Annotated in this window: 90 protein-coding genes, 2 tRNA genes and 23 pseudogenes (1 of these 115 only partly in view); 58 read left to right on the top strand and 57 right to left on the bottom strand. The window is 70.8% G+C overall.

All coding sequences use genetic code 11. The annotated features are described in order from the left end of the window. Both ACZZ0J_RS08100 and ACZZ0J_RS08095 read right to left on the bottom strand, forming a co-directional pair. Positions 1–1232, bottom strand: the 5' portion of a protein-coding gene (locus ACZZ0J_RS08100) for a vWA domain-containing protein (RefSeq protein WP_463436177.1). 787 nt of this gene lie to the left of the window's left edge; 1232 of the gene's 2019 nt are visible here — the first part of the coding sequence; the start codon lies at positions 1230–1232; the stop codon falls past the left edge of the window. Beyond that, positions 1225–2610 (bottom strand): MoxR family ATPase, encoded by a 1386-nt coding sequence (locus tag ACZZ0J_RS08095; protein ID WP_463436176.1) that lies wholly within the window; start codon positions 2608–2610, stop codon positions 1225–1227. The genes ACZZ0J_RS08100 and ACZZ0J_RS08095 overlap by 8 nt, the downstream gene beginning before the upstream one ends. A gap of 203 nt (positions 2611–2813) precedes the next feature. On the opposite strand from ACZZ0J_RS08095, the gene ACZZ0J_RS08090 reads away from it, so the two are divergent. The 4 genes from ACZZ0J_RS08090 to ACZZ0J_RS08075 all read left to right on the top strand — a co-directional run bounded on the left by ACZZ0J_RS08090 (position 2814) and on the right by ACZZ0J_RS08075 (position 7125). Next, a complete protein-coding gene (locus ACZZ0J_RS08090) occupies positions 2814–4268 on the top strand; it encodes an MFS transporter (protein WP_323749084.1) in 1455 nt (484 codons plus the stop codon). A gap of 170 nt (positions 4269–4438) precedes the next feature. Then, on the top strand, positions 4439–5119 hold the full coding sequence (locus tag ACZZ0J_RS08085; RefSeq protein WP_463436175.1) for a GntR family transcriptional regulator: 681 nt from the start codon (positions 4439–4441) through the stop codon (positions 5117–5119). A 284-nt stretch (positions 5120–5403) separates the two neighbouring features. Beyond that, positions 5404–6624 carry an LCP family protein gene (locus tag ACZZ0J_RS08080; protein ID WP_463436174.1) on the top strand — a complete coding sequence of 407 codons (1221 nt, stop codon included), beginning with the start codon at positions 5404–5406 and terminating at the stop codon, positions 6622–6624. Positions 6625–7036: 412 nt separating this feature from the next. Beyond that, a tRNA-Ser gene (locus ACZZ0J_RS08075) sits at positions 7037–7125 on the top strand. Positions 7126–7216: 91 nt separating this feature from the next. Here the strand turns inward: ACZZ0J_RS08075 and ACZZ0J_RS08070 are convergent. Further along, entirely contained in the window at positions 7217–8413 is a 1197-nt protein-coding gene (locus ACZZ0J_RS08070; protein WP_463436173.1) for an MFS transporter, read from the bottom strand. Positions 8414–8571: 158 nt separating this feature from the next. Between ACZZ0J_RS08070 and ACZZ0J_RS08065 the strand changes: the two are divergent. Beyond that, positions 8572–9020, top strand: a pseudogene (locus ACZZ0J_RS08065) (MarR family winged helix-turn-helix transcriptional regulator). A gap of 65 nt (positions 9021–9085) precedes the next feature. Here ACZZ0J_RS08065 and ACZZ0J_RS08060 read toward each other — a convergent pair. Then, positions 9086–10081 (bottom strand): LacI family DNA-binding transcriptional regulator, encoded by a 996-nt coding sequence (locus ACZZ0J_RS08060; protein WP_214548075.1) that lies wholly within the window; start codon positions 10079–10081, stop codon positions 9086–9088. A 98-nt stretch (positions 10082–10179) separates the two neighbouring features. Here ACZZ0J_RS08060 and ACZZ0J_RS08055 point away from each other — a divergent pair, with 98 nt between their 5' ends. The 5 genes from ACZZ0J_RS08055 (at position 10180) to ACZZ0J_RS08035 (ending at position 17240) form a co-directional block, all read left to right on the top strand. Then, a complete protein-coding gene (locus ACZZ0J_RS08055) occupies positions 10180–11400 on the top strand; it encodes a Gfo/Idh/MocA family protein (RefSeq protein WP_463436172.1) in 1221 nt (406 codons plus the stop codon). After that, on the top strand, positions 11397–12401 hold the full coding sequence (locus tag ACZZ0J_RS08050) for a sugar phosphate isomerase/epimerase family protein (protein WP_463436171.1): 1005 nt from the start codon (positions 11397–11399) through the stop codon (positions 12399–12401). Before ACZZ0J_RS08055 ends, ACZZ0J_RS08050 begins: the two co-directional genes overlap by 4 nt. 174 nt (positions 12402–12575) lie before the next feature. Next, positions 12576–13568, top strand: a complete 993-nt coding sequence (locus ACZZ0J_RS08045; RefSeq protein WP_463436170.1) for an AAA family ATPase — start codon at positions 12576–12578, stop codon at positions 13566–13568. Then, positions 13568–14971, top strand: coding sequence for a DUF58 domain-containing protein (locus ACZZ0J_RS08040; protein WP_463436169.1), 1404 nt, complete (start codon positions 13568–13570; stop codon positions 14969–14971). The genes ACZZ0J_RS08045 and ACZZ0J_RS08040 overlap by 1 nt, the downstream gene beginning before the upstream one ends. Next, entirely contained in the window at positions 14895–17240 is a 2346-nt protein-coding gene (locus ACZZ0J_RS08035) for a transglutaminase TgpA family protein (RefSeq protein WP_463436168.1), read from the top strand. Before ACZZ0J_RS08040 ends, ACZZ0J_RS08035 begins: the two co-directional genes overlap by 77 nt. A gap of 267 nt (positions 17241–17507) precedes the next feature. Here ACZZ0J_RS08035 and ACZZ0J_RS08030 read toward each other — a convergent pair whose 3' ends face one another. Together ACZZ0J_RS08030 and ACZZ0J_RS08025 are read right to left on the bottom strand one after the other, a co-directional pair. Then, complete coding sequence (locus ACZZ0J_RS08030; protein WP_194646859.1) at positions 17508–18116, bottom strand: TetR/AcrR family transcriptional regulator; 609 nt, start codon at positions 18114–18116, stop codon at positions 17508–17510. 243 nt (positions 18117–18359) lie between these two features. After that, positions 18360–19145 carry a trimeric intracellular cation channel family protein gene (locus tag ACZZ0J_RS08025; protein WP_123291876.1) on the bottom strand — a complete coding sequence of 262 codons (786 nt, stop codon included), beginning with the start codon at positions 19143–19145 and terminating at the stop codon, positions 18360–18362. 69 nt (positions 19146–19214) lie between these two features. Here ACZZ0J_RS08025 and efeU point away from each other — a divergent pair, with 69 nt between their 5' ends. Genes efeU through efeB form a run of 3 tightly spaced genes read left to right on the top strand, consistent with a single transcriptional unit; the run spans position 19215 to position 23318 of the window. After that, entirely contained in the window at positions 19215–20813 is a 1599-nt protein-coding gene (gene efeU, locus ACZZ0J_RS08020; protein WP_214547524.1) for an iron uptake transporter permease EfeU, read from the top strand. Next, positions 20800–22020 carry an iron uptake system protein EfeO gene (gene efeO / locus ACZZ0J_RS08015; protein WP_463436167.1) on the top strand — a complete coding sequence of 407 codons (1221 nt, stop codon included), beginning with the start codon at positions 20800–20802 and terminating at the stop codon, positions 22018–22020. The genes efeU and efeO overlap by 14 nt, the downstream gene beginning before the upstream one ends. Next, positions 22017–23318: an iron uptake transporter deferrochelatase/peroxidase subunit gene (gene efeB / locus ACZZ0J_RS08010; RefSeq protein ID WP_463436166.1), complete on the top strand. Its 1302-nt coding sequence runs from the start codon at positions 22017–22019 to the stop codon at positions 23316–23318. Before efeO ends, efeB begins: the two co-directional genes overlap by 4 nt. A 329-nt stretch (positions 23319–23647) precedes the next feature. Here the strand turns inward: efeB and ACZZ0J_RS08005 are convergent, their stop codons facing one another. From ACZZ0J_RS08005 to ACZZ0J_RS07995, 3 genes are all read right to left on the bottom strand, one after another. Continuing rightward, positions 23648–25984 (bottom strand): bifunctional metallophosphatase/5'-nucleotidase, encoded by a 2337-nt coding sequence (locus ACZZ0J_RS08005; RefSeq protein WP_463436165.1) that lies wholly within the window; start codon positions 25982–25984, stop codon positions 23648–23650. Between the two features lie 141 nt (positions 25985–26125). Further along, positions 26126–27049, bottom strand: a complete 924-nt coding sequence (locus ACZZ0J_RS08000) for a sugar phosphate isomerase/epimerase family protein (RefSeq protein WP_463436164.1) — start codon at positions 27047–27049, stop codon at positions 26126–26128. Further along, positions 27046–28203, bottom strand: coding sequence for a Gfo/Idh/MocA family protein (locus tag ACZZ0J_RS07995; RefSeq protein ID WP_463436163.1), 1158 nt, complete (start codon positions 28201–28203; stop codon positions 27046–27048). Before ACZZ0J_RS07995 ends, ACZZ0J_RS08000 begins: the two co-directional genes overlap by 4 nt. A gap of 76 nt (positions 28204–28279) precedes the next feature. Here ACZZ0J_RS07995 and ACZZ0J_RS07990 point away from each other — a divergent pair. From ACZZ0J_RS07990 to ACZZ0J_RS07970, 5 genes and pseudogenes are all read left to right on the top strand, one after another. Then, positions 28280–29700: pseudogene (locus tag ACZZ0J_RS07990) on the top strand (glucose-6-phosphate dehydrogenase). 28 nt (positions 29701–29728) lie between these two features. Further along, positions 29729–30598 (top strand): dienelactone hydrolase family protein, encoded by an 870-nt coding sequence (locus ACZZ0J_RS07985; RefSeq protein ID WP_463436162.1) that lies wholly within the window; start codon positions 29729–29731, stop codon positions 30596–30598. 24 nt (positions 30599–30622) lie between these two features. After that, a tRNA-Arg gene (locus ACZZ0J_RS07980) sits at positions 30623–30694 on the top strand. Positions 30695–30849: 155 nt separating this feature from the next. Continuing rightward, the gene (locus ACZZ0J_RS07975; RefSeq protein WP_463436161.1) at positions 30850–31281 is read left to right on the top strand and encodes a DUF7718 family protein; all 432 of its coding nucleotides are present in this window, start codon (positions 30850–30852) and stop codon (positions 31279–31281) included. Continuing rightward, positions 31274–31705 (top strand): hypothetical protein, encoded by a 432-nt coding sequence (locus ACZZ0J_RS07970; protein WP_463436160.1) that lies wholly within the window; start codon positions 31274–31276, stop codon positions 31703–31705. The genes ACZZ0J_RS07975 and ACZZ0J_RS07970 overlap by 8 nt, the downstream gene beginning before the upstream one ends. An 11-nt stretch (positions 31706–31716) precedes the next feature. Here the strand turns inward: ACZZ0J_RS07970 and ACZZ0J_RS07965 are convergent, their stop codons facing one another. The 9 genes and pseudogenes from ACZZ0J_RS07965 to ACZZ0J_RS07925 form a co-directional block, all read right to left on the bottom strand. Continuing rightward, positions 31717–31875 (bottom strand): hypothetical protein, encoded by a 159-nt coding sequence (locus tag ACZZ0J_RS07965; RefSeq protein WP_463436159.1) that lies wholly within the window; start codon positions 31873–31875, stop codon positions 31717–31719. Between the two features lie 210 nt (positions 31876–32085). Continuing rightward, positions 32086–33120: an SGNH hydrolase domain-containing protein gene (locus ACZZ0J_RS07960; RefSeq protein ID WP_267238188.1), complete on the bottom strand. Its 1035-nt coding sequence runs from the start codon at positions 33118–33120 to the stop codon at positions 32086–32088. A 51-nt stretch (positions 33121–33171) separates the two neighbouring features. Further along, positions 33172–33534: pseudogene (locus ACZZ0J_RS07955) on the bottom strand (acyltransferase family protein); the annotation flags it as partial. Positions 33535–33583: 49 nt separating this feature from the next. Further along, a pseudogene (locus ACZZ0J_RS07950) lies at positions 33584–34210 on the bottom strand (acyltransferase family protein); the annotation flags it as partial. A 238-nt stretch (positions 34211–34448) separates the two neighbouring features. Further along, the gene (locus tag ACZZ0J_RS07945) at positions 34449–35537 is read right to left on the bottom strand and encodes an alkene reductase (protein ID WP_463436158.1); all 1089 of its coding nucleotides are present in this window, start codon (positions 35535–35537) and stop codon (positions 34449–34451) included. 41 nt (positions 35538–35578) lie between these two features. Beyond that, on the bottom strand, positions 35579–35791 hold the full coding sequence (locus ACZZ0J_RS07940) for a hypothetical protein (RefSeq protein WP_181437609.1): 213 nt from the start codon (positions 35789–35791) through the stop codon (positions 35579–35581). 51 nt (positions 35792–35842) lie between these two features. After that, the gene (locus ACZZ0J_RS07935; protein WP_111086213.1) at positions 35843–36283 is read right to left on the bottom strand and encodes a MarR family winged helix-turn-helix transcriptional regulator; all 441 of its coding nucleotides are present in this window, start codon (positions 36281–36283) and stop codon (positions 35843–35845) included. Between the two features lie 303 nt (positions 36284–36586). Continuing rightward, on the bottom strand, positions 36587–39235 hold the full coding sequence (locus ACZZ0J_RS07930) for an MMPL family transporter (RefSeq protein ID WP_463436157.1): 2649 nt from the start codon (positions 39233–39235) through the stop codon (positions 36587–36589). Between the two features lie 74 nt (positions 39236–39309). Then, entirely contained in the window at positions 39310–39948 is a 639-nt protein-coding gene (locus ACZZ0J_RS07925; RefSeq protein WP_159572290.1) for a TetR/AcrR family transcriptional regulator, read from the bottom strand. Positions 39949–40132: 184 nt separating this feature from the next. Here ACZZ0J_RS07925 and ACZZ0J_RS07920 point away from each other — a divergent pair, with 184 nt between their 5' ends. The 8 genes and pseudogenes from ACZZ0J_RS07920 to ACZZ0J_RS07885 all read left to right on the top strand — a co-directional run bounded on the left by ACZZ0J_RS07920 (position 40133) and on the right by ACZZ0J_RS07885 (position 45093). Further along, positions 40133–41614, top strand: a complete 1482-nt coding sequence (locus tag ACZZ0J_RS07920) for a mannitol dehydrogenase family protein (RefSeq protein ID WP_463436156.1) — start codon at positions 40133–40135, stop codon at positions 41612–41614. 75 nt (positions 41615–41689) lie between these two features. Then, positions 41690–41848, top strand: a pseudogene (locus ACZZ0J_RS07915) (HTH domain-containing protein); the annotation flags it as partial. 178 nt (positions 41849–42026) lie between these two features. Beyond that, a pseudogene (locus ACZZ0J_RS07910) lies at positions 42027–42266 on the top strand (hypothetical protein); the annotation flags it as partial. 9 nt (positions 42267–42275) lie between these two features. Next, entirely contained in the window at positions 42276–42416 is a 141-nt protein-coding gene (locus ACZZ0J_RS07905; RefSeq protein ID WP_463438245.1) for a hypothetical protein, read from the top strand. A 106-nt stretch (positions 42417–42522) separates the two neighbouring features. Then, a complete protein-coding gene (locus ACZZ0J_RS07900; RefSeq protein WP_463436155.1) occupies positions 42523–42894 on the top strand; it encodes a VOC family protein in 372 nt (123 codons plus the stop codon). Positions 42895–42932: 38 nt separating this feature from the next. Beyond that, positions 42933–43661, top strand: a complete 729-nt coding sequence (locus tag ACZZ0J_RS07895) for an alpha/beta fold hydrolase (protein WP_463436154.1) — start codon at positions 42933–42935, stop codon at positions 43659–43661. Next, complete coding sequence (locus ACZZ0J_RS07890) at positions 43658–44509, top strand: MBL fold metallo-hydrolase (protein WP_463436153.1); 852 nt, start codon at positions 43658–43660, stop codon at positions 44507–44509. The genes ACZZ0J_RS07895 and ACZZ0J_RS07890 overlap by 4 nt, the downstream gene beginning before the upstream one ends. After that, positions 44506–45093 (top strand): TetR family transcriptional regulator, encoded by a 588-nt coding sequence (locus tag ACZZ0J_RS07885; protein ID WP_463436151.1) that lies wholly within the window; start codon positions 44506–44508, stop codon positions 45091–45093. Before ACZZ0J_RS07890 ends, ACZZ0J_RS07885 begins: the two co-directional genes overlap by 4 nt. Positions 45094–45170: 77 nt before the next feature. Here ACZZ0J_RS07885 and ACZZ0J_RS07880 read toward each other — a convergent pair. Next, positions 45171–45736: pseudogene (locus ACZZ0J_RS07880) on the bottom strand (GNAT family N-acetyltransferase). A gap of 9 nt (positions 45737–45745) precedes the next feature. After that, entirely contained in the window at positions 45746–46417 is a 672-nt protein-coding gene (locus tag ACZZ0J_RS07875) for an alpha/beta hydrolase (RefSeq protein WP_463436149.1), read from the bottom strand. Positions 46418–46852: 435 nt separating this feature from the next. On the opposite strand from ACZZ0J_RS07875, the pseudogene ACZZ0J_RS07870 reads away from it, so the two are divergent. Beyond that, positions 46853–47766 (top strand): annotated as a pseudogene (locus tag ACZZ0J_RS07870) (ABC transporter ATP-binding protein). 238 nt (positions 47767–48004) lie between these two features. Here the strand turns inward: ACZZ0J_RS07870 and ACZZ0J_RS07865 are convergent. Then, positions 48005–48133 carry a hypothetical protein gene (locus ACZZ0J_RS07865; protein WP_463436147.1) on the bottom strand — a complete coding sequence of 43 codons (129 nt, stop codon included), beginning with the start codon at positions 48131–48133 and terminating at the stop codon, positions 48005–48007. Between the two features lie 26 nt (positions 48134–48159). Between ACZZ0J_RS07865 and ACZZ0J_RS07860 the strand changes: the two genes are divergently transcribed. The 3 genes from ACZZ0J_RS07860 to ACZZ0J_RS07850 all read left to right on the top strand — a co-directional run bounded on the left by ACZZ0J_RS07860 (position 48160) and on the right by ACZZ0J_RS07850 (position 50560). Continuing rightward, the gene (locus ACZZ0J_RS07860) at positions 48160–48447 is read left to right on the top strand and encodes a hypothetical protein (protein ID WP_463436145.1); all 288 of its coding nucleotides are present in this window, start codon (positions 48160–48162) and stop codon (positions 48445–48447) included. Positions 48448–48621: 174 nt separating this feature from the next. After that, positions 48622–49998 (top strand): sensor histidine kinase, encoded by a 1377-nt coding sequence (locus ACZZ0J_RS07855; protein WP_463436143.1) that lies wholly within the window; start codon positions 48622–48624, stop codon positions 49996–49998. Beyond that, positions 49904–50560 carry a response regulator gene (locus ACZZ0J_RS07850; RefSeq protein WP_205462961.1) on the top strand — a complete coding sequence of 219 codons (657 nt, stop codon included), beginning with the start codon at positions 49904–49906 and terminating at the stop codon, positions 50558–50560. The genes ACZZ0J_RS07855 and ACZZ0J_RS07850 overlap by 95 nt, the downstream gene beginning before the upstream one ends. A gap of 27 nt (positions 50561–50587) precedes the next feature. On the opposite strand, the gene ACZZ0J_RS07845 is transcribed toward ACZZ0J_RS07850, so the two are convergent. Further along, complete coding sequence (locus ACZZ0J_RS07845; protein ID WP_146249808.1) at positions 50588–50779, bottom strand: hypothetical protein; 192 nt, start codon at positions 50777–50779, stop codon at positions 50588–50590. 223 nt (positions 50780–51002) lie between these two features. On the opposite strand from ACZZ0J_RS07845, the gene ACZZ0J_RS07840 reads away from it, so the two are divergent. Continuing rightward, positions 51003–51869 carry a pentapeptide repeat-containing protein gene (locus ACZZ0J_RS07840; protein WP_463436139.1) on the top strand — a complete coding sequence of 289 codons (867 nt, stop codon included), beginning with the start codon at positions 51003–51005 and terminating at the stop codon, positions 51867–51869. A 6-nt stretch (positions 51870–51875) separates the two neighbouring features. On the opposite strand, the gene ACZZ0J_RS07835 is transcribed toward ACZZ0J_RS07840, so the two are convergent. Next, positions 51876–52805, bottom strand: coding sequence for an NADP-dependent oxidoreductase (locus ACZZ0J_RS07835; RefSeq protein WP_463436137.1), 930 nt, complete (start codon positions 52803–52805; stop codon positions 51876–51878). Between the two features lie 91 nt (positions 52806–52896). Between ACZZ0J_RS07835 and ACZZ0J_RS07830 the strand changes: the two genes are divergently transcribed. Continuing rightward, positions 52897–53403 carry a MarR family winged helix-turn-helix transcriptional regulator gene (locus ACZZ0J_RS07830; RefSeq protein ID WP_123338675.1) on the top strand — a complete coding sequence of 169 codons (507 nt, stop codon included), beginning with the start codon at positions 52897–52899 and terminating at the stop codon, positions 53401–53403. Then, a complete protein-coding gene (locus tag ACZZ0J_RS07825; protein ID WP_463436134.1) occupies positions 53400–53645 on the top strand; it encodes a hypothetical protein in 246 nt (81 codons plus the stop codon). The genes ACZZ0J_RS07830 and ACZZ0J_RS07825 overlap by 4 nt, the downstream gene beginning before the upstream one ends. A gap of 4 nt (positions 53646–53649) precedes the next feature. On the opposite strand, the gene ACZZ0J_RS07820 is transcribed toward ACZZ0J_RS07825, so the two are convergent. Further along, positions 53650–53889 carry a hypothetical protein gene (locus tag ACZZ0J_RS07820; RefSeq protein ID WP_463436132.1) on the bottom strand — a complete coding sequence of 80 codons (240 nt, stop codon included), beginning with the start codon at positions 53887–53889 and terminating at the stop codon, positions 53650–53652. Positions 53890–54161: 272 nt separating this feature from the next. On the opposite strand from ACZZ0J_RS07820, the gene ACZZ0J_RS07815 reads away from it, so the two are divergent. After that, complete coding sequence (locus tag ACZZ0J_RS07815) at positions 54162–54713, top strand: phosphotransferase (RefSeq protein ID WP_463436130.1); 552 nt, start codon at positions 54162–54164, stop codon at positions 54711–54713. 21 nt (positions 54714–54734) lie between these two features. On the opposite strand, the gene ACZZ0J_RS07810 is transcribed toward ACZZ0J_RS07815, so the two are convergent. Continuing rightward, the gene (locus ACZZ0J_RS07810; protein ID WP_463436128.1) at positions 54735–55121 is read right to left on the bottom strand and encodes an NUDIX domain-containing protein; all 387 of its coding nucleotides are present in this window, start codon (positions 55119–55121) and stop codon (positions 54735–54737) included. Positions 55122–55492: 371 nt separating this feature from the next. Between ACZZ0J_RS07810 and ACZZ0J_RS07805 the strand changes: the two genes are divergently transcribed. After that, positions 55493–55720, top strand: a complete 228-nt coding sequence (locus ACZZ0J_RS07805; protein ID WP_463436126.1) for a PLDc N-terminal domain-containing protein — start codon at positions 55493–55495, stop codon at positions 55718–55720. Positions 55721–55866: 146 nt separating this feature from the next. On the opposite strand, the gene ACZZ0J_RS07800 is transcribed toward ACZZ0J_RS07805, so the two are convergent. Beyond that, positions 55867–56049 (bottom strand): hypothetical protein, encoded by a 183-nt coding sequence (locus ACZZ0J_RS07800; RefSeq protein WP_463436124.1) that lies wholly within the window; start codon positions 56047–56049, stop codon positions 55867–55869. A 661-nt stretch (positions 56050–56710) separates the two neighbouring features. Here ACZZ0J_RS07800 and ACZZ0J_RS07795 point away from each other — a divergent pair. After that, positions 56711–58795, top strand: coding sequence for a transglycosylase domain-containing protein (locus ACZZ0J_RS07795; RefSeq protein ID WP_463436123.1), 2085 nt, complete (start codon positions 56711–56713; stop codon positions 58793–58795). A 95-nt stretch (positions 58796–58890) separates the two neighbouring features. On the opposite strand, the pseudogene ACZZ0J_RS07790 reads toward ACZZ0J_RS07795, so the two are convergent. The 4 pseudogenes from ACZZ0J_RS07790 to ACZZ0J_RS07775 form a co-directional block, all read right to left on the bottom strand. Then, positions 58891–59562: pseudogene (locus ACZZ0J_RS07790) on the bottom strand (ABC transporter substrate-binding protein); the annotation flags it as partial. A gap of 350 nt (positions 59563–59912) precedes the next feature. Continuing rightward, positions 59913–60774 (bottom strand): annotated as a pseudogene (locus ACZZ0J_RS07785) (ABC transporter ATP-binding protein). Continuing rightward, positions 60771–61728 (bottom strand): annotated as a pseudogene (locus ACZZ0J_RS07780) (FecCD family ABC transporter permease). The pseudogenes ACZZ0J_RS07785 and ACZZ0J_RS07780 overlap by 4 nt, the downstream one beginning before the upstream one ends. Positions 61729–61841: 113 nt before the next feature. Then, positions 61842–62783 (bottom strand): annotated as a pseudogene (locus ACZZ0J_RS07775) (FecCD family ABC transporter permease). A 165-nt stretch (positions 62784–62948) separates the two neighbouring features. Between ACZZ0J_RS07775 and ACZZ0J_RS07770 the strand changes: the two are divergent. Next, complete coding sequence (locus ACZZ0J_RS07770) at positions 62949–63788, top strand: siderophore-interacting protein (RefSeq protein ID WP_463436121.1); 840 nt, start codon at positions 62949–62951, stop codon at positions 63786–63788. A 193-nt stretch (positions 63789–63981) separates the two neighbouring features. Here the strand turns inward: ACZZ0J_RS07770 and ACZZ0J_RS07765 are convergent, their stop codons facing one another. The 4 genes from ACZZ0J_RS07765 to ACZZ0J_RS07750 all read right to left on the bottom strand — a co-directional run bounded on the left by ACZZ0J_RS07765 (position 63982) and on the right by ACZZ0J_RS07750 (position 67270). Beyond that, on the bottom strand, positions 63982–64731 hold the full coding sequence (locus tag ACZZ0J_RS07765) for a carbohydrate ABC transporter permease (RefSeq protein WP_463436119.1): 750 nt from the start codon (positions 64729–64731) through the stop codon (positions 63982–63984). A 165-nt stretch (positions 64732–64896) separates the two neighbouring features. After that, positions 64897–65862: a carbohydrate ABC transporter permease gene (locus tag ACZZ0J_RS07760; RefSeq protein ID WP_463436117.1), complete on the bottom strand. Its 966-nt coding sequence runs from the start codon at positions 65860–65862 to the stop codon at positions 64897–64899. Positions 65863–65916: 54 nt separating this feature from the next. Beyond that, positions 65917–66789, bottom strand: coding sequence for a type 2 periplasmic-binding domain-containing protein (locus tag ACZZ0J_RS07755; RefSeq protein ID WP_463436115.1), 873 nt, complete (start codon positions 66787–66789; stop codon positions 65917–65919). After that, the gene (locus ACZZ0J_RS07750) at positions 66746–67270 is read right to left on the bottom strand and encodes a hypothetical protein (protein ID WP_463436113.1); all 525 of its coding nucleotides are present in this window, start codon (positions 67268–67270) and stop codon (positions 66746–66748) included. The genes ACZZ0J_RS07755 and ACZZ0J_RS07750 overlap by 44 nt, the downstream gene beginning before the upstream one ends. A 261-nt stretch (positions 67271–67531) precedes the next feature. Here ACZZ0J_RS07750 and arfA point away from each other — a divergent pair. After that, positions 67532–69036: pseudogene (arfA, locus tag ACZZ0J_RS07745) on the top strand (arabinosylfuranosidase ArfA). 369 nt (positions 69037–69405) lie between these two features. Here arfA and ACZZ0J_RS07740 read toward each other — a convergent pair. Further along, a pseudogene (locus ACZZ0J_RS07740) lies at positions 69406–70364 on the bottom strand (LacI family DNA-binding transcriptional regulator). 388 nt (positions 70365–70752) lie between these two features. Between ACZZ0J_RS07740 and ACZZ0J_RS07735 the strand changes: the two are divergent. The 4 genes from ACZZ0J_RS07735 (at position 70753) to ACZZ0J_RS07720 (ending at position 75895) form a co-directional block, all read left to right on the top strand. Further along, positions 70753–71577 (top strand): carbohydrate ABC transporter permease, encoded by an 825-nt coding sequence (locus ACZZ0J_RS07735; RefSeq protein ID WP_240347395.1) that lies wholly within the window; start codon positions 70753–70755, stop codon positions 71575–71577. Next, positions 71574–72563 carry a carbohydrate ABC transporter permease gene (locus ACZZ0J_RS07730; RefSeq protein ID WP_207906668.1) on the top strand — a complete coding sequence of 330 codons (990 nt, stop codon included), beginning with the start codon at positions 71574–71576 and terminating at the stop codon, positions 72561–72563. Before ACZZ0J_RS07735 ends, ACZZ0J_RS07730 begins: the two co-directional genes overlap by 4 nt. Positions 72564–72662: 99 nt before the next feature. After that, positions 72663–73997: an ABC transporter substrate-binding protein gene (locus ACZZ0J_RS07725; RefSeq protein WP_194646725.1), complete on the top strand. Its 1335-nt coding sequence runs from the start codon at positions 72663–72665 to the stop codon at positions 73995–73997. 68 nt (positions 73998–74065) lie between these two features. Continuing rightward, positions 74066–75895: a glycoside hydrolase family 35 protein gene (locus tag ACZZ0J_RS07720; protein WP_463436107.1), complete on the top strand. Its 1830-nt coding sequence runs from the start codon at positions 74066–74068 to the stop codon at positions 75893–75895. Between the two features lie 88 nt (positions 75896–75983). On the opposite strand, the gene ACZZ0J_RS07715 is transcribed toward ACZZ0J_RS07720, so the two are convergent. From ACZZ0J_RS07715 to ACZZ0J_RS07705, 3 genes and pseudogenes are all read right to left on the bottom strand, one after another. After that, positions 75984–76448 carry a hypothetical protein gene (locus ACZZ0J_RS07715; protein ID WP_123338690.1) on the bottom strand — a complete coding sequence of 155 codons (465 nt, stop codon included), beginning with the start codon at positions 76446–76448 and terminating at the stop codon, positions 75984–75986. Continuing rightward, a complete protein-coding gene (locus ACZZ0J_RS07710; protein ID WP_463438244.1) occupies positions 76445–76600 on the bottom strand; it encodes a hypothetical protein in 156 nt (51 codons plus the stop codon). The genes ACZZ0J_RS07715 and ACZZ0J_RS07710 overlap by 4 nt, the downstream gene beginning before the upstream one ends. A 257-nt stretch (positions 76601–76857) precedes the next feature. After that, positions 76858–77397, bottom strand: a pseudogene (locus ACZZ0J_RS07705) (TetR/AcrR family transcriptional regulator); the annotation flags it as partial. A gap of 92 nt (positions 77398–77489) precedes the next feature. Between ACZZ0J_RS07705 and ACZZ0J_RS07700 the strand changes: the two are divergent. Further along, positions 77490–77837, top strand: coding sequence for a DoxX family protein (locus ACZZ0J_RS07700; protein ID WP_463436105.1), 348 nt, complete (start codon positions 77490–77492; stop codon positions 77835–77837). A 22-nt stretch (positions 77838–77859) separates the two neighbouring features. Here ACZZ0J_RS07700 and ACZZ0J_RS07695 read toward each other — a convergent pair whose 3' ends face one another. Next, on the bottom strand, positions 77860–78960 hold the full coding sequence (locus ACZZ0J_RS07695) for an SDR family oxidoreductase (RefSeq protein ID WP_463436103.1): 1101 nt from the start codon (positions 78958–78960) through the stop codon (positions 77860–77862). A 203-nt stretch (positions 78961–79163) separates the two neighbouring features. Here ACZZ0J_RS07695 and ACZZ0J_RS07690 point away from each other — a divergent pair, with 203 nt between their 5' ends. Together ACZZ0J_RS07690 and ACZZ0J_RS07685 are read left to right on the top strand one after the other, a co-directional pair. After that, positions 79164–79673 (top strand): nucleotidyltransferase domain-containing protein, encoded by a 510-nt coding sequence (locus ACZZ0J_RS07690; protein WP_173169219.1) that lies wholly within the window; start codon positions 79164–79166, stop codon positions 79671–79673. Continuing rightward, positions 79673–79900: a hypothetical protein gene (locus tag ACZZ0J_RS07685; RefSeq protein ID WP_463436100.1), complete on the top strand. Its 228-nt coding sequence runs from the start codon at positions 79673–79675 to the stop codon at positions 79898–79900. Before ACZZ0J_RS07690 ends, ACZZ0J_RS07685 begins: the two co-directional genes overlap by 1 nt. Positions 79901–79911: 11 nt before the next feature. Here ACZZ0J_RS07685 and ACZZ0J_RS07680 read toward each other — a convergent pair whose 3' ends face one another. Continuing rightward, on the bottom strand, positions 79912–80310 hold the full coding sequence (locus ACZZ0J_RS07680; protein ID WP_463436098.1) for a DUF3253 domain-containing protein: 399 nt from the start codon (positions 80308–80310) through the stop codon (positions 79912–79914). Positions 80311–80391: 81 nt separating this feature from the next. Here ACZZ0J_RS07680 and ACZZ0J_RS07675 point away from each other — a divergent pair, with 81 nt between their 5' ends. Then, positions 80392–81729: an alpha-amylase family glycosyl hydrolase gene (locus tag ACZZ0J_RS07675; protein WP_463436096.1), complete on the top strand. Its 1338-nt coding sequence runs from the start codon at positions 80392–80394 to the stop codon at positions 81727–81729. Positions 81730–81818: 89 nt separating this feature from the next. On the opposite strand, the gene mmsB is transcribed toward ACZZ0J_RS07675, so the two are convergent. The 3 genes and pseudogenes from mmsB to chvE all read right to left on the bottom strand — a co-directional run bounded on the left by mmsB (position 81819) and on the right by chvE (position 85769). Beyond that, positions 81819–83000, bottom strand: a complete 1182-nt coding sequence (gene mmsB / locus ACZZ0J_RS07670) for a multiple monosaccharide ABC transporter permease (protein WP_111086259.1) — start codon at positions 82998–83000, stop codon at positions 81819–81821. Positions 83001–83009: 9 nt separating this feature from the next. Next, positions 83010–84536: pseudogene (gene mmsA, locus ACZZ0J_RS07665) on the bottom strand (multiple monosaccharide ABC transporter ATP-binding protein); the annotation flags it as partial. 102 nt (positions 84537–84638) lie between these two features. After that, a complete protein-coding gene (chvE, locus tag ACZZ0J_RS07660) occupies positions 84639–85769 on the bottom strand; it encodes a multiple monosaccharide ABC transporter substrate-binding protein (RefSeq protein ID WP_123672475.1) in 1131 nt (376 codons plus the stop codon). A 181-nt stretch (positions 85770–85950) separates the two neighbouring features. On the opposite strand from chvE, the pseudogene ACZZ0J_RS07655 reads away from it, so the two are divergent. Next, positions 85951–86127: pseudogene (locus ACZZ0J_RS07655) on the top strand (LacI family DNA-binding transcriptional regulator); the annotation flags it as partial. Positions 86128–86186: 59 nt separating this feature from the next. Then, a complete protein-coding gene (locus ACZZ0J_RS07650; protein WP_463438157.1) occupies positions 86187–86999 on the top strand; it encodes a substrate-binding domain-containing protein in 813 nt (270 codons plus the stop codon). A 3-nt stretch (positions 87000–87002) separates the two neighbouring features. Here the strand turns inward: ACZZ0J_RS07650 and ACZZ0J_RS07645 are convergent, their stop codons facing one another. The 10 genes and pseudogenes from ACZZ0J_RS07645 to ACZZ0J_RS07600 form a co-directional block, all read right to left on the bottom strand. Next, positions 87003–87992, bottom strand: a complete 990-nt coding sequence (locus tag ACZZ0J_RS07645; protein WP_463436093.1) for an SDR family NAD(P)-dependent oxidoreductase — start codon at positions 87990–87992, stop codon at positions 87003–87005. Next, positions 87989–88615, bottom strand: coding sequence for a UDP-N-acetylglucosamine--N-acetylmuramyl-(pentapeptide) pyrophosphoryl-undecaprenol N-acetylglucosamine transferase (locus tag ACZZ0J_RS07640; protein ID WP_463438156.1), 627 nt, complete (start codon positions 88613–88615; stop codon positions 87989–87991). The genes ACZZ0J_RS07645 and ACZZ0J_RS07640 overlap by 4 nt, the downstream gene beginning before the upstream one ends. A 162-nt stretch (positions 88616–88777) precedes the next feature. Next, positions 88778–89190 (bottom strand): annotated as a pseudogene (locus ACZZ0J_RS07635) (glycosyltransferase); the annotation flags it as partial. A gap of 45 nt (positions 89191–89235) precedes the next feature. Continuing rightward, complete coding sequence (locus ACZZ0J_RS07630) at positions 89236–90582, bottom strand: HAMP domain-containing sensor histidine kinase (protein WP_463436091.1); 1347 nt, start codon at positions 90580–90582, stop codon at positions 89236–89238. Next, positions 90579–91274 (bottom strand): response regulator transcription factor, encoded by a 696-nt coding sequence (locus ACZZ0J_RS07625; protein ID WP_228509686.1) that lies wholly within the window; start codon positions 91272–91274, stop codon positions 90579–90581. The genes ACZZ0J_RS07630 and ACZZ0J_RS07625 overlap by 4 nt, the downstream gene beginning before the upstream one ends. 91 nt (positions 91275–91365) lie before the next feature. Beyond that, complete coding sequence (locus tag ACZZ0J_RS07620; RefSeq protein ID WP_123291928.1) at positions 91366–92319, bottom strand: carbohydrate ABC transporter permease; 954 nt, start codon at positions 92317–92319, stop codon at positions 91366–91368. A 3-nt stretch (positions 92320–92322) separates the two neighbouring features. Continuing rightward, complete coding sequence (locus ACZZ0J_RS07615) at positions 92323–93291, bottom strand: carbohydrate ABC transporter permease (RefSeq protein ID WP_194646700.1); 969 nt, start codon at positions 93289–93291, stop codon at positions 92323–92325. A gap of 38 nt (positions 93292–93329) precedes the next feature. Further along, entirely contained in the window at positions 93330–94637 is a 1308-nt protein-coding gene (locus ACZZ0J_RS07610) for an ABC transporter substrate-binding protein (RefSeq protein WP_463436086.1), read from the bottom strand. 4 nt (positions 94638–94641) lie between these two features. Continuing rightward, entirely contained in the window at positions 94642–95382 is a 741-nt protein-coding gene (locus ACZZ0J_RS07605; RefSeq protein WP_463436085.1) for a glycoside hydrolase family 127 protein, read from the bottom strand. Positions 95383–95501: 119 nt separating this feature from the next. After that, positions 95502–96638, bottom strand: a pseudogene (locus ACZZ0J_RS07600) (glycoside hydrolase family 127 protein); the annotation flags it as partial. A 173-nt stretch (positions 96639–96811) separates the two neighbouring features. Here ACZZ0J_RS07600 and ACZZ0J_RS07595 point away from each other — a divergent pair. From ACZZ0J_RS07595 to ACZZ0J_RS07550, 10 genes and pseudogenes are all read left to right on the top strand, one after another. After that, complete coding sequence (locus ACZZ0J_RS07595; RefSeq protein WP_123938485.1) at positions 96812–97825, top strand: LacI family DNA-binding transcriptional regulator; 1014 nt, start codon at positions 96812–96814, stop codon at positions 97823–97825. Positions 97826–98344: 519 nt separating this feature from the next. Beyond that, positions 98345–100119: pseudogene (locus ACZZ0J_RS07590) on the top strand (xylulokinase). Next, positions 100116–100826 (top strand): L-ribulose-5-phosphate 4-epimerase, encoded by a 711-nt coding sequence (locus ACZZ0J_RS07585; protein WP_463436082.1) that lies wholly within the window; start codon positions 100116–100118, stop codon positions 100824–100826. Before ACZZ0J_RS07590 ends, ACZZ0J_RS07585 begins: the two are co-directional and overlap by 4 nt. Then, positions 100823–102392: pseudogene (gene araA, locus ACZZ0J_RS07580) on the top strand (L-arabinose isomerase). The gene ACZZ0J_RS07585 and the pseudogene araA overlap by 4 nt, the downstream one beginning before the upstream one ends. 17 nt (positions 102393–102409) lie before the next feature. Further along, entirely contained in the window at positions 102410–103684 is a 1275-nt protein-coding gene (locus tag ACZZ0J_RS07575; RefSeq protein WP_463436080.1) for a D-arabinono-1,4-lactone oxidase, read from the top strand. A gap of 112 nt (positions 103685–103796) precedes the next feature. Continuing rightward, the gene (locus tag ACZZ0J_RS07570; RefSeq protein ID WP_463436078.1) at positions 103797–104708 is read left to right on the top strand and encodes a cation-transporting ATPase; all 912 of its coding nucleotides are present in this window, start codon (positions 103797–103799) and stop codon (positions 104706–104708) included. Positions 104709–104925: 217 nt separating this feature from the next. Beyond that, on the top strand, positions 104926–106593 hold the full coding sequence (locus ACZZ0J_RS07565) for an ABC transporter substrate-binding protein (protein WP_463436076.1): 1668 nt from the start codon (positions 104926–104928) through the stop codon (positions 106591–106593). Then, positions 106590–108331 (top strand): annotated as a pseudogene (locus ACZZ0J_RS07560) (dipeptide ABC transporter ATP-binding protein). The gene ACZZ0J_RS07565 and the pseudogene ACZZ0J_RS07560 overlap by 4 nt, the downstream one beginning before the upstream one ends. Beyond that, positions 108328–109263 (top strand): ABC transporter permease, encoded by a 936-nt coding sequence (locus tag ACZZ0J_RS07555; RefSeq protein WP_131921535.1) that lies wholly within the window; start codon positions 108328–108330, stop codon positions 109261–109263. The pseudogene ACZZ0J_RS07560 and the gene ACZZ0J_RS07555 overlap by 4 nt, the downstream one beginning before the upstream one ends. Beyond that, complete coding sequence (locus tag ACZZ0J_RS07550; RefSeq protein WP_205462924.1) at positions 109260–110258, top strand: ABC transporter permease; 999 nt, start codon at positions 109260–109262, stop codon at positions 110256–110258. The genes ACZZ0J_RS07555 and ACZZ0J_RS07550 overlap by 4 nt, the downstream gene beginning before the upstream one ends. A gap of 1 nt (position 110259) precedes the next feature. On the opposite strand, the gene ACZZ0J_RS07545 is transcribed toward ACZZ0J_RS07550, so the two are convergent. From ACZZ0J_RS07545 to ACZZ0J_RS07530, 4 genes and pseudogenes are all read right to left on the bottom strand, one after another. Continuing rightward, entirely contained in the window at positions 110260–111237 is a 978-nt protein-coding gene (locus tag ACZZ0J_RS07545) for a squalene cyclase (RefSeq protein WP_463438155.1), read from the bottom strand. A gap of 183 nt (positions 111238–111420) precedes the next feature. After that, positions 111421–112593: pseudogene (locus ACZZ0J_RS07540) on the bottom strand (GNAT family N-acetyltransferase); the annotation flags it as partial. A 125-nt stretch (positions 112594–112718) separates the two neighbouring features. Then, positions 112719–114194 carry a cryptochrome/photolyase family protein gene (locus ACZZ0J_RS07535; protein WP_463436073.1) on the bottom strand — a complete coding sequence of 492 codons (1476 nt, stop codon included), beginning with the start codon at positions 114192–114194 and terminating at the stop codon, positions 112719–112721. Between the two features lie 38 nt (positions 114195–114232). Continuing rightward, positions 114233–114592: a hypothetical protein gene (locus ACZZ0J_RS07530; RefSeq protein WP_463436071.1), complete on the bottom strand. Its 360-nt coding sequence runs from the start codon at positions 114590–114592 to the stop codon at positions 114233–114235. Positions 114593–114745 lie beyond the last annotated feature (153 nt).

The following is a 114745-nucleotide window of genomic DNA, read 5'->3' as shown; positions in this document are numbered from 1 at the left end:
CCCTGCCGGCCGGACATCCGCTCGGCGACGTCACGGAGCAGGCTCTTGCCGAGCTGCCGCATGGCCTTCGGGGTGAGCCGGAGCTGCCCGTCCGCTCCGCGGCGCATCGCCCCGGAGTTCCGCAGGGCCTTCTCGAGCTGCTGCAGGGTCCTGGCGTCCACGGCGGCCTCGGCGCCGAGCTGCCGGGTCAGGGCGTCGAGGTCCAGGTCGTCGAGCTCGGAGCCCGGTCCGGACTGGGCGAGTTGGTCGGCGAGGGCGTCGAGGTCGGCGATGTCCTGGAAGACCCCCGTCCCGTCGCCGAGTCCGAGCCCCTGGTCACCCTCCATGCGCTCGGATCCGCCCCAGTCCTCGCCGGGGCGGAGGGACCGCAGGTTGCCGTCGAGCTGGGACAGCTGCCCCATCAGGTCGGGGGAGCCGAAGGCCTGCTGGGCGAGGGCGTCGAGTTCGTCGCGCTGCTCCTCGGTCATCGAGTTCCGCATCCGCTGGGCGGCGGCGGCACGGGCGGCCAGGTCGTCGAGGAGTTCGTCGACGTTCGCGGGATCCGACGGGAAGTACTGCCCGTGCTGCGCCATGAAGTCGTCGAACTGTTGCTGGGTGTCCTCGCCGCGGGCGTGCGCCTCGAGCAGGGCGTTGAGGTCCTGCATCATCGCGCTGACCGCGGCACGGTCTTCGTCCGTGGCGCCCTCGAGCGCCTGCTTCATGCCCGCGAAACGCTGGTCCAGCACCTCGCGACCGAGGAGGTCCTTGATCTCGTCGTACTTCTGCCGGGCCTCGCGGCTCGCCCAGTCGTACCCGCCGAGCTCCTGCACCGCGGCGGCCGGCGACGGGGACAGGCTGTCGAGCTGCATCTCGGCCAGTGCGCGGTCGCCGTCGTCGAGGTCGACGTTGCGGGCGAGTTCGCCGCGTTCGGCACGGAGCGCCTGGTCGAGCAGTTCGCGGACCTGCTGCAGGGTGCCGTCGAGGTTGTTCTTCGCGGTGAGCTCGCGGCGCCGTTCCGCGACCTTGCGTGCGAGGTCGTCGAGTCCGCGCTGCGTCCGGCCGCCACGGCGCAGGAACTCCCGCATGGCACGCTCCGGTGAGGTGCCGGCCATCACGTCCTGCCCGATGGCGTCGAGCGCTTCGGCGAGGTCGGCGGGCGGCGCGAGCGGGTCCGGACCGTCGTGGTACTTCCCGTACAGCGCTGCGGCCCCGTACCGGGTGTCCCGTGTCAGTCGTCGGTTCTGCCTAGCCATAGACGGCTTCGCCCCCGCCGGACTCCTTGCTGATGCGGCGGGCGAGGAAGAGGCCCTCGAGCGCGAGTTCGATCGCACCCGCGCGTTCGCCGTCGTTCGTGGCGCCGAGACGCTCGCAGACCTGGTCGTACAGGTCGGACTCGCCGATCGACGGCAGCCCCTCGAGGAACGCCCGTGCGCCGACCTGTTCGCCCGTCGTCACCATCGTCCCGCCGTCGAGCGCCTCGACGAGCACCCCGAAGTCGAGCCCGCGGAACCGGGCGCGCACCGTCTCGGCCGTGGCGGTCCGCAGCAGGTGCTCGAGGACCTCGTCCGCGCGGTCCTCTTCGCCGTTCTCGAACTCGATCTTGCCGCCGAGCACGTCGACCGCCGTCTCGAGGTCGATCGGTCGCGCGACGGCCTCCGGCTCACCCTGGCGTGCTGCACGGTGCACGGCCGCCGCGGCGACCGTCTCGGCGCCGGCTATCGCGAACCGGGCGCTGACACCGCTGCGCTGGTCGACCGCGCTCGACCCGCGCAGGGCACGGGTGAAGCGGGCGAGGATCTCGACGATCGCGTCCGGCACCTCGGCGGTGAGCTGCGCCTCCTGCCGGATGACCGCGATCTCGTCCTCGAGTTCGATCGGGTAGTGGGTCCGGATCTCCGCGCCGAAGCGGTCCTTCAGCGGCGTGATGATCCGGCCGCGGTTCGTGTAGTCCTCCGGGTTCGCGCTGGCCACCACGAGCACGTCGAGGGGGAGTCGGAGCACGTAGCCACGGATCTGGACGTCGCGTTCCTCCATCACGTTGAGCATCGCCACCTGGATGCGTTCGGCCAGGTCCGGCAGCTCGTTGATCGCGACGATGCCGCGGTGGCCCCGGGGGACGAGTCCGAAGTGGATGGTCTCCGGGTCGCCCAGGCTGCGCCCTTCGGCGACCTTCATCGGGTCGACGTCGCCGATCAGGTCGGCCACGCTGGTGTCCGGCGTCGCGAGCTTCTCGACGTAGCGGTCGTCGCGGTGCCGCCACGAGATCGGCAGGGCGTCGCCGAGGTCGTCGGACCGGCGGGCGCTCGCGGTGGTGATGGGCTCGTAGGGGTGCTCGCCGAGCTCGGAGCCGGTGATCACCGGGGTCCACTCGTCGAGCAGGCCCTGCAGGGTGCGGAGCAGGCGGGTCTTGCCCTGGCCGCGCTCACCGAGCAGGACGACGTCGTGTCCGGCGATCAGGGCACGTTCGAGTTGCGGGATCACGGTCGTCTCGAACCCGTGCAGGCCGGGCCAGGGGTCGTCTCCCGCGCGCAGCGCGGTGAGCAGGTTGTCGCGGATCTCGGCGCGGACCGTCTTCTGGACGTGGCCAGAAGTGCGGAGCTCGCCGACCGTGCGGATGTCGGGTCGGGTCACGTTCTGGACGTTACGCCGTTGCGGACGGGAGGCGCGGTGCCAGCTGGCACCGCGCCTCCCGTCCGCTTGTGGGTTTCCATAGCAACCGCAATGATTGAGACTCCGGCATCGGAGCCGGATTCGATAGGGGGATCCGGCTCCGAGCCGGCCCCGTCGTACCGAATGTGAACCATCTCGCCGATCTCGGCGTAGGTTCCCCTCTCGTGAGCAGCACGAACGGGGCGATCAAGAGCCTGGTCCCCGCCAGGATGGACAGACTGCCGTGGACACGGTTCCACTGGAGTGTCGTCGTCGGACTCGGGGTCTCCTGGATCCTGGACGGTCTGGAGATCCAGATCGTCTCCAACGCGGGCTTCCAGGCCGACCTGAACCTGTCGACGCAACAGGTGACCTCCCTCGGCACGATCTACCTGGTCGGCCAGGTGGTCGGAGCGCTGGTGTTCGGACGCATGTCCGACCGGCTCGGGCGGCGGAAGCTCTTCATCCTGACGCTCGCGATCTACCTGATCGGCTCGGGCGTCGCCGGTCTCGCCCAGGACTTCTGGTTCCTCGCCGCGTTCCGGTTCGTCGCCGGCCTCGGCATCGGTGGCGAGTACGCGGCGATCAACTCGGCGATCGACGAACTCATCCCCGCGAAGTACCGCGGCCACGTCGACATCGCCATCAACGGCACCTACTGGGGCGGCGCCGCGCTCGGTGCCTTCGCGAACATCTACCTGCTCGACACGGCCAACTTCTCGGAGAGCATCGGCTGGCGCATCGGCTTCTTCCTCGGCCCGGTGCTCGGCATCGCGATCATCTTCCTGCGGCGGCACATCCCCGAGAGTCCGCGCTGGCTCATGACCCACGGGCGCGAGGAAGAGGCGGAAGCGACCGTCACCCAGATCGAGGAGGCGGTCGAGAAGTCCACCGGCAAGCGGCTGCCGGACGTCGACGAGTCGAAGGCCATGACCGTCACGCCGACCGACCGCGTCGGGTTCCTGACCATCGCGCGCGTGCTGCTCAAGCAGTACCCGACGCGCACCCTGGTCGGGGCGTCGATGATGATCACGCAGGCGTTCCTCTACAACGCGATCTTCTTCACCTACGCGCTCGTCCTGACGAACTTCTTCGGCCTGAAGACCGCGCAGACGTCGATCTACTTCTTCCCGTTCGCGATCGGCAACCTGCTCGGACCGATCATCCTCGGTCGGTTCTTCGACACGTGGGGCCGTCGGCAGATGATCTTCCTGACGTACCTGGTGTCGGGGCTCGTCCTGGCGACCTCGGCGTTCCTGTTCCGCGCCGACGCGATCTCGGCGACAGTGCAGGTGGCCTTCTGGTGCGTGTCGTTCTTCTTCGCTTCCGCCGGTGCCTCGAGCGCGTACCTGACGGTCAGCGAGATCTTCCCCCTGGAACTGCGGTCGCAGGCCATCTCGTACTTCTTCGCGCTCGCGCAGATCTTCGGCGCGGTCGCACCGCTGATCTACGGTGCCTTCATCGGGGACGGGTCCTCGCGTGAACCGCTCTTCTGGGGGTACCTGCTCGGGTCCGCGGTGATGATCGGCGGTGGGGTGGTAGCCCTGGTCTTCGGGGTCGACGCCGCGCGGAAGGGGCTCGAGGACGTCACCCAGCCCCTGTCCGTCCTCACCGAGGACGCGGAACAGCAGCGACGCTGAACAGCGACGGCGGCCATGCAACATTCTGTATTCAGAGTGTTTAGCACGGCCGTCGTCGTGGTGTCACGGTGCTGACATGGCACTCCTCCACAGCGCGACACTCACGATGACGATCCACGACGGTGCCGGCGCGGCTGCCCAGGACGACCGCCGTGCGTGAAGCTGGCGGCATGGAGCAGTCACCGATGCGTGTCGGCCGGGGCGACCGCGATCCCCTCGGCCTCCAGCGCAGTCTGCTGCGCGACGCGGTCTTCCTCCGACTGCTCGACAACGTGCTGCGCGGTGAGTACCGCCGCGGGCAGCGACTGCGCCTGGACACCATCGCCGAGGACATGCGCGTCTCACGGACCCCGGTTCGCGAAGCCCTCGTCGCCCTCGAGTCACACCAGCTCGTCACCGTCCAGCGGTACGTCGGCGTGGTGATCACGCACTGGTCCGCCGGGCAGATGACCGAGCGCCTGCGCATCGCCCGCGCACTGGTCGTCGACCCGCCGGTGAGCGGCGCGGGGCGCGACGACCGCTTCGACCCGGCCTGGCTCCGCGAGTGCCGGACCGAGGCCGGGGCCTTCGTCGAGCTCGCTGCCTGGTTCCTCCGACGGCGCGGTGCCTCGGTGAGCGCCGACTGGATGCTGTCGCAGCGCACCGTGCTCGACACGTTCTTCACCGACGACGTCGCCCTGGCCAACGGGATCGACGCCGTGGTCGACCGGGCGCGGCGACTCGACCTCGTCGACCAGGCCGTGCGGGCAGCGGAACGCGACGCGGTCGACGACTGCGCCGTGGTGCTGCTCGAGCTCGCGGCGGCGCTCATCGCCCTGCCGGACCGGTTCCGGGTGGCCGTGGCCTCCTGAACCGCTCCGGCTGCGGGTTCGTACAGGTCGGCATCGAGCCCCGCGGATCCGGGGGTCGACGGCGGATCGGTGGGTTCGCTCCGACGACGTCCGCACTGGATCGCCAGGGATCTCCGTGGCAGCCTTGACCGGTTGCCACCCCGGCGCGTCCACCGACGACAGGAGAGCCCGTGAACGACGTCCGCGATCGCTCCCATCGTCTCAACCGAGCCGTCGGGATCGCACGGCACGGACGTCTCCGTCGGTCCGGACCCCTCCGGACCGTCGCTGCGCTGGTCACGAGCGTGGCCGTAGTCGCGCTCGTCAGCACCGCCTCCGTCGCCGCGATCGCCGCGAAGCAGGTGACCGACGACCTCGGTGACGGCGTGCGGATCGAGGGGCAGCCCGCGCCGCAGTCGGACGGCACGAAGGCCCCGTCGCTCAGCGCGTACAAGGGCGGCTTCAACATGCTCGTCGTCGGGACGGACAACGACCCGGACCAGTCCGCGGAGTTCGGGGAGCGCGATGCCACCCTCAACGACGTCAACATCCTGCTCCACGTCTCGGCCGACCACACCAACGCGACCGCGGTGAGCATCCCGCGCGACCTCGTCACCCCGATCCCCGCGTGCAGGAAGACCGACGGCTCCGGCACCGCGCCGGCCGTGGCCGCGCAGCCGATCAACACCTCGTTCGGCGACGGCGGGCTGAACTGCGTGACCCAGACCGTGCAAGGGCTCACCGGCCTGGACATCCAGTACTCGGCCGCGGTCTCGTTCAACGGCGTCATCGAGATGTCGAACGCGATCGGTGGTGTGCCGGTCTGCGTGGCACAGCCGATCGAGGACCCCTACACCGGGCTCGACCTACCCGCCGGCACCTCGACGCTGCAGGGCGACGAAGCCCTCGCGTTCCTCCGGACCCGGCACGGCGTCGGTGACGGTTCCGACCTCGGCCGGATCTCCAGCCAGCAGGTGTTCCTGTCGTCGCTGCTCCGGACCGTGAAGTCGAACGACACGCTCACCTCACCGGCCACCCTGTACAAGCTGGCCCGCGCCGCGGCGTCGAACATGCAGCTGTCCGAGAGCCTGAACGACATCGGGACGATGGTGCAGATGGGTCGGGCGCTGCAGGACCTCCCGCTGTCGCAGGTGAACTTCGTGCAGTACCCGGGCACGACCGGCGGCACCGGGGTCTACGAGGGCAAGGTCCAGCCGACGGCGTACCTGGCCGACCAGCTGTTCGCGAAGATCAAGGCGGATCAGTCGTTCTCCCTCGGGGCGGACAGCACGGGCATCGGGTCCGAGGCGAACGCGGCGCCGTCGGCAGCGGCCTCGTCGCCGGCTGCTGCGGTGCCGTCGGCTCCGGCGTCCGCACCCGCGGCTGCCGCCCCGTCGTCGCCTGCTGCAGCTGCTCCGACTGCGCCCGCTGCTGCTCCGACTGCCTCCGCGACGCCGGAGACCATCGACGGGCTCGAGGGGCAGTCCGCCGACCAGGAGACCTGCTCCAAGGCCTTCGGCTACTGACCCGGGCGCTTCTGGCTCTGGGGCCGCTGCCGAGACTCGGCGGAGGCGACGTTTCTCGGGCACCAGGCCCAGAGCTCCGTCGTCCAGCCCGAGTCTCGGGGCGTTCGGCCCGAGTCTCGGGAACCCGGAAGGTTGGAGAAGGGCCGCTCCCCGAGCGGGCGCCAGGCAACCGGGCGCGCCGGGCCCGGCTCGGAGAGCGACGTCGGTGCTGTGTCGCGACTACGGGGACGAGCCCCGGAATGTGATCGCCGCGTCTCGATGATGCTATTCACCGGGGTACGTCGGGACAACCCCGAGGTGTCCCCACTTCGGGGGACCCGCGTTCTGCGACCGTGCCACGCGCGGGTGCGCGGTCGGGTCGAGAGTGGCCCGGTCCTCCTGTATGGTGGTCGGAGCGCTCGCGAGAGCGCTTGGAGACGTCGCATAGTCCGGCCGAGTGCACCACCCTGCTAAGGTGGAGTCCCCTTTAGGGGACCGAGGGTTCAAATCCCTCCGTCTCCGCACCCCACGAAACCCCGGTCCGATCGGACCGGGGTTTCGTCGTCCCTGCGGCGGTCTGCACGCCGCACGCACCAGGTTCCGGCGGCGGGCGTCAGGCCGTAGCGACGCTCCCTGTCGAGGTCAGCTCGCCGACCCCGCGCGAACGCCCACGCCGTACGGCACCCATGGCGACGAGCGTCAGGGCCACGGCTGCGAGCGTGATGCCCGCACCCGCCCAGATCGGCGAGGTGTAGCCGAGCCCGGCGGCGATGGTGAGCCCACCGATCCAGGCACCCAGCGCGTTGCCGAGGTTGAACGCGGCGATGTTCGCCCCGCTCGCCAGGGTCGGCGCGTGGTCTGCGTACTGCATCACGCGCGTCTGCAGGGCCGGCACGGTCGCGAACCCGAAGGCGCCCATCAACACGAGTGCGATCACGGTCAGCACGGGTGAGGTCGCGACGAGGGCGAACAGTCCGAGCACCACGGTGAGGGCGACGAGCACGAGGAGCAGGGTCCGGTCGATCGAGCGTGCGGCGAGCTTGCCGCCGACGAAGTTCCCGACGAACAGCCCGACGCCGAACACCACGAGCAGCCACGGCACCGCCGAGGACGGGAACCCGGACACCGAGGTCAGCGTGTACGCGATGTAGGTGAACGCCCCGAACATCCCGCCGTAGCCGAGCACGGTCATGCCCAGCGACAACCACACCTGGCCGGAGCGGAAGACGCCGAGCTCGCGGGCCAGTGACGGCGTCTCGGCCTGGCGGACGGCGGGCACGAGTACGAGCACGCCGACCAGGGCGACGACACCGATCGCGACGATGGCCCAGAAGGTCGAACGCCAGCCGAGCGCCTGGCCGAGGAACGTGCCGAACGGCACCCCGAGCACGTTCGACGCCGTCAGTCCCGTGAACATCAGGGCGACGGCCGAGGCGCGCTTGGAGCGCTCGACCATGTTCGCGGCGACGACGGAGCCGATGCCGAAGAACGCTCCGTGGCAGAGTGCCGCGATCACGCGTCCGGACATCATGACCTCGTAGGTCGGTGCGATCGCCGACAGCGTGTTGCCGACGATGAACAGCACGAGCAGCCCGAGCAGGACGGGCTTGCGGGGGAGTCGGGTCGTGGCGGCGGTCAGGCCGAGGGCGCCGACGATGACGGCGAGTGCGTAGCCGGTGACGAGCCACCCGGCCGTGGTCTCGGTGACGCCGTAGTCGGCCGCGATCTCGGGCAGCAGGCCGGTGATGACGAACTCGGTCAGTCCGATGCCGAATCCGCCGAGTGCGAGGGCGATGAGTCCCGCGGGCATGGGGGTTCCTTCCGTTGTGCGGTGGCGCTGTGCCGCGTACGCTGGTTGTTGCAGGCGCGCGGTATCGATAGTTGCACACGCGGGGTATCAGCGCAAGCAACTGCACGCGCCCGCAACGACCGCAGCGACCGACCGCGCAGCCGACCAGAAGGAGCCCGATGTCCGTCGACGACACCTCCACCGCCGTCCGTGCCCACGGCTGGCGCACCCTGGCGGCACTGCACGGCTTGATCGAGACGCGACTCGAGCGCGCGCTGCGCGACGTCGACCTGTCCGTGGTCGAGTACACCGTGCTCGACGCGCTGCGCCGGCAGGACGGCTTCCACATGCGCATGCAGCAGCTCGCCCGTGCGGCGGCCCTCAGTCCGAGTGCCACGACCCGGCTGGTCAACCGACTCGAGGAGCGTGCGCTCCTCACCCGCGTGCTCTGCGCCGATGACCGCCGCGGGCTCTACACGGAGCTCACCCATGCCGGTCAGCGGCTGCTGGATGCGGCTACGCCGATCCACGCCGCTGCGCTCGAGGGGCGCTCGCCGAAGCGCGCGAGGTCCCCGAGCTCGAGGAACTCGCGGTCGCGGTCGACCGGCTCGAGGGTGCCAGCGTCTGATCCGTCGGCCGGGAGGCCCGGATCACCGCCGCCCCACGCGCTGCGGTCGTGCGGTGGCCTGCGTCTCAGGCCCGCGGCGGCGCTGTCGTGGACCGCACGACGAGCGACGGCGGCACCAGGACCCGGGTCGGGGCGGGTCGTTCGGCCGCGCCGACGAGTTCCACGAGCCGGTTCGCCGCGAGCCGCCCGACCTCGTCGTTGTGCGGGTCGACCGTGGTCAGGCGCAGCAGGGGTGAGGCGGCGAGCGGCGTCTCGTCGTTGCCGACCACGGAGACGTCCTCGGGAACCCGGAGTCCGGCTTCGTGCACGGCGGCGATCGCGCCCATCGCCATGACGTCGTTCGCGGCGAACACCGCGGTCAGGTCCGGGTGGTCCCGCAGTGCGCGGCGGGTGCCCTCGTACCCGGTCGTCTCGGACGTCGGGCCGTCGCCGTAGACCAGTGGCGCGATGCCGGACGCGACCATCCGCGCGACGGTGCCCTCGCGGCGGACCGCAGCCGGGCCTCCCGAACCCGTGACGTGGACGATGCGGCGGTGACCGAGTCCGATCAGGTGATCCGCTGCCAACCGGCCGCCGGCGGCCTCGTCCGAGGCGACGACGTCGAGCCCGCCGGGCACGTCGGCCCGGGCGCCGGCGACGACGACGGGGGTGTCGGCCGGCACGACGAGGTCGGGGAAGCCCTCGGCGGCGAGCACGACGCCGTCGACCCGCAGCGAGACGAGGTCGTCGAACGGCGAGGAGTCGAGGTGGGCGTTCGCACGGGTGTCCGCCAGGGTGAGTCGCAGGCCGTGTGGTGCGAGCGCGTCACGGATGCCGTCGAGCAGGGGGACGAACCACGGGTTGCGGAAGTCGTCGACGATGACGCCGACGGTGCGGGTCCGGGTGCCGGCGAGGATCGCGGCGGCGCGGTTGGGGCGGTAGCCGAGCTCGGCGGCGGCCGCGAGCACGGCCGAGCGGCGTGCGTCGGAGACGCCCGGGTCGTCGCGGAGCACCATCGAGACGAGTGACTTCGAGACGCCGGCACGGGTCGCGACGTCGATGATCGTCGGGGGTCGTGACACGCGGCTCCTTGACAGGACATGGGGTGGTCGGGCTACAGTCTACCGACACGTTCTGGAACGTTCCAGAATCGGCACCGGACTTCTCGAAGGAGAGAACCATGAGCGACAGCATCGGCGTCGCCGTCATCGGGGCGGGCATGGCGGGCAAGGCCCACATGGCCGCGTGGCGGAACGCACCCTCACTCTTCGCCCCGACGCTGCCGCCCGTGCGGCTCGTGTCGATCGGCGACGTGTACGAGCCCCTCGCGGCCGAGGCTGCGCAGCGCTTCGGCTACGCCCGCCACGACACGGACTGGCGAGCCATCGCTGACGCCGACGACATCGACGTCGTGAGCGTCGTCGTCGCGAACAAGCTCCACCGCGAGATCGTCGAGGGGCTGCTGGCCGCCGGCAAGCACGTCCTGTGCGAGAAGCCGCTGTCGGACTCGCTCGAGGACGCACGGGCGATGGCCACAGCGGCCACCGAGGCATCGCAGCGCGGGCTCGTCGCCCGCGTCGGCTTCACCTACCGCCGCGCCCCTGGCCTCGCCGCGATCAAGCAGCTCGTCGAGGACGGCACGCTCGGACGCGTCCTGCACGTCTCCGCCCGCTACTGGACCGACTACGGTTCGTCGCCCGACGTGCCCTTCTCGTGGCGCTTCGCGGGTGCCCCCGGCACCGGAGCCCTCGCCGACGTCGGCTCGCACCTGGCGTACGTCGCCGAGTTCCTGGCCGGCGAGGTGCAGAGCGTCAACGGCGGCATGTTCACCACCGCGATCACGAAGCGCCCGATCGCCGCCGGGTTCGCCCTGCGCGGCCAGGCCGTCCCGCTCACCGGTGAGTTCGCCGACGTCGAGAACGACGACTACGCCACCTTCAACGCACGCTTCGGCGACGGCTCGGTGGTGGGCTCACTCGAGGTGTCCCGGGTCGCCACGGCACACCCGAACGGCCTGGTCATCGAGGTCTTCTGCGAGAACGGTGCAGCGCGCTGGGACCAGGAGCGCGCCTCGGAGATCGGCCTCGCGCTGCAGTCCGACGGCTCCCGCCTCGGCGGGTACCGCCAGGTCGTCCTCGGTCCGGACCACCCCTACGTCGCCGGCGGCATGGCGATGGACGCGCCCGGTGTCGGCTGGGGGCAGAACCAGATGTTCGAGTACCAGGCGCGCGCGTTCCTCGACGAGGTCGCCGGCGTCGCGGACCCACTGCCGGCCAACGCCACGTTCGACGACGGCGTGCACAACATGGAGATCCTCGACGCGGTGGCACGGTCCGCCGGGGCCGGTGGGGCCTCCCTCGACGTGCCGTCCGTCCGCACCACCGAAGGAGCGCACGCATGAAGCTGGGTCTGTACAACGCGATCTTCCACGACCGGCCGCTCGCCGAGGCCCTGACGGCCATCGCGGGCAACGGCCTGACCGGCATCGAGCTGAACACCGGCGGGTTCCTGCCGCCGGTGCACGTGCCGGACATCGACGCGATCCTCGAGGACGACGCAGCACGTGACGCCTTCCTCGCCCGGTTCGAGGGCACCGGGGTGTCCATCGCCGGCCTGAACTGCAACGGCAACCCGCTGCACCCGGACCGAGCGATCGGCCAGGCCCACGCCGAGGACATCCGGCGCAGCATCCGCCTCGCCGCGCGCCTCGGCCAGGACCGCGTCGTCACGATGTCCGGGCTGCCGGCCGGCGAGCCCGGCGGCACCCGACCGAACTGGATCGTGAACGCCTGGAACTCCGCCGCGCTCGACGTCATCGAGTACCAGTGGAGCGTCGCCGTGCCGTTCTGGCAGGAGATCGACGCCCTGGCGCGGGAGCACGGGGTCAAGGTCGCACTCGAGCTGCACCCGCAGAACGTGGTGTTCAACCCGGCGACGATCCGCGAGCTCGTGGAACGTGGTGGCCTGACGAACATCGGCGTCGAACTCGACGCCAGTCACCTGTTCTGGCAGCAGATGGACCCGGTCGCGGTCGTCCGCGACCTCGGCGACCTGGTCTTCCACGCCGCCGCGAAGGACGTCCGGATCAATCCGCACGCGGCGATCAACGGCGTGCTCGACAACTCGTTCCGTCGGCTGTCGCCGGACGAGCCGCGCACGAACCTCGGCGGCGACGAGTGGGCCAACGAGTGGCCGAAGCCGTCCGCGTGGGACTTCGTCGCGCTCGGCAAGGGCCACGACGAGGCGTACTGGTCGGCGTTCCTCGAGGCCCTGCGCGAGGTGGACCCGGACATGTGGGTCAACATCGAGCACGAGGACACCGAGCTCGGTCGCGAAGAAGGGGTCGCGGTCGCCGCGAAGGTCCTGCTCGCAGCCGACACGGCGCTCACGACGCGCGCGTGAGTCGCGTCTCGAGACGCACCACGCGATCCGCAACGGGAGGCCCGTGGGACGTGCGCTGATCGGCTCACGCTCCACGGGCCTCCCGTCCAGTGCGCATGCGTGACACGCCCACCGGGCGCTGTCACCGGACCGATGTAGCATGCACGACACCTGTCCCGAGACGAGGAGCCCTGCGTGCCGGAGCCGACCGACCCCGCCTTCCCCCTCGAGCGCATCCGAGAGGTCGGCGACGCCATCGTCGCGTCCGTCTCGACGGTGATCGACGGCAAGACCGAGGCCATCCGCACCGCCCTCACCGTGATGCTGGCCGAGGGGCACCTGCTCGTCGAGGACGTCCCCGGCGTCGGCAAGACGGTGCTGGCGAAGGCACTCGGCGCCTCGGTGGGCGGCTCGGTGAACCGCATCCAGTTCACGTCCGACATGCTGCCGTCGGACGTCACCGGTGTGAACATCTTCGACCAGTCCTCGGGCACGTTCCGGTTCTCACCAGGGCCGGTGTTCGCGAACGTCGTCATCGGTGACGAGATCAACCGCACCAGCCCGAAGACCCAGTCCGCCCTGCTCGAGGCGATGGCCGAGTCGCAGGTGACGGTCGACGGCGTGACCCGGCAGCTCGACCGCCCCTTCATGATCGTGGCGACGCAGAACCCCATCGACATGGAGGGCACGTACCCGTTGCCCGAGGCGCAGCGCGACCGGTTCATGGCGCGCATCGCGATGGGGTACCCGAGCGTCGACGCCGAACGGCAGATGCTCGCGAACCGCGGCGGCGGCGACCCGCTGTCGCACCTGCGTCCGATCGTCGACGTGGCCACCCTCCACGGGATCATCGAGGCCGTGGCGAACGTCCACATCGCCCCCGACGTCGAGGCGTACGTCATCGCGATCGTCCGCTCCACCCGCACCCACCCCGACCTGGTGCTCGGCGCCAGCCCCCGCGCCACGCTGCACCTGGCCCAGGCGGCCCGCGCCCACGCGGCGTTGCTCGGCCGGCCGTTCGTCACGCCGGACGACGTCGCCGCCCTGGCGCCGATCGTGCTCGCCCACCGGCTCGTGCCGCTGGCGCGCGGACTCGGTGGCACGGGCGAGGACACCGTGCGCGAGATCGTCGTCCGCATCGTCTCCGACACCGCCGTGCCGTTCACGGCGACCCCCGTCCGCTCCTGATGCCCGGCCGATCGGCACCGTCGTCGCTGCTGCGGCGCACCGGTGCCGCGCGCTCGACGATCGGGCGCTTCGGCCGCCGTGGGCTGTCCCTGCTCCGGCGCACGCCGTTCCCCCGTCCGACCGTGCGCGGCTGGACCGTCATCGCGATCGGCATCGGGCTGATCGGGGGCGGGCTCGTGGGCACCACCAGCGTCGCCGTCTCGGCCGGGCTGCTGCTGCTCGTGCTCGTCGTGCTCGGCATCGTGATGGCGTTCGTGGTCGCCGCGCCGCTCCGGGGCAGCCGGAGCACGGCCCGCGCGATCGTGCAGGTCGGCGAGGTGTACCGCGAACGGATCACCCTCGGCAGCACCAGTCTGCCGATCGGCCCGCGGTCGACCCTGCTCGTCCGCGAACAGCTCGAGGACGCCTTCGCCAGCGCGTCCGAGGCGGAGACCTACGCGCTCGTCGGCCCGGGGGTCCCGCCAGCCGTGCTCGACGTCGAGGCGCTGGCGATGCACCGCGGCCGCACGCTGGTCGGACCCGTCACGATCCGGGTCGAGGACCCCTTCGGCCTGCTCCGCATCGACCGCCCGGTGGTGCCGGCAGAAGAGGTCGTCGTCGTCCCTGCGAGCGCACCGCTCGCCGCGATCGACACCGGCGCCCTCGCCGGGGCCGTCTCCGCCGACGAAGGACGGGTCGGGCAGGGCGGGTCCGCCGACGACAGCGAACTCCGGCCGTACCGTCCCGGCGACCCGATCCGTCGGGTGCACTGGGCGCAGAGTGCTCGCCGTGGCGAACTGCACGTCCGGCAGACCACGCAGGCGCAACCACCCGAAGCCGTCATCGCGCTCGACGTCCGGCGCGAGTCCTACCAGGGCCTCGGGCGTGAGGACCTGGCGGAGCTGTCCGACCTGGGCGGTGACCAGGCCTTCGAGCACGCCGTCGTCGTCGCCGCCAGTGTCGCCCGCGCCCTCGCCGCCCGGACCTCGCGCGTCGTGCTCGTGAGCGACGGACCGTCGGGCAGCACCCGGCACGCGGGTGACGTCGGCGGCCTCACCGACGTGCTCGTCGGGCTCGCGGACGTCCGGCTCCGCAGCGACGCCCGTCCGGTCACCGAGGTCCTGCCCGAGGTGCGTGGGCGGGACGTGCACGGCATGACCGCGGTCGTGACCGGCAACTGCACCGCCGAGCAGGCGGCTGAACTCGTGACGGCGACGAGCGGATCGAGCCGCGGGATCATGGCGACGATCGTGCCGCCGGACCCCGTCGTCCGGGGAATCCTCGACCGCGGGGGTGGCGCACCCTCGTGGTGCCCGTCGTCGGGGCGACCGCGTCCGGAGCCGCACGGTGAGCGGCACCGCTGCGTCGTCGCGCCGGCCGGTCGACGTGCGCGAGGTCCTGGACCGCGACGACGACACCCGTGACACCCCGAGCACCTGGGTCGTCGCGCTCGCGCCGGTGCCCGTCCTCATCGCCGCGCTCGCGATCCGCCCACTCGTGCAGGGCACCGCCTGGTGGGTGTCCGGCGTCGTGGTCGTCGCGGTGCTCGTGGCCGTCATGCTCGCGGTGCGTCGCCGGCCCCCCGGGGTCCGGTTCGTGGCACTCGTCGCCACTCTCGTGCTGTGCTCGTGCGCCGCCGCCCTGGTCAACGACGTGCAACCCCTCGGCTGGCTCGACGCCGACGGGGCACTGGGCGAGACGCTCGCCGCCATCCGCCTGAACCCCGCGCCGCTGCCGCAGACCGACGCGATCCGACTGGTCGTGACCGTGTCGATCGCCTGGGTGGCGGGCGTCTCGCTGTTCCTCGCCGCGATCGCCCGGATCCCGTCGCTCGCCGCCGCGCCCGCCCTCGTCATCCTCATCGTGCCGGGGATCATCACCGGACAGCCGGCGGGCACTGCGCTCGTCATCACCACCGCCGTCGCCTTCCTCGCGCTGCTGTGGCTGTCGGTCCGACCCGTGCAGCGAGCGCTCCCGGCCGCGGTCGTCGGTGCGATCGGGCTCGTCGTCGCGATCGGCCTGCCCGCGATCGTGCCGCTCAACGCGAGCTGGCTCTCCGGCGTCACCGGGGCCATCCAGTCGCCGATCCAGCCCGGGCGACCCGGCACCCTGCTCGAGCTCGGCAACGACCTGCGGCAGCCGAGCGAACTCGAGGTGCTGCGCTACCGGTCGTCCGACGGCCAGCCCGAGTACCTCAAGCTCGCCGACCTGGACGAGTTCGGCACCGGGGACTGGGTGCCGACGGTGACGAACGCCGCCGAGGCCGACACCGCCGACCAGCAGCAGTGGGCCGAGGGCGTGAACCCCCGCCTGGCGACCCGCGGCGACGTCACGGTCCGGATCACCGGGCTGTCGAGCACGTACCTGCCGGTGCCGTCCGGGGCGGTGTCGATCGAGTCGCGTTCCACCAACCTCGACCTGTCGCAGTGGCGCTGGATGGGGTCCTCGAGCACCGTGCGGTCGACCGGGCCGGCCACGCCGCGCGGTGCGACGTACGAGGTCTACGGTGCCTCGACCTTCGCGAACGCGTACCTCGACGCCGTCGCGGCCTCGGGTGTCCTGTCCCGTGCCGACGGCCGGGGGTTCCGCGAGCCGAGCGGTGACCAGCTGCAGACCGACCTGACGCTGCCGAAGGACCTCCCCGCGAACATCTCGTCGACCGCGGAGCGTGTGGCCGGGGCCGCGTCCGACGACTACGCCCAGGCCCGCGCCCTCGAGCAGTGGTTCCGCAGCGACCTGTTCACCTACTCCGAGACGGCCCCCGTCGAGCAGGGCTACGACGGCGACAGCATGGACGTCGTGTCGACCTTCCTGCAGGTGCGCGAGGGCTACTGCGTCCACTTCTCGTCGGCGATGGCCGTGATGGCCCGGACGCTCGGCATCCCGTCCCGGATCGCGGTGGGGTACCGGGCCGGTGCGGCGCAGCCCGACGGCGAGTACGCGGTGTCGAACCGGCAGCTGCACTCCTGGCCCGAGCTGTACATCAAGGGGGCCGGCTGGGTCGCGTTCGAACCGACGCCGGACTCCGACGCGGCAGCGCAGCCCTCGACCGAACCCACGGAGACCCCGACCGCGGCGACGCCCGAGTCCCCGCTGCCCGCGCCCGAGCAGTCCGCCCCCGCCGAGTCCTCGGCGACGCCGACCCCCTCGGCGTCGGCGCAGCCCGGTGCAGCCGGTGCCTCGGGTGGCAGCGGTCCGGCCGGCCTGCTGTTCGGCGCGGCACTCGTCCTCGCGTTGCTCATCGCCCCCGGACTCGTCCGAGCGCTCCGACGACGGTCGCGGTTGTCGGCCGTCGCCGCTGGTCACTCACCGGCGGTGAACGCCTGGCGTGAGGCCCTCGACGACGTCGCCGACCACGGCTACGCCCCGGGGCTGGCACCACCGGGTGACGCAGCGGCTGCGGCGCGGACCGCCCGGGCAGTCCTCGGACGACTCCGTCCGGTGCTGCCGGCGTCGGTGCTCCCGCACCTCGACGCCGTGGTCGACGCCGTCGACCGTGAACGGTTCGCGGCCGGCGGGGTCGCAGCGGTCGACGGTGGCGCGCTCGTCCGGCACGTGCAGCAGGCGCGGGAGGCCCTCGACGCCTCGGTATCCGGTGGACGGGTGCTGCGGTCGCGCCTGCTGCCGCCGAGCCTGCTGCCGTCGTCCGCGTGGTCGCACGAGGGTCGTCGGCGCTCCCGTCGCCCCGCCTGACCCCGGAGTCTCGGCTGGTGCGAGGTTGGCCACTCCGTGCGGCGCAACAAGCTCGCACCGAGTGGTCAACGCCGCACGGGATGGTCCCCGCTGCGCCGCGCCGCCGCACCACGCCGCCGTCGCACCGTGCGAGCGTTGCCGGGTGGTGCGAGGTTGGCCACTCCGTGCGGCGCAACAAGCTCGCACCGAGTGGTCAACGCCGCACGGGATCGTCCCCGTCGCGCCGCACCGCGCGCCGCCGCGCCGCGCGCCGTCGCGCCCGCCGGGTCAGCGGCGGCGGACGACCGCCTCGACCAGGGCGGCGATGACCTCGCCCGGGTCGACCCCCGGCAGCGCGGGCCCGTCGAACACGACCCCGACGTTGGCGGCGACGAGCGCCGTGGCGAAGACATCGAGCGGCATGCCGGCGTCGACCTCCGGGTGCGCCTCGAACCACAGTCGCACCAGCTCGTGCACCCCGTCCTGCAGCACGCGACGTTGCCGCACGAACTCCGGCAGCAGGTCGGTGTGCCGGATCGCGTAGGCGCGGAACTCCGACAGCAGGGCGAACTGCGCGCGCTGGTCGTGCTGTCCGAAGGCCGCTCGCACGACGTCCGCGATGTCCGCCACGGCGATGTCGGCGCGGATGAGCTCCTGCAGCGACCCGAGCACCAGGTTCGTCCCGCGCTGCATGACCTGCGCGAGCAGGTCCTCCTTCGACGAGAAGTTCGAGTAGACCGCGCCTTTGCTGAACCCGGCACGGGCGGCGACCTCGTCGAGACGCGCGCCGTGCACGCCCTGTTCGGCGAAGACGGCAGCGCCGGCGATGAGCAGACGTTCTCGGACCTCGGCCCGTGGGGTCCTCGGCGTGGGGGAGTCGGAGACGTCGTCGTTCATCGTTCCTGCCGGGGCGGGGCACCGGGGCTGGAACCCGGGCGGGCGAGCTGGGGGCGGGCGAGCTTGGGGTGGGAGACCTGCCGCGCCGCGCGTCTGATCACGCGCGGCATCAGCGAAGCCCCCATCACCACGTCTGCGCGGAACCGCCGCGTTCGGGTCGCGTCGGTTCGGTGCGGACGACATGAGCCGGGTCGATACCCGACGGTAGGGATGCTACGCCGGAGCACCGACAGATGACACCCCTCAGTCGTCGAACGAGGAATCCGTTGCCGTGTCGTGTTCTTCGCGGACACTGCCCGCTCCCGTCCGCCGTCCGGGGCGTCGGAGCAGCCGGAGCGCGTCGGGTCGCAGACTCCGCCCGCGCCGCAGCAGCGAGCCGAGCGTCGACTTCGGCTGCCAGTCACGACCGTTGGGCAGTCCCCAGCCTCGGCGGACCGCACCCCAGCGCAGCCCGAGCGACAGCGCGATCGCGGCCACGATCCCGATCGACGGCGACCCCAGGGCGGACGCGACGACCATCACCACCGACGCCGCGACGGCCACGGTGGCGTACAGCGCGTTCCCGCCGAACACCGCTGGAACCCGGCGGAGCAGCAGGTCCCGCATCGCGCCGCCGCCGACCGCCGTGATCGTCCCCATGATGATCGCGGCGGGCCACTCCAGGCCGGCGTCGTAGGTGCGCTGCACCCCGACCACCGCCCAGAACCCGATCACTGCCGCGTCGAGCACGGTGAACAGCCGGTCCCAGGTGATCTCGGAGAACGACACGAAGAAGGCGATGAGTGCCCCGGCCAGGGCGACCGGCACGTAGAGCGGGTCGACGAGTGCGACCGGGGGGCCGTTCTGCAGCAGGGTGTCGCGCAGCATGCCGCCGCCGAGCCCCGAGACGAAGCCGACGACCAGGAACCCGAACAGGTCGAAGTCCATCGCGCGGGCGATCGATCCACCGAGCAGGGCGGACGCGAACACCCCGGCCAGGTCGAGCACGTTCGTGACCGACGCCAGGCCATCGACGGACAGCAGGTTCATGAGAACCATCAAACCCCACGCCGAACGACTGGCGGGCCGAACGACGGTTAGGTTAGCCTCACCTACGTCATGCTCGCCACTCTCGTCATCGGCCTCCGTGAAGGCCTCGAAGCGACGCTCATCGTCGGCATCATCGCCGCGTTCCTGCGTCGCAACCGTGTCCCCCTCGCCCCCATGTGGTTCGGCGTCGGGGTCGCCGTCGTGCTCAGCATCGGCGTCGGGTTCGGCCTGCAGGTCGTCGAGCAGGCCCTGCCGCAGGCGCAGCAGGAGGGCATGGAGGCGATCATCGGCATCGTCGCCGTGGTCTTCGTCACCGGCATGATCGTCTGGATGCGCACCCACGCGCGCACCCTGACCAAGGAACTCGAGGCGAGCGCGACCGAGGCGCTCGGCCGCGGCACCGCGTGGGCACTGGCCGGCATGGCCTTCCTCGCCGTGCTCAAGGAGGGCTTCGAGACCGCGGTCTTCCTCCTCGCGACCTTCCAGGCCTCGTCGGACACCGGTCTCGCCGCCCTCGGCGCGGTCATCGGCATCGCGGGCGCCGTCGTCATCGGCTACGGCATCTACACCGGCGGCGTCCGGCTGAACCTGTCGAAGTTCTTCACCGGCACCGGTGTCTTCCTGGTGTTCGTCGCCGGCGGGCTCGTGCTGACGGTGCTCCGACGCGCGCACGAGGCCGGGTGGATCGTCATCGGGCAGCAGCGGACCGTCGACCTGTCCTGGCTCGCCCCGAACGGTTCGGTGCAGGGTGCGCTCGTCACGGGCGTGCTCGGCATCCCGCCGGATCCCCGGGTGATCGAGGTGCTCGGCTGGGTCCTGTACGTCGTGCCCGTCCTCGCCTTGACGCTCTGGCCCCGCGCCTGGCGTCCGTCTGCGGCACGCGTCCCCGCGATCCGGGCGACGGTCGCCGGTGCGCTCGCGGTCGCCGCCGCAGCACTGGCGATCGCCGTGCCGACGGGCGGGGTCGACCTGCCGCGCACCGCTGCGGTCAGCGGGGACGCCACCTCCGTCTCGGCGGACGTCCACGGCGCGTCCGGCGTCCTCCGCGTCGCCGGCACCACCACCGGCCAGGAGGCACGGCTCACCCTGCCGACGTCGGCCCACCGCCGCGTCACCCGCGCGGGCGTGGCCGCCGACCGGTGGCGGGTGCGCACGTCGGCCACCGCAGCGGACCGCCCCGCCACACTGACGCTCGACGACCTCGTCGACCTGTTCGGCCGGATCCCGGTCGGCGTCTCGCCGTCGACGAACCCCGGCCCGTTCACCGCCCGCTGGGCGGTGCGCGACACCGTGACCCTGTGGACGGTCGGTGGTGGGGTCCTGGACGCCACCCGCGACGAACGCACGGTGCTGACGCTGAGCGACGGGGGCCTCCCGTCCGCGCGCACCACGACCCTGGACCGCTCCGTGTGGTCCGTCCCCGACTCCCGCGTCGAGCGGTCCGCCACTGCCGTGGCGACCGCGGACACGCGGGCTGCCGAGCTGCTGCTCTGGAAGGCCTGGTTGCCGATCGCCCTCGGCGTCGCAGCTGCCGCCCAGGCGCTGCTCGCGCTCCGTGACCGCCGTCGTCGTCGGACGGCACCCGTGAACCCCACCCCCGAAACCGTCCCGACGCGCGGCCCACCCGCCGGGGACCCTGCAAGGAGCAACGACTATGCCGTTCGGTAAGCCCGTTCGACCCCTGATCACCCTCGGCGCCCTCGGCGTCGTCACCGCCCTCGCACTGACCGGTTGCGCGAGCTCCGACGGTGCCTCCGACAGCTCCACCGACGCCGCGAAGGTCTCGCGTGTCACCATCACCCTGACGAACGACGGCTCGGACCAGTGCAAGGTCTCCGAGACGAAGGTCCCCGCCGGGCCGGTCACGTTCTCGGTGAAGAACGAGTCCTCGACGGCCATCACCGAGGTCGAACTGCTGCAGGACCAGCGGATCCTGGGCGAGAAGGAGAACCTCGCGCCCGGCCTCGACGCCGTGCAGTTCACCGCGACCCTGAGCGGCGGGGAGTACCAGGTGTACTGCCCCGGGGCCGACACCGAGCTCACCGACTTCACGGTCACGGGCAAGGTCACCTCGACCGCGAACAGCAGCGCCGCCACCCTGCTCGACGAGGGCACGAAGGGCTACGCCGAGTACGTCGACGGCCAGGTCACCGACATGGTCACCGCGGTCGAACTCCTGCAGAAGGACATCGACGCCGGCGACCTCGACGCCGCGAAGACCGACTACGCGAACGCCCGCCCGTTCTACGAGCACGTCGAGAGCGACGTGGACGGCTTCGTCAAGAAGGGGCACAAGGCGACCGACAACGCCGGCAACCTCGACTACCTGATCGACATGCGCGCCTCGAACCTCGACCCGGCCGTCGGCTGGAGCGGGTTCCACGCCGTCGAGAAGGACCTGTTCCAGGCGGGGGACATCACCGCGTCGACCAAGAAGACCGCGGCCGACCTGACCGAGAACGTGCAGCTGCTCGCGAAGCTCGTCCCGACGCTCGACTACAAGCCCGAGGACCTGGCGAACGGTGCCGCCGGCCTGCTCGAGGAGGTCCAGTCGAACAAGGTCACCGGTGAGGAAGAGGCGTACAGCCACATCGACCTCGTCGACCTCGCCGCCAACGTCGAGGGCGCCCGTCAGGCCTTCGCGTACCTCAAGCCGGGCCTGACGAAGCTCGACCCGACCCTCACCGAGCAGATCGCGAAGCAGTTCGACGCGACGAACACGATGATGGACGGCTACCGCAACGCCGACGACCTCGGCGGCTTCGACACGTGGGACGCGGCGACCAAGAAGTCCGACGCGAACCGCATCTCGCAGCAGATCCAGGCCCTGCAGGACCCGCTGTCCCGCCTCGCCGAGAAGGTCGCCACCGCGTGACGCAGCCCGACGACGACCGCGCAGCCCGCACCGGGGTCTCCCGGCGCGGGCTGTTCGGCGCGGGACTCGCCGCGGCCGGAGCCGGTGCGGGCGCCGCGGTCGGCATCGGCGGCGCGACGGCCGCGACGGGGGTCAACCCCTTCACGGCGGCCACCAACGGTGACGAGTCCATCGACCTGTCCCAGAGCCACCCGTTCTACGCGACCGCCGCACGGCAGCCGCAGGGCGGGGTGCAGACCGCACCCCAGCGGTACTGCGTCTTCATGACCTTCGAACTGTCCACCAGCGTCGCGACCGAGCTGCAGGTGCTCCTCGCCCGCTGGTCCGCGGCGATCGCGCAGCTGCAGGCGGGGAAGACCGTCGGCAGCGTCGAGCCAGCGCACGGTGACGGCGTCGGCGCGGACACCGGTGAGGCGCTCGACCTCGGCCCGGCGTCCCTGACGGTCACGGTGGGGTTCGGCCCCGGCGTGTTCGACGAGCGCTTCGGGTTGGCCGACAAGCGTCCGGCGGACCTCGCCGACGTGCCTCGGCTGCCGAGCGACAACCTGCAGGCCGGACTGACCGGCGGCGACCTGTCGTTGCAGGCCTGCGCCGACGACCCGCAGGTGGCGTACCACGCCGTCCGCGACCTGGCCCGGATGGCCCGGGGGACGGCGACCGTGCGGTGGACCGTGCTCGGCTTCGGCCGCGCGTCGGCCGGCCCGCACCAGACGACACCGCGCAACCTGATGGGCTTCAAGGACGGCACCAGGAACATCACGACGGACGAGGACCACGACCGCTTCGTGTGGGTCGACGACCCGGGCGACGGTGCGGCGTGGATGACCGGCGGCACCTACCAGGTGGTGCGGAAGATCCGGATGAACATCGAGATCTGGGACGCCGACGTCGTCAGCGACCAGCAGCGCGTGTTCGGTCGGACCAAGATCGAGGGCGCACCGCTGTCCGGCGGGACCGAGCACACGACGCCGGACTTCGCGGCGACCGGGAAGGACGGTGCAGCGAAGATCGATGCGACGTCCCACATCGCCCTGGCCGCCCACGAGGCGAACGGCGGCGTGAAGATCCTCCGTCGTCCGTACAACTACACCGACGGCCTCAACGAGTACGGCCAGCTCGACGCCGGGCTGCTGTTCCTGGCGTACATGAACGACCCGGAGCACTTCACCCGGCTGCAGCGGAAGCTCGGCGCCTCGGACCGGTTGAACGAGTACGTCTCGCACATCGGCTCCGCGGTGTTCGCGATCCCGCCGGCACCGCGCAAGGGGTCGTACATCGGCGAGCAGCTGTTCCGCTGAACGTGTCCGGAGCGCCCTGACACCGTTGGGGGAGAGGGCGCCCTCCGCCGTTTCCCTGGAGGCGGAGGGCACCCGCGTCGCGGGGTCTCGTCGAACGGAACCACCGCCGACCTGAGAGGCGACCCGGCGCGACGCGTCGCGATGCGACAGGCCCGAGAGTACCCCGCCGATCCCCGGATCCGCAGTGCGAGCGCTGCTATGGGACAGGGAGCGCGGCAGCGGATCCGCGCGCGGCGCGCGCCGGACGCGATCCGTGCCTCCCGGCGTGACGGAACGGGCCGTCTCACGGTGGTGAGACGGCCCGTTCGTGTCGGACGGGAGGCCCGGGTTCAGTCCGTCTGGACGCTCGCGTCGGTCGGTGCGCGCTTCCGGCGCACGGCGACGAGTGCGGTGATGCCCGCCAGCAGGAGCAGGCCCGCTGCGATCCCCGGCACCGTCAGGTCCGCGCCCGTGTAGGCGAGGTCACCGCCGGCGTTCGTGGAGTCGGCGGGGTCGCCCGCCAGGTCCGTGCCGGTGCCGGTGCCGGTGCCCGGAGCGTTGCCGTTGCCGTTGCCATTGCCCGCGCCCGGGTCGGCTGGGTCCGTGGGGTCGGTCGGGTCCGTGGGCTCGGTCGGGTCCGTCGGGTCGACGGCTGCGGCGAGCGGGATGGTCACGGCGAGCGTGATCGTCTGGCCACCCGGCAGGGTGACCACGAGTGGTGCGTCCGTCGTGGCCGCGGCACGGGCAGCCGCACGGACCGTCGCTGCGTCGGCCGACGACTCGATGGTCGGCACGGCGAAGGTCAGCGTCGCGCGACCCTGCTCGTCGGTCTTGTCGACGATCGTCGGGTCGATCTCGGCGGTGGCGAGCTCGACGTCACCGGCGCCGACCGACACGGTGCCGGCCGCAGCGGGGTCGTCGCTGCTGAACACGAGCGACGACAGCGCGATGCTGATCTCGTCACCGGGCTGGAACCCGCCCTCGGGGGTCGGCGTCACCGTGGTGCCGACGGCGCGCTGGTCGGTCGGCGGCGTGACCGTCGGGTTGGCGAGGAAGTAGTCCACCTGCGCCTGCAGGTCGACCTGGCCCGAGTCGGCGATGTTCGTGCCGGTCGCGAAGGCGGCGAAGTTGTCGCCGCCGGTCGACAGGAACGAGTTGACCGTCACCTTGAGGGTGTCGCCGAGCGCGATCGGCTCGCCGTTCAGGGTCATGCCGGTGATGCGCTCGCCGCGACCCTTCGCGGGGTCGTAGGTGTACGCGAAGCCGTTCGAGACGCCGAGCTTGAGGAACGGACGCTCCAGGCCGTCGGGCTGCCACTGCTGCTCGAGGGCGTTCTTGATCTGCTGGCCGGTCATGTCCTCGGTGACCAGGGTGTTCGCGAACGGCTGGACGAGCGCGGCCTCCTTGTAGGTCACTGTGCCGTCGGGGTCGCCGGCGCCGCTCGACGCGTACACCATGTCCGTGCGGAGCCCGCCGGGGTTCATGAAGGCGACCTGCGAGCCGTTGCGCTCGGTCGCGGAGCGCTGCACCTCGGCGATGTAGTTGCCGAGCGCGGACTCGCCGCCGCGGTTCTCCGTCTTCCGGTCCGACTGCACCGCACGACGCAGGTCGCCGGTGATCTCGCCGAGCTTCTTGCTGCCCTCGACGTCGGCGACGGCCTTCGCGGCCGTCACGATGCCGGTGACCGCGGTGACGGACGTGGCGTCGGCCGGTACGCGGGTCTCACCGTTGACGGACTTCACTTCGGACGTGATGCCGGTGAGCTGCTTGTCGGCGTCGACGGTGAGCTGCAGGTGCCCGTAGTTCACGCCGTACGAACCGGTCTGGATCACCGGGCGGGTCGTGCCGTCCGGGCCGGCGATCCGGTGGTTGTAGGTCGCGTGGGTGTGTGCCGAGACGATCGCGGACACCTTCGACGAGACGCCCGAGGTGATCGTGCCGAACGCACCGGACCCGGTCGCGTCGGCGAGGGCGTTCGTGGTGGCGCCCTCGTGCACGAGGAGCACGAGCACATCGGCCTCGTCGTTGGCGTCGTCGCCGTCGGTGAGCTGGTCGGCGTACTTGTTGACCTGGCTGACGATCAGGGCCATCGCGAGCCCCTGCACGCCACCCGGGCTGACGAGCCCGGGGATGAGGTCCTCGGTGGTCGCGCCGATGAAGCCGACCTTCACGCCGCCCTTCTCCACGATGGAGTACGGGGTGAACGCGGGATCGGTCGTGCCCTGCTTGACGATGTTCGCCGAGACGTAGGGCCAGTCGGCCCGGTCCTCGATGCGCCCGGTCAGGTCGTCCTGGCCCTTGTCGAGCTCGTGGTTCCCGATCGCGCTGACGTCGAGGTCCATGGCGTTGAGCGCATCGATCGTCGGGGCGTCCTGCTGGATCAGCGAGGTGAACGTCGAGGCACCGACGTTGTCGCCGACGCTGGCGAAGATCGTGTTCGGGTTGGCTTCGCGGTACGACTGCACGACGCCGGCGAGCTTGGCGGCACCGGCGGCCTTGTCGACGGCGGTGCCCTCGGACTCGATGCGGCCGTGGAAGTCGTTGACGTCGATGATGTCGATCGTCGTGTCGCCCTCGGCGGCGACGGCGGTGGAGGGGACGGACAGTGCGACGAGCACACCCGCGGTGGCGAAGGCCGCGCCGCTGATGGTGCGCCGTCGGCGGCGCGGAGAGGAGTGGAGGTTCATCGTCGGAGAACCTATGAGGACGCACAGCCGACCCGCCAGTGTCGGGTCGAAGTCGTCACACGACGTTCACATGCGCAACACCCGTCGTGCTGCGTGCTGCGTGCTGCGTGCTGCGCGTTGTGCGTTGTGCGTGCTGCGCCGTCACTCCGCGGCGATGAGGGGGCGGAGCGTGCGGTGGGCGATCCGCAGCCCTTCGAGGACCTTCTCGTCCGTGCCGCCCCAGAGCGGGTCCTCGTGCTCGACCGACAGGGTGCCGTCGAAGCCGGCCTCGTACAGGCGGTCGACGACGTGCGGCCAGTCCACGACGCCACGGCCCGGCACCCGGAAGCGCCACCAGCCCAGGTCCCACGGGTCGCCGCCCTTGTCGACCTTGCCGAAGAACCCGTACGCGTCGCGCTTCCGGGGGAACAGCTCGAGGTCCTTCGCCTGGGCGTGCACGATGTGCTCGGCGAACGGCAGGATCGTCTCGACCGGGTCGATGCCGATCCAGGTCAGGTGCGACGGGTCCCAGTTCAGGCCGAAGCCGAGGCCGGTGACCCAGCCCCAGAGCTCGGGGGAGTACGCCAGGTTGCCGGGGTAGCCGTCCGGGTGCCAGCCCTCCATCACGCAGTTCTCGATGATCAACTGCACGCCGCGCTCGCCGGCGTAGTCGACGAGCTCGGGGAGGACCCGGTTCCCTTCGGCCATGTTCTCCCGCACCGACTTGCTGTTGTCGCGGCCGATGAACGTGCCGACGTACGGCACGCCGAGGCGCTGCGCCGCGTCGATCGCGTGGAACAGGTGCGTCTTGATCTCGGTGCGGCGGGCGAGGTCCTGGTGCAGGTTGTTCTCGTAGTACGCGAGCGCGGAGATCTCGAGGCCGGTGCGGTCGAGCAGGTCACGGGTCGCCGCAGCATCCTCGTCGGTGAACGTCGCCACGGGCAGGTGCGCTGCCTCGAAGTCGCGGCCACCGGTGCCGGGCCACACGCCGACCTCGAGCCGCTCGTACCCCTGCCCGACGGCGAAGTCCGCGATGCGGTCGAGGGTCCAGCCGGGCAGGCAGGCCGTCAGCATGCCGAGCTTCACCGGATCTCCCGCCACGTGTTCTCGGCCGCGCTGGTGATCACGGCCTCGATGATGTCGGCGGAACGTGCGCCGTCCGCGAAGGTCGGCAGGCCGTCGGGGGCCACACCGGTGCGGACCGCGGTGTGCGTGTCGGCGACGAACGCGGCGAAGGCGTCGAGGTAGCCCTGCGGGTGCCCGGACGGCACGATCGCCAGACGCCGCTGGTCCGGGTACCCCTGCGACGGGTCGCGCACGACGATCTGCGCGCCACGCTCGTTGCCGAACCACGCGGACTCGGGCTGCTCCTGGTCGAAGGCGGCGCTGCCCCGGGTGCCGTCGACCTCGAACCACAGGCGGTTCTTCCGGCCGGACGCCACCTGCGAGATCACCACGTTGCCGATGCGCCCGGTGCCGGTGCGGAACGTCGCGACCGCGGTGTCCTCGGTGGTGACCTCGGCCCGTTCCGCGGCGTCGGCGACCGGGTCGGGGTCCGGGGAGCCGGAGAACGACGGCCCCGAGGCCGCGGGCCGGGTCGGGTAGACGATGTCGGTCGCCGCGGACACCGAGGTGAAGCGCTCGCCGGTGACGAACTCGACCAGGTCGCACCAGTGCGAGCCGATGTCGGCGAACGCGCGGGACAACCCGCTCGAGGTCGGGTCGACCCGCCAGCTCGAGGCGTCCTCGTCGAGCATCCAGTCCTGCAGGTAGTGGCCGTGCACGGCGAGCAGTCGACCGAGGTCGCCGTCGGCGATGCGCGCGCGGATCTCGCGGATCATCGGGTGGTAGCGGTACACGAACGGCACGGTGGCGACGACACCGGCGTCCGCCGCCGCGGCGACGAGTTCGGCGGCCTGCGCCGGGTCGATCGCGAGGGGCTTCTCGCACACCACGTGGATGCCCGCGGCGATGACCGCCATCGCCTGCGGGTGGTGCTGGTCGTTCGGCGTGCAGATGTGCACGACGTCGGGGGCGTCGGCGATGACGTCGTCGAGCGAGGCGTACCCACGAGGCAGGTCGAGTTGCGCCGCGACCTGCTCGGAGCGCGATGCGTTCCGGCCGAGCACCCCGAGCACCTCGGCACCGGCGGCCCGGGCCGCGCGTGCGTGGACCCCCGCGATCATGCCGGTGCCGATCACGACGACGCGGAGGCGTCGTCCTTCGTACCCACTGCTCATGGTGCTCCCTCGCGCCGAACTGTCACCACCGTAGCGGCCCGGCCGTCCACCGGGGCCGATGAGTACGGTCGGAGGCATGTCGAGCCTCCAGACCAGCCTGCTCATCCTCGGAGCCAGCGGCGACCTGTCCAAGCGCCTGCTCCTGCCGGGTCTCGCGACCTTGCTCGAGGTCAAGGACGACTGGGACGTCCAGCTCATCGGGGCGGGTGTCGAGGACCTGTCCGACGCCGACTGGAAGGTGCAGGTGCGCGAGTCCTTCGAGAACGCGCAGGCGTCGAAGAACGAGGGCGACGAAGGGGCGGAGGGCGACTCGTCGCTGTCAGAGCGGCTGCAGGCCGTGATCGAAGCGTCCTCGTACCGCAAGGCCGACGTCACGAGCGCCGACGACCTGCGCGCGCTGCTCGGAGCCTGCGACCACGACCCCGCGATCTACTTCGCGCTGCCCCCGGCCGTGACCGAGAAGAGCTGCGAACAGCTCGCCCACCTCGACCTGCCGAAGCGCACCCGCCTGGCGCTCGAGAAGCCGTTCGGCACCGACGCCGCCAGCGCCGAGCACCTGAACGACCTGCTGCACTCGTTCATCCCCGAGGAGCGCATCCACCGGGTCGACCACTTCCTCGGCCGCTCGACGGTGCTCAACCTGATCGGGCTGCGCTTCGCGAACCGCATCATCGAGCCCCTGCTGTCCTCGCAGCACGTCGAACGCGTCGACATCGTGTACGACGAGACCCTCGGGCTCGAAGGACGCGCCCGCTACTACGACAAGGCCGGCGCCCTCACCGACATGATCCAGAGCCACCTGCTCCAGGTCATGGCCGTCGTGGCCATGGAGGCGCCGGCGTCGATCGACGCCGACGACCTGCGGACCCAGAAGGAACTCGTGCTGCGTGCCGTGCGGCCGTGGGGCGGGGACGTCGTCGCCGCCGGCAAGCGCGCCCGGTACACCGCGGGCACGGTCGGCGACCGCAAGCTGCCGTCGTACGCAGACGAGGACGGGGTCGACCCGTCGCTCGGCACCGAGACCCTGGCCCAGCTGACCCTGGAGATCGCGAACTGGCGGTGGGCCGGAGTCCCCTTCACGCTGCGTTCCGGCAAGGCGCTCGCGAAGCAGCGCCGCGAGATCGTCATCACGTTCAAGGACTCCCCGCAGGTGCCCGTCGGCCTGTCCGGCGCCGCCCACCGGACCGGCTCCGGATCTGGATCGCCCCGGACGAGATGCAGCTCGAGCTCAACGTCAACGGCCCCGGCGACCCGTACACGATCGACCGCACGAGTCTCGAGACGACGTTCAACCCCGGACGACTCAGCGCCTACGGCGAGGTCCTGGCCGGTGTGCTCGAGGGCGACGCGACCCTGTCGGTCCGTGGCGACAGCGCCGTGCAGGGCTGGAAGGTCGTCGGACCGTTCCTCGAGGCGTGGAAGGCCGGCACGACGCCGCTCGACGAGTACCCGGCCGGGTCGAGCGGTCCTGAGGACTGGGACAACATCGACGCCTGAGCCGGACGGCGGCGTAGCGTCGGACGACGTGACCACCATCGACGACGTCCTGCAGACCGTTCCCGAACCCGCCGGCGCCGACATCCGTGTCGAGCCCGTCCACTACGACCACGACGGCACCGACCTGCTCGGCGTGCTCGCCAAGGACGCGGCCGTCGCCGGTCCCCGCCCGGCCGTCCTGGTCGTGCACGACTGGCACGGCGTGAACGAGCACGTAGAAGCACGGGTGACGATGCTCGCGCGCCTGGGCCACGTGGCGTTCGGCGCGGACATCTACGGCGCCGGCGTGCGGCCCGGAGACGACACCGCCGGCCAGGTCGCCGGGTCGTACTACCAGGACCTGCCGCTGCTCCGGGCACGTGCGACCGCCGGACTCGAGCGGCTGCGGCAGGACCCCGACGTCGACCGGGCCCGCATCGTCGTCATCGGCTACTGCTTCGGCGGCTCCACCGCGATCGAGCTCGCGCGCACCGGCGCGGACCTCGTCGGTGCGGTGTCGTTCCACGGCGGGCTCATCACGCACGACCCCGCCGACGCCTCGGCGATCCGGGCGAAGCTGCTCGTGCTGACCGGGGAGCGGACCCGGTCGTGCCGACGACGCCGTGCACGCCTGGCAGGACGAGATGCGCACCGAGCCCGGCGTCGACTGGCAGGTCGTCACCTACGCCGGGGCCATGCACGCGTTCGCCGTGCCGGGGACCGACGCGCCCGACCACGGCGCCCAGTACCAGGAGCGCGCCGACCGCCGATCGTGGCAGGCACTGCGGGTGTTCCTGGCCGAGGTGTTCGGCGAGGAGGCCGCGGCGCTGTGACGTCGGGGGCTCGGCTGTCGCCTCGCGACACGCCGGGTGGAGCGGTCGGGCGGCCTCGATTGGCGCCCGGGCCGGAGCTGTTGTAGAGTCTTCCACGGCCGCAAGGCCACGCGCTCGTAGCTCAATGGATAGAGCATCTGACTACGGATCAGAAGGTTGGGGTTCGAGTCCCTTCGAGCGCACAGTGCCGGTTGAACGGCATGACACCGAACAGACGAAGGGCCCCGGCGGATTCCGCCGGGGCCCTCGTCGTTGGTGCTCGGTGGCTCGTCCGCGAGTTCGGATGTCGCATTCGAAGTCCTTCGGGATCGGGTTCGACCGGGTCTAGGTTCCTGGCATGGTTCGTCGAGGTCAGCAACCACGGCGAGACGTGCGTCGTGCGCGTCTCGCGGCTGAACGTGCCGCCGCGGATCAGGAACGCGGCCGCTTCCGACCGCCCGACCGACGAGATTGTGTCGAACGGAGCTGGTACCAGAGCATCGACGACACGGACACGATGCGGATGGACCACCGGCTCTACCGGGCAGACGGTCGGCTCGTCGACTTCGCGTTGATCGTGACCGCTCTGCAGCTCGACGGAGCGTGGCGGGAGGTCGCGCGCGTGGACTGCTGCCACGGGCACGTGCACCTCCACCACGAGGACGGCACGGTCAGCTCGATCGGACCGCTGCACCACCTCGCGGACGTCGCTGAGTACTTGGACGCGGCGCTGGTCCGCCTGACCGCGTACGCCGTTACAATCCGGGACATGAGAGGCAGTGATGACTGAGCAGGCCGCACTCGACATCTTCCGTGCCGAGGTCGATCGCGCACTCGCGGTCGGCCCCTTCGCGGACCTGGCCCTCGAGGTGGTCGACGTCGACGGGCGCTGTCCTGTCGTCGTTGCACTCGAGCACGAACGCCTGCCGGTGCTCCTGCGTCGGATCGAGAACGTCGGCGGGTACGCCAACGTCTTCGTGCGAGCAGAGCGAGGCATCCGTCGGATCGCCGTCATGGACGTCGACGGTGCGCTCGACGTGCGAACAGCAGAGGACATGCGCGAGCCCAGCGAGCAACCCAGCGCATCGAGCACCGTCGGAGCGTTCCTCGACTACTTGGCGCACTGCGCTGGGGGCATCGTGCTTCCAGCACGCTTGGCCACCGCATCGCACGGCGCTCTCCCCGCGCGGCAAGTGGAGATCGTCAGCGTCTGACCCGCCTCAGCTCACCGACGCCGACGCCCGAGCAGCGCGATCCCCAGAGCGACCAGCGCCACGACGACGAGCGCTACGACCACGAGCAGGGGCAGCAGGTCGACCGAAGCGGTGTCGTGGCAGTCGACAGTCCCGGCGGCACAGGAGGCGAGGACGGTGGTCGAGGTCATGGTCAGAGTGAAGCACGGCGAGGTCGGATGGGGAACACGACGACGACGTCGGTGTTCGCGGTCCTCGATGCACACCCGCTGGTGGCGCTGCTGATCAGTCGGGCCGACTTCGTGAACAGAAATGGTCGGGTTCGTCGGCGGGACCCGACCATTTCTGCTCACGAAGCGCACGGCATGCGCCGCCATGCCCGGCTGCGCCCTGCGCTCAGCTCATCGCCCGAGCGCCTCGAGCTGCTCCTGCAGTCCGCGCTCCAGGTACGGCTCCAACGACGTCGCCCACGTCGCCGTGACGTGCGACTTGTCCCGGTAGACCATCACGCCGCCGATCACCGCCGGGCAGGTCGTCGCCGTGCAGTAGTGGTCCGTCAGGTCGATCTCCGCAGCGTGACCCCCGGCGGCCGTGAACGCCCGCACGGCGTCGTCCGTCGAGTCGGTCTGCCGGAACGCCTCTGACCGCGGCTGGTCGCACGAGGTGTTCGTCGGCCCGGACATCTTGCCCACGCATTCCACGACGTCGGGTCGGGGCACGGGGTTGTCGCGGATGGCGATCACCGGCAGGTCGTCGCCGGCTGCCTGCTCCCAGGCGTCGACGAGGCCGTCGCGGGTTGCCGCGTCGCGGGCTGCGCCGGCGGGCAGGTCGACCGGTCGCTGGGTGGCCGAGTGGGTGACGACCAGGGCGTCGGCATCCCGGTGGGCGCGGACGTAGTCGATCGCCTGGTGCTTCCACTCGTCGCACTTGCGCATGGAGTCGGTGCTGACGGAGCTCTGTCGCGCGGTGGTGAGGTAGCACCCACCGGTGCCCGCCAGGTCGATCCGCCATCCGTTGTCGTCGGCGATCCGCTCGTACGCTCCGAGCAGTGCGTTGCTGTGCGAGTCGCCGATCACGACGAGGTGCTTCGACCATCCGGTCGCCTTGCCGAGGACACAGGTCGTGAAGACCTCGTTCCAGCACTCGCCACGGTTCGCGTCGTCGCGCGCGGCCGATGCGGGGGCGGGGATGCGCACGTCGGCCAGGTTCGGGTCGATGCAGGGGTGCGCGGTGCCGATGAGCGCGGCCGCACCGATGCACGACGGACCGTCCTTGGCCCGCTGGGTGGTGAGCTGCTTCGTGAGTTGCTGCGTGGCGCGCTCGGCATGCACTTCTTGCACGTGGACGACCGTCAGGGTCGCGGCACCGAGGGTCGCGACGGTGAAGGTGCAGATGACCCCGAGCGCGACGGTGCCCCGTGGCCGGAGGTCGTGCATCCACGTCGAGAACCGGACGGGTTCTTCGAACCAGACGGTCGTGACCGCGGCCAGTCCGAAGGAGACGAGCAGGACAGCGGTGCTGGTCGCCCAGTCGAGTGGGTGTCCGAGCGCGATCGGCAGGATCACGACGAGCGGCCAGTGCCACAGGTAGAGGGAGTACGAGATCCGCCCGGTGAACGCGATCGGGGCGAGGGCGCCGAGCGACGCGAACACGGTGCTCCCACCGAAGAGCACCATGAGTGTGGCCCCCGCGACGGGGAGGAGTGCAGCGACGCCGGGGAACGGTGTGCCGGGTCCGATGACGACGAGCGACAGGACGAGTGCGGCGGCGCCGGTGCTCGCCAGCACGAGGCGTACCCGTCGGGCCACGTCGGTGCGGACCTCGGGCAGACGGACGGTGGCGGCGAGCCCGCCGAGGGCGAACTCCCGCGCGCGTGCCGGTGGAGAAGTACGCGACGCCGGGGTTCGTGCTGGTCTGCACGATGCTCCACGCGAGCGACAGCACGACGACGCCGCCGAGCAGCAGTCGCGCCGTCGTCAGGGGCGAGCGGCGCCGACGGACGAGGAACCCCAGCCCGATCAGCGCCAAGGGCAGCGCGATGTAGAACTGCTCCTCGACGGACAGCGACCAGAAGTGCTGGAAGGGCGAGGGGTCGTTGGTCGATGCCAGGTAGTCGACCGCGCTCGCCGCCAGCTCCCAGTTCTGCAGGTAGACGGTCGACGCGATGAGTTCGCGCCCGTACTGGCCCCAGAGCGTGTTGGGCACGGCCACCAGGACGGCGGCGCCCGTGACCAGGATCGTCAGGAACGCGCCGGGGAGGAGACGCTTCGCCCGGCGTGACCAGAACCGGCCGAGACGGATGGCGCCGGTCGCGAGCTGTTCGCGCACCAGGTGTCCGGTGATGAGGAAGCCGGAGATCACGAAGAAGACGTCGACGCCGACGAACCCACCGCGGAGCGCGTGTGGCCAGAGGTGGTAGACGACGACCGACAGGACCGCGAAGGCGCGGAGCCCCTGGATGTCCCACCGCGTCGTGTCGCGCGCCTGGTGCGCGGGGCCACGCTCGCCCGGCGTTGCAGTGTTCACTGCCACGATCCTACGAGAAGCGCGTCACGGATCGGAACCATCCCCGGGACGGACGGGAGGCCCGTGGCGGTCTCGCCACGGGCCTCCTGTCCGTCCCTCGTCCCCACCCCGTGGGGTTCCGAGATCTCGGAACCTCGCGGGCACGCACCGTCCTGATCGGAACCTCGACGGAACGCACGCGGGGTGTCGTGGAACCTCGGCGCACCGCGGGCGGCGTGCCGAGGGACCGCGCGCAGCCCTAGACGGTCGCGCGAACCTCGGCCAGCGACGGGTAGTCGGTGTAGCCCTCGGCGGTCGCGCCGTAGAAGAGCTCGGGACGGGCCTCGTTGAGCTCCGCGTCCTGCTCCCAGCGGTGGGCGAGGTCCGGGTTCGCGATGGCCGGGCGGCCGGCAGCGACGGCGTCGGCGTGGTCGTCATCGACGAGTGCGATGGCCTCGTCGCGGGTGGTCAGCGCCGAGAAGCCGGAGTTGACCACGAACGGTGCGCCCGCGGTGCGGCGGACGTGCTGCACCAGGTCACCGGTCGGCTCGGCGTGCAGGACGTCGATGAAGGCGAGTCCGAGCGGCGCGAGGCCCTCGGCGATCGCGGTGTAGGTCGCGCGGACGTCGGCCGCGTCGTCCTCGATGACGCCCTGGATGCCGTGTTCGGGCGACAGGCGGATGCCGGTGCGGTCTGCGCCGACGGCCTCGGCGACGGCGGTCGTGACCTCGATCGCGAAGCGGGCGCGGTTCTCGGGTGAGCCGCCGTACTGGTCGGTGCGGGTGTTCGACACCGGGGACATGAACTCGTGCACCAGGTAGCCGTTGGCGCCGTGGACCTCGACGCCGTCGAGTCCGGCGGCGATGGCGTTGCGGGCAGCCTGCGCGAAGCCCTGCACGGCGTCCTGCACCTCGGCGGTGGTCAGCTCGTGGGGGACGGGCATGTCGGCCTTGCCGGTCGCGGTGTGGGTCTGTCCAGGAGCGGCGATGGCGCTCGGGGCGACGATGCGCGGCGTCTGCGAGATGTCGGGGTGGGAGACACGGCCACCGTGCATGAGCTGCATCACGATGGTGCCGCCCTCGGCGTGCACGGCGTCGGCGACGCGGCGCCAGCCGGCGATCTGCTCGTCGGTCTCGATGCCGGGCTGCCCGGGGTAGGAGCGGCCTTCCTGCACGGGCCAGGTGCCCTCGGTGATGATCATGCCGAGGCCCGCACGCTGACGGTAGTGCTCGACGAGCAGGTCGTTCGGGATGCCGTGCTCGCCGGCGCGGGTGCGCGTGAGCGGGGCCATGACGACGCGGTTCGACAGGCGCAGGGCGCCGAAGGAGGTGGGTTCGAAGAGCTTCACGAGGGAGTGGAACGTCGTGTTGCTCGGTGCAATTCCCGTCGTCAGTCGCGCGGGCAGACCAGGGTCGACGAACGGACCTGGCCCTCGGGGCGGATCACCTGGTGCCGGGAGAGGGGCTTGCCGCAGATCGGGCAGCCGCGGTCCACTGACCGGTCGTCGACCCCCTCGGGGTGTCCGGCGCCGATCTGCGACGGTCCCATCTTGTTGATGAGCGTCGTGTTCCACCGTTCGTACCACTTGCCGAAGCGCCCCACGGTGCGTCCTTTCATTCGTGCACGAACCATTATGGCACCATCGGCCACGGATCACACCTGGTCGACGCGCTCCAGCAGTTCCGTCAGGTCGTCCTTGAGCGCTTCGAGGCGTTCCAGTGGCCACCCGAGTCGGTCCGCGACCGCCAGGGGAACCGCCCGCGCGCGGTCGCGCAGTGCTCGCCCGGCCGTGGTGAGCGAGACCTCGAGCTGCCGTTCGTCGGCCGCGCTGCGGGTCCGGCGGACGTAGCCCGATGCCTCGAGCCGCTTCAACAGCGGGCTGAGGGTGGCCGAGTCGAGCCGCAGTTCGCCGGCGATCTCGCGCACCGACCGCGGGTCCTGCTCCCAGAGTGCGAGCATCACGAGGTACTGCGGGTGCGTCAGGCCCATCGGCTCGAGCAGGTCGCGGTACAGCCCGATGACGCTCCGGCTCGTGGCCGCGAGGGCGAAGCAGAGCTGCCGGTCGAGCGCGAGCGGGTCGGGTGCGGAGGTCATGCGCCCACGATACCGTTCGCCCACGAAGTGTTCCCGGGACGCGGTGGGTCGCGGTGGGTCGCGGGGGTCGGTGTGGGTCGGTGCGACAAGTTCGACGTCGTACGACATCGAACTTGTCGCACTGGCGCGACCGCAACAGTTGCAGGCGCGGGCTGGCGACATCCTCGACGTCGTACGACATCGAGGATGTCGCTCTGGGTCGCGGGTCGGCGCGGCGTCGGCTCACGCGGGGTGGGCGCACGCACGGGAGGCCCGGTGCCGGTCTCGTGGACCGGCACCGGGCCTCCAGGCTGGGTGCGTCGACTACGCGCGGTGCGCGGGCGGGTGCCCCGACTCGTGCGCGTTGGCGTCCGGCGCCACGGGGAGGGCGTGCGACCCCGTGTGGGTGTCCTCCTGACCGGCGACCGGGTGCGACCGCTCGAGCTTCGCGCCCTCGACGTCGACGTCCGGCACGATCCGGTCGAGCCACTTCGGGAACCACCAGGCGCTCTGGCCGAGCAGGTGCATCGCTGCCGGGATGAGCAGCATGCGGACGACGAACGCGTCGACGAGCACACCGAACGCCAGGCCGAACCCGATCGGCTTGATCGTGGAGGAGTCCGAGAAGATGAAGCCCGCGAACACCGAGATCATGATGATCGCTGCCGCCGTGACCACCGCGCGACCGGCGTGCAGCCCGCGCTGGACCGCGACCTTCGCGGAGGCACCGTGGGCGTAGGCCTCACGCATGCCGGACACCAGGAACAGCTGGTAGTCCATCGCCAGGCCGAACAGGATGCCGATCTCGATGATGGGCAGGAAGCTCAGGATCGGCGCAGGGTCGTGCACGCCGAACACGGAGCCGAGCCAGCCCCACTGGTAGATCGCGGTCAGGCCTCCGAACGACGCCATCACGGACAGGATGAAGCCCGCCGTCGCCGTGATCGGGACCAGGAAGGACCGGAACACGATGATCAGGATGATGAGCGACAGGCCGACGACCACCACGAGGTAGAGCGGCAGGACGTTCGACAGCTTCTCGGACACGTCGATGTTGGCGGACGCGTTGCCCGCGACACCGAGCGTGACCGTGCCGTCGTCGGTCGTGACGGTCTGGTCGCGCAGGTCCTTGACCAGGTTCTCGGTGGAGATGCTGTCCGGTCCGCCGCCGGGCTTCACCTGGAACGCGATGATGTCGCGGTCCGACGAGGTACCGATCGGCAGGACGGCCTTGACGTCGTCGTTCTTCGCCAGGGCCTCACCGATGGTGACCTCGGTCGCGGTGACGTCGGACTTGCTGATCGACTCGGGCAGCGTCGCGACGACGAGCAGCGGGCCGTTCTGGCCGGCACCGAACTCCTCGTCGAGGGCCTTGTACGCCTTGTACTGGCTCGAGTCGACGGACTCGGACGCACCGGTCGGCAGGCCGAGGCGCATCTGCGTCGCGGGGAGCGCGATGGTGCCGAGCACGGCGACGCCGGCGACGAGCGTGACGATCGCGCGCCAGGTCTTCATCGGCTTGTTCGGCACCCGGGTCGAGCCGGTGTTGCCGATCTTCGTCCGCTCCTTCTTGCGCAGGATCCGCATCCCGATCAGGGACAGCAGCGCCGGCGTGAACGACGTGGCGATGAGGATCGCGAAGAACACCGCGACCGCACCGACCGTGCCCATGAGCCCGAGGAACGGGATGCCGGTGATGTTCAGCGCGAGCAGGGCGACGATGACGGTCGCGCCGGCGAACACCACGGCGTTGCCGGAGGTGCCGTTCGCGAGGCCGATGGACTCGTGCACCTGCATGCCCTGCTTCAGCTGGGTGCGGTGTCGGTTCAGGATGAAGAGCGAGTAGTCGATGCCGACCGCCAGGCCCAACATCACCCCCAGTACCGGCGTGACCGAGATGAACTCGACCAGGCCGGAGAACGACAGCGAGGCGAGTGACGCCACGCCCACGCCGAGCACGGCGCTGACGAGCAGGATCGCCGCACCGATGACGGTGCGGAGCATCAGGAAGAGCACGAGCGCGGCGATGATGACGCCGACGATCTCGCCCGGACCGAGGATCGACGGCACGCCCTGCGCGATGTCGTTCGAGACGTAGACGTTCACGCCGCTGATGTCGGCCGAGTCGGCATCGTCCGCGATGGCGGTCTTCGTGTCGGCGGGGACCTCGTAGGTCGACTTCGTGAACTGGACCGTGCCGATGGCGGCGCTGCCGTTCGACGACACGAAGCGGACGTCCTTCGACAGGTCGAGGAGCTTCGAGCCCTGCTCCAGCTCTTCAGAGCTGTCGTCGAGCTTCTTCGTGTTCGTGTCGATCGTCTTCTGGGCTTCGGAGATCTGCTGCTCGCCGGCATCGATCTGCGCCTGCTGGGCGTCGATCTGCGCCTGGGCCTGCTGGAGCTGCGCGGCCGCGGCCTGCGCCTGCGCTGCGGGGAGCGCTGCGCCGGCGGCCTCGGCCTGGGCCTTCTGGGCGTCGAGCTGCGCCTGGGCGTCCTCGATCTGCTGCTTGCCGGAGGTCAGCTGCGCCTTCTGGGCGTCGAGCTGGTCCTGGCCGGTCTCGAGCTTCGCGCGGCCGTCGGTGATCTCCTTGCGGCCGTCGACGATCTTCTGGCGCTGCTCGTCGAGCTGGTCCTGGGTGTCGAAGCCGCTCGTCGCGCCCTTGACACCGTCGAGCTTCTCGATCTTGGTCAGGAAGTCCGCGACCTCCGACTTCTGCGCGTCGGTGAACGCCTTGCCGTTCTTCGTCTCGAAGACGATCGTGCCGTTGCCGCCGTTCGCCGACGGGAACTTGTCGGCGAGCTCGTCCTGCACCTGACTGGTCTTGGTGTTCGGGATCGAGATCGCCGACGAGATCGTGCCCGAGAACAGGCTGTAGGTGACGCCGGCGACGGCCATGATCACCACCCAGGTGATGATCACGAGCCAGTGGCGTCGTGCGGAGAACCGTCCGAGACGGTAGAGGAGACCGGCCATGCGGTTGCCCCGTTCCTTTCGTTGCAGGTGCTGTGTGGAGCGGGGTGCGCCGGTGGACCCCTGGGGAGGAAGTGTCAGTCGGTGGGCATGTAGCCGCTGCGGACGCTGTGCACGAGTCGTGCCAGCAGGGCGTCCCAGTCGGCGACGGACTGCTCGTCGATCGCGGGGCCGGAGGTGGCCAGCCAGTGTTCCGCGATCACGACGATGCCGCTCATGAGCGACTCGACGAGCAGGGCGGCGTCGAGGGGATCCGCCGCCGGGTAGCGACGAGCGACCTCGTCGCGGAGTCGTTCGGTGACCCGTGAGAACGCCGTCTGGGTGAGGACCGCGGCCTTCGGGTCGTCCTTGCCCGGGTCGCCGAGGATCCGGTACATGCTCGAGATCGCGGCTGCCAGGTCGGCTCCGCGTGCGGCGGACTCGAGCTCGTCGAACATCGATGCCCGGCTGCCGTCGCCGATCGGCGTCCGCGCCATGTCGACCAGGAACCGGTCGATGATCACGGACAGTTCCTGCTCGCACACGGCCAGCAGGACCTCGTCGAGCGAGGCGAAGTGGTTGAAGACCGTGCGCCGGGCGATGTCGGCCCGGGCGGCCAGGTCGTCGACGCTGAAACCACGACCTCCGCGCTCGTCGACCAGGTCGCGAGCCGCCTGCAGGATCGCCGCACGGTGCTTCGCCTTGAGGGCGGCGCGGCGGTCGGTCGTGAGGGTCACGAATGAGAACACTAGGTGCATCGATGCACTCGGTGCAACGACTACGAGTGCATCCTCAGGTTCGTACCCCGCGGTGGAAACTCGGTTCTGAACAGATGTGCGCGTGGTTGACTGCACCCAGCACGACCGCCGGTGCGACCGGCGGCGCGACCGCCAGAACGACCGCCGTACGAAGGAGTACTCGATGCCCGTCCGCCTGTCCCCGGAGACCCTCGACGAGATCGCCGCGAGCGGTGTCGCCGTCCCCACCTACGACCGCAGCGGGATCACCGCCGGCATCGTGCACTTCGGCGTCGGCGGCTTCCACCGCGCGCACCAGGCGATGGTGATCGACCGGCTGCTCCAGCGGGGCGAGGCGCGCGAGTACGGCATCTGCGGCGTCGGTGTCCTCGAGCAGGATCGCCGGATGGCCACGGCGATGGCGGAGCAGGGCGGGCTCTACACGCTCGTCCTCAAGCACCCCGACGGCACCCGCGAGTCCCGTGTCGTCGGCAGCATCGTCGACTACCTGCTCGCCGTCGACGACCCGGACGCCGTCGTCGAGAAGATGGCGCACCCGGACACCAGGATCGTCAGCCTGACCATCACCGAGGGTGGCTACAACTTCGACCACGTCACCGGCGAGTTCGTCGCGGACGAGCCCGGAGTCGCGGCGGACCTGCGCGGCGACGGACCGCCACGCACGGTGTTCGGCCTCGTCGTCGAAGCCCTGCGTCGACGGCGTGATCGCGGCGAGCAGCCGTTCACGGTGATGTCCTGCGACAACATCCAGGGCAACGGCCACGTCGCCCGCGACATGTTCACCGCCTACGCACGCCTGCAGGACCCGGCGTTCGCCGACTGGATGGACGAGCACGTGTCGTTCCCGAACTCGATGGTCGACCGGATCACCCCGGTCACCGCCGACGAGGACCGCGCCTGGGTCCGCGACGAGCTCGGCATCGAGGACGCCTGGCCCGTCGTCGCCGAACCGTTCTTCCAGTGGGTGCTCGAGGACGACCACCCCGCCGGGCGACCGCCGTACCAGGACGCCGACGTGCAGATCGTCGAGGACGTCGAGCCGTACGAGCTGATGAAGCTCCGGCTGCTCAACGCGTCGCACCAGGGCCTGTGCTACTTCGGGTACCTGTCCGGGTACCACTACGCGCACGAGGCCACGCAGGACCCGGCGATCGCCACCTTCCTGCGTCGGTACATGGACGAAGAGGGCTCGCCGACCCTGCACCCCGTGCCCGGCATCGACCTCGAGGACTACAAGTCCACCCTCATCGAGCGCTTCCAGAACCCCGAGGTCCGCGACACCCTGGCCCGGCTCTGTGCCGAGTCGAGCGACCGGATCCCGAAGTGGCTGCTGCCGGTGGTCCGCGACAACCTCGCCGCCGGCCGGCCCGTCACGTTGTCCGCCGGCATCGTCGCGTCGTGGGCGCGCTACGACGAGGGCACGGACGAGTCCGGCGAGCCGATCCAGATCGTCGACCGGCTGGCCGAGCCGCTGCACCGCATCGCGCTCACCCAGCGCGACGACCGGCTCGCCTTCATCGCGAACCAACAGGTCTTCGGCGACCTGATCGACGACGAACGGTTCGTCGCCGCCTACCGGGACGCCCTCGACGGGCTCATCGCCGACGGCGCCCACGCCACGGTCGAACGCTTGTCGCGTTCGTGACGCGAGTCGCGCCCTGCGCGTGACCGGACGGCGGACGGGAGGCCCGGTGCCAGCTGGCACCGCGCCTCCCGTCCGATGCCCGGGAGCGTCACGGGCTATGGTCGCGTCGTGAACCGGACCGACCGCCTGTACGCGCTCGTCGAAGAGCTGCGCGCTGCTGCGCCCGCGCTGCGGAGCGCGCGCCGACTCGCCGAGCGGTTCGGGGTCAGTGTGCGCACGGTCGAGCGGGACCTGCTGTCCCTGCAGCAGGCCGGGGTGCCGATCTGGGCCGAGCCGGGGCGGACCGGCGGGTACACGATCGACGCCCGTGCGACGCTCCCGCCGCTCGGGCTGACCGTCGACGAAGCGCTCGCGGTGGCGATCGGCCTCGGCGCGCTCGCCTCCAGCCCGTTCCGAGACGCCGCGCGCAGCGCTGCCCGCAAGGTCACCGCGGTGCTCGCCGAGGACGACGCCCGACGGGCAGTGCGACTCGCGAGCCGCGTGCACCTGCTGGAGTCGGGGAGCGCACGCCTGCTCCCACGGCGCTCGCCGGTGCACTCACGGGCGGGCGCGTCGTCCGGATGCGGTACCGCGACGCGGCGGGCAGGAGACCGATCGCGTCGTCGAACCGCTCGGCTCCATCGGGAAGGGCGAGGACTGGTACCTCGTCGCGTGGTGCCGGTTGCGCGACGGCGTCCGTGCCTTCCGCGGAGACCGGGTGCTGGCGGTCGAGGAGACCGACGAGCCGGCCCCGCCCCGGGTGGTCCACCTCGACGAACTCGACATCCCGCACGGCGTCCTGCGCCCCGTGCTCGGGGACTGAGCCGCCGGATCCGCCTGCTCATTCGCCGAAACCCCGACAGGACGGTGTCGCGGTGGTCGCGCATGCTCGACGAGTCCGGTCAGGTGGCCGGCCAGGAGGGCATCCCGTGCAGTTCGCATCCATCCGGATCATCACCGACGACCTCGACGGGATGGTGCGGTTCTACGAACGCGTCACCGGGACCGAGGCGCGGCGGCCCGCACCCGTCTTCGCCGAGATCGTGACCGGCGCCGCCGTGCTCGCCCTCGCGACCCGGGCGACCGTGGCGATGCTCGGACCGGCCGCGCCGGAGCCCCGCACGAACGGCGGCGTGTTCCTCGAGTTCGTGGTGGACGACGTCGACGCCGCGTTCGCGGGGTTGCGTGGTGACCTCGACGACGTGGTGCTGCCGCCGACGACGATGCCCTGGGGAAATCGATCGGCGCTGTTCCGTGACCCTGACGGCAACCTCGTGAACCTCTTCAGCCGCCAGGTCTGACCGTGTATTCTGTCAGTCACTGACAGAATCGAGTGCACATGCAGCTCCACGTCGAGACCCACGGACACGGCCCGGTCCGGGTCGGACTCGTGCACGGCATCCTCGGTTCGGCGCTGGTGTGGCGCGACCTCGTGTCCCACGCCGACCCGGACCGGTACACGTTCCTCGTGCCGGACCTGCGGGGGCACGGCGAGAGCGACCGCGCGGCGTCGTACACACTCGCCGCGTTCGCCGACGACCTCGCCGAGACGCTGCCGCAGGGGCTCGACGCCGTCGTCGGACACTCGCTCGGCGGGCGGGTGCTGTTCGACGCCGTCGACCGGTTGCGCCCCGGGCGGGCGGTGTACCTCGACCCCGGCTTCCACCTGCGGGCACCGGGGCGGAGCGTGCTCGGGCGGGCGTTCTGGGCGCTGCCCGGGCTGCAGCCGTTGCTCGTGCAGGCCTACGACCGCACCGATCCGCGGTGGGGGCCGGCGAACGTCGGCCGCGCCGCGGAGAGCCACCGGCACTGGGACCGAACGATGCTGCGCGACGTCCTGCGCGAGGTCGCGACGACACCGGTCGCTCCGGCGGCCCCGTTCGTGCCGTCGACGCTCGTGCTCACCGACGACGGTCGACACGTCGTGCCCGGCGCCGAGGTGCCGGTCTACGAGCGCCTCGGGTGGGACGTCGAACGGGTGCACGGGGTGCACCACGACCTCGCGATGGAGGACGCCGCGCGCACGATGCGGCTCCTCGACGACGTGCTCGGCGGGGCGCACGCATGAGCGTCACGACGGTGTTCGGCGGGGTGTCCAACGTCCTCGTCTCCGACGGCACGACGTCACTGCTCGTGGACGGCTTCTTCAGTCGTCCCTCGTTCCCGCGGCTGATGCTCGGCCGGCTCCGACCGGACGTCACCCGGATCGAGGACGCACTCGCACGGTTCGACGTCGACCACCTCGATGCAGTGCTCGTCTCGCACTCGCACGCCGACCACGCCCTCGACGCGCCCGTGGTCGCGGACCGGACCGGGGCGGAACTCGGCGGCTCGGCGTCCACCCGGATGATCGCCACCGGGTACGGGCTCGACCGCGTGCCCTTCCGGGAGCTCCACGACCGCGAGTCGTTCGCGGTGGGGGCCTTCACGGTCACGCCGCTGCACGCCCTGCACAGTGACGGCGATGCGGTGCCGGGCGAGATCACCGAGCCGGTCACCCTGCCGGCCCGGATGCGTGACTTCCGTACCGGCGGGTGCTCCTCGTTCCTGTTCGAGCACCCGGACGGATCGGTGCTGGTCCACCCGACGGCGAACTTCATCCCGGGATCCTTCGCGGGACTCCACGCCGACACCGTCTACCTGGGTGCGGGTGCCGCCGGCGCGAAGCCGACCGCCTGGATCGAGCAGTACTGGCAGGAGACCGTCGGCGCCCTGCGGCCGAGCGTCGTCCGACCGGTGCACTGGGACGCGTTCTGGCGTCCGTTGACCCGTCCGCTCACGCCCCTGCCGAAGAAGCTCGACCGCCTCGACGTCACGATGCGCGCGTTCGCACGTCGGGCGGACGCCGACGGTGTCGACCTCCGGCTGCCGGCGCTCTGGCAGCGCGAGACGGTCTCCACGCGGTCCGCGCCGTGACCGGGGTCCGGGCGCAGAACCGGCGGGTGCAGAGCCGGCGGACGCAGAACCGGCGGGCGACGGAGCGTGCCGTCGAGGACGCCGCGGTCGCGCTGGTCGGCGCGCGCGGGTTCGACGTCGTCACCGGGGCCGAGATCGCCACCGCGGCCGGCGTCACCGAGCGCACGTTCTTCCGGTACTGCACCTCGAAGGTCGACGCGTTCCTGTTCGTCTCGCGCGACGTCCACGACGCCGTCACCGCCGCCGTGACCGGCCCGGTGACGTTCGATGCGTTGACGGAGGTGATCGCCGAGGTGCTCGTGACGTTCGAGCGTGACCGCCCCGACGACCTCGACCGCCTGGTCCGGGTGCGCGCGCTGCTCGTCGCCGATCCGGCGCTGCTGTCCGCCGTGCTCGAGCGGGACGCCGCGCAGACGCTGGAGCTGCACCGTGCGTGGGGCGGCGCCGATCGGTTCGCGGTGCCGTTGGCCCTGCTGGCGCTGCGTGCCGCGTTCGACGAGTGGGCGGAGCGCGCCGCGGGGGAGTCGCTCAGCGCGGCGTTCCGGCGGACGTGCGCCGCGCTGCGGACGGCCACCGGCGGCTGATCGCACGTCATGCCCTGGACGCGTCCACTGACGATGCGGGAGGCTCGTGGCGGGCGTGACCCGAGCCTCCCGTCCGCTCAGCTGTCGGGGAGCACGTCGTCGTCCCACGGCACCGGCGTCGTCTCGCCCGTCTCCCAGTCATGGCGCAGGATCCCGTACCCGACCGACGCGACCGCGCGGCCGCCCTCGATCGGCCACCCTCGCGGTAGTGCGCCTCCTTGACCCACCCGGCACGCACGAAGACCCGGCGCATCGCCGTGTTGTCCTCGCGGGTCTGGCCCTCGAAGCGGGTCACCGACGGCAGGGTGCCGAAGACGTGGTCGGTGACCGCACGCAGTGTCGGGACGCCGAGTCCGCGACCGCGGAACGCGACGCCGATGCGCAGGTCGAACAGCGGGACCGGGTCCTCCAGGTCCTCCAGCCGGACGAACCCGATGCGGCCGTGCTCCGTGTGGTCGACCCAGTACGAGTCGTGCTCGTCGTCGCGGTAGGAGCCGGAGTCCACGGCCTGGACGGCCTCCGACCGGCTCCACGTCCGCCGCACGTGGAACGGGAAGTCCTCGGTCGACAGGAAGTCGACGAGGGCGACGTGGTCGATCCCGGTCGGGTCGAGCCGGGCCAGCCGGACGGAGCGCTCGGTCATGCCGTCACGCTAGCGGGGCCGCAGCGTGGTGGCCCAGCGTCCGATCGTGTCGTACGCCTGCTCGCGCACGTCGGGCGCGGACAGCACCACGTCGTGCACGGCTCCGGGCAGTCGGCGGACCGTCACCTCGTTGCCGAGCGACAGGGCGCGATGGGCCACCGTGTCGACGTTCAACGCGACGTCCGCGTGTGCCATCCCGGGGTCCCACCGGGGCTGCAACATGCTCTTGTCGCTGAGCATGACCAGGACGGGGACCTGGATGTCGAGCCCGTGCTCGACCGTCTCCTGCCCCGCGAAGACCGCCGCGAGCCAACCGGGGTGCAGGGGGAACCCGCGGTCCGGCCGCCACTGCTGGTCGTACGTCCACGAGCCCTCGCCGGCGGCCGACACGGTGCGCGTGTAGAAGCCGGGGTCGACGGCGGGCATCGGGGCGAGGGGGTTCCGCTTGGCGCCGAGCTTGATGACGGGCGCGACGATCGCCCGGCCGACGGCGGTTGCCTGGAACTCGAGCCACGGACTGTTCAGGACGATGCCGTCGACGAGTTCGGGGTGGCGCGCAGCCCACAGCGACAGGGTCAGACCGCCGGTGGAGTGCCCCATCAGCACGAGCCGCCGCTCGCCGGGACCGGGGTGCTCGGCGGACACCGCGTCGAGTGCCGCGGCGATGTCCTCGTCGTACACCGCCAGGTCGTCGACGTTCCCCGGGGTCTGCTGGGGCGGAGGCTCCGGCCGTACTTCCGCAGGTCCAGTGCGTGGAAGCGGGCACCGAGCCGTTCGACGCGCTCGGCGAGCTCCGTCTGGAAGAAGTAGTCCGACCACCCGTGCACGTACAGCACGTCAGCGCCGTGCAGGGTCCGCGCCCGTGCAGCAACAGGTCGGTCGGGGTGTGGCGACGACGGACCAGGGTGGCGACGACAGGCCCCTCGGAGTCGGTGCCGAGCGGGAGTTCGAGTCGCTCGTAGGGCGCCCCGAGGACGTCCTCGTGCCAGCGCTGGACGACCATGACCCCACCGTATCCGGCACCGCTGCGGGTGGTACCGGGGTACCACGGGCGCTCCGCGGAGATCGTCTGCGACGGCGATGTGGCGGACCCGGTCGTCTCCGTACCGTTGCCGCATGATCGAGATCCAGAACCTCTCCAAGCGCTACGGCGAGAAGGTCGCCGTCGACGACGTGTCCTTCACGGTGCGCCCCGGCGTCGTCACCGGCTTCCTCGGTCCGAACGGCGCGGGCAAGTCCACCACGATGCGCGCCGTCGTCGGACTGGAACCGGCCGACCTCGGGCACCGCCCACGTCGACGGACGCCCCTACCGCGAGCTGCGCGACCCGCTGCGTCGCGTCGGCGCACTGCTCGAGGCGAAGGCGGTCCACAAGGGACGCAGCGCCTTCGACCACCTGTCGGCGCTCGCCGCGACGCACCGGATCCCGACGGCCCGGGTGCACGAGGTCATCGGGATGACCGGCCTCGAGAACGTCGCGAAGAAGCGCGTCGGCGGGTTCTCGCTCGGCATGGGGCAGCGGCTCGGGATCGCGGCGGCACTGCTCGGCGATCCGCAGAGCGCTGATCCTCGACGAGCCGGTCAACGGCCTCGACCCCGAGGGCGTCGTGTGGGTGCGTCGGCTCGCTCGCAGCCTGGCCGCCGAGGGGCGTGCGGTCTTCATCTCGAGCCACCTGATGAGCGAGATGGCGCTGACCGCCGACCGCATCGTCGTGATGGGTCGCGGCCGGGTGCTCGCGGACATGGACATCGCGGACCTGGTCGCCGCCGCCACGGAGCGGTCGGTCACCGTGCGGACGCCGGAGCCCGAGCGGCTCCTCGACGCGATCGCCGGCCCGGACGTCACGATCGGCTACGAGGGCGACGGGGCGCTGCAGGTCCGTGGCCTCGGTGCCGAGCAGATCGGCGAGGCAGCCGGTGCCGCGGGGATCGTCCTGCACCAGCTGGCCACCACCGAGGCGAGCCTGGAGCAGGCCTACCTCGAACTCACGCACGACCAGGTCGAGTACCGATCGGAGGTGGCCCGATGAGCGCGGTCACGAGCGACACCCTGCCCCGGCATGACGGAGCCGGCAGCCACTCGTCCGGCGTCCACTTCTCCGGCGTCCTGCGCTCGGAGTGGATCAAGCTCCGCTCGCTGCGGTCGACGGCGTGGAGCTTCCTGCTGGTGCTCGTCCTGCCGATCGGCATCGGCGTGCTCCTGGCGGCCTTCGCGGACAACGGCGGTCAGGGGCTCACGGGTGACGCGGCTCGGAACGCGCTCGTCCTCTACAGCACGAGCGGCACGATGCTCTCGTCGCTGATCGTCGCGGTGATCGGTGCCCTCGTCGTCACCGGCGAGTACGGCACCGGCATGATCCGCTCCTCGTTCGCGGCGGTCCCGGCGGTCGGTCGCACTGGCGGCGAAGGCGATCGTCCTCGCCGTGGCCGTCTTCGTCACGAGTGCCGTGAGCGTCTGGGCCACCGCGTTCATCACCCTGCCGATCGCGGCGGGGCGGAACGTCGAGGCGTCGCTGGACGCGAGCGTCGCGATGCCGCTGCTGGGTGCCTCCGTCTACCTGACGCTCATCGCCCTGCTCGCCTTCGCGGTCGGTGTGGTCCTGCGCTCCACAGCTGGTGCGATCGCCGGGGTCCTCGGCCTGATGCTGGTCGCCCCGGTCGTCGTGCAGCTGGTGCAGTCGTTCACCGAGCGGACTGGCTCGGCACGCTGACCAACCTGCTGCCGCAGAACGCCGGGCAACCGCTCATGCAGTTCGGCACCGAGGTGACGTCGGGGTGGCACGACGGCGTCCTAGCCTTGGGGGATGGAGCGGATTCGCGGTACTGCTGGCCTGGGTGGTCGTCGCCTCGGTGACGGCACTCGCCCTGGTCGAGAAGCGGGACGCGTGACCCCTGCCGACCTCGCCCCCGGTGCCGTCGTGGACGGCACCGGGGGCATCGCCCTGCCCGATGCACCCGGTCGTCTCCGGCGGTTCTGGGCGCGCCACCCGGTCATGACCGACGTGCTGCTCATGGTCTTCTGGGGTGCGATCGAGGTCGTCGTGGCGTTCCGGAGTGCGTGGCAGGTCGACGGGAGCCCCGCTGCGCGGGTCACGGTCGTCGTCCTCGTGGTCATCGCCGTCTCCGGCATCCCGCTCCGGCGCACGCACCCCGCGGTGACGGCGGTGCTCGGGCTCGCGTCCGTCGTCGCGATGACGTGGACGCAGGCGGGGTACTCGCCGGTGCTCTTCACCGTCTACGCCGCGACCGTGTGGTGGTCGCGTGCCGCCGGGTGGTGGACGGCCGCGGTCGCCGTCGTGCTGGCCGCGGGGGCCACGGCGCTGCGCGTCTTCGTGGTCGCGCCCGGGTCCGGAGGACTTGCGGACGTCCTGTACCCGCAGCCCGCGACGTTCCTGCTGGCAGCGGTCCTGATCGGCGTCAACGTGTCGAACCGCCGTCGCTACACGCAGGCGCTGATCGACCGCGCGCACCAGCTGGCCCGGGAGCGCGACCAGCAGGCGCAGCTCGCCACCGCCGCGGAGCGGGCCCGGATCGCGCGGGAGATGCACGACATCGTGTCGCACTCGCTCACGGTGATGGTGCGGCTGGCCGAGGGTGCGGCAGCGGGGGCGACCGCTGGTGCACCCACCGGTTCGGCGGGGTCCGCTGCCGCCGCCATGCGCGGTGTCGCCGACGTCGGCCGCGGCGCGATGGGCGACATGCGCCGCATGCTCGGGGTGCTCGGCGGCGACGGCGAACCCGCGCTCGCGCCGCAACCGGGCATCCACGACGTCCCGCAGCTCGTCGACCGGTTCCGCGCGCTGGGCACCCCCGTCGCCCTCGAACGCATCGGCGTCGTCCCCGACGACGATGCCCTGCAGCTCGCCGTGTACCGGGTCGTGCAGGAGGGCCTCACCAACACCGCCCGGCACGCGCAGCGCGTCCGATCGGTCGACGTCCGCGTGGCAGCGTCCGCCACCGAGGTCACCGTGGTCGTCACCGACGACGGGCGGACAGGAGGCCCGACTCGGCCGGGCGGATCGGCCCACGCCCCAGCGGGGTCGGGTCGAGGCTCATCGGGATCGACGAGCGCATCCGCGCGCTGGGTGGGAAGGTGCGCGCGGGCTCCCGCGACGGCACCGACGGTTGGCAGATCCGGGCGACGATCCCGGTCAGGACGGAGGACCGGTGATCCGCGTGGCGATCGTCGACGACCAGCAGCTCATCCGGACCGGGTTCCGGCTGCTGCTCGAGGCACAGCCCGACATCGAGGTCGTCGGTGAGGCCGGCGACGGCGGCGCGGGTGTTCGGCTCGTGCGTGCCCTGCGTCCGGATGTCGTGCTCATGGACGTCCGCATGCCCCACGTCGACGGCGTGACGGCGACGGCCGCGATCGTCGAGCAGGTCCCCGAGACCCGGGTGCTCGTGCTGACGACGTTCGACCTGGACGAGTACGCGTTCGGTGGCCTGCGTGCCGGGGCGAGCGGGTTCCTGCTCAAGGACGTCAGTGCCGCGCAGCTCCTCGACGCCGTCCGGTCCGTGGCGGCGGGCGAGGCCGCCGTCTCACCGCGGGTGACGCAGCGGATGCTCGAGCTGTTCGGCTCCGTGCTCCCCGACGACCGGCCGGCGGGTCCGGACCCGCTGGAGCCCTTGACCCCGCGGGAGCGCGACGTCCTGCTCGCGATGGCCCGCGGGCTGTCGAACCCCGAGATCGCCGCACACCTGGTGACGAGCGAGTCCACGGTCAAGACCCACGTCGGGCGGGTGCTCGGCAAGCTCGGGCTGCGTGACCGGGTGCACGCGGTGATCTTCGCCTACGAGCACGGTCTCGTACCGCGGTCCTGACGGGGCGCCGATCGCGCGGCGGCGCGCTCAGCTGCGGGGTGCGCGTGAGAAGAACAGGGTGATCGCGCCGAGGGCGATGGACGCGACGATCAGCACCCAGGCGAGCACGGGGATCAGCCCGTCCCACGGGGTGAACAGGAGCACGATGCCGATCACCAGCACGACGGCGGCGGCGATCAGCACGAGGCGGTGCGGTCTTGCCGGGTGGGTTCTGGTCACAGGTGCACCGTACGCGTCGGGACTGCGGACGGGCGCAGTCGCGCGCCGCTAGCCTGGCGGCAGTGACACGTTCTCCGCTCTGTGACGCAGAGCCCTTCCAGCGACACCGGTTCGCTCCTCGGACGAGGGGTGGTGATCTCGTGCGCCCGGAACGGGGACTCCCGACGGAGTTCCCCAGCACCCCGGCGCCCTGTCGAGACCACTCCAGAGAGACCGTTCGTCCATGTCATCGTCTTCTTCTTCTACTTTTCCTTCTCCTTCTTCTCCCGCCGACCGCTCGGGGCTCCGCGCTTCGTGCGGTGACTGCTTCGCGCTCTGCTGCACCGCCTTCGGGTTCCAGCGGTCCAGCGACTTCCCGATCGACAAGGCCGCAGGGACCCCGTGCCGGAACCTGGCCGACGACTTCTCCTGCACGATCCACCAGACGCTCCGTCCGCGGGGCTTCACCGGGTGCACCACGTTCGACTGCTTCGGGGCTGGCCAGTACGTCTCGCAGGTCCTGTTCGACGGCACGAGTTGGGTCGACCGCCCGGACTCGAAGCCCGAGATGTTCCGGGCCTTCGCCGTCGCCCGGCAGCTCCACGAGATGCTCTGGTACCTGGCCGAGGCGGTGTCCCGCTCGACGACTCTGGGGTCAGCGGATGCACCGACCGTGCTCCAGCACCGTGTCCAGCAGGTCCTCGACGGTGAGTTGGCCGGCGTCCTCGCGGTGGACGTCGAGTCGCTCCGGTCCGAGGTCCGTTCCGTCCTGATCGACGTCAGCGCGGAGGCCCGAGGTGGGTACCCCGCCGCCGGCGACGCGGCCGATGACCTGCACCCGTCGACCGACCTGGCCGGTCGCGACCTGCGATCTCGCGTCCTGGTCGGCGCCGATCTGCGCGGTGCGGTCCTGATCGCCGCGGACCTGCGGGGATGCGACCTGTCGGGCGTGGACCTGCTCGGGGCGGACCTGCGCGATGCCCGGCTCGGGGGAGCGGACCTGTCGAACGCGCTGTTCCTCACCCAGCCGCAGGTGAACGCCGCGCAGGGCGATGCGTCCACGGTGCTGCCCGGCGACCTGGACCGTCCAGGGCACTGGTCGCGTCGATGATCCGGGTCAGGGCAGGACGATGACCTTGCCGGCGATCCGACCTGCTGCGCCCTCGGCGTGCAGTGCGGGCAGCTCGGCGAGCGGGATGCGCCGCGTGACCTCGACCGTCAGGGCACCGTCGTCGACCAGCGCGACGAGCTCTGTCAGGCGTTCCCGGTTCGGCAGGACGAACACGGTCGCCGCGCGCACGCCTCGGGACTCGTCACCCGGCGTGGCCATGAACGCCGTCGTGCTCACGACGACTCCGCCGTCACGGACCGCGGCAACATCCGCCGCGAACTGCTCGGGCTCGATCGGCGCCAGGTTGAGCAGCACGTCGACCTGACCGTCGAGGGCGTCGAGCAGGTCGGTGGCGGTGTGGTCGATGACCTGGTCGGCACCGGCCGCGCGCACGGCATCGGCACTGCGGGGGCTGGCGGTCGCGATGACGTGTGCGCCGGCGCGCTTGGCGAGCTGGACGACGTACTTGCCGACGACCCCGCCGGCACCCACGACGAGCAGACGCTGCCCGGCGGTGAGCTGGCCGTCGTCGAACAGGGCCTGCCATGCCGTCAGCGCGACGGACGGCAGTCCGGCTGCGTCGGCCAGCGGGATGCTCATCGGCGCTGCGACAACGGCGTCCGCCGGTGCGATGACGTACTCGGCTGCCCCGCCGTCGCGGTCCATCGGCAGGAACGCGATGACCGCGTCGCCCACGGTCAGACCAGTCACGCCCTCGCCGATCGCGTCGACCGTGCCGGAGACGTCGTAGCCGGGGACGTGCGGCAGCTGGATCGGGATCGGCAGGAAGCCGGCCCGCATGCCGTTGTCTGCGGCGTTGTACGCGGACGCCGCGACGCGGAGCCGCACCTGACCCGCTGCCGGGATCGGCTGCTCGACCTCGCCGTACTGGAGGACCTCGGGTCCGCCGACTTCGTGGAACTGCACTGCCTTCATGATGATGCCCTCTCGTAGGTGCTTCGAATTCGAAGCACTTGTCGAGACGCTAGCACTGCTTCGAACTCGAAGCAACAGGTACGATGGTCACATGAGCGACACCCCCACCGCGCTGACCCCGACACAGCTCGGCGCCTACTTCGCGTTGACTGAGGTGAGTGCGCTCCTGCGCCCCGCGGTCGAGAAACAGCTCCGCGACGTCGGCGGCTTGAGTTACGTGCAGTTCCAGCTCTTGGCGCGGTTGGGGGATGCTCCGGAGGGGCACCTGCGCATGACGGACCTCGCCGACGGCGTCGTCTACAGCCGCAGCGGGCTGACCTACCAGGCGCAACTGCTCGAACAGCGCGGGCTCGTCACGAGGTCCCCGTCGCCGGACGACGAGCGCAGCACCGTCGTCGCGATCACCGACGCTGGGCGCGAGGTCCTTGCCGACGTGTTCCCCGGCCACATCGGCACCGTGCACGGACTCCTGTTCGCGCCGATCACGGACGACGACGCGAGTGACCTCGCCCGGATCCTCGGGCGCATCAGCGAGCACCTCCGAGCGAACCCGCCACGGTCGAAGTCACGGCGTTCCGGCAAGGCGGCGACCGCATGAGCCTCGAGCGGCGCACCGCTCGGTGGATCATCGTCGGCTCGGTCGTCGTCGGACTGGCGCTGACCGTCTACGCGACGTCCTACTGGCTGTTCCCGACGTCGTTCCAACTCCAGGAGCGGTTGCCCGACGGATCGATCAACCCGCGCGCATGGGCCGACCTGCTCGTCGCGTACGTCCTCGCGCTCGGCTGCTTCGCGGTCGCCGGATGGGTGGGCGTGCAGCGACTCCGCACTCGCCGCTGAGGCGTCAGCTGCGCGTGCGTGACCGTCGCCGCGACACGGTGGCGACGACGAGCGTGGCGACGCCGAGCGCGATCCCGATCAGACCGAGCAGGGAGCCGAACAGCATCAGGATGCCGCCGCCGATGTTCGCACCGCCCCCGGTGTCGTTCGCGAGCGACCACGCACCGATCCCGACCGACAGGAAGGCGCCCAACAGGAACACCGTGCACATCACGTGGAGGACCCTCGTGCTCTGGGAGGTCATGGCGACTCGCTTCCGTGCGTGGACCGGTACCGGATGGTAGCGCGACCTGCGAGGGTGGAGCGATGACCCTCGAGATGCTCTGGGAACGAGCCGATCCAGCCCAGGTGCTGCGGAGCCGCTTCGGGTTCACGGACGTCGACGCTGCCGAGGACTGGGTCATCCGGACGTCGACCGGTGGTGGAACATGCAGTCGTCGCGTGCGAGCGCATCGTGATGAGTGACCACAACGCACTCGCCTGGGTGTCGACCGCCGAGGGACGGATGCTCCTGAAGTGGTCGATCGCGCCGGAGGGGTTCGAGCGCCTGGCGTTCGCGGCGGACCTCACGGCCGGGCTCGGCGAGCGCGGCCTGCCGTTTCCGCCCCGGTGCCGACGCCCGACGGACGGGTGCAGGTCGAGGACGACGGAGTCTCGATGGGGCTCCAGCACGTCATCAGCGGAACCCTGCTGGACGTCCGTGAACCGGCACAGGTCCACGCGGCCGGTGCGACGCTGGCTCGCTTCCACGACGCCCTGCGCGACTGCCCTGATCGGGCGCGCGCAGCCGGTGTGCGCCCGCTGCCGGCTCCACTCACGCAGCAGATCGAGGGTTGGCTGAACGGCGCGCCCGGGCAGGTGCCGGACCGTGCACGGGTGGCACTGCGACGGCTGCTGGCGGCCGCGCCGTCCGACGAGCTGCCGGTCCAGATCGTGCACGGCGACTACCGGGCGGCGAACGTCTTGTTCGCCGACTCGGACGTCGTCGCCGTCATCGATTTCGAGGACCTGCGGCTCGACCACCACACCTGCACTCACCGATCGGACCGCCACGTGATGCGCCGCTGAGGGCCTGACGAGATCGGGACATCAGCTGGTTGAGGAGCCGTTCGGGTTGTGCCCCGCGAGCAGATCGAGCACGCCGTCCGGGAACACCGGGACGTCCGTGTCGACGGGCACCCAGCGCACCGGGCTGCCCTCGTCCAGCACCACGAGTTCAGCGTCCAGCGGCACCGCGTCCAGCTCCGCCGACCGGACGGCGAACACGTGGACGTACTCGTGTCCGGGCTGCCCCTCGTACTCGAACAGGTTCTCGAGGACGCCGAGCAGCCGGACCTCGTCGAGGGCGACGTCGAGCTCCTCGCGGAACTCGCGACGGAGCGCCTGGACGGCGGTCTCCCCGAACTCGATGCCGCCGCCGACCGCGCGGTGGAAGCGCAGGCCGCGCCTCTGGTCGAACGACTCGGACAGCAGCACGTGGCCGTCCTTGGTCGGCAGCCCGACCGAGATGTTCCGGATGTCTCAACGAGACCGGCGGTGATGGCCAGACGACCACCACGAAGGTCTTTGCTGACGGATCGCGATCCTCTGTCACCGAGGCTTCTGCGGAAGTGGTGTCGCCTCGAGGGTGCAGGCCCGCTACGTAAAGCCCGCCTTGTCTGGATGCAAGTCTTCGGCAGGTTGGAAGGTCAACTGCAAGGTCGAAATCCGAGACCCGTACAGCAATGCGTTCTTCATCCTCGACTACCAGACAGAATCCGCAGGGGGCAGGGCGGGCCTGTACCGTCCCTGCCCCCTCCCACATACAGCAAGGATGCCTCCATAGGGGGCTCCCGAAGGAGAACCAAGTGTTCGAATACACCATGACGGGTAGTACCTGGTGGATCACCGCAGTCGTGATCATCCTTGATATCATCGCGCTGATTCAGGTCTGGCGGAGCGGCTTTGGTGCTCTCGCGAAGATCGCCTGGACTGCTCTGGTGGTGCTTTTCCCAATCCTCGGCGCCGTCGCGTGGTTCATCTGCTGGGTGGTCGTTTCGCTCCTCCGCCGTGCTCGAGCAGGCTCAACCATCTAGCGGTACATGGTCAAAGCGCTGTGCGGTCTGCTTCTCTGAACAGATCCGGCGAAGGCGAGATCCACACGGTGGTTCTCGCCTTTCGCTTTATTCGAGGAGCGCTTCTAGGAGTCGTCGGTCGTCGCAGACGGGAGTCGATTCGAACGTTAGCGCGTGTCGATGATGAAGGTGCGTTCTCCGGCACCGCTGTAGTTGAGCAGTGGGTGTTCTTCAAACCCGTCGTTGCGTAGGATCGTGGTCACCTCGTCGGGTTCGGAGGGGTTGTCGCCGCCAGGCCGGACGGTGTGCAGCCCGTCGGTCTCCTTCGCCGCGTTCACGGCACCGTGCATGCGTGCAACGCCTCGGTGGACGACGGGTGAGCGACCGTCAGCTGGTCGACGGAGTGGCACGTCTTGCCGAGGATGAGCCCGGCCGGTCTCCGCTCGTTCTGCCGCGCGTCGGTGCGCTCGTGCGCGGCGGTGGCGGGGTCGGTGGTCTTCGGGGATGCGTACCCGATGCTCCCCGCACCTGCCCGGCGGGGATGACGAACGCGATCAGGAGCAGTCCGCTGATGCTGCCCTTCGCGCAGGGCAGCAGGGCAACGATTCCGAGGGGATGAGGATCGCGCGTGCCGGCGCGGAGCAGGTGACGTAACGGCCGACGTAGACCGGCTTTTCGACGACGTCTCGATCGAGGTGCGCCGGAGCTCGTGTCCTTCGTGCTGCGTTCGGGCGCTCGTCCGAAGCTCGGCGTACATCAACGTGCCCCCGAGGCGCGCACCACTCTGCAGCTGGTCACGAGGAACGGTCGCGTGATCCCGGCGACGAGACGCGCAGGGACGAGCGCTCTCGGACTTGCGTGTCATCGTCCGGCGGGACGAGATCGCCCCCGCTGACGTCACGATCCCGTCACGGCGGGCACTTTCCCAGCGGACACGGCGGTGTTCCGCGGCGAAGTCCCGGCGACCGCCCGAGCACGGCTGGGACGCTCCCGAACTACCGCACCAGATCGGTGCGTGATGCACCACGGGGGATCCAGAGCGATGACGATGAGACGCGCAGGGGAGCCGCGCTCGGCTTCGTGGGCGGCAGTGTGCTCGCCGGCTTGATGGTCGGGGTCGGCGTGACACCGATGATCGCGGTCGCCGGGGTGAGTACGACGTCGGCGATCGGGGTGTTCGAGTCGCTGCCGGAGCACATCGAGATCGGCGACCTGCCGCAGCGCAACCAGGTCTGGGCCTACCGTGGCGGCGAACCGGTGCACCTGGCGAACGTGTGGGCGCAGGACCGGCAGGAGCTGTCGTTCGACCTGATCAGCGACCAGCTGAAGCACGCTGCGGTCGACGGCGAGGACAAGCGGTTCTACGAGACCGGTGGTGTGGACGCGACGTCGATGGTCCGCTCCCTGGTGAGCGTCGCCGCGTCGCAGGGCGAGGGCGGTTCGGGTGGCTCGACGCTCACGATGCAGCTCGTGCGCAACATCAAGATCCAGCGGGCGAGCGAGCTGCCGACGCTCGCGGAGCAGAAGGCCGGCTACAAGGAGGCGACGAAGCGGTCGCCCCAGCGGAAGCTCGCCGAGATGAAGCTCGCGATCGGCCTGGCGAAGAAGTACACCAAGGAGCAGATCCTGACGGCGTACCTGAACATCGCCTACTTCGGCGACCAGACCTACGGCGTGCAGTCGGCCGCGCAGCACTACTACGGCAAGTCCGCCACCGACCTGACCCCGGCCGAGGCGGCATCGCTCATCGCGATCGTGCAGTGGCCGGAGCGCCGCGACCTGTCCACGCCGGACCACTACCGCGACAACGCCGCGCGGCGGAACGTGATCCTCCGTTCGATGCACGAGCAGGGGCACCTGACGACCGACGAGTACCGCACGGCACGGCTGTCGCGGCTGGCCGATTACGTCCGGATCACCGCGCCGCAGCAGGGGTGCGAGGCCGTCGAGACCGGGGCGGAGTTCTTCTGCGACTACGCCGAGCGCGTCGCCGCACGGCTGCCGCAGCTCGGCGCGACGAAGCAGCAGCGCGCCGATGCCTGGCGGACGGGTGGGTACCGCATCCAGACGACGCTCGACCTCGACCTGAACGCGAAGCAGAAGGAACTGCTCGACCGGTACGACCCGAAGACCGAGACCCGGCTGGCGCTGGGCGCGACGCTGAACACCGTCGAGGCGGGCACCGGCCGGGTGCTCACGATGGCGCAGAACACCGACTACGACCGGTCGGAGCAAGCCCCACCGACCGCGACGTCCCTGAACTACGCCGTCGACCAGGACTACGGCGATGCAACGGGCTTCCAGACCGGCTCGACCTACAAGATGTTCACGCTGCTGGCGTGGCTCGAGGCCGGCCGCAGCCCGGACACGGTCGTGAACGGCACCCCGCACCCGCAGAGCACGTGGACGGCGTGCGGCGAGCAGACGACGGCGTTCTGGCAGCCGAAGAACGACTCGCCGGGCCAGAAGGGGCCGTACTCGGTCCGCTCGGCCACGGCCCAGTCCGTGAACGCCGCGTACCAGTCGATGGCGGCGCAGCTCGACCTGTGCGACATCCGCGACGTCGCGAAGCGCCTCGGTGTGCACCTGGCCGCCGGCGGTGAGCTGCCGTGGAACCCCGCGTCGCTGCTCGGCACCGAGAGCATCGCGCCGCTGACGATGGCGGCGGCGTACGCGGGCGTCGCGAACGGCGGTCGGTACTGCGCGCCGGTCGTGATCGACCAGGTGACCGCACCGGACGGCACGGAGCTCGGCGGGCAGCCGCGCACCTGCTCGCAGGCCGTCTCGCCGCAGACCGCGGCGACCGCGTTCGAGGTCATGCAGGGCGCCTTCCGGGGCGGTACGGCGAGCGGCGGCCAGACCCCGGACGGCACCACGCTGTTCGGCAAGACCGGGACGGCCGACGCCGCCGACCAGGTGTGGTTGGTCGGCGGGAGCTCGCGCGCGGTGACCGCGTACTGGCAGGGCAACACCGACGGCGGGAAGCACAACCTGCGGTACTACTCGAACGGTCAGGGCGGCACCTACGCGGGGTCCCGCGCAGCGGTCTGGCGCGATGCGCAGACCGCGGTGAACGCCGCCTTGCCGGTGGGCTGACGACAGCAGCGGGTCACGTGCACGAGACGCGACACCGAACAGACGGGAGGCCCGTTGCCAGCTGGCAACGGGCCTCTCTGATCGTCGGTTGCGTTCTAGGACAGCTTCTTGCTGTCCTCGAGCCAGCCCGCGAGCTCCGTCATGTAGCCGGCCTGCGAGGCGTAGTCGAGCGCCGGGAAGGTGAAGCTGTGCACCTGGCCGGCCTCGAGCGCCGCGTTGTCGGCGAAGGTCGGCTGCTTCTCGAGGTCCGCGACCTGGTAGCCCTGCTGCGACAGCAGCAGGACGTCGGCCTTGATCTGGCCCGCGTTCTCCCACGAGTAGATGCCCCAGTAGAAGCCCTTCGGCTTCGGGTTCACGAAGTCGACGCCGAACGACGAGTACATCTGCAGCAGCGGCTCGTCGGTCGGGCGGGTGACGTAGGCGCCGTCACCGTCGGCGTACATGGAGACGACCGACAGGTCCTGCTCCTTCGCGACCTTCTCGAGCTCGTCACCGGCGGTGTCGAAGCGCTTCTCGGCGGCCTCGATCGTCGACTCCTTCGCACCGAGCGACTCGCTCAGGTCGGCGATCTTCTCGATGACGTCCTCGCCCTTGCCGCCCCACTTGACCTGGACGACCGGCGCGATGGCCTCGATCTGCTTCTCCTGCTCGTTGTCCTTGAAGCCGTAGCCGGGCTGCGTGTCGTCGAGCGTGCCCTTCTCGTCGGTCGGGTAGACCGAGGTCACGACGAGGTCGGGCTTCAGCGCGGCGAGCTTCTCGAGGTCGATGTCGCCGTAGGCGGTGCCGAGCTGCGTGATGCCGTCGGTGTCCAGGTCGTCGAACCGGGCGTCCTTCGCCATGGTCAGCTGGCCGAAGGTGCCGACCGGCTTCAAGCCGTACTCGATGAACGAGATCGCGATGTCGTTCAGCACGACGACGCGCTTCGGCGTGTGGTCGACCTTGACGGTCGTGCCGGTGGCGTCCTCGTAGGACCAGGCCTTCGACGCCGCGGTGTCACCGTCGGAGTCGTTCGAGTCGGCGCTCGAGCAGCCAGCGAGGAGGAGGGCCGAGACGGCCACGGAGGTCAGGAGGGTGGCTCGGAGGGAGCCGCGTCGGGAGAGCTTCACGTTAGGAGAGGCTAACCTAAGTGCGCGGCACCCGCCAGTTCGACGTCCGGTTCGGCATGCGGCGCCGGATCGTGCTCGTCGGCCTCGGGCACGATCATCGGGGCGCCGGTCACGGGGTCCGGGAACACGCGCGCGTGCAGCCCGAAGGCGTGCTCGAGCAACGCGGGGGTCAGTACCTCGTGCGGTGCCCCCGTCGGCAGCGACGCCGCCGTCGTGCAGGACGACGAGCCGGTCGGAGAACCGGGCCGCGAGCGACAGGTCGTGCAGGACCATCACGATGGTGGAACCCTGCTCGCGGTTGAGTCGGCGCACCAGGCGCAGGACCTCGAGCTGGTGTGCGAGGTCCAGGTAGGTCGTCGGTTCGTCGAGCAGCAACGTGTCGGCCTGCTGCGCCACCACCAGGGCGATCCACGCACGCTGTCGCTGGCCACCCGACAGGCTCGCGACGTCGCGGTGGGCGACGTCGGTCAGGCCGGTCGCCGCGATGGCCTGCTCGGCGACGTCGGCGTCGTCCGCGGTCCAGGGCTTCGCCCACGACTGGTGCGGGTTGCGGCCGCGCATCACCAGGTCGAGCACGCTCGTGCCCGCAGGAGCGACGGGGGACTGCGGCAGGATCGCGAGCTTCCGTGCGACCTGGCGGTTCGGTTCCTTGCGGATCGGGGCACCGTCGAGCAGGACCTCGCCGGACTGCGGCTTCAGCACGCGCCCGAAGGCCTTGAGCAGGGTCGACTTGCCGCAGCCGTTCGCGCCGAGGAACGTCGTCACTGTCCCGCGCTCGATGCGCAGGTCGAGGTCGGCCAGCACGGGGTGCCGGTCGTAGCCGACGGACAGGCCGCGGGCTTCGAGGACCGGGGTGGACGGGGGTGTCGTCATCGGGACATCTCCTTGCGGTGACGGATGAGGAGCCAGATCAGGTACGGGGCGCCGATCACGGTCGTGATGATGCCGACGGGCACCTGCCACGGGAACGCCGATCGGGACAGCAGGTCCGCCGCGAGGACCAGCGCGGCGCCGAGCAGACCGGCGAGCAGCAGTGGCGGCCGGTTCGTCCCGGCCAGCCGGAGTCCGACCTGCGGCACCACGAACGCGACGAAGCCGACCGGTCCCGCAGCGGCGACGGCGGCGGCGGTGAGCACGACGGCCAGGGCGATCACGAGCAGGCGGTGCCGCTGGACCGCGAGCCCCACCCCGGTCGCGACCTCGTCACCGAGCTGTCCGATGCCGAGCGCCGCACTCGTGGCCAGGGCGATCGGCACCGCGACCGCGGCGACGATGAGGAGCGGCCAGACGCTCGACCACGAGGTGCTCGACAGGCTGCCGACGAGCCACTGCGATGCGGCGGTGGCGATGGTGATCTTGGCGCGGACGAGCAGGTAGCTCGTCACGGCGTCGAGGGTCGCGCTCACACCGATGCCGACCAGGATGAGTCGGTAGCTCTGCACCCCGCCGCGCCAGCCGAGCCCGTACGACGGCGGCGGCGACGAGCGCGCCGATCGTCGCGGCCACCGGGATCCCGCCGCTGAGCACGATCGAGGACACCGAGTACGTGCCCCCACCGAGCACGATGGCCGCCACGGCGCCGACGCTCGCGCCCGACGTCACGCCGATGATGTCCGGGGTGCCCAGGGGGTTCCGCGTGAAGGTCTGGGTCAGTGCGCCGGCGATGCCGAGGGTCAGCCCGACGAGCGCACCGGTGAGGACACGGGGCAGCCGGAGCGTGGTGATGATGAAGCCGTCCGGGCCCGTCTCGAGCCCGACCAGGGAGCGGAGCACGATGCCCGGGGCGATCCAGGTCGAGCCGATCGCGACACCGAGGACGACGAGCACCAGGACGAGACCGAGCGAGGCGGCCGTGTACCAGAACACCCGCGGGCGCCAGGCGAGGCCGATCGGACCGATGCGGACCCCGGTCCGGCCGGGCGCACGGACCGCTGCGCCCGTCACAGGGACACCAGCGATCGGCGACGGGCGACGGCGACGAAGACGGGACCGCCGATGACGGCCAGGACGATACCGACCTCGACCTCCGAGAACCCGCCGATCAGGCGTCCGACGACGTCGGCGAGCAGCACGAGCGCCGCTCCGACGAGCCCGGAGACCGGCAGGGTCCACCGGTGCCCGGTGCCGACGAGGGCTCGGGCGACGTGCGGCACGGTCAGGCCGACGAAGCCGATCGGGCCAGCGGCGGCGGTCGCACCGGCCGCGAGCAACGTGATGGCCCCGAGCCCGACGAGCCGCGCGACGAGCACGTTCTCGCCCAGGCCCTTGGCCAGGTCCGAGCCGAGCCCGAGTGCATCGAGTGCCCGGACGTTCAGGACCGCGAGCACCAGCCCGGCGACGAGGAACGGCCACACCGCGCCGAGGATGTCGAGCTGCCGTGCAGCGAGGGAACCGACGACCCACAGCCGGTACGCGTCGAGCGAGGTCCTGGTCGGTCAGGACGACGAACGAGGTCAGCGCGCCCAACAGGGCCGAGACGGCGGCGCCCGCGAGTGCGAGGGGACCGGGCTGGCCGTCCCGCTGCCCGCGATGGTCACCGAGAACACCACGACGCTCGCGACCAGCGCGCCGCCGAGGGCGAACCACACCGTCGCGCCGGTGCTCGTGACCCCGAACACGTAGACGCCGAGGACGACGGCGAGCCCGGCGCCCGACGAGACCCCGAACAGTCCGGGGTCGGCGAGCGGGTTGCGGGTGTGCCCCTGCATCAGGAGCCCCGCGATCCCCAGAGCGGCTCCGACCGCGGCACCGATGAGCGTGCGCGGGATCCGGGAGCCCCAGACGATCGCCTCGTCGGTGGTCGACCCGGTCCGGAACAGGCCGTCGAGCACCCGGTCGACGCCGATCCGGTTGCTGCCGAGGAGCATGCTCGCGACCGCCACCAGGACCAGCACGACGACCAGTCCGCCGATCACCAGGACGCGGCGACGGACGGCGGTGCGGTGGACACCGAGGGCTGCTGACGCATCGGTGGTGCGGGCCTCCGAGACGGAAGCCAGGGCAGGGGAGGGGCTGGCACGGAGAACATCTTAGGTTAGCCTTGCCTCATGGCGAAGACTCCGCGGCTCCTGCCCGAGAATCCCCGGCTCTTCCGTGCCCGAGTCCTGCGGACCGAGCGCACGACGCCGTCGATGCAGCGCGTCACCGTCACCGGCGATGACCTGCACGAGTTCCCGTTCCTCGGCTTCGACCACTGGTTCCGCCTGTTCACCGGGCGCCCGGACCAGGACGCGTTCCGGATGCCGGACCTCGACGGCAAGAAGTGGTGGCCGACGTTCCTGGCCATCCCCGAGGACGTCCGCCCGCACTGCGCGAACTACACCGTCGCCGCGTTCCGCCCGATGCCCGACGGCACCGCCGAGATGGACATCGACTTCGTCGTGCACACCGACGCCGACGGCGAGCCCGAAGGCCGTGCCGCGATCTGGGCCTGCGGCGCCCGCCCCGGCGACCAGCTGGCGATGCTCGACCAGGGCTGCATCTTCGACTGCCCGGACGACACCAGCGAGATCGTGATCGCGGCGGAGGAGACCGGGCTGCCCGGCGTGCTCGGCATCGCAGCGTCGCTGCCCCGGAACACCGTCGGCCGCATCATCCAAGAGGTCCCCACCGCCGGCGACGTCCGCGAGATCGACGCACCGACCGGGGTCACGGTCACGTGGATCATCCGCGACGAGGTCGACCACCACGCCGTCCCGGGCCGCGCCGCCCTCGCCGAACTGCAGCGGCACGTGCCCGTCGACGACCGCGGGTACGCCTTCGTGGTCGGCGAGTCGACCCTCGCCACCGAGGGCCGCCGGCACCTGCACCGTGCGGGTCTTCCGAAGGCGCGCATCACGTTCTCCGGCTTCTGGAAGCACGAGGCCAAGGAGTCCGTCTCCGCCTGAGCGGTGCACGTTCCTTCCCATGGCATGTGCGATGCCTGGTGCTTTCGGGCGTACCGACACGGAACTTCTCGCCAGGTACGCCCGATTTCGTCAGGTACGCCCGATTTCGGCAGGCGACCCGCGCCCGAGACGCGCCACCACGACGGACGGGAGGCCCGGCTGGCACCGGGCCTCCCGTCCGTCGTGGGTGGCGTCAGCCCTTGAGGCCGGAACCCGTCACGCCCTCCACGATCTGCCGCTGGAAGATCAGGTAGAGGATGATCAGCGGCAGCGCTGCCAGGAGCGCACCCGCCTGGATGTCCGCGTACCGCTGGCCGAAGCTGCCCTGGACCGTGGCGAGCCCGACCGGGATCGTCATGAGGTCCGGGTTCGACAGCACGAACAGTGGCAGCAGCAGGTTGTTCCAGACCCCGACGAAGGTCAGGATCGTCACCGCGGCGATCACCGGACGCGACAGCGGCAGGATGACCGACCAGTAGACCTTCCAGATGCCGGCACCGTCGATGCGTGCTGCTTCCTCGAGTTCGCGGGGGATCCCGTCGAAGAACTGCTTGAAGATGAACACCGCGATCACGGCGGGCACCTGCGGGAAGATGACCGACCAGTACGTGTTCAGCAGGCCGACGGCGTTGAGCTCCTGGAAGATCGGGATGATCAGCACCTGCGTCGGGATCATGATCCCGAGGATGATGAGCAGGAACGCGACGTTCCGACCGCGGAACACGAGTCGGGACAGCGCGAACGCCGCCATCGACGCGAACAGCACCGTGAGGACCGCGGTGACGATGCTCGTGATCGCGCTGGCGAGGTACCAGTTCCAGATGTCGCCGGCCTGGAACAGTGCCGCGTACGAGTGCAGCGTCGGGTTCCAGTTCGACAGGATCGAGTTCGCACCGAGGGCCGCGACGCCGTTGTCGGACAGCGACGTCTTCAGCGCGAACACGCTCGGGATGAGCCAGATGATCGCGAAGACCGTCAGGATGATGCCCGACGCGATTGTGAACCCGCGACCGCTGACGCCGATCTTGGCGGCGCTCGTGGGGCCGCCGACGAGACGCCGGTCCGCAGCTTGGTGCGGCCGGTGGTGATGCTCTCCGTGGTGGTCATCTCAGGCACCGATCTCACGCTTGGCGGCAGCGCGCTCGACGAGCTGCCGGATGACCGCGATCGCGACGATCACGATGAACAGGAGGACCGACGCTGCCGAGGCGGCGCCGAGCCGGCTGTCGGTGAACCCGACGCCGGTGATGAGCTGCAGCGAGACCTGGGTGGAGATGCCCGGCCCGCCGTTCGTCATCAGGTACACCTGGTCGAAGATCTTCAGGCTCGCGATGATCTGCAACAGGATGACCAGCGTCGTGGTGCGACCGAGCAGCGGCAGCGTGATCGACTTGATCTGCTGCCAGTTCGACGCGCCGTCGACCGCAGCGGCCTCGTACAGCTCCCGCGGGATCTCCTGCAGGCCGGCCAGGTAGAGCACGAAGTTGAAGCCGAGGGTCCACCACACGGTGGCGAGGGCGACACCGATCATCGCGGTGTTCGGGCTGGCCAGCACGCCGGCCCCCGGGGTCATCCCGAGCACCGACTGGATGCTCGCGAACAGGCCGGTGCTCGGCGTGAAGATGAACACCCAGATCAGCGAGATCGTCGCCGACGGCAGGATGAACGGCAGGAAGAACGCCAGGCGGAAGAACCACTGGCCCTTGTTCATCCGGTTCGTCAGCACGGCGAACACGAACGCCAGGATGACCAGCGGCGGGGTCGTGTACAGCGTGAACTGCAGCGTGTGCCAGAGCGAGGACCAGAAGTCGTCGCGTCCGAGCATCTCCGCGTAGTTCGCGAACCCGGCGAAGCTGCCGAGACCCGTGCGGACCGTCGAGGTGTTGAAGAAGCTCGTGACGATCATCCAGACCGTCGGGCCGAGCAGGAACGCGATGTAGAACAACCCGAACGGGGCGAGGAAGAGCCAGCCGCTGCGGCCCTGGCCACGGGTCAGGCTGCTGCGGTACGGGCGGAGTCGGCGAGGCGCGCTCGCCGCGTCCGTCGGGCGGTCGAGGACAGGTGCTGTGGTCACGTCATCGTGCCTTTCGCAGGGTGTTCACGTCGTTCGTGGTGGTCGCCGGCCCGATCACAGCGGACTCGGCGTGTTCAGGTAGGTCGACAGCTGGGACTTGATCGCGCTCAGGGCGGCGGCGGGGGAGCTGCTGCCCTGCTGCACGAGCGCCAGCTGGGCGCCCACGGTGTTCTCGAACGTGGATCCGGACCCGCCGTACCAGGCGGCGTCGTCGAACACCGCGGTCTCGGCGGCCGACGCGTAGTTCGACTGCGGCGTCAGCTTCTTGTACGCGGAGCTGTCGTACGTCGGCAGGTACGCAGGGACGTGGCCACCCTGTGCCCAGGTCAGGCTCTGCTCGAGCATCTGCTTGATGAAGAGCATCGCCGCCTGCTTCTGCTCCGGCGTGCGGTCCTTGCGCGGCAGGATGAACGTGTGCGAGTCGGCCTGGGTCGCCGGCTTGTCGAAGAGCTGCGGGATCGGGGCCATCCCGAACTTCAGCCCCTTGATCGACTGTGCGGTGCTGATCTCCCACTCGCCCTGCATGAAGAAGCCCGCCTTGCCCGTGAACATGAGCGTCTGCGCGGTGGCGTAGTCGAGGCCCTTGTTGAGCCAGCCGTTCTTGACCCACTTCTGGGTCATGTCGGTGACCTTCGTGTAGGCGTCCTCGTTGACGGTGAGCTTCGCGCCGCCGTCGCTGATGAACGGCGTCGCGCCCTCGACCTGGTTGTACATCGTCCAGAAGAAGCGCCACGGGGTCGCGACCTCACTGACGTTGGCGACGTTGAGGGCCGTGCCGCCGGTGACCTTCGAGACGGCCGCGAGGGCACTCTCGAACGCGTCGATGCCGGTCAGGTCCTTGAGGTTGCCGTCAGCGTCGAGCAGCCCGGCCTTCTGGCACACGTCAACGTTGTAGAAGAGCACGAAGGGGTGGGTGTCGAGCGGCACACGAGATGTTCTTGCCGTCGGTCTTCTGCGCAGCCCAGGCCTTCTGGTTGAAGTCGGCGGCGCTGAGGCCGACGCCCGCCAGGTCCTCGGACGTGATGGGGTCGAGCAGGTCACCGTCCCAGAGCGGCTTCGCCCGGGTGAGGTGGGAGATCGCGACGTCCGGCGGCTTGTTCCCGACGGTGGCGAGTGTGACCTTCGAGTAGTACGGGTTGCCCCACGCGAACGTCGTCGCCTGCAGTGAGCTCGAACCGCCGTGCTGCTTGGCGTACCCGGCTTCCATGTCCTGCATCCGGACGCCGTCGCCGCCGCCGAAGAGGTTCCAGAAGACGAGCGTCTCGGGGTTGAGGGCACTGCCGGCCAGACCGGCGGCGATGGGGCTGGAGCACGCGGCGAGCGGCAGGACCGTCGCGGCGGCCGCTCCGGCGGCGAGGAAGCCGCGGCGCGAGACGCGCGACGCGGGTGTTGCTGGGCGGTTCGGCATGGCATCACTCCATCGGGATGGGCCGGGCTCGGAGCAGGGTCGGTGCTTCCGTCGGAGCGGTGGGTCGGTGCTCCGTGAGCGCTCACATTAGCGCTCGCGAAGATCATCCGCCACCCCTTTCGCGTCGCCGTGGAACCCGGTAGCGTTTCTGCCAGGTGAGCGCTCACTTTGGTGACGGTCCGCTTCGCTACCCTGGCGCCGGACCGAGCACGCGCACCGCACGACCCGCAGTACCCGCTCTCGCACGATCGAAGGAGATCCATGCCCTGCACACACCTCGTCCTCGACGCCGCGTTCACCGTGGGGCCGGTGCGACGTCGCCTGTTCGGCGGGTTCGTCGAGCACCTCGGCCGCCACGTCTACGACGGCATCCACGAGCCCGCGCACGAGACCGCCGACGAGCACGGCTTCCGGAAGGACGTCGTCGAGCTCGTCAAGGAACTCGGCGTCTCCGCCATCCGCTACCCCGGCGGCAACTTCGTCTCCGGCTACAAGTGGGAGGACGGCGTCGGCCTCGTCGAGCAGCGCCCGAAGCGCCTCGACCTGGCCTGGCACTCGACCGAGACCAACGAGGTCGGCCTGCACGAGTTCCAGCACTGGCTCGACCAGGTCGGTTCGGAGCTCATGCTCGCCGTGAACCTCGGCACACGTGGCACCGCCGAAGCGATCGAGCTGCTCGAGTACGCGAACATCGACGCCGGCACCGCACTGTCCGAGTACCGCAAGTCCAACGGCCGCCAGGAGCCCTTCGCCATCAAGATGTGGTGCCTCGGCAACGAGATGGACGGCCCGTGGCAGCTCGGCCACAAGAACGCCGACGACTACGGCAAGCTCGCCGCCATGACCGCGAAGGCCATGCGCCAGATCCAGCCCGACCTCGAGCTGGTCGCCTGCGGTTCCTCCGGAGCGTCGATGCCGACGTTCGGCGAGTGGGAGCGCACCGTCCTCGAGCACACCTACGACGACGTGGACTACATCTCGGCGCACGCCTACTACGAAGAGGGCGACGACCTGCCGTCGTTCCTCGCCGCCGGCGTCAACATGGACCACTTCATCAAGACGGTCACCACCGCTGCCGACCACGTGCAGGCGCAGAAGAAGTCCGACAAGCGCATCGACATCTCGTTCGACGAGTGGAACGTGTGGTCGATCTCGAAGTGGAACGAGCAGCAGAAGACCTTCGACCGCAGGACTGGCCCGTCGCCCCGCGCCTGCTCGAGGACGTCTACACCGTCGCCGACGCCGTCGTCGTGGGTGGACTGCTCATCTCGCTGCTCCGCCACGCGGACCGCGTCGCCTCGGCCTCGCTGGCGCAGCTCGTCAACGTCATCGGCCCGATCATGACCGAGCCCGGCGGCCCGGCCTGGCGCCAGACGACGTTCTTCCCGTTCTCGGTGACGTCGCGCCTGGCGAACGGCACGTCGCTGCAGGTCAAGGCCTCGGGTGACACCGTCGACGGCGGCAAGTACGGCGAGGTGCCGGTCGTGGACTCGGCCGCCACCGTGACCGAGGACGGCACGGCAGCGGTCTTCCTGATCAACCGCCACCCGTCCGAGTCGACCACCGTCACGATCGACCTCGCGGGCCTGGCAGCCTCGGGCGACGTCCGTGCCGAGGGCGTCTGGGACGACGACATCCACGCCGTGAACGACCTCTCGTCCACCGAGCGCGTCGGGCTCCGTACGAACGAGACGGTGAGCCGCGACGGCGACACCATCACGATCGAGCTGCCGCCCGTGTCCTGGACCGCCGTGTCGATCGGCTGAGACGCCTCGGCGTGCGCTGCGGCGGGCGTCGAGTGAGCACAGAGGACGTCGGGCGCTCGCGCCCGACGTCCTCTGCTCGTTCCCGCGCGGGCGCGCGGGGGCCGAGTCTCGGCCCGGGCGACACTTCTGCGCCCGCGGTCGCGAGATCGGTCGCTCACCGCGAGTCTCGGGGCAGTGTGCCCGAGACTCGGCCGGGCGGCGGACGGGAGGCCCGTGGCGGGCTGGCACCGTGCCTCCCGTCCGGTGGGTCCAGGGATTGCGGGCCGAGTCTCGGCCTGGGCGACACTCTCGCGCCCGCGGTCGCGAGATCGGTCGCTCACTGCGAGTCTCGGCGCGCGGCCGGCGGCCGCGGCCCGCGGCCGGGCCGCGTCAGCGCGCGGCAGGCGGCGGCGCCGTGCTCGCCCGCTCGACCAGGCGCACGGGCACCAGGTCGGGCGCAGCGGACACGCTCTCGCCGTCGATCTGGGCGAGCAGGTTCGCGACGGCTCGGCGCCCGACCTCGTCGAAGGACTGGTGCACGGTGGTGAGCGGCGGCCAGAAGGAGTCGGACTCGGGGAGTCGTCGAACCCCACCACGCTGAGCGACGACGGCACGGACCGCCCGAACTCGTGCGCGGCGCGGAGCACCCCGAGCGCGGTCTGGTCGTTGGCGGCGAACACGGCGGTGATGTCCGGGCGTGTGGCGATGGTGAGGCCGGCGCGGTAGCCGGAGTCGGTGCTCCACCCGCCGTGGAACACCGGCGGGACGTGCCGCCCGGCGCGCTCGAGGGTGTCCTGCCACGCGGCCAACCGGCGTGCGGCGGAGTACGACGAGGTCGGTCCGGCGACGTGCCAGACGGTCTCGTGGCCGAGGTCGAGCAGGTGCTGGGTGGCCTGGCGGGCTCCGTCGGTCTGGTCGGTGTCGATCGCCGGGTGGTCGGTGCTGCCGGTGGAGTCGATGATGACCATGGGCACGCCGTCGGGCAGCACGACCTCGGCCGTGTCGATGATGTGCGACTCGATGATGATCACGACGCCGTCGACGGCCTGTTCGTGCAGGCGGGAGAACGCGGAGCGCACGCCCTCTTCGGTGCGCGAGGCCATCGGCAGCAGCGTGATCGTGAAGTCGGCGGCACCGGCGGCGTCGGCGATCGCCTCGAGCGTGCGCATGTTGCCGAAGGACGCGAGCGTGAACATGATCACGCCGATGGTGCGGAAGCGCCCCGATCGCAGGGCCCGCGCGGCACGGTTCGGCCGGTAGCCCAGGGTGTCCATCGCGCGCTGCACGCGGTCGCGGGTGTCCGGGCTGACGTTGTCGAACCCGCGGGCGACGCGCGAGACGGTCTGCATCGAGACCCCGGCGGCGTCGGCGACGGCGGCCATCGAGGGGAGCGGCGGGTGCCGGCGGGGGACTCGGTCGTCATCGGCTCGAGCTCCTTCCGTTGCGGGATCACGCAGTCTGCGTTCCCGGACGCTAGCGCATGTTGACGTTGCCATGCTATCGTCCTGACGTTCGATGTTGACGTCAACATCTGCGACCGCCAGAGCGCCCGTCACCGGGCCCGGGTCGCGGCAGACGACACCGGACACCCGAACGCAGCAGACGAAGGAGTCACATGAGCACGCTCGCAGCGCGGCCCGGCGAGGCAGCCGCAGCGCAGCCGGCAGCCCCCGCCCGGCAGGTCGCCGGACCAAGGCGCGGGGGCGCTACACCGGCTGGCTGTTCGTCGGACCCTTCGTGGTCGTCCTGATCGCCATGCTCATCGTCCCGATCGGCTACGCCCTCTGGCTCAGCCTGTTCCGCGACCAGCTCATCGGTGGCAACCAGTTCGTCTGGTTCGCCAACTACGTCCAGCTCTTCCAGGACGCCAAGTTCTGGTCCGGCTTCGGTCGGGTCGCGATCTTCCTGGTCGTCCAGGTGCCGATCATGCTCGGGCTCGCACTCGTGGCCGCCCTCGCGCTCGACAGCGCACGGCTCTGGGGCACGAGCTTCTTCCGCATCGCGGTGTTCCTGCCCTACGCCGTCCCCGGTGTCGTCGCGGCCCTGATCTGGGGCTTCATCTACGGCAACCAGTTCGGCCTGACCGGTGCGGCGAACGACGCGCTCGGCATCGACCTGCTGCAGCCGTTCAGCCCCAGCTGGGTGCTGACCTCCATCGGCAACGTGGTCACGTGGGAGTTCCTCGGCTACAACATGCTGATCTTCTACGCCGCACTCCGCACGGTGCCCGGTGAGCTGTACGAGGCCGCCGAGCTCGACGGCGCCGGCCCCCTGCGCACGGTCTTCTCGATCAAGCTCCCGGCCCTGCGCGGCCCGATGGTCATCGCCACGATCTTCTCGATCATCGGCAGCTTCCAGCTCTTCAACGAGCCGAACCTGCTGAAGACCCTGGCCCCGAACGTCATCGGCAGCGCCTTCACCCCGAACATGTACGCCTACTCGCTGTCCTTCAGCGGCCAGCAGTTCAACTACTCCGCCACCGTCGCGATCGTGATGGGCGTGATCACCGCGGTGATCGCCTACGTCGTCCAGGTCCGCGGAACCCGCCAGGAGAACCGATGAGCACCATCCAGCACCCCGCGACCGGCGCCGCCGGGCCGGCCACGGTCACCGAGGCGACCACGACGCAGCGCGACCCGCGCACCCGCTCGACCCGCGCCTCCCGGAAGGCCGAGCGGAAGGCCGAGCAGCACGTCGACGGACGCAAGCCGAAGCGTTCCGGCCTGCTGACCGCGGTCATGGTCGTCTTCGTCGTCTACTCGTTCGCGCCGCTGTTCTACCTGCTCGTGAACAGCACGAAGACGCAGGCATCGCTGCTCTCCACGTTCGGGCTCTGGTTCGGCGGGGACTTCAACCTCTGGCAGAACATCGTCGACACCGTCACGTACAACGACGGCATCTTCCTGCAGTGGTTCGGCAACACGCTGCTCTACGTGGTCGTCGGTGCCGGTGGCGCCACCCTGCTCGCGACCGTCGCGGGCTACGGCATGGCGAAGTTCCAGTTCCCCGGACGCCGGGCGGTGTTCGCCATCGTGCTCGGTGCCATCGCGGTGCCCGGCACGGCCCTGGCGGTCCCGACCTTCCTGCTCTTCTCGCAGGTCGGCCTGACCAACACCCCGTGGTCGATCATCCTGCCGTCGCTCATCAGCCCGTTCGGCATGTACCTGATCTGGACCTACGCAGTCGACGCGATCCCCGCCGAGCTCCTCGAGGCCGCCCGCATGGACGGCGCCGGCGAGTTCCGGATCTTCTTCACCATCGCGCTCCGCCTCCTCGCTCCCGGTGTCGTCACCGTCCTGCTCTTCGCGGTCGTCGCCACCTGGAACAACTACTTCCTGCCGCTCATCATGCTGAGCGACCCGAAGTGGTACCCCCTGACGGTCGGCCTGAACCAGTGGAACGCCCAGGCCACCGGGTCCGGCGCGCAGCCGATCTACAACCTCGTCGTCACGGGATCGCTCCTCACGATCATCCCGATCGTGGTCGCGTTCCTCTTCCTCCAGCGCTTCTGGCAGTCCGGCCTCGCGGCCGGGTCCGTCAAGGCCTGATCCGTCGGACGGGAGGCCCGTGGCGACCCCGCCCCGCGCCCTCCGGTCCGGAACACAGCAGCACTACCCCCTCTCCACGAAGAAGTGAAAGGCACCCCCATGAACAAGCGTCTCCGGCGCGGGCTCAGCGCCCTCGCCATCGGCGTCACCGCCACGATCGCCCTCGCCGCCTGCGCGTCCGGCGGCTCGTCGTCGGGTGGCTCGTCCGACGACATCACCAAGGCGCTGAAGGACGGTGGCACCCTGACCTACTGGTCGTGGACCCCCTCCGCCAAGGCCCAGGTCGCCGCGTTCGAGAAGCAGTACCCCAAGGTGAAGGTCAAGCTCGTCAACGCCGGCACCGGCGCCGACCAGTACACCAAGCTGCAGAACACCGTGAAGGCCGGCTCGGGCGCCCCCGACGTCGCCCAGGTCGAGTACTTCGCGCTGCCGCAGTTCGCCCTGTCCGACTCGCTGCTCGACCTGTCCGGCTACGGCTTCGACTCGCTCGAGGACAAGTTCGCGAAGAGCACCTGGAGCTCGGTCTCGATCGACGACAAGGTCTACGGCCTGCCGCAGGACTCCGGCCCCATGGCGCTGTTCTACAACAAGACGGTCTTCGACAAGCACGACATCGCCGTGCCGAAGACGTGGGACGAGTACGTCGCCGCCGCGAAGAAGCTGCACGAGGCCGACCCGAACGCCTACATCGCGGCCGACTCCGGCGACGCCGGCTTCACCACGAGCATGATCGCCCAGGCCGGTGGCACCCCGTTCACCACCGACGGTGACAAGGTGACCATCAACCTGCAGGACGAGGGCTCGAAGAAGTGGACGAGCACCTGGAACGAGCTCGTCGAGCAGGGCCTGCTGTCGAAGACCGTCGGCTGGACCGACGACTGGTACAAGCAGCTCGGCAACGGTGAGATCGCCACGATGATCACCGGTGCCTGGATGCCCGGCAACCTGGAGTCCGGCGTCGCCCAGGCCTCGGGTGACTGGCGCGTCGCCCCGATGCCGACCTACGACGGTGGCACCGCCCAGACCGCGAACAACGGCGGCAGCGCCGAGGTCGTCATGAAGCAGTCGAAGAACCCGGCCCTGGCCGCGGGCTTCCTGAAGTGGCTGAACTCGTCCAAGGAGTCGACCGACGTCTTCATGAAGTCCGGTGGGTTCCCCTCGACGACCGCTGACCTCGACTCGTCCGCCTTCCTCGACGAGAAGCCGTCCTACTTCGGTGGGCAGCAGATCAACAAGGTGCTCGTCGACGCGTCGAAGTCCTCGGACAACGACTTCACCTACCTGCCGTACCAGGTGTACGCGAACAGCGTCTACGCCGACACCGTCGGTCAGGCGTACGAGAACGGCACCTCGCTCGACGCCGGCCTCGAGGCCTGGCAGAAGGCCCTCGCCAAGTACGGCAAGGACCAGGGCTTCACGGTCTCGACCAAGTAGCACCGGCACCAACTCCGGGGTCGTGCGGACATCGTCCGCACGACCCCGCTGTCTGAAAGAGTCATCTCATGCGATTCGCCATCGGCGACACCGACTTCCTGCTCGACGGCGAGCCGCACCGCGTGCTGTCCGGTGCGATCCACTACTTCCGCGTACACCCCGACCTGTGGGCCGACCGGATCCGCAAGGCGAAGCTGATGGGCCTCAACACCATCGAGACCTACGTCGCCTGGAACGCGCACGCGCCGTCGCCCGACGTCTTCGACCTGACCGGCGGGCTCGACCTCGGCCGGTTCCTCGACCTCGTCGCCGCCGAGGGCATGCACGCCATCGTCCGACCCGGCCCCTACATCTGCGCGGAGTGGACCAACGGCGGCCTGCCGTACTGGTTGTTCGCGGACGGCTCCGTGGGCGTCCGGCGCAACGAGCCCGGGTTCCTCGCGGCGGTCCAGACGTACCTGCAGCAGCTGGCCACCGTGCTGGTCCCGCGGCAGATCGACCAGGGCGGGCCCATCGTCCTGGTGCAGGTCGAGAACGAGTACGGCGCGTACGGCTCCGACCCCGAGTACCTGCGTGCACTCGAGCAGATGCACCGCGACATCGGGCTGACCGTCCCGTTCACGAGCGTCGACCAGCCGATGGGCACCATGCTCGAGGACGGTTCGCTGCCGTCGCTGCACAAGACCGGCTCGTTCGGCTCGCGGTCCGCCGCGCGCCTCGAGCGGCTCCGCCAGGCCCAGCCCACCGGCCCCCTGATGTGCTCGGAGTTCTGGGACGGCTGGTTCGACAGCTGGGGCGAGCACCACCACACCACCTCGGCCACGGACAGCGCTGCGGACCTCGACGTCCTGCTCGCCGCCGGTGGCTCGGTCAACATCTACATGTTCCACGGCGGCACGAACTTCGGCTTCACGAACGGCGCGAACGACAAGGGTGTGTACCGGCCGATCGCGACGTCGTACGACTACGACGCCCCGCTCGACGAGGCGGGCCGACCGACGCCGAAGTTCCACGCCTTCCGCGCGGTCATCGAGCGTTACGCGCCCGTGCCGCCGTTGCCGGCGTCGATGGAGCCGGGTGGGTCGGGTCGACTCGCGTCCGATGCGGCGGACGGAGTCGGCCTGGAGGCCCGGATCGCCCCCGCCACGGACCTCGCCGTCCGCCTCGACCGCGTCGCGTCGCTGCGCTCCCTGCTGCCCACGCTCACGACCTGGTCGGCGCACGACGAGCCGCCGACGTTCGACGCCCTCGGTGCGGCCAGCGGCTTCGTCCTGTACCGGGCCGAGGTCGACCTGCCGACCGGCGGAGTGCTGACCATCGGGGAAGAGGTCCGCGACCGCGCGATCGTGTCCGTCGACGGCGTCGTCGTCGGCGTCCTGGAGCGCGAGCACCACGACCGCGCCGTCGTCCTGCCGCCGGTGACCGGCACGCTCGAACTGCTCGTCGAGGACCAGGGCCGGGTCGACTACGGCATCCGCATCGGCGAACCGAAGGGCCTGATCGGCGGGGTCGCCGTCGACGGTGTCCCGCTGTCGCGCTGGACCGCGGCACCGTTGGCGCTCGACCCGATCGCACCGTCCGCCCTCGATGCGCTGTCGGCTGTGGAACCGACCGACGGCGAGGTGCTCGCCGGGCCGACCTTCGCCGCAGGGTCGTTCGACCTCGACGCGGTGGACGACCGCTACCTGGCGCTCGACGGCTTCCGCAAGGGTGTCGCGTGGGTGAACGGGTTCTGCCTCGGCCGGTACTGGTCGCGCGGCCCGCAGCAGACCCTGGCGATCCCTGGCCCGGTCCTGCGCCAGGGCCGGAACGACCTCGTCGTCCTCGAGCTGCACGCGTCGGCGTCCCGCACGGCCCACCTGCTCCTCGAGCCGAGCCTGGGCCACACCGAGGGCTGACGTGGCTCGCCGCGTACCTGGTCGAATCGGGCGTACCTGGTCGGAACTTTCGACCAGGTACGCCCGATTCCGCTTCCCACCGCGGGCGTCATGGGACGTTTCGGACTTCGTGAGTCGCTGCCCACGCCCGCACCTCGAGGAGCGCCTCGCGTCGCCAGCGCCAGAGCGGAGCGAACCTCGTGCCGTCGTCCTCCCATGCCCGGGTCAGCAGCCAGATCTGCCGTCGGTGGTCGACCCCGCGATCGTCGCGCCACTCGACGTACGCGTCGTCGAGCACCGCGGTGACGCCCGCACGCGGTGCGGTCCACGACGACAAGAAGCCGGAGTACCGGAGGGTTTCGTCGGACAGGTACACGGCGACGCGTCGGAGCCTGGCCGTGGCCCAGGTCCCGCCGGCGATGAAGGCGACACCGAGGACGAAGACGAACACCCGCGCAGATGCTCCGGGCACGAAGGCCACGCTCGCAAGTGCGACTCCGGTCCCGATCATCACCGGGCCGAACACGATGAGGTTCAGGATGCGGTCCAGGCGCGGCGGACGGATCGTCGTCACGGCAGAGCGTCCAGATCGGCGAGGGCCTGCTCGGCGTCGGCGATCCGATCGGCCTCGGGGCGCGTCCACCACTCCGGACCCCGTTCGCCGAGCCCGTGCTTCGCGAGTCCGTTCCGGTGCCGGGCCGCGGCCAAGGCGTCGTTGTCGCCCACGCGCTTGGCCTGCTTGACGGCGTTCCGCCCACGACCGAGGTGGCTCGAGCGCCGCCGCGACGTCCCAGGGCAGCGCGGGGTCGGTGCGGCGCCATCGTCGCCCGTTGACGACGAAGAAGTGGTCGTCGGCTTCGGCGGTCATGGTCCGAGCGTGCCAGGTCACGCCTGGTGGCGCTCCGCCAGGGCTCGTCGGACCTGGTCACCGCGCAGGGGCGTCCGGCCAGCGTGCCGCGCGGGACGTCTGCCGCCCGGAACCCGTCGAGCACCAGGTCCACCCAGCGTCGGTACGCCTCGGGTGCGACACGGCCGAAGGTGCGGATCGTCTCCGCGATCGACAGCTGCAGGAGTGCGACGTCGGCCAGGGTGGCGTCGGCGCGGATGACCGCGGCCGCCTGCCCGGCTGTGAAGAGGGCGTCGATCCCGTCCTGCACCGCGATGCGGAGCCGGAGGAGTTCCGGAGCGTCGCGGTAGTCGGTGGTCATGAGCTCGCTGAACCCGGTGCGGCGCGCCTCGATGGCCGCCGTCTCGCGGACGAAGGTCGCGAAGCCCTCCCATGGGTCCGAGGCGGACAACTCGCGGCAGTGCTCGACGAGGTCGAGCACCTCGTGCATCGGATCGACCAGGACGGCTTCCCACAGCGCCGCGCGGGTCGGGAAGTGCCGGTACAGGGTCGCGTTGCCGAGTCCCGCTGCGACCGCGATCGGCTCCAGTGCAGCCTGGAGGCCGTGGTCGGTGAACGCGGACCGGGCCGCGTCGACGAGCGCCTGACGGTTCCGGGCGACGTCTCGGCGGGTCATGCACCGAGCCTAGATCGCGTGGCCGGGAATACGGGGAGCAGTGCCCGGTTTGAAACGGGGACAACCATCCGTTTCACTCCCTGGAGTTCCCCGTGCACATCGCTGCCGTCGTCCTGTCCCTCGTCCTCGCCGTGGCCCTGCTCGGCTCGGGCGTCATGAAACTCGTCCGCAACCCGAAGATCGTCGCCTCGATGCAGGCCGTCCACGTCACCGCCTCGCAGATGACGGTCCTCGGGGTGCTCGAGGTCGCCGCTGCGGCCGGGCTCGTCATCGGCATCTGGTGGGTGCCGCTCGCCATCGCCGCGGCCATCGGCGCGGCGGTCTACTTCGTCGGCGCCGTGGTGGCGCACCTCCGAGCGCACGACCGGGACCTGCAGGGCGCCGTCGTCCTGCTGGTGCTCTCGGTCGCGACGCTCGTGGTGCTCCTGCTCGCGCTGTAGCCCGCTGTTCCGGGCCGACGGCTCAGGGGATGAGTCGGTCGGCCCGGTAGCGCGCGAAGAGGTCGGCGAACGCGCGTTCGGTCCGGCGGAAGGCCGTGAACCCGGCCTCGCGGCTCTTCCCCATGTCGGTGACGACCTCCATCGCGCGACCGAGGTCGGCGTCGGTGTGCCACCACGAGGCGAGCCGTGTGATGTCCGCCTCGGCCAGACCGTGTCGCTCGGCGATGCCGGCCCACTCCGACTCGTACGGCGCCATCTGCTGCTCGAGCGGACGCGGCTCGTCTTGGTACCCGACCACGCGCGCCGGGTCGACGCCGAGGTGTGCAGCCAGGCGCGGCCACATCCAGCGCCACCGGAAGACGTCGCCGTTCACGATGTTGAAGGCCTCGTCGGCACCCTCGGGTGCGGTCGCCGCCCAGACCATCTGCTCAGCGAGGATCCCCGCCTCGGTCATGTCGGTCAGGCCGTTCCACTGCGCCTCGCTGCCCGGGAACACGAAGTCCAGGTCGAGCTCCTTCGCCAGGGTGGCCTGCACCGCGATCGTCAGGCCCATGTTCATCGCGTTGCCGACGGCGTGCCCGATCACGGTGTGCGAGCGGTGCACCGACCACGTGAAGCCCTGGCGCTCAGCGGCGGCGAAGAGTTCGTCCTCCTGCGCGTAGTAGAAGTTCGGGGTGTCCAGGCGGGGCTCTTCCTCGTGGAAGGGCGTGTCCGGCATCTCGCCCGCGGCGTAGGCCTCGAAGGGGCCGAGGTAGTGCTTCAGCCCGGTCACCAGCGCGACGTGCGCCAGTGGAGCGTGCGCGAGTGCGGCGAGCAGGTCGCGGACCATGCCGCCGTTCACGCGGATGTTCTCGGCTTCGGTCTCCTGGCGCTGCCACGCGGTGAAGAACACGTGCGTGGGACGTTCGTCGGTCAGGGCGGCGCCGAGGCTGTCGGGGTCGCGGAGGTCCGCGGCGACGGTCCGGACGTCCTGCTGGGGGAGCGGTCGGCGCGACAGCGCGGTCACGTCCCAGCCGAGGCCGAGCAGGTGGCTCACCAGGGCGGAGCCGGTGATGCCGCTCGCGCCCACGACGAGGGCTCGGGGCTGGACGGGGGTCGGTTCGGTCGATCCGGTTGCAGTCATCTCCGTCCCCAACCGACGGTGCGCGACAGGTGTTCCCTCACCGCGGGCGACGACCGGGTGGTGTACACAAATCCGCCCCACGTGGACTCAAAATCGGTACACTGCTTCCGGAGGCCAGCATGCAACTCGTGAAACCACTCGCCACACTCCTCGGTACCACCCAGGCAGACGCACTCCGAGTGCTCGCCCGGACCGATGCCGGCATGACCGGCCGCCAGGTGGCGCGAGTCGCCGGCGCCGCACAGCACACCGGCATCAAGCGGGCGCTCGACAAACTGGAGCAAGCGGGCCTCGTCTGCGTGGATCGTGGCCTCCAGCACTCGGCGTACCGGGTGAACCGTGAGCACCTGCTTTGGCCAGCGGTCGAACTCGGCCTCGATGCTGGTGACGAACTCGAGCGCCGGATCGCAGCGTTCGTCGAGTCTGCGGGCGCGGGGGTGCTCTCGGTGTCGATCTTCGGCTCCGTCGCTCGCGGCACCGCCACTCCGGCATCCGACCTCGATCTGCTCGTCGTGTTCGCCGATGCCGTCGACACCGAAGTGGTGGTCCGCCTCGGTGATCTGGTCCGGCGATGGACCGGGAACGAGTGTCAGGTCTTCGATGTCACCCGTGCAGACCTCCGCCGATTCGTTGCCGAGGGGGATCCGCTGGTCGGCTCGTGGCGTGACGAGGCCCGGACTGTCTTCGGCGAGGAGATCAGGACACTCATCTGATGGCCGGCCGAGTGCGGGCGGTCGATCGGCGTGCCGTCGAGATGCGACGGGACGAGGCGGCGTCCTACTTCGAAGTCGCGCAGATGTACGCCGAGTCGGCCAGCCACGCTGACTGGAAGACCGCCGGCGCGAATGCCGTACTGGGAGGCATCGCAGCACAGGAGAAGACCCGTGCACTCGTCACGGCACTCGAACGGCTCGTTCGGACACTGCACGAGCGTCTCTGAGTGCCCGCGGCTCACCGCGGGCGGCGGATGCGGATCGGGCCCTTCGCAGTCGACGGGTCCACGACGGAGCCGCCCTGGGTGATCTCGACCTCGCCGCGGGCCATCATGCGCCGGGCCGCTCGACGAGCGGGTTCCATGAGCGGGCGCCAGTCGTCAGGATCGAGCGACCTCGCCACCTCGGACGGGCAGATGCTCGAAGTGCGTGCCCGTGCGGCGAGCAGTTCATCGATGCGCTGTTCGAGCGCCAGGTCCGTCGGGTCGACCCCGTGGCGACGGCAGGCACGGGAGCACCACTTGGCCTCGGGCGCCGCCGTCGACGGCATCCGACGGCCGCACGACGCACAGGTCCGCTCGGCCTGTGCCGACTCCGACGCCGCAGCGTCCGCTTCCGTCCTGATCGCACGTCCCATGCCCACATCCTCGTCCTGCCGTCCCTGTCCGTTCCCAGCACGGGAGCGCCCAGCACAGGCGCGGCTGGCAGCATCGGAGCGGTGAGCACCGACACCGCACCGATCCGTCCGCCCGAGCCCGCGTGGGTCCCGCACGTCATGTGGTGGCACGTGTACCCGCTCGGGTTCGTCGGGGCGGACGTCCGCCCGGGGGTGCCGGTCGAGGAGCGCGCCGTCGAGCACCGTCTCGGTCGCATCGAACCCTGGCTCGACCACATCGTGGACCTCGGGCTGAACGGCCTCGTGCTCGGGCCGGTGTTCGCGAGTTCCACCCATGGCTACGACACGGTGGACCACTTCCGGATCGACCCTCGACTCGGCGACGACGCCGACCTCGAGCGCCTGGTGTCCGCGGCGCACGAGCGGGGGATCCGGGTCCTGCTCGACGGTGTCTTCAACCACGTCGGCCGTGAGCACCCGGCGTTCCGGGCGATCGAAGAAGCAGGACCGGACGCGGCGACCGCTGGCCTGTTCGCGATCGACTGGTCGGGGTGGTCGCCGGGGCAGCCGGTGCCCGTCGGGTTGTTCGAGGGACACGACATCCTCGTGGCGCTGGACCACGACAGCCGAGCGACCGAGGACCTCGTCGTGCAGATCATGACGCACTGGCTTGAGCGTGGGATCGACGGCTGGCGCCTCGATGCGGCGTACGCGGTGCCACCGGCGTTCTGGGCCAGGGTGCTGCCGCGGGTGCGCGAGCGGTTCCCGGACGCGTGGTTCAGCGGTGAGGTGATCCACGGCGACGCGGCGGCGATCGCGCGGGAGTCGACCATGGACTCGTTGACGCAGTACGAACTGTGGCAGGGCATCTGGCACGGCATCGCGGACGGCAACGGCCACGAACTGGCGCACGCGATCGAGCGGCACGACGCCCTGCTGGAGACGTTCGCCCCGACGACGTTCATCGGCAACCACGACGTCACCCGCATCGCAAGCGCGGTGGGGGAGCAGTTCGCCGGACACGCGGCCGCGGTGTTGTTCACCGTCGCCGGCACCCTGATCGTCTACGCGGGCGACGAGTACGGCTGGACCGGGGTGAAGGAGGAACGCGAGGGTGGCGACGACGCGGTCCGACCGGAGTTCCCGGACGCACCACCCGCAGCGGGCGATCTGACGCACGCGTACGAGGCCCTGATCGCCCTGCGCCGCCGCAACCCGTGGTTGCACCGGGCGCACACCGACGTCGTGTACGTGACCAACACGGCGATCGTCCTGCGCACCGCGACGTCCGACGCGGCGGTCGTGACCGCCCTGAACCTGTCGGCCGATCCCGTCGAGGTGCCCGCGGCGGATGCGACGCAAGTGGAGGCTGGCGGCGCGGATCTCGGGGACGGAACCCTGCGCCTCCCGGCCCGGGGTTGGGCGGTCCTCACCCGCTGACGCGACGAGACTCGGGCTGGGCGACAGTCCTCGCGCCTGGTGACGCGAGTCGTGTCGCTCAGCCCGAGTCTCGGGGAGCGGCGGACGCCCTACTTGCGCGCGGCAGCCGCCCGACGCTTGTTGAACACGTCGAACGCGACGGCGGCGAGCAGGACCAAGCCCTTGATGAGCGACTGGTACTCGGTGCCGACACCGAGGATCGACATGCCGTTGTTCAGCAGGCCGATGATGAGACCGCCGACGATGGCGCCGGGGACCGTGCCGATGCCGCCGGTGACCGCTGCGCCACCGATGAACACCGCGGCGATGGCGTCGAGCTCGAAGCCGTTGCCCGCACCGGGTGCCGCCAGGTTGAGCTGGCCGGTGAAGACCACGCCGGCCAGGGCCGAGATGACCCCCATGTTGACGAAGAGCATGAACGTGACGCGCTTCGTCTTCACGCCGGACAGCTGCGCGGCCAGGGCGTTGCCGCCGATGGCGTAGACGTGGCGGCCGAACACCGCGCTCCGCATGATGACCGAGTAGATCACCACGAGCGCACCGAGGATGACGAGCACGATCGGGGTGCCGTTGTAGCTCGCGAGCAGCAGGGCCACGTAGACGACCAGCACGACGCCGAAGACGAGCTTCACGATGAACCAGGCGAACGGTTCGCTCTCGAGCTGGTACTTGCGGCGGGTGGCCCGGCCGCGGAACGCGGTGACGGCCATGACGGCCGCGGCGGCGAAGCCGAGGATCATCGTGAGCGGCTCGTACCCGGTGGTGCCGAACGACGGCAGGAAGCCGGAGCCGAGGGCACGGAACCCGTCCGGGAACGGCGAGATCTGCTGGTTGTGCAGCACGATCTGGGCCGCACCGCGGAAGGCGAGCATGCCGGCCAGGGTGACGATGAACGCCGGGATCCCGAAGTAGGCGATCCAGAACCCCTGCCAGGCGCCGACGAGCGCTCCGACGACGAGGCAGAGCACGACGGCGATCGGCCACGGGATGTGCCACTGCGTGATCATCACGCCGGCCATGGCGCCGGTGAAGGCGACGACCGACCCGACGGACAGGTCGATGTGCCCGGCGATGATGACCATCACCATGCCGATGGCGAGGATGAGGATGTAGCTGTTCTGGACGATCAGGTTCGAGACGTTGATCGGGGCCAGGGTGATGCCGTTGGTCGTCACCTGGAAGAAGACGACGATGACGATCAGCGCGATGAACAGGCCGATCTGTCGGAGCTGCCCGGTGAGGTAGCCGGCGGCGGACTTAAGCGCGTTCATTGACAGGGTCTCCCGTTCCTGGGTCATGTACTGCATGAGGACCTCTGGGGTGGCCTCGGAGCGGGGCACATCGGCGGTGATGGTGCCCTCGGAGAGTGTGTAGATGCGGTCGCAGATGCCGAGGAGCTCCGGGAGCTCCGAGGAGATCACGATGACCCCCTTGCCCTGGTCCGCGAGGCTGTTGATGATCGTGTAGATCTCGTACTTCGCACCGACGTCGATGCCGCGGGTGGGCTCGTCGAGGATGAGCACGTCCGGATCGGTGTACATCCACTTCGACAGGACGACCTTCTGCTGGTTGCCGCCGGAGAGCTTGCCCGTGATGACGTCGACGTTCGGTGCCTTGATGTTGAGGTTCTTCAGGAACTGCCCGGCGACCGTGGTCTCCTCGGACGCGTTCACGAAGCCCCAGCTGGCGAGCTTGCCGAGCGCCGACCCGGAGATGTTCCGTTTGATGTCGTCGATCAGGTTCAGGCCGTAGCGCTTGCGGTCCTCGGTGACGTAGGCGATGCCGTGGTCGATCGCCTGCGACACCGTGTGGGTCTTGATCGGCTCGCCGCGCTTGTAGACGGTGCCGCTGATGCCGGATCCGTACGACCGGCCGAACACGCTCATCGCGAGTTCGGTCCGCCCGGCGCCCATGAGTCCGGCGATGCCGACGATCTCGCCGGCGCGCACGTTCAGGTCGACCTGGTGGATGATCTCGCGCGACCCGTCGAGCGGGTGGTGGACCGTCCAGTCCTCGATCCGCAGGAGCTCCTCGCCGATCTTCGGCTCGTGCTCGGGGTACCGGTTCGACAGGTCGCGGCCGACCATCCCGCGGATGATGCGGTCCTCGGAGACGTCGTCGGCGTGCATGTCGAGCGTCTCGATGGTCTTGCCGTCACGGATGATCGTGACCTTGTCGGCGATCGCCTTGATCTCGTTGAGCTTGTGGCTGATGATGATCGCCGTCATGCCCTCGGCCTGCAGCGAGCGGATGAGCTCGAGCAGGTGCGCGGAGTCGTCGTCGTTCAGGGCGGCGGTGGGCTCGTCGAGGATGAGGAGCTTGACCTTCTTCGACAGTGCCTTCGCGATCTCGACGAGCTGCTGCTTGCCGACACCGATGTCCACGATCTTCGTGACCGGGTTGTCCTTGAGACCGACGCGCTGCAGGAGCTCGGCTGCTGCCAGGTTCGTCTTGTTCCAGTCGATGAAGCCGCCCTTGGACCGCTCGTTGCCGAGGAAGATGTTCTCGGCGATCGACAGGAACGGGCTGAGTGCGAGCTCCTGGTGGATGATGACGACGCCGGCTGCTTCGGAACCGTTGATGTCGTGGAACTCGACGGGCGACCCGTCGAGCAGGATCTCGCCCTCGAAGGAGCCGTGCGGGTAGACGCCCGACAACACCTTCATGAGGGTCGACTTGCCGGCGCCGTTCTCGCCGCAGATGGCGTGGACCTGGCCACGCTCGACCTCGATCGAGACGCCCTGCAGGGCCTTCACGCCGGGGAACGTCTTGGTGATGTCACGCATCTCGAGGATCGTGTCCGTCACGTCGACCGCCTTCCGTGGTGCGCGCCGTGGCGCGCGGATGGGGCGGACGGGAGGCACGGGGCGGGGTCGACCCGTGCCTCCTGTCCGACAGGTGGGTTGCGACTACTTCAGGTCGGCTTCGGTGTAGTAGCCGGAGTCGACGAGGACTTCCTTGTAGTTGTCCTTGGTGACGACCGTCGGCTGGAACAGGAAGGTCGGGACGACCTTGACCTTGTTGTCGTAGCTCTTCGTGTCGTTGACCTCGGGCTTGTCACCGGTGAGCAGGTCCTCGGCCATGGTGACCGACTGCTTGGCGAGCTTTCGGGTGTCCTTGTAGATGGTCGAGTACTGCTGACCGGCGATGATCGACTTGACCGAGGCCGCCTCGGCGTCCTGGCCCGTCACGATCGGCAGCGGACGGTCGCTGGTGCCGTAGCCGGCACCCTGCAGTGCGGAGATGATGCCGATCGAGATGCCGTCGTACGGCGAGAGCACGCCGTCGAGCGTGGTGCCGCCCGAGTACGACTTCGCGACCAGGTTCTGCATGCGGGCCTTGGCGGTCGCCGGGTCCCACTGCTGCGTGGCGGCCTGCGAGAGCTGGTCCTGACCCGACTGGATCTTCAGCGTGCCGTCCTCGAGGTACGGCTTGAGGGTCTTCATGGCGCCGTTGAAGAAGAAGCTGGCGTTGTTGTCGTCGAGCGAGCCGGCGAAGACCTCGATGTTGAACGGGCCCTTCTCGCCGGTCTTCTCGCCCTTGTCGTCGAGGACGCCGAGGCCGGTGAGCAGGCTCGTCGCCTGGTCGACGCCGACCTTCTCGTTGTCGAACGACACGTAGTAGTCGACGTTCTTGTTGCCCGTCAGCAGGCGGTCGTAGGAGATCACCTTGATGCCGGCCTTGGCGGCGGCGTCGAGCTGGTCGGAGAGGGCTCCGCCGTCGATCGACGCGATGATGAGGACCTTCGCGCCCTTCGTGATCATGTTGCTGACCTGCTGGGCCTGCTGCTGGACCTTGTTGTCGCCGTACTCGAGGTCGACCTTGTAACCGGCCTTCTCGAGGTCGCTCTTGACGGCGTCGCCGTCCTTGATCCAGCGTTCCGAGACCTTGGTCGGCATGGCGACGCCGACGAGGGCGCCCTTGTTGTCGCTGCTGCTGCCGCCGCCGTCGGTGGACGCGCGGCCACCGGCCGAGCAGCCGGCGAGTGCGATCGCGATGCCGAGGGCTGCAACGCCCGCGATGATCCTGCGCTTCGTCATCGAAGTACCTCTGTTCCTCTCGCGTCGTCCTCGACGCGCTCAGGTGCCGGGGCTGCTGTGCCCCGAGGGATGTGCTCGTGTGAGCGCTCACATACTGGGGCTTTCGTAACGGGGTGTCAACTCGGCGTGACCGTTTCGCGATCTTGCCGCGCGGGCCGGACTGCGCGGTACGGTTGGCCTCGTGACGACCACGACCGCCCCAGGGGGCACGGGCGGCAAACGCCGGAAGGCTCCGACGATCTTCGACGTCGCCGAGCGCGCGGGCGTCTCCCACCAGACCGTCTCGCGCGTGATCAACGGCGACCCGACGGTCCGCGACGCCTTCCGCACGCAGGTCACCGACGCCGTCCACGACCTCGGCTACCGGCCCCGCGCCGCCGCCCGAGCACTCGCCGGGGGCGGAGCCGCGCGCTCGGCATCATCACCGCGGGCGACGCGCTGTACGGTCCGTCGAGCACCGCGATCGGCTTCGAACGTGCGGCCCGGTCGGCCGGGTACCACGTGCTGCTCTCCACCCTGCCCGAGGACCCGACGCCGTCCGACCTGTCCGGTGCACTCACGACGCTGCTCGCGCAGGACGTCGCCGCGATCGTCCTCGTCGCCGCGGACAACCGGGTGCTCGACGCCCTCGCTTCCCTCACCGTGCCGGTCACCGTGCCCGTCGTGGTGTCGAACGCCGTGCAGCGCGACGCCGTCCGGAACCCGGCGGCGTCGACCGTCGCCGCGGTCGCGATCGACCAGGCCGCCGGGACGTCGCTCGTGATGGAACACCTGTTCGGGCGCGGGTACCGGCGGATCGTGCACATCGCCGGCCCGCCCGTCTCGCAGGAGTCGGAGGTGCGTCGCGCCACCTACGTCCGGATCATGCAGGACGCCGGCCTCGAACCCGTCGTGCTCGACGGCGACTGGACCCTGGGGAGCGGCTTCGCGGCCGCACGGCACATCGACGTGACGGCCGTGGACGCGGTGTTCGCCGGCAACGACCAGATGGCGCTCGGGGTGCTCCACGCCTTCGCCGACGAAGGCCTGCGCGTGCCCGACGACATCGCGGTGGTCGGGTTCGACGACGTCCCCGAGGCCGCGCACTTCACGCCGCCGCTGACCACCGTGCGGCAGGACTTCCGGGCGATGGGGGAGCGGGTGCTCGACACCGTGCGGGCCCTGGTCGAGGGCGAGCCCCGCGACGAGACACTGCTCGCCCCGGAGCTCGTGGTGCGCCGGTCGGCCTAGCCGTCACACCAGGTACCGCGCGGCGTCCGGCGCCGCGGCCGCGCGCATCGCCTCCCAGGTGCGGCGGAGTCCCTCCTCGAGCGACACCCGCGGCGCCCACCCGGTCAGGGCGCGCACGGCCGTGTTGTCCGACAGCAACCGGTCGACCTCGCTCGCCTCGGGCCGCAGCCGCGACTCGTCGACGACGACCTCGGCACGCTGCCCGCTGATCCGCACGAGCATCGCGGCCAGGTCGCCGATCGCGATCTCGTTGCCGGTCCCGAGGTTGAGCGCTCGCCCCACCGCTGCGTCGGACGCGCCGATCGCCAGGAACCCGGCGACCGTGTCGGTGACGTACGTGAAGTCGCGGGTCGGTGTCGTCGACCCCAACCGGATCGAGGACGCGCCCGCGGCGAGCTGCCCGAGGATCGCCGGGATCACCGCACGGCCGCTCTGCCGTGGCCCGTACGTGTTGAACGGCCGGCACACCGCGACCTCGGTGCTGAACGCCGCGTGGTACGACAGCACCATCGCATCGGCGGCGATCTTCGACGCGGAGTACGGCGACTGCGGCTGGGCAGGGTGGGTCTCGTCCATCGGGACGCGCAGCGCGCTGCCGTAGGTCTCCGAGGTCGAGGTGTGCACCATCCGGGCGCCGTGCCGACGGCAGGCGGCGACGACGTTGTGCGAGCCGACGACGTTCGTCTGCACGTACGACTCCGGGGCGACGTACGAGTACGGGATCCCGATGAGCGCGGCGAGGTGGAACACGGTGTCGACACCGTCGACGGCGGAGTCGACCAGGAACGGGTCGCGGACGTCACCGGCGAGCAGCGTCACCCGGTCGTCGTCGGCGTAGCGGGCGAGCCACCCGGCGGCGCCGTAGGGCTTGTAGTGGCAGAGCGCCCGGACGTGGGCGCCCTGCTCGACGAGGGCGTCGACGAGCGTCGAGCCGATGAAGCCCTCCGCTCCGGTGACGAGGACGGTGCGTCCGTGCCAGTGCTGATCGGTCATCGTGGGGTCCTTTCGGAGTCGGTGCGGGCGAGTTCGATCGCCCAGGCCGCGACGGCGTCCGCCGCGGCCGCGTGGGGTGAGGTCGCGTCCGGCAGGTGGTGCGGCGGAGCGGCCGGGAGGCGCGGGTCGGCCCCGGCGGGTGCGGCCAGCGCCGAGACGGCGGCGTCCAGGGCACGGGCGTCCAGGTCGGCGTCGGGCACGACGACGACCCGTGCGCCGGCGGCGACGAGCGCCTCGGCGTTCGCGGTCTGGTGGTCGTCGGTCGCGTACGGCGACGGCACGAGGACGGCGGGCACGCCGAGGTGCTCGACCTCGGCGACGGTGCAGGCTCCTGCCCGGACCACGACGACGTCGGCCGCCGAGTACGCGGCCGCCATGTCGTCGATGTGCGACACGATCGAGGCCACCGCGTCGCCGCCACCGTCGTGCAGTCGTCCGGACAGTTCCTCGACGTGGGTCGGCGACGCCTTGACGAGCATCCGGAAGCCGGTGTCCCACGAGCGGGCGCACGCCAGGTCGACCGCGGCCCGGTCGAGTGATGCAGCACCGAGGCTGCCGCCGGACACGACGACGAACCGTTCGCCGGGTGCGACGCCGAAGCGCTCGCGGGCGGTGGCGCGCATCGACGCCCGGTCGCAGGACGCCAGCGCGGGGAGGATCGGGATGCCGACCCGGCGGACCTCGGCGCGGCCGGTGAGGCCGGTGCGGGCCGGGTCGAAGGCGCAAGCGACGTGCCGGGCGAGCCGGGCGGCGAGCACGTTCGCGAGCCCGGGCGTCGCGTTCGACTCGTGCACCACGACGGGGATGCGGAGCGTCCACGCAGCGACGACCGCCGGCACGCTGGGGTAGCCGCCGACCCCGACGACGACCTGTGCGCCGCGTGCCCGGAGCTGTCGTCGTGCGCGGAGGACGCAGCGCGCGAAGCGCAGGGGAAGCCGAACGCGCGTCGGCCAACACGGCGCGGGAAGGACTGCATCGGCGTGGTGTCGAGACGGTAGCCGGCGGCGGGGACGAGCCGGGCCTCCAGACGGTCCGGCGTTCCCGAGAAGGTGACGGTGCTGCCGGGGACGAGGCGTTCGATCGCGGCGGCGACGGCGAGGCCGGGGAACACGTGTCCGCCGGTGCCGCCGGCCGCGACGACGACGCGGAGCGGTGCGGAGCCGGAGGCTGGCCGTCCGGTGCGGGGAGAGTGCAGCATGACCATGCCGCAAGGGTGCGGTGCGTGGGTGAGGCGGAGATGAGGTCAGGCGCGGGGCAGGACGACCGTGACCGCGGTGCCGACGTCGCCCGGTCCCGGTTCGAGGCGGATCGTGCCGTGGGCGCCGGCGACGACCTGTGCGGCGATGGCCAGTCCGAGGCCGGAGCCCGGCAGGCGACGTGCCGACGGGGCTCGGTGGAACCGGTCGAAGACCCGGGCTCGGTCCGCTGGTGGGATCCCGATGCCGCGGTCGGTGATGCGCACCACGACCTCGTTGCCGACGGACCCGACGGACACCGACACCGGTCCGCCGGCACCGTACTTGCCCGCGTTGTCCAGCAGGACGTCGAACAGGCGGGGGAGTCGTCCGTCCGGCACCGACACGAGCACCGGCGCTTCGGGGGCGTCGACGTCGATCGGGACACCCCACCGACGGGCAGCGACCGTCGCGGCGTCGTGCGCCGCCGCGACCACGTCGACACGGGCCAGCCCGGCGAGCGAGCGGTCACCGCGTGCCAGCTCCGCCAGGTCGTCGATCGTGGCCTGCATCGCGGCGAGCTCCTGCGTCACCGCTGCGCGCAACGACTCGCGGGTGGCGTCGTCGATCGGACGGTCCCCACCGAGCAGCTGCAGGTTCGTCCGCAGCGTCGTCAACGGGGTGCGCAGTTCGTGCGAGGCATCAGCGGCGAAGTCCCGTTGGCTGTCGCTCGCGGCGGCCAGTTCGGCGAGCATCTCGTCGAACGCCCCGGACAGCCGACCGAGCTCGTCGTTCCGCCGGATGCCCACACGGGCGTGCGGGTCCGCGGTGTCCCGGACCCGGCGCACCGCGCGGTCCAGACGCTGCACCGGACGGAGGCCGACCGTGGCGACGACGTACCCGGCGACCGCGGCGAGCACGATGCCGACCGCACCCGCGACGCCGAGCGCGATCCACGTGCGGGACACCGCGACGTCGGTCTGGCGGGTCGGGAGCCCGACCATCACCGCACCGTCGGGGCGGATCGGCAGGACCACGACCCGGACACCGTCGGCGGTGTACAACGCCCGGTCCTGCGCCCCGTCGGCGACGGCTCGTGCCGCCGAGGTGACGGCCAGTGGGCCACCGCCCGTCCCGACGGTGACGTCGGACGCGATCAGCCGGGCGCAGGCCGGCTCGACGGCGTACCGGCAGTCCCCGCTCAGGTCGCTGACCGTGTCGGGGTTCGCCTGCGCGAGGCGCTGGACGCGGGTCGCCTCGCGCGACAGGGAGGTGTCGAGCGTGCTGTGCAGCTGGACGGTGACGACGAACCCGGTCAGGACGGCGACGAGCACGACCACGAGGGCGACGACGCCGGCGACGACCGCGGCGAGTCGGCGCCGGAGCGAGCCGGTGCGCCGCACGGTCGGGGTCACGGTTCCAGCCGGTAGCCGAGGCCGCGCACCGCCGTGATCGCCGGGGTCCCCGCGGCGGCGGCGACCTTGCGGCGGAGGCCGCCGACCGCGACGTCGAGGGCGTTCGAGGTCGGCGCCGCGCCGTCCGACCAGACGGCGTCGGAGAGTTCGTCACGGGTGCGGACCCGCTGCGGATCGCGGAAGAGCAGCTCGGCCAGGATCGTTTCGCTGCGGGTCAGGTCGGTGTGGTCGCCGGCGCCCGGTCCGTGGCGCAACTGCCGCTGCTCGGCGTCGAGGGTCACGCCGGACCACGTCGGATCGGGAGCGGAGCCGCCGGTCGAGCCACCACGGCGGACGAGGGCTCGCACGCGGGCGCGCAGTTCGTCGACGTCGAACGGCTTGCCGAGGTAGTCGTCGGCGCCGGCGTCGAGACCGGTGACGCGTTCGGCCGGCCGGTCGTGCGCGGTGAGCATCATCACCGGGACCGCGTCACCGGCGGTGCGGAGCGCCCGGCAGACGCCGACGCCGTCCAGGAACGGCATCGCGAGGTCGAGCACCACGGCGTCGGGGTCCTCGCGGACCACCGCGGCCAGTGCCGCCCGGCCGTCCTCGGCCGTGACGACCCGGTGCCCGTCGGTCTCGAGGGCGACGCGGATGCCGAGCAGCACGTTCACGTCGTCGTCCACCACGAGCACCGTCGTCCTGTCCGTCATGCGCGGCATCGTCGCACGGCCTCCGGACCGGAAGCTGAAGGAGCGGGCTGACGGCCGACCCGACCGTCAGCCCGCCGGGCCGACCCGACCGTCAGCCCTTCAGCGCCCCCGACGACAGGCCTGCGACGTAGAACCGCTGCAGTCCGACGTAGAGCGCGATGCACGGGATCATCGCCACCACCGACCCGGCGACGAGGTTGCCGTACGACACCTGCCCGTACGCCCCGGTCTGCAGGTTGAGCAGTGCCACCGGCAGCGTGTAGAGCGAGTCCTTCGTCAGGAAGGTCAGCGCCCCGAGGAACTCCGTCCACGACGCCAGGAACGCGTACAGCGCAGCGGTGGCCGCGCCGGGCAGCAGGAGCGGGCGGAGCACCGACACGACGACCCGGAAGCGTGAGGCCCCGTCGACGAATGCCGAGTCCTCGAGCTCGGTCGGGATCGACTCGAACGCGTTCCGCATCACGAACACCCCGAACGGCAGGTTCACCGTCGTGTAGAACAGCACGAGCCCGAGCAGCGAGTTCGTGAGCTTCATGGCGTTCATCTCGAGGTACAGCGGGGTGAGGATCGCCTGGAACGGCACCATCATCGTCAGCAGCACCAGACCGAACACGATGCCCGACCCGCGGAACCGGAAGCGGGCGAACCCGTACCCGGCCATCGTGGCGATCACCGCGGTGAGCACCGCGGTGGCGATCGACACGATCAACGAGTTGAACACGCCGGTCAGCAGGTGTGACGACGAGCTGAAGACGGCGGCGAAGTTCTGCCAGCCGAGTTGGAAGAAGGTCGCGGGGTCGGCGGCCTGCGTGATGACGGCCTCGGACTGGAACGCCCGCAGGATCGACCACAGCAGCGGGACGCCGAAGACGAGCACCGACCCGACGCCGGCGATCACGTACAGGGTGCGCTTGACGGCGGTGTCGCGCGGGTGCCGGACGCTGCCCTGGTGGTGGCGCCGGCGGCGTCCGTCGCCGGTGGTGGTCAGCGTGCGGGTGGACAGGTCCGGTGCCGCGAGGCCGGCACGGGAGGTCGTGGTGCTCATGGCTCAGTCCTTCTCTCGCAGTGCCCAGAACTGGAACACCGTGACGGCGGCGATGACGACGACCAGGGCGATCGACTCGGCGGTCGCGGCGCCGAGCTGCAGGTTGACGAAGCCACGGTTGTAGATCGCGTTGACGATCGTCGTGGTCTCGGTCCCCGGCCCGCCCTGGGTCAGGATGTAGAACTGGTTGAACGCGAGCAGCGAGCCGATCACCGAGATGATGGCGCTGAGGGCGATGGTCGACCGGATCATCGGCAGGGTGATGAGTCGTTCGGTCTGCCACCAGGACGCACCTTCGAGCTGCGCCGACTCGTACACCTCGTCGGGGATGCCCTGCATGGCCGACATCAGGAGCACCATCGTCAGGCCGGACACCGCCCAGACCACGAGCACGCAGATGAGCAGCGTGGCGAGGGGGCCGTTGACGAGCCAGGCGGTGCTGCCGTCGGTGATCCCGAGCCAGCGGAGCACCATGTTGACGGCCCCGGAGTTCGGCTGCGCCTCGAGCACGAGCATGAACGACAGCGTGGTCAGGCCGACGACGTACGGCAGGAAGAACACCGTCCGCAGCAGGGTGCTGCCCCGTCGCCGTGCCCGGATGAGCACCGCCAGGAAGTAGCCGAGCACCAGGATCGGCACCGTCACGATCGCGGTGTACAGCAGCGTGTACCCGATGGCGTGCACGAACGTCGGGTCCTGGAACAGCGTCAGGTAGTTCTGCAGCCCGATGAACCGGTACGGACCGATCAGGGGCCAGTTCGTGAACGAGATGTAGAGCGCGAACACGAGCGGGGCGAGGACGAACACCGCGACGAAGACGATCGCCGGGGTGACGAGCACGGCGCCGGCGCGGGGCGGGTGCGTGAGCGAGCCGCGGGACGGACCCGAGCGGCCCGAGCGGCCCGGGCGGCCGGCGCCGCGGCCGACGGTCGGGCGGCCGGCGCCGGTCCGTCGGTTGGAGATGGTGGTCATGTCTGCACCTCTCTGTGCAACAAACGAGCGAGCGACGGTCAGGCCTGGACCTGGTCGAGGATGCGGCTGTAGTCCGCCTGCGCCGTCTTCATCGCGGCAGCGGTGCCCGAGCCGAACACGGCCTCGCGGAACATCGCGAAGTACGGTGACGACGGCTGGTTGTTGAGCAGGTTGTACGCCAGGGTCTGCGGCGCGTAGCCCTTGTCGATGGCGTCGAGCGGGCCGAACGCCAGTGGGAACCGCTTCCGGTACTCGGGCGTCGCGGCGTCGGAGCGGGTGGGGAAGTACCCGCCGTCGGGCAGGGCCTGCTGTTGCTGCAGGCCGTTCGCGTACTGCATGAACGCCCAGCCGCCGGACGGGTTCGCCGCCCCGTTCGGGATGCACATGTTGTCGCCGCCGTCGAAGAACGACCGCTGGCCGTCCCACGACGGGATGAGCACCGTCTGCATCTTCGCCCGCATCGCCTTGGTGGCCGCGGGCACGGTGGCGCCGTACGAGGTCGGGAAGATCCCGACCTTGCCGGCCCGGAAGTCCGCGCCCCACGTGGTCCCGGCATCCGAGTAGGTCGCCCTCGACAGCGCGCCGTCCTTCCAGAGCTGCCGGTAGAACTCGAGCATCCGCTCCAGTGCCTCGTTGCCGGTGATGTTCGCCGTCTGCTTGCCGACCTCGCCGGACATCATGTCGACGCCGGTCGCCCAGACGTGCGGCTGGGTGACGAAGCCGATGATGCCGGCGGCGTTGCCGGAGATCGACCACCCGTAGACGTCGTCGCCGGTCTTCCGGATGGCCTTCGCCGCCGCCAGCAGGGAGTCGAGGTCCTTCGTGGAGTCCTCGACGTCGAGCCCGGCCCGGTCGAACAGCTCGGTGTTCACGAACAGCTGCGAGTTGTCCGCCAGGTAGGGCAGCCCGTAGTACCGGTCGCGGTACTCGAGCAGTCGCAGGTGGCCCGGTGAGATCGCGTCGAAGTAGTCGAGACCCTTCACCACGTCGGTCAGGTCGGCGAACGCCTCGCGGAAGATGAACAGCTGCGAGTTGATGTCGTCGATGTCCACGACGTCCGGCGGCTCACCACCGCGGATGGCCGTCGCGAGCTTCGTCACGTACTGACCGTCCGGCACCGGGGTCAGCTCGACCTGCAGCTTCGGGTTCGCCTTGTTGAACCCGGCCACGGCCGACGTCAGCCCGGCCTGGGTCGCGGACCGGCACCAGACGTGCACGGTGCCGGTTGCGTCCTTCCCGAAGCTCGCCACCTTCGCGTCGACCTTCGGCAGGGTGCCGGAGCACCCCGCCAGCGCGAGTGCTGCGCCGCCGGCGACACCGCCGACCAGGAACGCTCTGCGGTCCATCAGATCACCGCGCCAGCGGGAGCCACACGCGCATCGGCGCTGCGCCCCGGTTCGCCCAGGCGTAGTAGGGAACCGCGGTCGCGGTGACCGACGGGAGGTCCGTGGTGGCGCCCTGCGAGCCGGCCGCGTCGTCGACGCTGGTCGCGTCCACGGCGTGATCCGATCCTCCAGACCGGCTCGCGTCCAGCCGCTGGTACGGCCACGCTGCCTGCTCGTGTCCGGCAGGGGCGTGTCCAGGCACGCGGAGCGTGACGATGCCGTCGAGCAGGTCGTCGCGACGTTCCTCGGTGATCGGGGCGACCGCGTCGACCGTCAGGTCGTCGACCGTGAAGCCCTGCTGGTCCGCCTGCTCCACCGCGTACACGAGGGGCCCACGCTCGATGGCGACCTGACCGCGGGCGGCGTCGATGCGGGTGTCGGCCACGTACCGGTGCGGCGTCGTGTCGAAGACGAGCTCGACGGTGTCCCCGGCCGTCCAGTGCCGGTCGACGACGTGCAGCGTGCCCGGCTCAGGGTGCGCGGCACCGTCCGGTCCCTGCACCGTCGTCGTGTCCGACCAGACCGGGATCCGCAGGCCGAGGGCGAGCGGGCCGTCCTCGGTGACCGTGACGACCACGCGGCCGTCGTGCGGGTAGCCGGTCTCGACCGACACCGGCCCGAGGTCGGCCGTCGCGTACTGGTGGATCTGCAGGCCGCCGTCGGTCGCGGTCGCCAGGTAGCCGTCCAGGCTCGCGAACGTGCGCATGATGTTCGGCGGGCAGCAGGCGCAGTCGAACCAGCCGCGGCGCCCGTGGGCGGGGAGCGGTTCTCGTCCTGGTGCGCGTGGTCCCGCTGCTGCAGGGGGTTCACGTAGAAGTACTCGGTGCCCGCCAGGCTCACGCCGGCCAGGAACGCGTTGTAGAGCAGGCGCTCGATCGCGTCGGCGTAGACGGGCTTGCCGGTGGCGAGCAGCAGGCGCCACGCCCACTGGACACCGCCGATGGCCGCGCAGGTCTCGGCGTAGCCGCGGTCGGTCGGCAGCTCGTAGGGGTCGCCGAACGCCTCCCAGTCCCAGCGCGCCCCGAGCCCGCCGGTGATGAACGCCTTCGTCGCCATCATGTCGGCGAACTGGCGCTCGCTCGCGGCCAGCAGCTCGGTGTCGCCGGTCTCGATCGCGACGTCGACGGCGCCGGCTGCCAGGTACACGGCGCGGACGGCGTGGCCCTCGACGGTCGCGGCCTGCCGGCTCGGCACCCGGTCGGAGAAGTACGTCGGCTCGCCGCCGGCCCGCTCGATGATGCCCGTGCCGCGGGCGTCGACGAACCAGTGCGCCAGGTCGAGGTAGTCGCGGTTGCCGGTCTCGCGGTAGAGCTCGACGAGGCCCATCTCGACGACGGGGTGGCCGTCGACGTCGCGGGTCTTCGGCGTGCCGTCCGGTGCGGTGCCGTCGCCGAACGTGCGGACCAGGTGGTCGGCGTTCTTGATCGCGACCTCGAGCAGGCCGGTGTCGCCCGTCGCCCGGTGCTGCGCCACGGCCGCCTGGTACAGGTGGCCGGCGCAGTACATCTCGTGGCTCCACTTGAGGTCCGTGTACCGCTCGCCCTTCCCACGGATCTGCTGCACGGAGTCGAGGTAGCCGTCGTCGGCCTGCGCCTGGGCGTACAGGGCGGTGACCTCGCGCTGCAGTTCGAGCAGGTCCTCGGACGGGGCGCGGCCGTACTCCCACGCCACCGCCTCGAGCCACTTCGTCACGTCCGAGTCCATGAAGATCGGGCCGGTGGCCTCGCCCTCCTCGAGCCCGGCGGCGATGCGCAGGTTCCGGAAGTTGCCGGCGGTCTCGAGCAGGGCGTACCCGCCGCGGACCGCGTCACGGCCGTTGCGCTCCTGCCGGAGTGCCCAGAAGCCGCCGGTGATCCGGGCGTCGCCCGTCGGCAGGGGCCGGAGCGTGAGGTGCGCGTCGGCGGTCGGGAGGACCGGGGTCGCGGTGTGCGCACGGCTGTCGGTCGCGAGCGTGGTGGTCATGTCGCCTCCTTGCGATGTGACTGGGACCGTCCCGGTGTCCGCCGTTCGTGCGGCGTTTCGGAAAACGGTTTCTGCGGTGGACAGTACGACACCGACCTGGGGTGCGCAAGAGTTGTGGGCGTTTTTCTGCGTATGCTCATCGTCACGTCCCGCGATCCGGAAAGGAACTTGCCGTGACCCTCGAGCGCACCGGTGCCGACCGCAGCACGCAACCCGTCCGGATCACCGACGTCGCCGCGCTCGCCGGGGTGTCGATCGGCACGGCGTCGAAGGCGCTCAACGGCACCGGACAGCTCCGCGACTCCACCCGGGCACGCGTCAAGGACGCCGCCGAGAAGCTCGGGTTCGTCGGAGACGCCCGGGCCCGCGCGCTGTCCTCCGGTCGGACCTACACGGTCGGCATGATCACCACCGACTCCTTCGGTCGGTTCTCGATCCCGGTGCTCCTCGGTGCCGAGGACGCCCTGTCCGCCGGGCAGATGGCGGTCCTGCTCTGCGACACCCGCGACGACCACGTCCGCGAGGCCCACTACCTCCGCTCCCTCGCAGCCCGCGGCGTCGACGGGATCATCGTGACCGGACGGTCCGCCGACCCGCGACCGCCGATCGACGTGGCGATCCCGGTCGTGTACGCGTTCACGCCGTCGACCTCGGCCGACGACGTGTCGATCACCCTCGACGACTCCGCAGGGTCCGCGCTCGTCGCCTCGCACGTGTTGACGCTCGGACGGCAGCGGGTCGCCGTCGTCACCGGACCCGCGCGGCACCGTTCCGCCGAACGTCGGGTGGCGGGGGCGGCCTCCGTGCTCGGGTCACGACTGGTCACGCCGCCGCTGTTCGGCGAGTGGTCGGAGCGGTGGGGGCGCCAGGCCGTCGACGTGCTCGCGCGGCAGTCGCCCGACGTCGACGCGATCGTGTGCGGCAGCGACCAGATCGCCCGTGGCGTGTGCGATCGGCTCCGGGAACTCGGGCGATCGGTCCCCGAGGACGTCGCCGTCACCGGGTACGACGACTGGGACGTGATGGCGCTCGCCTCGAGGCCGCCACTGACGACGGTGGACCTGCGGCTCGAGGAGCTCGGGCGCGTGGCCGGGCAGGCGTTGCTCGGTCTCATCGACGGCGGCGCGGCGGCTTCGGCGACGGTCACCCCGTCCCTCGTCATCCGCGAGAGCACCGCCGGCGCGTAGCCCGCCCCGCCCCCGCCCCCGCCCCGCCCCGCCCCGTCCGCCCGCCCCGTCCGCCCTCCCGCCCGCCCGAGGTTCCGAAATCTCGGCATCTGGGCGGGTCCCCGAGCCGTTCGTGGAACCTCGGCGCCACGGCGGCGGCGAGTCGTGGAACCTCGGCGGGAAGGGGCCGGGCGAGTCCCCGCCGCGAAGGGGTCGGTCGGAACGTGCCGAAGGCCGCTGTCCCGGGGTCCCGCTCCGAGCCCGGGGTTCCGAGATTTCGGCATCTGGGCGGGGATCCGGGCCGTTCGTGGAACCTGGGCGTGGCGGGGGCGGCGAGTTGTGGAACCTCGGCGGACGTGAGGGGGGTGTCGTGGTCAGGCTCGAGATCGGGTGGGAACCGGGCGGGAACTGGGCGGAGCCGGGTGTGGTGCGGACGTGCAGCACAGCCGAGCGGGCGGCGCGCCCGGACGTTGCGAGAGTGAGCGCTCACGTGCCAGGATGTGAGCGCTCACGGAGGACGACGGAGTTCTGGAGGAACGCATGGGCGACGACCCCACCCAGCAGGTCGCGAACGGCCGCACGACACTCGGGATCGAGCTCGGCTCCACCCGCATCAAGGCATGCCTGGTGGACGAGGACCTCGTGCCCATCGCCGCCGGCTCCCACGAGTGGGAGAACGAGTTCGTCGACGGCCGCTGGACCTACTCGCTCGACGCCGTCGAGACCGGTCTCCGGGCCGCCTACGCCGCGCTCGTCGCCGACGTCGAAGCGCAGTTCGGCGTGCGTCCGACCACCTTCCGCGCGGTCGGCGTGAGCGCGATGATGCACGGCTACCTGGCGTTCGACGCCGCGGGCGACCTGCTCGTGCCGTTCCGGACCTGGCGGAACACCTCGACCGGGCCCGCGGCCGAACAGCTCAGCGAGGCACTGGCCTTCAACGTGCCGCTCCGCTGGTCGATCGCACACCTGTACCAGGCGGTCCTCGACGAGGAACCGCACGTGGGCGAGGTCGCGGGCATCACGACGCTCGCGGGCTACGTGCACCGACGACTCACCGGACGGAACGTGCTCGGCGTCGGGGATGCCTCCGGGGTGTTCCCGATCGAGGGTGGCCCCGTCGACAGCGGCCCGGGCGACCCCGGCTCCCGCGGATGGGACGAGCACATGCTCGCCACGACGCAGGCCCTGCTCGGCGAGCACGTCCCCGACCTCCGCGCGGTCCTGCCCGAGGTGCTCGTCGCGGGCGAGGAAGCCGGATCGCTCACCCCCGAGGGCGCCGCGTGGCTCGACCCCACCGGCACGCTCGAACCCGGCGCGCCGCTCTGCCCGCCCGAGGGTGACGCCGGCACCGGCATGGTCGCGACGAACGCCGTCGCACCCCGCACCGGCAACGTCAGCGTCGGCACGAGCATCTTCGCGATGGTGGTCCTCGAGCACCCGCTCAGCACCCCGCACGAGGAACTCGACGTCGTGACCACCCCGGCGGGCGACGCCGTGGCGATGGTGCACTGCAACAACGGCGCCAGTGAGATCGCGAGCTGGGCGAAGGTGTTCGGACGGTTCGCCGAAGCGGCCGGGCAGCCCCTCGACGTCGACACCGTCTACGCGACACTGCTGACCGAATCGATCGCGGACAGCACCGACCCCGACGCCGGCGGCCTGCTCTCGTTCAACTACCTGGCCGGCGAACCCGTCACCCACGTCGAGGACGGCCGGCCCCTGCTGCTCCGCACCCCCGACGCCCGCTTCACCCTGGGCAACCTGGTCCGCTCCGAGGTGCACGGCGCGTTCGCCACCCTGGCGATCGGCATGGACGTGCTGCACGGCGAGCAGGTGCAGGTCGACCGGATGACCGCGCACGGGGGCTCTTCCGCACGCCCGGTGCCCCGCAGCGACTGCTCGCCGCGGCACTGCGGGTGCCGATCGCCCTCGAGGAGACCGCGGGCGAGGGCGGGGCCTGGGGCATCGCCGTCCTGGCCGCCTACCTCGAGCACACCGACCAGCAGCTCGCCGACTTCCTTGCGGACACCGTGTTCGGCGGGGACGCCGTGCACGTGGCCGAGCCCGAGCCGCGCGACGTCGAGGGCTTCCAGGCGTACCTCGGCCGGTACCGCGCTGCCCTGCCCGTCCAGGCCGCGGCGGCAGCGGCGACCAGACCCGAGACGACCGGAACCGGTGCCGCAGCGGCGACCGGACCTGAGACGACCGGAACCGGTGCGGCAGCCGCCCCCGGCGCCGACGCGACCACGACCCGAGGCGAGGGGACGGCGGGAGCCGAGCCGCGCCTCCCGGCAGAGCAGGAAGTGACCAGATGACCAGCGCAACCGACCCCGACACCCAGCGGGCCGTCGCGGCCACCCGGGAACGCGTCGCCCGCCTGCACGGCGAACTCGTCCGCTACGGCCTGGTGATCTGGACCGGTGGCAACGTCTCCGAGCGCGTGCCCGGCAGCGACTTGTTCGTCATCAAGCCGAGCGGCGTCTCGAGCGACGACCTGACCCCCGAGAACCAGGTCGTCTGCACCCTCGACGGCGAGCCGGCCGACGGCTGGGGCAACGAGCACGGACCGAGCTCCGACACCGCCGCGCACGCCCACGTGTACCGGAACATGCCCGAGGTCGGCGGTGTCGTGCACACCCACTCGACGTACGCGACGGCATGGGCGGCCCGTGCCGAGGAGATCCCGTGCGTGATCACCGCGATGGCGGACGAGTTCGGCGGGCCGATCCCGGTCGGACCGTTCGCGATCATCGGTGACGACTCCATCGGCCACGGCATCGTCGAGACGCTGACCGGCCACCGATCCCGCGCGGTCCTCATGCAGAACCACGGCGTCTTCACCATCGGCAAGGACGCGAAGGACGCCGTCAAGGCCGCCGTGATGTGCGAGGACGTCGCCCGCACCGTGCACATCGCGAAGCAGGGCGGGGACGTGGTCCCGATCGCGCAAGCAGACATCGATCGACTCTTCGATCGCTACCAGAACGTCTACGGACAGAACCCCGAAGGAGCCATGCGATGACGCAGGACACCCCGACGCACGACACCCCGACGCAGGACACCTCGACGCACGACACCACCGTCGACCCCCAGGCCACGCTCGACGGCTACGAGGTCTGGTTCCTCACCGGTTCCCAGGGGCTGTACGGCGAGGAGACGCTGCGCCAGGTCGAGGAGCAGAGCAAGGCCGTGCACGCCGAGCTGGCCGGCGCGCTGCCGGTCAAGCTCGTCTGGAAGCCGGTCCTGAAGGACGCCGACGGCATCCGGCGCGCGCTCATCGAGGCCAGCGCCGACGACAAGGTCATCGGCGTCACCACCTGGATGCACACCTTCAGCCCCGCGAAGATGTGGATCGGCGGCCTGCAGGCGCTGACGAAGCCGCTGCTCCACCTGCACACGCAGGCGAACGTCACGCTGCCGTGGGCGGACATCGACTTCGACTTCATGAACCTCAACCAGGCCGCGCACGGCGACCGTGAGTTCGGCTACGCCCTGGCACGCCTCGGTGTCCGGCACGCCACCGCCGTCGGCCACGTCTCGGACCCCGCGTCCAGCAGCGCGTGTCGAACTGGACCCGCGCCGCAGCCGGTGCCGCAGCCGTCCGCGAGCTGAAGCTCACCCGCTTCGGCGACAACATGCGCTACGTCGCCGTCACCGAGGGCGACAAGACCGAGGCCGAGATCGAGCTCGGCGTGCAGGTGAACACCTGGGCGGTGAACGAGCTGGCCGCAGCGGTGTCCGCTGCGTCGGACCACGAGATCGACGCGCTGCTCGCCACCTACGACGCGTCCTACGACCTCGTACCGGAACTCCAGGAGGGGGCGACCGCAGAAGCGCGCTCCGCGACGGCGCCGCGATCGAGATCGGCCTCCGCACCCTGCTCGCGCAGAACGGGTCCGCCGCCTTCACCACCAACTTCGAGGACCTCGGCACGCTCAAGCAGCTGCCCGGCCTCGCGGTCCAGCGCCTGATGGCCGACGGTTACGGCTTCGGCGCCGAGGGCGACTGGAAGACGGCCGTCCTGGTCCGTGCGATGAACGTCGCCGGCGCCGGACTGCCCGGTGGTGCGAGCCTGATGGAGGACTACACCTACGACCTCACCCCGGGTGCCGAGAAGATCCTCGGTGCCCACATGCTCGAGGTCTCGCCCACGCTCACCACCACGAAGCCGACGCTGGAGATCCACCCGCTCGGCATCGGCGGCAAGGACGACCCGGTGCGCCTGGTCTTCACGGCCGACTCCGGCGAGGCCGTGGTGGTCGCGCTCTCCGACACCCGCGACGGCTTCCGCCTGACCGCGAACGTCGTCGACGTCGTCCCGCCGACCGAAGCCCTGCCGAAGCTCCCCGTCGGCCGAGCCGTCTGGGAGCCGCGTCCGTCGTTCCCCGTCGCCGCCGAGGCCTGGCTCACCGCCGGCGCCGCCCACCACACCGTGATGACGACGGCCGTCGGTCTGCAGGTGGTCGAGGACCTCGCGACCATGGTCGGCACCGAGTTCCTGGTCATCGACGAGCACACCACTGCCCGCGGCTTCCGCGACGAGCTGCGTCTCCAGCAGACGTGGCACCGTCTCGACCGCGGCTTCTGAGGAGTCAGGACCCCACGATGAGCGACGTGATCGCGACCGAGCGCACCCGGACGAACTGGGCGGGCAACGTCACCTACCGGGCGTCCGGTCTGGCGCGTCCGACGTCGGTGGCCTCGTTGCAGGAACTGGTCGCGTCCACACCGCGCCTCACTGCGCTCGGCTCGCGACACTCGTTCAACACCATCGCCGACACCGACGCCGTGCAGGTGTCCCTGCAGGACCTGCCGCCGGTGCTCGACATCGACACGTCGCGTCGGGTGGTCCGCGTTGCCGCCGGCATGACGCACAGTCAGGTCGCGGCCGGTCTGGAGGCCCGTGGCTGGGCACTCGGGAACCTCGCGTCCCTGCCGCACATCTCCACGGCCGGGGCCGTCGCCACGGGCACGCACGGCTCCGGCGTCCGCAACCCGTCGCTCGCGCAGGCGGTGGTCGGACTCGACGTCGTCCGCGCCTCCGGCGCGATCGAGCACGTCGATGCGTCCTCGCCGGACGGGGCCCTCGACGCCCACCGGGTGGCCATCGGCGCGCTCGGCGTCGTCACCACGGTGGAGCTCGCGATCGAGCCGACGTTCCAGGTCGCCACGACGGTGCACCTCGACCTGCCGTGGGACGCGGTGTCCGCCCACTTCGACCAGGTCATGTCCGACGCCTACTCGGTGTCGATGTTCACCTCGTTCGACGACCGCGGCGCCCGGCAGGTCTGGGTGAAGCACCGCGTGGACGAGCCCTCGCCCACCGTGGACCTCGTCGCCCTCGGAGCGCGGCCCGCCACCGGCCCCGTGCACCCGGGGGAGAACGACCCAGCCGGCGTCACCGAGCAGGGCGGCGTCCCCGGGCCGTGGGCCGAGCGGCTGCCGCACTTCCGGTCCTCGTTCACCCCGTCGACCGGGGCCGAGATCCAGGCCGAGTACTTGATCCCGGCAGCGTCGGCAGTGTCCGCGCTCGAGGCCCTCCGTCCGCTCGAGTCGGTGTTCGCGCCGATCCTCATCGCCGCCGAGATCCGTACGATCGCGCCCGACACCGCCTGGCTCGCGCCGTCGTCCGGTCGGCAGTCGGTCGGCATCCACTTCACGTTCCGCCGGGACGCCGCTGCCGTGGCGGCCGCGGTGACGCGGATCGAGGAGGCGCTCGCGCCCTTCGACCCACGGCCGCACTGGGGCAAGGTGTCCGGCGTGAGCGTCGAGCGCCTGCACGGGGCGTACCCGCGGCTGTCGGACTTCGCTGCGGTCGCCCGCGACGTCGACCCCACGGGCCGGTTCCGCAACGCGTACCTGGCGCGCGTCCTGTCCTGACGGGGCGTGGCGCTCGCTTCGTGCGCCGTTCACAGCGGTTTCCCGCCGGATGTGCGGGCGACCCGCCGGTTCGTCGCTGGGAGCGCACATGTGCATCCACAAAGGTCGGGGGATGGCGAACTTCAACCGCATCCTCGGCATGGCCTCGAAGGTCATCGACAAGCAGCTCCAGAAGCGTGGGCAGGGGGACGGTGCGCCCGGCAACGGAGCGCAGCGCGCTGGCGGGACCGACTGGCGTGACGTCGTCCGCGGCGCAGCGGACCGGCTGACGGGCGACGATCGGAGCCAGCAGCAGCGGCCGCAGCAGCAGTACGGCCAGCAGCAGCAGCGGCCCCAGCAGCAGTACAGCCAGCAGCAGCAGTACGGCCAGCAGCAGTACGGCCAGCCGCAGCAGCACGGCCCGGCCGACTCGGACAAGGTCGCCCTGGCGAAGTACGACTACCTGCTCCGCACCTCGTCGCCGGACCAGCTCGAGCAGGTCCACCACGACGCCTTCGCCCGCCTCACCCCGGCGCAGCGGCAGCAGGTGCGCAACCGCCTGAACTCCGAACTCCCGCCGCACGAACACCTGCGCGACGACTCGGCCGGCGGCATGGCGCGCGCGATGACCCGCGGCGAGGTCCGCCGTCCGGGCCTGATCCGCCGCGTCCTCGGCGGCTCGAGCAACGGCAACGGCAACGGCCGCGGGCGTGGTGGTGCCTTCGCCGGGGGTGCTGCGGTCGGCGCCGGTGCGATGGCGCTCGGCGGCATCGGTGTCGCGGTCGCCGGGGGAGCGGTGCTGAGCGCCGCCGCCGGGCCCGTGCTGGCAGAGGCCGCGAACCTCGGCGTCGACTTCGACGGCATCGCCTCGGGCATCGGCGACCTCGGACTGGCCGACCTCGGAGCCGACCTCGGCGGCGGCTTCGAGGGGATCGCGGGCGAGGGTGAGCAGCTCCTCGGCGGCCTCGGCGAGCAGGCGTCGGGCCTCGGCGAGCAGGCATCGAACCTCGGCAACGACTTCCTCGGGGGCCTGTTCGACCGCTGACCCACGCCCCTCGGGTGGACTCGGTGCAGATCCATCGGGAATAGACGGACGTCACACGGCACTTGGATTGTTTCGTCGTGCGACGTCTGTCGCACGCGGGATTCGGACGGGCGACCGCCGCGGTGTCAGGATGGACGCCGCCCGGCGACCCGGTCCGTGCAACCACAGCGGCTGCAGCACGGTCGCCACCACCCTTGCCACGAGGAGCACCACCGTCATGAGACGCCCGAACCGCCTGATGATCACCGCGGCCGTCGCCGCAGCAGCAGCCCTGGTCCTGACCGGCTGCTCGGGCGGCAGCTCCTCGGACGACGCGGCGAACGGCACGGCCAAGGGCGGCACGCTCAACATCCTGCTGCCGCAGACGGCGTTCCACCTCGACCCGGCGACGAGCCAGAGCCTGGGCATCACGTCGCTCGCTCTCGTCGCGCGGCGCCTGACCACGTGGGACGTGGAGCCCGGCAAGACCGCGAAGGTCGTGCCGGACCTCGCGACGGACACCGGGAAGTCCAGCGACGGCGGCAAGACGTGGACGTACACGCTGAAGGACGGGCTGAAGTTCCAGGACGGCACCCCGATCACCACGAAGGACATCAAGTGGGGCATCGAGCGCTCGTTCGCCCCCACGCTGACCGGCGGCCTCAGCTACCACAAGTCGCTCCTGGTCGGCGGCGACAGCTACAAGGGTCCGTTCGACGGCAAGACCCTCGACAGCATCGAGACCCCGGACGACAAGACCATCGTCTTCAAGTTGAACAGCGCCTACGGTGACTGGCCCTGGCTGGCCTCGATGCCCGCGTTCACCCCGGTCCCCGAGGGCGACGGCACGGACACCGGCGCCTACGACCTGAAGCCGGTCGCGTCCGGTCCGTACAAGGTGCAGTCGAACACGCAGGGCACGCAGGTCACCCTCGTCCGCAACGAGGAATGGAGCGCGAAGACCGACGACGTCCGCACCGCCGGCCCGTCGAAGGTGGTCTTCAAGGAGAGCCAGGACCCGTCGACCGTCACGCAGACGCTGATCGCCGACAACGGTGACGCGAAGGACTCCTTCGGTGCGAGCTACCTGGGCGCAGCCGAGCTGAACCAGGTGCGGAGCAACCCCGCCGCCCAGGACCGCCTCGCCACGTCGAAGGCCGGCCCGATCAACTACATGGCGATCAACACGCAGAAGGGCTCGCTGAAGGACCTCAAGGTCCGTCAGGCTCTGCAGTACGCCGTCGACAAGAAGTCCTACCGGATCGCTGCGGGCGGCGCGCTGGCCGGTTCGTACGCCACGACCCTGATCACCCCGGGCATCGCGGGCCGCGAGGACTACGACCTGTACAAGCCCGGCGCGAACGGTGACGTCGCGAAGGCGAAGCAGCTCCTCAAGGACGCGGGCGTGTCCGACCTCAAGCTGACCCTGGCGACCCAGAACGACCCGACCTACCTCGCCCAGGCGCAGGCGCTGCAGTCCGGCCTCAAGCGCGCCGGCATCACCGTCACGCTGAAGCCGCTGGACGCGGACTCGTTCTACACCGCGACGACCGACGGCACCGACTTCGACCTGGCGCTGTTCAGCTGGCAGCCGGACTTCCCGAGCGCGAACGCCAACATCCAGCCGCTCTACGACTCGTCGCAGATCGGTGGCGGCGGCTACAACGTCTCGAAGTACAGCAACCCCGACGTGGACGCCCTGATCAAGAAGGCCAGCGCCACCGTCGACCAGCAGGACGCTCAGAAGCTGTGGGTCGAAGCGGACAAGAAGATCATGGCCGACGCGCCGATCGTCCCGCTGACCTACGCGAAGCAGTCGTTCCTGGCCGGTTCGAACGTGCAGAACTTCCAGATCGCGGACTTCCCGGCGTACCCGAACTACCTCAAGGTCTCGCTCGCGAAGTGAGTTCGCCGCTGCTCGAGGTCGAGGGGCTCCGCGTCGCGTTCGGCGACGCGGAGCCCGTCGTCCGTGACGTCTCCTTCACCCTGACCCCCGGTCGTGTGCTCGCCCTCGTGGGGGAGTCCGGCTCCGGCAAGTCCGTCAGCGCCATGAGCGTGCTCGGCTTGCTGCCGCCCGAGGCGCGGGTCTCCGGCAGCGTCCGGTTCCGCGGCGAGGAGCTCGTCGGCGCCTCCGACGACACGCTCCGTGCCGTTCGCGGTGCCGGGATCGGCGTCGTGTTCCAGGAACCGATGAACTCGTTCACGCCGGTGCTGACCATCGGCACGCAGGTCGCCGAGGCGATCCGGGCGCACCCGACGGACCTGGATCGTGCAGCGGTCTCCGCGCGCGTCGACGAGCTGCTGCGTGCCGCAGGCCTCACCGAGCCCGAGCGGATCCGCAAGGCGTACCCGCACGAACTGTCCGGCGGGCAGTTGCAGCGCGCCATGATCGCGATGGCCCTGGCCGGCGACCCGGTTGCGCTCATCGCCGACGAGCCGACGACCGCCCTGGACGTCACGGTGCAGGCCGGCATCCTCGACCTGCTGCGCCGGCTCGGTCGCGAGCGCTCCCTGGCCGTCCTGCTCATCACGCACGACATGGGTGTGGTGGCGGACGTCGCGGACGAACTCCTGGTGATGCGCCGCGGCGACCCCGTCGAGCACGGGACGGTCGCCGAGGTCTTCGCGCACCCGTCCGCCGACTACACGCGCGAGCTCCTCGCCGCCGTCCCCAGCCTGGAGGCCCGTCCCGCGTCCGCCACGCCGGCTGCGGACCCCGAGACTCGGCCTGGACGACAGGACGCGGCCCCGGGACGCACGCCGTGTCGTCGAACGCGAGTCTCGGACTGACCGAAACGAGTCTCGCGCAGGCGAGCCGCGCCTCCCGTCCGCTGGTCGCGCAGCTGCGCGACGTCGCCGTGCGGTACGCGCGCCGCGGCGGACCGACCGTGGCGGGCATCGACCTGGACCTGCGGGCCGGCGAGACCGTCGGGCTGGTCGGGGAGTCCGGGTCCGGCAAGTCGACCATCGGACGAGCGCTGGCGGGCCTGGTGCCCGTCGTCGAGGGCTCGGTCGAGGTCGACGGCAGCGACCTGCGGACCGCCAGGGGCCGACGGCTTCGCGAACTCCGCAGCCGCGTCGGCATCGTGTTCCAGGACCCGGCATCGTCGCTCAACCCGCGGCAGACCATCGGCTGGAGCATCGCCGAGCCGTTGCTCGTGCACGGGACCGCCTCGGCGGCCGACCGTGCGGAACGCGTCCGTGAACTGCTGACCGCCGTGCAGCTCGACCCGTCGTGGGCCGAGCGGTTCCCGCACCAGCTCTCCGGCGGGCAGCGCCAGCGCGTTGCCGTCGCGCGGGCGCTGGCGCTCCGTCCGGCGCTCGTCATCGCCGACGAGCCCACCTCGGCGCTCGACGTGACCGTGCAGGCAGCCGTGCTCGACCTGCTCGCACAGCTGCAGGACGAGTTCGGGTTCGGCATGCTCCTCATCAGCCACGACCTCGCCGTCGTCCGGCAGCTCGCTGACGAGGTCGTCGTCCTGCACGACGGTCGCGTGGTCGAGCGGGGGACCACGGACGCCGTGCTCGACGACCCGCAGCAGGACTACACGCGCATGCTGCTCGCAGCGGCGCCCGTCGCCGATCCCGTGCGACAGGCGGCCCGCCGCGAAGCCTGGCGCGCCTGGGAAGGAGTGTCCTCGTGACCGCCAACGTCGTCGAGCGCCCCGTGGCCTCGTCCGGACGCACCACCGGCTTCCGCGCCGTGGTGCGCCGCATCCGGCAGGACCGCTGGGCCGTGACCTCGGCCGTCGTCATCGTGGTGTTCCTCGTGGTCGCCGTCGCGGCGCCGCTCATCAGTGCCGTCACCGGGCAGGACCCGTACGGGTACGACATCGACGCGCTCAACTCGTTCGGTGCACCGAAGGGCTTCGGCGGGGGGATCAGCGGCGAGCACTGGTTCGGCGTCGAGCCGCTGACCGGTCGCGACCTGTTCGCGATCGTGACGTACGGTGCCCGGACGTCGCTCGGCATCGGGCTCGCCGCGACCTTCCTGTCGATCGTCATCGGGGTGCTCGTCGGCGTCACCACCGGCTTCTTCGGCGGCTGGTACGACCGCGTGCTCTCCCGCGTGGTCGACGTGATCTTCGGCTTCCCGTCGCTCGTCTTCATGATCGCCCTGACCGCGATCGTGCCGACGTCGTTCCCGAAGCCCGTCCTGGTCGTGCTCGTCATCGGGTTCTTCGGCTGGCCGTCCGTCGCCCGCGTGGTCCGCGGCCAGACACTGTCGCTCGTCAGCCGGAACTACGTCGTCGCCTCCACCGCCATGGGCGCCGGCCGGTGGCACGTCATCCGCACCCAGCTGCTGCCGAACCTGGCGGCGACGATCACCGTCTACGCGACGATCTCGATCCCGTCGATGATCGGAGCCGAGGCCGCGCTGTCGTTCCTGGCGGTCGGCGTGACCCCGCCGACGCCGTCGTGGGGCCGCAGCATCGGCGACGCCGTCGGCTGGGTGCAGACCGACCCCATGTACCTCGTGTTCCCCGGAGTGGCCCTGTTCCTCATCACCCTCGCGTTCAACGTGCTCGGCGATGCCCTGCGTGACGCCCTCGATCCGAGAGGAGCACGCCGATGAGCACGTTCCGCTTCATCGCGATCCGCGTCCTCGGTGCAGCCGTCGTGCTGCTCGTCGTCGCCGCGATCACCTACGCACTGTTCATGCTGCTGCCGACGAACCCTGCGCGTGCGATCTGCGACAAGCCCTGCACGCCGGACCGGCTGCGCGAGGTGCAGGCGTTCCTGGGCACCGACAAGCCGTGGATCGCACAGTTCGGCGCCTACCTGGCGGGGATCTTCACCGGTCGGACGTTCGGCAGCGGCGCGTCCGTGATCACCTGCGCCGCACCGTGCTTCGGGTACTCGTTCCAGCTGCACGAGAGCGTCACCGAGCTGATCCTGTCCCGCCTGCCCGTCACCGCGTCGATCGCCGTCGGTGCCGCCGTGCTCTGGCTCGTCGCCGGGGTGTTCGGCGGAGCCGTCTCGGCACTCCGTCGCGGCACGTTCGTCGACCGGGCCGTGATGACCGTCGCGGTCGCCGGGGTCTCGTCGCCGGCGTACCTGATCGGGTTGCTCGGCATCCTGCTGTTCGGGTTCGTGCTCGGCATCCTGCCGACGAGCGGGTACGTCGCGTTCACGGACGACCCGGTCGGCTGGTTCACCCACCTGATCCTGCCGTGGTGCGTGCTCGCGTTCATCAGCGCCGCGATCTACGCCCGTCTGACCCGTGGCGAGATGCTCGAGTCGATGTCGCAGGACTTCGTGCGCACCGCTCGGGCCAAGGGGCTTCGGGAGCGCCAGGTCGTCGTGCGGCACGGACTGCGCACCGCGATCCTGCCGGTGGTGACGCTGTTCGGGCTCGACCTCGGGTCACTGCTCGGCGGCGCGGTCATCACCGAGAAGGTGTTCTCGATGCAGGGCCTCGGCGCGCTGCTCATCGATGCCGTGCACACCCTCGACCTGCAGGTCGTCGTCGGCTTCACGTTGTTCTCGGCACTGCTGATCGTCACGGCGAACGTGATCGTGGACGTGGTCTACGCGTTCGTCGACCCGCGGGTGCGGCGCCGGGCGTAGCTCAGGGCGCGTCCCACCAGCGCAGCACACGGGTGCCGTACAGCGTGAGCCACTTCGACGGCTCGCCTTCGGGGACGTCCACCTCGAACCACTGCCGACCCGGGGGCCGGGTGCCCTGGGTCCACGTCCCGTCCTCGTTGCGGGCGGCACGGACGACCTCGATCGCCTCGGCGGCACGTGGGTCCGGCGCGGTGCCGTCCTGCAGCGCGGCCACGCGCAGGTGGTCGGTGACCCGCAGCGCCGAGTAGATCCACCGCAGCGGGTACGCGAACCGGCTCGCCCAGGGCCCGACGAGCTCGCCGTCGTGCTTCCGGAACAGCAGTCGCCGTTCGAGCAGGTACTCGGTGCCGCGGAGTCGAGCCGCTCGGAGTTCCGCCGCGCGGGGGTGGGTGCCGCTGGTCAGTTGCTCGTGCTGCAGCAGCCCCTCGATCACGTTGAGGGTGGAGTGGAACGACGACACCGTCGACCCCTCGATCCACTCGCAGTTCCAGCCGCCGTCGTCGAGCTGGTGGTCGAGGAACCACTCCGCCAGCTTCCCGACGTCGGCACCGAGCCAGGCGCCGTTCGCCAGGGTGAAGGCGTTGATGCAGCAGTCGACCTCGCCGCTCCAGTAGGGCAGGTCCTCGTACTCCCAGCGGCTGTTCGCCGCGAGCCGTGCAGCCGTGTCCCCGAGGACCGCGGAGTCGAGACCCCAGTCGCGCAGGGCGTTCAGCGACCAGGTCGTCGCCGTGTAGGGCTGCCCGGGATCGTCCGCCTCGGGACCGTCGAAGTCGAAGTCCGCCGGGAAGTACGCGCCGCCGGCCCACTGCCCGTCGGGGTCCTGGTGTGCGAGCATCGCGGCCCCGAGGCCCTCGGTCGCGACCCGTGCCCGGGTCTGCTGCCACACCGACGGCGGCGCACCGGTCAGATCGCGCTCGACCTGCCACCGGACTGCCGGGTCCGAGTCGAGCAGCCACTCGACCACCGCGTCGTCGCTCATGGCGCGGAGGCTACGCCGAAGGCGCACACGTGGTGGCGCGAGGGCGGCTGGTGCGAGGTTGTTCACTCCGTGCGCGGGAACAACCTCGCACCGAGTGAGCAACTCCGCACCGAGCAACAGCCCGGGCGGTGGATCAGAAGTAGGTGATGCCGTGCGGGGTCCGAGGGGCAGGAGCATCGCCCGCAGCAGCTCGACCGACGCAGGGTCTGCAGCGCGGACCAGGCCGGCGGCGGCCAGGGTGACGGGCGAGACCGACCCGATGAGCAGCGCACCGAGCTCTGCCACGTCGAGCTGGACGTCGGAACCGGCCACGTCGACGTCGTCGGCGACGCGCGTGACGCTGCCACGGGCCTCCTGGACGTCCAGCCGGTACGTACCGGTCGTGTGGCCGAGCGCATCGGTGACCGCGAGGGTCAGCGAGCCGTCGACGGCGAACGGCCGCGACTCGAGCACGGCGGCCACGTCGAGGACGCGCAGCCAGACGTGGTCCTCTTCGTGGTCGACGTCGTACGCACGGTTGTCGCCGAGGGCCGCGACGATCGGGTCGTCGAGGCGCGAGCGGTTGTACTTCACGACGTCGTTCAGGTCGATCGACAGCACGAACTCCCACAACGCCGTGTAGGCCTGGTCGTCCGCGTAGACCAGGTCGACGATCTCGAGCGCGGTGTCGGAACCCCGGTCCTCCTTGACGCGCCAGGTGACGTAGCCGTCGATCTCGTCCGTGCCCTCGGCACGGTGCACCGCCGCACGGACGTCCTTCGCCTTCTGCCCGTCGTTGCCGAGCAGTCCGAAGACGACCGGCCAGGTGCCCGCGTTGCGGACCATCGAGCCGGGCGTGCGGGTGTGGAAGCGCTCGAAGACCGCCTTGCCGGGGCCGTCGGCGAGCCACTGCGGCGTGACGACGGACACCGAGCCCGACGTCGGGGCGAGGAAGGGGAGTGCGCGTTCGCGACGCACGCGCACCGCGCGCTCGCGAATCGCGCTGCCGAAGCCGAAGCGGCGGTAGATCGTGCCCTCGGACGCGGTCAGGGACGCCACGGCGTAGCCCTCGGCGACACCGCGCTCGAGCGCGTGCGTCATCATGCGGCGCAGGATGCCGCGGCGACGCTCGGTGGGCCGGACCGTGACCGCGGAGATGGCCTGCGTGTCGACGGACGACCCGTCGCCCCAGCTCAGCGCCTTGCGGAACCACGTGAAGGTCCCGGCGGGCCAGGTCTCGTCGACGGAGCCGGGGAAGGGCTTCCGGACGTAGACGCCCAGGAAGGTCTCCTCGTCGGCGATGAAGTGGGACGCCATGCGCGCTGCACCTTCGGCGTCCGGATCGGCTTCGTGGAATCCGAGGCCGACGGCCTGCATCCACGATCCGGTCTCGGCGTTCGGTGCCCCCTCGTCATCCGTCCCGGGCGCGAACTCGCGCAGCTCGTAGCGGTCGTCGAATGCCTCGTTGCTCACGCTCACGACCCTATCGGGACCGGGTGACGTCACGGCAAGGTGCGACGGGCCTCCTGCGCGACGACCTCGTCGAGGTCCGCCAGCGACCGCATCTGCTGCAGCGGGCGGGCCATCCGGTGGTTGTCACGGAGTGCTGGCTCGGTGCGCGCGAGGAACGCCCAGTACCCGGCGGTGAACGGGCAGGCGTCGTCGCCGACCCGCTTCGTCGGGTCGAACCGGCATCCCCCGCAGTGGTCCGACATCCGGTCGATGTAGCGACCGCCCGACGTGTACGGCTTCGTGGCGACCATCCCGCCGTCGGCGTGCTGGGACATGCCGACGATGTTCGCGGGCATCACCCAGTCGGTGCCGTCGACGAACACGTCGGTGAACCACTCGGTCAGGTGCACCGGGTCGTAACCCCGCTGCAGTGCCCAGTTGCCGAGCACCATGAGGCGCTGGATGTGGTGCAGCCAGCCGTGGTCGTGCAGGCCCTGGATCGCGGTCCGCACGCAGACGGCGTCGATCTCGGACGCGTCGAGCTCCCGCCACCAGTCGGGCAGCCGTCCGTGCGCGCCGAGGGCGTTCTCGGACGCGCCGTAGTCGTCGCCGAACCACCAGTAGAGGTGCCAGACGTAGTCGCGCCAGCCGGCGACCTGGCGGACGAAGCCCTCGACGCTGGCGAGCGGGGCGGCCTCGGTGCGGTGTGCTTCGAGGGCGGCGTCGATCGCCTGCCGCGGATCGAGCACCCCGAGGTTCATCGGCACGCTGAGGAGCGAGTGCGCCATCGTCCAGTCGTTCGTCAACGTGGCGTCCTCGAACGGCCCGAAGTCGCCGAGGCGGACCGCGACGAAGTCGTCGAGCGCGCGCTGGGCCTCGTCCGCCGTCACCGCGAACCGACGGGTGTCGTCGCGGCCGACGAACCGGGCCGTGCCGTCCCGCTCCCACCGGTCCAGGTCGTGCCGCACCTGGTCGTCGATGTCGTCCTCGTCCGGCCACCACGGCTCGGGCAGCCCGAGGGTCGTCGCGCCCTTCGGCGGCGGCTCGCGGTTCTGGTCGTCGAGGCTGAACTTCCCGCCGATCGGCTTGCCGTCGCGCACCAGCCAGCCCTCGCGGCGCCGGACCCGCTCGTAGTGGTCCTCCATGCGGAACCGACCCGTGCCCTGCGCCGCCCACTCCGCGAAGTCGTCCTCGTCGGTCACGAACCCGCGGCTCGGCAGGATCACGGTGCCGCGGCCCCAGTGCCGGATCTGCGCGCGGAGGGTGCGGGACGGCGGATCGATCGCCTCGAGGTCGTCGCGGCCGGTCAACGCTTCGCGGAGGGTGTCGACCTGGACGTGCTCGGCACGGTCCCCGAGTTCGTGGACGCGGTGGCGCAGGGCGCTCAACCAGAGGTGGGCCTTCGCCCGGTGGACGGGGCGAGCGGTGAAGAACTCGCGTGCCTCGACGACGAGGGCTGGGCCACCGTCGTCGAACAGGGGTCCGTACTGCCCGGGGAGGAGCAGGCGACGACGTTCGGTGGGCATGGGTGGACCGTACCCAGCGGGTTGGGTCGAACTGTCAGTCAGGGGCGTTCGTCGACGAGGGCGATGAAGCGGCTGCCGATCCCCTCGACCTCACGCCGGGTGAGCCCCGCGGTCGGTTCCGGCGCCTGGTACGGCTCGTGGTAGTCGCACATCAGGTAGTCCCACTCGGGCCACCACTTCTTCGGCCGCGCTTCTTCGGCGAACGCGCAGACGACGCACTCGAGGCGGATCCAGACCTTCTTGCCCGTGCGGTTGGCCCGCGACTGCACCAGCCACGCGGGTGGATCCTGCTCGATCGCGTCGAGCTCGGCCTCGCTGAGTCGCGTCGGGATACCGTGGTGGGCCGCCATCTCGAGTGGGATGTCGAGTCGAACGGCGGCGTCGCGTCGGGAGAGCATCCGACAAGATTAGGTTCTGTCGGGGCTCAGTGCCCGTCGGGGCGTGGCATCCGCCGTCGAGGACCCAGCCCGCGGCCGTGACCTCGGCCGTGCCGTCGCGCTGGACCTCGCCGATCAGGCAGCCGGACATCTCGACCTGTGCCTCGAACAGCA

Source organism: Curtobacterium sp. AC272, assembly GCF_979258155.1.
The sequence above is the reverse complement of the archived record's forward strand: the minus strand, read 5'-3'. Positions and strand labels throughout refer to the sequence as shown.

Excerpts from the sequence above, each read along its gene's own strand:
- ACZZ0J_RS08085 (WP_463436175.1), top strand. The coding sequence starts at position 4,439 with ATGGAGCAGTCACCGATGCGTGTCGGCCGGGGCGACCGCGATCCCCTC.
- ACZZ0J_RS08070 (WP_463436173.1), bottom strand. The coding sequence starts at position 8,413 with ATGCCCGCGGGACTCATCGCCCTCGCACTCGGCGGATTCGGCATCGGA.
- ACZZ0J_RS08055 (WP_463436172.1), top strand. The coding sequence starts at position 10,180 with ATGAGCGACAGCATCGGCGTCGCCGTCATCGGGGCGGGCATGGCGGGC.
- ACZZ0J_RS08050 (WP_463436171.1), top strand. The coding sequence starts at position 11,397 with ATGAAGCTGGGTCTGTACAACGCGATCTTCCACGACCGGCCGCTCGCC.
- ACZZ0J_RS08040 (WP_463436169.1), top strand. The coding sequence starts at position 13,568 with ATGCCCGGCCGATCGGCACCGTCGTCGCTGCTGCGGCGCACCGGTGCC.
- ACZZ0J_RS08030 (WP_194646859.1), bottom strand. The coding sequence starts at position 18,116 with ATGAACGACGACGTCTCCGACTCCCCCACGCCGAGGACCCCACGGGCC.
- ACZZ0J_RS08025 (WP_123291876.1), bottom strand. The coding sequence starts at position 19,145 with ATGAACCTGCTGTCCGTCGATGGCCTGGCGTCGGTCACGAACGTGCTC.
- efeU (WP_214547524.1), top strand. The coding sequence starts at position 19,215 with ATGCTCGCCACTCTCGTCATCGGCCTCCGTGAAGGCCTCGAAGCGACG.
- efeO (WP_463436167.1), top strand. The coding sequence starts at position 20,800 with ATGCCGTTCGGTAAGCCCGTTCGACCCCTGATCACCCTCGGCGCCCTC.
- ACZZ0J_RS08005 (WP_463436165.1), bottom strand. The coding sequence starts at position 25,984 with ATGAACCTCCACTCCTCTCCGCGCCGCCGACGGCGCACCATCAGCGGC.
- ACZZ0J_RS07995 (WP_463436163.1), bottom strand. The coding sequence starts at position 28,203 with ATGAGCAGTGGGTACGAAGGACGACGCCTCCGCGTCGTCGTGATCGGC.
- ACZZ0J_RS07975 (WP_463436161.1), top strand. The coding sequence starts at position 30,850 with ATGGTTCGTCGAGGTCAGCAACCACGGCGAGACGTGCGTCGTGCGCGT.
- ACZZ0J_RS07970 (WP_463436160.1), top strand. The coding sequence starts at position 31,274 with ATGACTGAGCAGGCCGCACTCGACATCTTCCGTGCCGAGGTCGATCGC.
- ACZZ0J_RS07965 (WP_463436159.1), bottom strand. The coding sequence starts at position 31,875 with ATGACCTCGACCACCGTCCTCGCCTCCTGTGCCGCCGGGACTGTCGAC.
- ACZZ0J_RS07960 (WP_267238188.1), bottom strand. The coding sequence starts at position 33,120 with ATGCACGACCTCCGGCCACGGGGCACCGTCGCGCTCGGGGTCATCTGC.
- ACZZ0J_RS07935 (WP_111086213.1), bottom strand. The coding sequence starts at position 36,283 with ATGACCTCCGCACCCGACCCGCTCGCGCTCGACCGGCAGCTCTGCTTC.
- ACZZ0J_RS07930 (WP_463436157.1), bottom strand. The coding sequence starts at position 39,235 with ATGGCCGGTCTCCTCTACCGTCTCGGACGGTTCTCCGCACGACGCCAC.
- ACZZ0J_RS07920 (WP_463436156.1), top strand. The coding sequence starts at position 40,133 with ATGCCCGTCCGCCTGTCCCCGGAGACCCTCGACGAGATCGCCGCGAGC.
- ACZZ0J_RS07895 (WP_463436154.1), top strand. The coding sequence starts at position 42,933 with ATGCAGCTCCACGTCGAGACCCACGGACACGGCCCGGTCCGGGTCGGA.
- ACZZ0J_RS07890 (WP_463436153.1), top strand. The coding sequence starts at position 43,658 with ATGAGCGTCACGACGGTGTTCGGCGGGGTGTCCAACGTCCTCGTCTCC.
- ACZZ0J_RS07840 (WP_463436139.1), top strand. The coding sequence starts at position 51,003 with ATGTCATCGTCTTCTTCTTCTACTTTTCCTTCTCCTTCTTCTCCCGCC.
- ACZZ0J_RS07835 (WP_463436137.1), bottom strand. The coding sequence starts at position 52,805 with ATGAAGGCAGTGCAGTTCCACGAAGTCGGCGGACCCGAGGTCCTCCAG.
- ACZZ0J_RS07830 (WP_123338675.1), top strand. The coding sequence starts at position 52,897 with ATGAGCGACACCCCCACCGCGCTGACCCCGACACAGCTCGGCGCCTAC.
- ACZZ0J_RS07825 (WP_463436134.1), top strand. The coding sequence starts at position 53,400 with ATGAGCCTCGAGCGGCGCACCGCTCGGTGGATCATCGTCGGCTCGGTC.
- ACZZ0J_RS07820 (WP_463436132.1), bottom strand. The coding sequence starts at position 53,889 with ATGACCTCCCAGAGCACGAGGGTCCTCCACGTGATGTGCACGGTGTTC.
- ACZZ0J_RS07800 (WP_463436124.1), bottom strand. The coding sequence starts at position 56,049 with ATGCACGGTGCCGTGAACGCGGCGAAGGAGACCGACGGGCTGCACACC.
- ACZZ0J_RS07770 (WP_463436121.1), top strand. The coding sequence starts at position 62,949 with ATGGCGAAGACTCCGCGGCTCCTGCCCGAGAATCCCCGGCTCTTCCGT.
- ACZZ0J_RS07750 (WP_463436113.1), bottom strand. The coding sequence starts at position 67,270 with ATGCCGAACCGCCCAGCAACACCCGCGTCGCGCGTCTCGCGCCGCGGC.
- ACZZ0J_RS07730 (WP_207906668.1), top strand. The coding sequence starts at position 71,574 with ATGAGCACCATCCAGCACCCCGCGACCGGCGCCGCCGGGCCGGCCACG.
- ACZZ0J_RS07725 (WP_194646725.1), top strand. The coding sequence starts at position 72,663 with ATGAACAAGCGTCTCCGGCGCGGGCTCAGCGCCCTCGCCATCGGCGTC.
- ACZZ0J_RS07720 (WP_463436107.1), top strand. The coding sequence starts at position 74,066 with ATGCGATTCGCCATCGGCGACACCGACTTCCTGCTCGACGGCGAGCCG.
- ACZZ0J_RS07695 (WP_463436103.1), bottom strand. The coding sequence starts at position 78,960 with ATGACTGCAACCGGATCGACCGAACCGACCCCCGTCCAGCCCCGAGCC.
- ACZZ0J_RS07690 (WP_173169219.1), top strand. The coding sequence starts at position 79,164 with ATGACCGGCCGCCAGGTGGCGCGAGTCGCCGGCGCCGCACAGCACACC.
- ACZZ0J_RS07685 (WP_463436100.1), top strand. The coding sequence starts at position 79,673 with ATGGCCGGCCGAGTGCGGGCGGTCGATCGGCGTGCCGTCGAGATGCGA.
- ACZZ0J_RS07680 (WP_463436098.1), bottom strand. The coding sequence starts at position 80,310 with ATGGGACGTGCGATCAGGACGGAAGCGGACGCTGCGGCGTCGGAGTCG.
- mmsB (WP_111086259.1), bottom strand. The coding sequence starts at position 83,000 with ATGAACGCGCTTAAGTCCGCCGCCGGCTACCTCACCGGGCAGCTCCGA.
- chvE (WP_123672475.1), bottom strand. The coding sequence starts at position 85,769 with ATGACGAAGCGCAGGATCATCGCGGGCGTTGCAGCCCTCGGCATCGCG.
- ACZZ0J_RS07645 (WP_463436093.1), bottom strand. The coding sequence starts at position 87,992 with ATGACCGATCAGCACTGGCACGGACGCACCGTCCTCGTCACCGGAGCG.
- ACZZ0J_RS07640 (WP_463438156.1), bottom strand. The coding sequence starts at position 88,615 with ATGCGCGCCACCGCCCGCGAGCGCTTCGGCGTCGCACCCGGCGAACGG.
- ACZZ0J_RS07625 (WP_228509686.1), bottom strand. The coding sequence starts at position 91,274 with ATGACGGACAGGACGACGGTGCTCGTGGTGGACGACGACGTGAACGTG.
- ACZZ0J_RS07620 (WP_123291928.1), bottom strand. The coding sequence starts at position 92,319 with ATGAGCACCACGACCTCCCGTGCCGGCCTCGCGGCACCGGACCTGTCC.
- ACZZ0J_RS07615 (WP_194646700.1), bottom strand. The coding sequence starts at position 93,291 with ATGACCACCATCTCCAACCGACGGACCGGCGCCGGCCGCCCGACCGTC.
- ACZZ0J_RS07610 (WP_463436086.1), bottom strand. The coding sequence starts at position 94,637 with ATGGACCGCAGAGCGTTCCTGGTCGGCGGTGTCGCCGGCGGCGCAGCA.
- ACZZ0J_RS07605 (WP_463436085.1), bottom strand. The coding sequence starts at position 95,382 with ATGCGCACGTTCGCGAGCCTGGACGGCTACCTGGCGACCGCGACCGAC.
- ACZZ0J_RS07585 (WP_463436082.1), top strand. The coding sequence starts at position 100,116 with ATGACCAGCGCAACCGACCCCGACACCCAGCGGGCCGTCGCGGCCACC.
- ACZZ0J_RS07575 (WP_463436080.1), top strand. The coding sequence starts at position 102,410 with ATGAGCGACGTGATCGCGACCGAGCGCACCCGGACGAACTGGGCGGGC.
- ACZZ0J_RS07570 (WP_463436078.1), top strand. The coding sequence starts at position 103,797 with ATGGCGAACTTCAACCGCATCCTCGGCATGGCCTCGAAGGTCATCGAC.
- ACZZ0J_RS07565 (WP_463436076.1), top strand. The coding sequence starts at position 104,926 with ATGAGACGCCCGAACCGCCTGATGATCACCGCGGCCGTCGCCGCAGCA.
- ACZZ0J_RS07550 (WP_205462924.1), top strand. The coding sequence starts at position 109,260 with ATGAGCACGTTCCGCTTCATCGCGATCCGCGTCCTCGGTGCAGCCGTC.
- ACZZ0J_RS07545 (WP_463438155.1), bottom strand. The coding sequence starts at position 111,237 with ATGAGCGACGACGCGGTGGTCGAGTGGCTGCTCGACTCGGACCCGGCA.
- ACZZ0J_RS07535 (WP_463436073.1), bottom strand. The coding sequence starts at position 114,194 with ATGCCCACCGAACGTCGTCGCCTGCTCCTCCCCGGGCAGTACGGACCC.
- ACZZ0J_RS07530 (WP_463436071.1), bottom strand. The coding sequence starts at position 114,592 with ATGCTCTCCCGACGCGACGCCGCCGTTCGACTCGACATCCCACTCGAG.